This is a genomic window from Gordonia sp. NPDC003424 (genome assembly GCF_053588655.1).
Genome location: NZ_JBSFQJ010000001.1, coordinates 399,081 through 513,627, shown reverse-complemented (window position 1 = coordinate 513,627; position 114,547 = coordinate 399,081). Strand labels below are relative to the sequence as shown.

101 protein-coding genes and 4 pseudogenes (2 of these 105 only partly in view) are annotated in these 114,547 nt (G+C 67.2%); 60 read left to right on the top strand and 45 right to left on the bottom strand.

Going from position 1 to position 114,547, the window contains the following annotated elements:
- The 4 genes from ACWDTI_RS02285 to ACWDTI_RS02270 all read left to right on the top strand — a co-directional run.
- Positions 1-373: the 3' portion of a PPOX class F420-dependent oxidoreductase gene (locus ACWDTI_RS02285; protein WP_449736400.1), read on the top strand. 113 nt of this gene lie to the left of the window's left edge; 373 of the gene's 486 nt are visible here — the last part of the coding sequence; its start codon lies beyond the left edge, outside the window; the stop codon is at positions 371-373.
- 275 nt (positions 374-648) lie between these two features.
- Positions 649-2,157 (top strand): flavin-containing monooxygenase, encoded by a 1,509-nt coding sequence (locus tag ACWDTI_RS02280; RefSeq protein ID WP_449736399.1) that lies wholly within the window; start codon positions 649-651, stop codon positions 2,155-2,157.
- 49 nt (positions 2,158-2,206) lie between these two features.
- Positions 2,207-2,503 carry a hypothetical protein gene (locus ACWDTI_RS02275; protein WP_449736398.1) on the top strand — a complete coding sequence of 99 codons (297 nt, stop codon included), beginning with the start codon at positions 2,207-2,209 and terminating at the stop codon, positions 2,501-2,503.
- A 53-nt stretch (positions 2,504-2,556) separates the two neighbouring features.
- On the top strand, positions 2,557-3,861 hold the full coding sequence (locus tag ACWDTI_RS02270; protein ID WP_449736397.1) for an NAD(P)/FAD-dependent oxidoreductase: 1,305 nt from the start codon (positions 2,557-2,559) through the stop codon (positions 3,859-3,861).
- 19 nt (positions 3,862-3,880) lie between these two features.
- Here the strand turns inward: ACWDTI_RS02270 and ACWDTI_RS02265 are convergent, their stop codons facing one another.
- The 3 genes from ACWDTI_RS02265 to ACWDTI_RS02255 form a co-directional block, all read right to left on the bottom strand.
- The gene (locus ACWDTI_RS02265; RefSeq protein ID WP_449736396.1) at positions 3,881-4,402 is read right to left on the bottom strand and encodes a hypothetical protein; all 522 of its coding nucleotides are present in this window, start codon (positions 4,400-4,402) and stop codon (positions 3,881-3,883) included.
- A gap of 42 nt (positions 4,403-4,444) precedes the next feature.
- Complete coding sequence (locus ACWDTI_RS02260) at positions 4,445-4,888, bottom strand: hypothetical protein (RefSeq protein WP_449736395.1); 444 nt, start codon at positions 4,886-4,888, stop codon at positions 4,445-4,447.
- Between the two features lie 141 nt (positions 4,889-5,029).
- Positions 5,030-5,812, bottom strand: a complete 783-nt coding sequence (locus ACWDTI_RS02255; protein ID WP_449736394.1) for a sulfite exporter TauE/SafE family protein — start codon at positions 5,810-5,812, stop codon at positions 5,030-5,032.
- Between the two features lie 274 nt (positions 5,813-6,086).
- Between ACWDTI_RS02255 and ACWDTI_RS02250 the strand changes: the two genes are divergently transcribed.
- The 3 genes from ACWDTI_RS02250 to ACWDTI_RS02240 all read left to right on the top strand — a co-directional run bounded on the left by ACWDTI_RS02250 (position 6,087) and on the right by ACWDTI_RS02240 (position 8,965).
- A complete protein-coding gene (locus ACWDTI_RS02250) occupies positions 6,087-7,667 on the top strand; it encodes a DUF222 domain-containing protein (protein ID WP_449736393.1) in 1,581 nt (526 codons plus the stop codon).
- A gap of 107 nt (positions 7,668-7,774) precedes the next feature.
- The gene (locus tag ACWDTI_RS02245; RefSeq protein ID WP_449736506.1) at positions 7,775-8,197 is read left to right on the top strand and encodes a CoA-binding protein; all 423 of its coding nucleotides are present in this window, start codon (positions 7,775-7,777) and stop codon (positions 8,195-8,197) included.
- 21 nt (positions 8,198-8,218) lie between these two features.
- Positions 8,219-8,965, top strand: a complete 747-nt coding sequence (locus tag ACWDTI_RS02240) for a hypothetical protein (protein ID WP_449736392.1) — start codon at positions 8,219-8,221, stop codon at positions 8,963-8,965.
- Positions 8,966-8,995: 30 nt separating this feature from the next.
- Here ACWDTI_RS02240 and ACWDTI_RS02235 read toward each other — a convergent pair whose 3' ends face one another.
- Positions 8,996-9,877 (bottom strand): LysR family transcriptional regulator, encoded by an 882-nt coding sequence (locus ACWDTI_RS02235; RefSeq protein ID WP_449736391.1) that lies wholly within the window; start codon positions 9,875-9,877, stop codon positions 8,996-8,998.
- 93 nt (positions 9,878-9,970) lie between these two features.
- Between ACWDTI_RS02235 and ACWDTI_RS02230 the strand changes: the two genes are divergently transcribed.
- From ACWDTI_RS02230 to ACWDTI_RS02215, 4 genes are all read left to right on the top strand, one after another.
- Complete coding sequence (locus tag ACWDTI_RS02230) at positions 9,971-10,348, top strand: YybH family protein (RefSeq protein WP_449736390.1); 378 nt, start codon at positions 9,971-9,973, stop codon at positions 10,346-10,348.
- Between the two features lie 268 nt (positions 10,349-10,616).
- On the top strand, positions 10,617-11,090 hold the full coding sequence (locus tag ACWDTI_RS02225; RefSeq protein ID WP_449736389.1) for a MarR family winged helix-turn-helix transcriptional regulator: 474 nt from the start codon (positions 10,617-10,619) through the stop codon (positions 11,088-11,090).
- Between the two features lie 9 nt (positions 11,091-11,099).
- Entirely contained in the window at positions 11,100-11,585 is a 486-nt protein-coding gene (locus ACWDTI_RS02220; protein WP_449736388.1) for a hypothetical protein, read from the top strand.
- Positions 11,582-12,964 (top strand): ClC family H(+)/Cl(-) exchange transporter, encoded by a 1,383-nt coding sequence (locus tag ACWDTI_RS02215; RefSeq protein ID WP_449736387.1) that lies wholly within the window; start codon positions 11,582-11,584, stop codon positions 12,962-12,964. The genes ACWDTI_RS02220 and ACWDTI_RS02215 overlap by 4 nt, the downstream gene beginning before the upstream one ends.
- A 21-nt stretch (positions 12,965-12,985) precedes the next feature.
- Here ACWDTI_RS02215 and ACWDTI_RS02210 read toward each other — a convergent pair whose 3' ends face one another.
- The 3 genes from ACWDTI_RS02210 to ACWDTI_RS02200 all read right to left on the bottom strand — a co-directional run bounded on the left by ACWDTI_RS02210 (position 12,986) and on the right by ACWDTI_RS02200 (position 16,304).
- Positions 12,986-13,516: a DUF1697 domain-containing protein gene (locus ACWDTI_RS02210; protein WP_449736386.1), complete on the bottom strand. Its 531-nt coding sequence runs from the start codon at positions 13,514-13,516 to the stop codon at positions 12,986-12,988.
- 250 nt (positions 13,517-13,766) lie between these two features.
- Positions 13,767-15,032, bottom strand: a complete 1,266-nt coding sequence (locus ACWDTI_RS02205) for a DUF4185 domain-containing protein (protein ID WP_449736385.1) — start codon at positions 15,030-15,032, stop codon at positions 13,767-13,769.
- 105 nt (positions 15,033-15,137) lie between these two features.
- Positions 15,138-16,304, bottom strand: a complete 1,167-nt coding sequence (locus ACWDTI_RS02200; RefSeq protein ID WP_449736384.1) for a citrate/2-methylcitrate synthase — start codon at positions 16,302-16,304, stop codon at positions 15,138-15,140.
- A 55-nt stretch (positions 16,305-16,359) separates the two neighbouring features.
- Here ACWDTI_RS02200 and ACWDTI_RS02195 point away from each other — a divergent pair, with 55 nt between their 5' ends.
- A complete protein-coding gene (locus ACWDTI_RS02195) occupies positions 16,360-17,580 on the top strand; it encodes a citrate synthase (protein ID WP_449736383.1) in 1,221 nt (406 codons plus the stop codon).
- Here ACWDTI_RS02195 and ACWDTI_RS02190 read toward each other — a convergent pair.
- Positions 17,574-18,353, bottom strand: coding sequence for a methyltransferase domain-containing protein (locus ACWDTI_RS02190; protein ID WP_449736382.1), 780 nt, complete (start codon positions 18,351-18,353; stop codon positions 17,574-17,576). The genes ACWDTI_RS02195 and ACWDTI_RS02190 overlap by 7 nt on opposite strands.
- Positions 18,354-18,443: 90 nt before the next feature.
- On the opposite strand from ACWDTI_RS02190, the gene rnhA reads away from it, so the two are divergent.
- The 3 genes from rnhA (at position 18,444) to ACWDTI_RS02175 (ending at position 20,757) form a co-directional block, all read left to right on the top strand.
- On the top strand, positions 18,444-18,908 hold the full coding sequence (rnhA, locus tag ACWDTI_RS02185; RefSeq protein ID WP_449736381.1) for a ribonuclease HI: 465 nt from the start codon (positions 18,444-18,446) through the stop codon (positions 18,906-18,908).
- Positions 18,905-19,825 (top strand): D-isomer specific 2-hydroxyacid dehydrogenase family protein, encoded by a 921-nt coding sequence (locus ACWDTI_RS02180; protein WP_449736380.1) that lies wholly within the window; start codon positions 18,905-18,907, stop codon positions 19,823-19,825. The genes rnhA and ACWDTI_RS02180 overlap by 4 nt, the downstream gene beginning before the upstream one ends.
- Before the next feature lie 140 nt (positions 19,826-19,965).
- Positions 19,966-20,757 carry an SDR family oxidoreductase gene (locus ACWDTI_RS02175; protein WP_449736379.1) on the top strand — a complete coding sequence of 264 codons (792 nt, stop codon included), beginning with the start codon at positions 19,966-19,968 and terminating at the stop codon, positions 20,755-20,757.
- A gap of 4 nt (positions 20,758-20,761) precedes the next feature.
- On the opposite strand, the gene ACWDTI_RS02170 is transcribed toward ACWDTI_RS02175, so the two are convergent.
- Positions 20,762-21,331, bottom strand: coding sequence for a YdeI/OmpD-associated family protein (locus tag ACWDTI_RS02170; protein ID WP_449736378.1), 570 nt, complete (start codon positions 21,329-21,331; stop codon positions 20,762-20,764).
- A gap of 45 nt (positions 21,332-21,376) precedes the next feature.
- Here ACWDTI_RS02170 and ACWDTI_RS02165 point away from each other — a divergent pair, with 45 nt between their 5' ends.
- The gene (locus ACWDTI_RS02165) at positions 21,377-22,063 is read left to right on the top strand and encodes a hypothetical protein (RefSeq protein ID WP_449736377.1); all 687 of its coding nucleotides are present in this window, start codon (positions 21,377-21,379) and stop codon (positions 22,061-22,063) included.
- 674 nt (positions 22,064-22,737) lie between these two features.
- Here ACWDTI_RS02165 and ACWDTI_RS02160 read toward each other — a convergent pair.
- The 9 genes and pseudogenes from ACWDTI_RS02160 to pnuC form a co-directional block, all read right to left on the bottom strand.
- Positions 22,738-24,702: an ABC transporter ATP-binding protein gene (locus ACWDTI_RS02160; RefSeq protein WP_449736376.1), complete on the bottom strand. Its 1,965-nt coding sequence runs from the start codon at positions 24,700-24,702 to the stop codon at positions 22,738-22,740.
- Positions 24,699-26,432, bottom strand: coding sequence for an ABC transporter ATP-binding protein (locus ACWDTI_RS02155; RefSeq protein WP_449736375.1), 1,734 nt, complete (start codon positions 26,430-26,432; stop codon positions 24,699-24,701). Before ACWDTI_RS02155 ends, ACWDTI_RS02160 begins: the two co-directional genes overlap by 4 nt.
- An 89-nt stretch (positions 26,433-26,521) precedes the next feature.
- Positions 26,522-27,805 (bottom strand): acetyl-CoA hydrolase/transferase family protein, encoded by a 1,284-nt coding sequence (locus ACWDTI_RS02150; protein ID WP_449736374.1) that lies wholly within the window; start codon positions 27,803-27,805, stop codon positions 26,522-26,524.
- Between the two features lie 10 nt (positions 27,806-27,815).
- Positions 27,816-28,625, bottom strand: coding sequence for a family 1 encapsulin nanocompartment shell protein (locus ACWDTI_RS02145; RefSeq protein WP_449736373.1), 810 nt, complete (start codon positions 28,623-28,625; stop codon positions 27,816-27,818).
- Between the two features lie 40 nt (positions 28,626-28,665).
- Entirely contained in the window at positions 28,666-29,712 is a 1,047-nt protein-coding gene (locus ACWDTI_RS02140) for a Dyp-type peroxidase (RefSeq protein WP_449736372.1), read from the bottom strand.
- A gap of 92 nt (positions 29,713-29,804) precedes the next feature.
- Complete coding sequence (locus tag ACWDTI_RS02135; protein WP_449736371.1) at positions 29,805-31,466, bottom strand: FAD-binding dehydrogenase; 1,662 nt, start codon at positions 31,464-31,466, stop codon at positions 29,805-29,807.
- A 53-nt stretch (positions 31,467-31,519) separates the two neighbouring features.
- Positions 31,520-32,197: pseudogene (locus ACWDTI_RS02130) on the bottom strand (amidase family protein); the annotation flags it as partial.
- A 64-nt stretch (positions 32,198-32,261) separates the two neighbouring features.
- Positions 32,262-32,942 (bottom strand): annotated as a pseudogene (locus tag ACWDTI_RS02125) (AAA family ATPase); the annotation flags it as partial.
- Between the two features lie 257 nt (positions 32,943-33,199).
- Positions 33,200-33,796, bottom strand: coding sequence for a nicotinamide riboside transporter PnuC (gene pnuC, locus ACWDTI_RS02120; protein WP_449736370.1), 597 nt, complete (start codon positions 33,794-33,796; stop codon positions 33,200-33,202).
- Between the two features lie 319 nt (positions 33,797-34,115).
- Here pnuC and ACWDTI_RS02115 point away from each other — a divergent pair, with 319 nt between their 5' ends.
- A complete protein-coding gene (locus tag ACWDTI_RS02115) occupies positions 34,116-35,072 on the top strand; it encodes an alpha/beta hydrolase (protein WP_449736369.1) in 957 nt (318 codons plus the stop codon).
- A 209-nt stretch (positions 35,073-35,281) separates the two neighbouring features.
- On the opposite strand, the gene ACWDTI_RS02110 is transcribed toward ACWDTI_RS02115, so the two are convergent.
- From ACWDTI_RS02110 to ACWDTI_RS02100, 3 genes are all read right to left on the bottom strand, one after another.
- On the bottom strand, positions 35,282-36,202 hold the full coding sequence (locus ACWDTI_RS02110) for a type IV toxin-antitoxin system AbiEi family antitoxin domain-containing protein (RefSeq protein WP_449736368.1): 921 nt from the start codon (positions 36,200-36,202) through the stop codon (positions 35,282-35,284).
- Positions 36,203-36,340: 138 nt separating this feature from the next.
- Complete coding sequence (locus tag ACWDTI_RS02105) at positions 36,341-37,729, bottom strand: DUF3068 domain-containing protein (RefSeq protein ID WP_449736367.1); 1,389 nt, start codon at positions 37,727-37,729, stop codon at positions 36,341-36,343.
- Between the two features lie 147 nt (positions 37,730-37,876).
- Positions 37,877-39,247, bottom strand: coding sequence for an ABC1 kinase family protein (locus ACWDTI_RS02100; protein ID WP_449736505.1), 1,371 nt, complete (start codon positions 39,245-39,247; stop codon positions 37,877-37,879).
- Positions 39,248-39,430: 183 nt separating this feature from the next.
- Here ACWDTI_RS02100 and ACWDTI_RS02095 point away from each other — a divergent pair, with 183 nt between their 5' ends.
- The 16 genes from ACWDTI_RS02095 to ACWDTI_RS02020 all read left to right on the top strand — a co-directional run bounded on the left by ACWDTI_RS02095 (position 39,431) and on the right by ACWDTI_RS02020 (position 56,657).
- A complete protein-coding gene (locus ACWDTI_RS02095) occupies positions 39,431-40,432 on the top strand; it encodes a hypothetical protein (RefSeq protein ID WP_449736366.1) in 1,002 nt (333 codons plus the stop codon).
- A gap of 161 nt (positions 40,433-40,593) precedes the next feature.
- Complete coding sequence (gene nadB / locus ACWDTI_RS02090; protein WP_449736365.1) at positions 40,594-42,234, top strand: L-aspartate oxidase; 1,641 nt, start codon at positions 40,594-40,596, stop codon at positions 42,232-42,234.
- 185 nt (positions 42,235-42,419) lie between these two features.
- A complete protein-coding gene (locus tag ACWDTI_RS02085) occupies positions 42,420-43,259 on the top strand; it encodes a hypothetical protein (RefSeq protein ID WP_449736364.1) in 840 nt (279 codons plus the stop codon).
- A gap of 158 nt (positions 43,260-43,417) precedes the next feature.
- The gene (locus tag ACWDTI_RS02080) at positions 43,418-43,711 is read left to right on the top strand and encodes a metal-sensitive transcriptional regulator (protein ID WP_449736363.1); all 294 of its coding nucleotides are present in this window, start codon (positions 43,418-43,420) and stop codon (positions 43,709-43,711) included.
- A 50-nt stretch (positions 43,712-43,761) separates the two neighbouring features.
- Positions 43,762-43,965 carry a heavy-metal-associated domain-containing protein gene (locus tag ACWDTI_RS02075; RefSeq protein ID WP_449736362.1) on the top strand — a complete coding sequence of 68 codons (204 nt, stop codon included), beginning with the start codon at positions 43,762-43,764 and terminating at the stop codon, positions 43,963-43,965.
- Positions 43,962-44,129, top strand: a complete 168-nt coding sequence (locus ACWDTI_RS02070; RefSeq protein WP_449736361.1) for a hypothetical protein — start codon at positions 43,962-43,964, stop codon at positions 44,127-44,129. Before ACWDTI_RS02075 ends, ACWDTI_RS02070 begins: the two co-directional genes overlap by 4 nt.
- Positions 44,130-44,133: 4 nt before the next feature.
- A complete protein-coding gene (locus ACWDTI_RS02065) occupies positions 44,134-46,395 on the top strand; it encodes a heavy metal translocating P-type ATPase (RefSeq protein ID WP_449736360.1) in 2,262 nt (753 codons plus the stop codon).
- Between the two features lie 290 nt (positions 46,396-46,685).
- The gene (locus ACWDTI_RS02060; protein ID WP_449736359.1) at positions 46,686-48,155 is read left to right on the top strand and encodes an FAD-binding protein; all 1,470 of its coding nucleotides are present in this window, start codon (positions 46,686-46,688) and stop codon (positions 48,153-48,155) included.
- Between the two features lie 44 nt (positions 48,156-48,199).
- A complete protein-coding gene (locus tag ACWDTI_RS02055) occupies positions 48,200-49,819 on the top strand; it encodes a molybdopterin-dependent oxidoreductase (protein WP_449736358.1) in 1,620 nt (539 codons plus the stop codon).
- A gap of 77 nt (positions 49,820-49,896) precedes the next feature.
- Positions 49,897-51,195 (top strand): hypothetical protein, encoded by a 1,299-nt coding sequence (locus tag ACWDTI_RS02050; RefSeq protein ID WP_449736357.1) that lies wholly within the window; start codon positions 49,897-49,899, stop codon positions 51,193-51,195.
- Positions 51,196-51,247: 52 nt separating this feature from the next.
- The gene (locus ACWDTI_RS02045; protein ID WP_449736356.1) at positions 51,248-51,703 is read left to right on the top strand and encodes a hypothetical protein; all 456 of its coding nucleotides are present in this window, start codon (positions 51,248-51,250) and stop codon (positions 51,701-51,703) included.
- Positions 51,704-51,960: 257 nt separating this feature from the next.
- Positions 51,961-53,049, top strand: a complete 1,089-nt coding sequence (locus ACWDTI_RS02040) for an NAD(P) transhydrogenase subunit alpha (RefSeq protein WP_449736355.1) — start codon at positions 51,961-51,963, stop codon at positions 53,047-53,049.
- Entirely contained in the window at positions 53,049-53,381 is a 333-nt protein-coding gene (locus ACWDTI_RS02035; protein WP_449736354.1) for an NAD(P) transhydrogenase subunit alpha, read from the top strand. The genes ACWDTI_RS02040 and ACWDTI_RS02035 overlap by 1 nt, the downstream gene beginning before the upstream one ends.
- On the top strand, positions 53,378-54,889 hold the full coding sequence (locus ACWDTI_RS02030) for an NAD(P)(+) transhydrogenase (Re/Si-specific) subunit beta (RefSeq protein WP_449736353.1): 1,512 nt from the start codon (positions 53,378-53,380) through the stop codon (positions 54,887-54,889). Before ACWDTI_RS02035 ends, ACWDTI_RS02030 begins: the two co-directional genes overlap by 4 nt.
- 157 nt (positions 54,890-55,046) lie before the next feature.
- Positions 55,047-55,472, top strand: a complete 426-nt coding sequence (locus ACWDTI_RS02025) for a DoxX family protein (protein WP_449736352.1) — start codon at positions 55,047-55,049, stop codon at positions 55,470-55,472.
- A gap of 174 nt (positions 55,473-55,646) precedes the next feature.
- Entirely contained in the window at positions 55,647-56,657 is a 1,011-nt protein-coding gene (locus tag ACWDTI_RS02020) for a YdcF family protein (RefSeq protein WP_449736504.1), read from the top strand.
- A 127-nt stretch (positions 56,658-56,784) separates the two neighbouring features.
- On the opposite strand, the gene ACWDTI_RS02015 is transcribed toward ACWDTI_RS02020, so the two are convergent.
- From ACWDTI_RS02015 to ACWDTI_RS02000, 4 genes and pseudogenes are all read right to left on the bottom strand, one after another.
- Positions 56,785-57,753, bottom strand: coding sequence for an NAD(P)H-dependent flavin oxidoreductase (locus tag ACWDTI_RS02015; RefSeq protein ID WP_449736351.1), 969 nt, complete (start codon positions 57,751-57,753; stop codon positions 56,785-56,787).
- A gap of 18 nt (positions 57,754-57,771) precedes the next feature.
- Positions 57,772-58,056 (bottom strand): AMP-binding enzyme, encoded by a 285-nt coding sequence (locus ACWDTI_RS02010; protein ID WP_449736503.1) that lies wholly within the window; start codon positions 58,054-58,056, stop codon positions 57,772-57,774.
- A 195-nt stretch (positions 58,057-58,251) separates the two neighbouring features.
- Positions 58,252-59,489: pseudogene (locus ACWDTI_RS02005) on the bottom strand (AMP-binding protein); the annotation flags it as partial.
- A 183-nt stretch (positions 59,490-59,672) separates the two neighbouring features.
- Positions 59,673-60,635, bottom strand: coding sequence for a winged helix-turn-helix transcriptional regulator (locus ACWDTI_RS02000; RefSeq protein ID WP_449736350.1), 963 nt, complete (start codon positions 60,633-60,635; stop codon positions 59,673-59,675).
- A 128-nt stretch (positions 60,636-60,763) separates the two neighbouring features.
- Here ACWDTI_RS02000 and ACWDTI_RS01995 point away from each other — a divergent pair, with 128 nt between their 5' ends.
- A complete protein-coding gene (locus ACWDTI_RS01995) occupies positions 60,764-61,993 on the top strand; it encodes an acetyl-CoA acetyltransferase (protein WP_449736349.1) in 1,230 nt (409 codons plus the stop codon).
- 22 nt (positions 61,994-62,015) lie between these two features.
- On the top strand, positions 62,016-63,533 hold the full coding sequence (locus tag ACWDTI_RS01990) for a carotenoid oxygenase family protein (protein WP_449736348.1): 1,518 nt from the start codon (positions 62,016-62,018) through the stop codon (positions 63,531-63,533).
- Positions 63,534-63,626: 93 nt separating this feature from the next.
- Here ACWDTI_RS01990 and ACWDTI_RS01985 read toward each other — a convergent pair whose 3' ends face one another.
- Positions 63,627-64,385 carry a metallophosphoesterase gene (locus tag ACWDTI_RS01985; protein ID WP_449736347.1) on the bottom strand — a complete coding sequence of 253 codons (759 nt, stop codon included), beginning with the start codon at positions 64,383-64,385 and terminating at the stop codon, positions 63,627-63,629.
- A gap of 126 nt (positions 64,386-64,511) precedes the next feature.
- Between ACWDTI_RS01985 and ACWDTI_RS01980 the strand changes: the two genes are divergently transcribed.
- Together ACWDTI_RS01980 and ACWDTI_RS01975 are read left to right on the top strand one after the other, a co-directional pair.
- The gene (locus ACWDTI_RS01980) at positions 64,512-65,360 is read left to right on the top strand and encodes an SDR family NAD(P)-dependent oxidoreductase (RefSeq protein ID WP_449736346.1); all 849 of its coding nucleotides are present in this window, start codon (positions 64,512-64,514) and stop codon (positions 65,358-65,360) included.
- A 325-nt stretch (positions 65,361-65,685) separates the two neighbouring features.
- Positions 65,686-67,254, top strand: a complete 1,569-nt coding sequence (locus ACWDTI_RS01975; protein ID WP_449736345.1) for a DUF222 domain-containing protein — start codon at positions 65,686-65,688, stop codon at positions 67,252-67,254.
- A gap of 140 nt (positions 67,255-67,394) precedes the next feature.
- Here ACWDTI_RS01975 and ACWDTI_RS01970 read toward each other — a convergent pair whose 3' ends face one another.
- Positions 67,395-68,150, bottom strand: coding sequence for a dienelactone hydrolase family protein (locus ACWDTI_RS01970; RefSeq protein WP_449736344.1), 756 nt, complete (start codon positions 68,148-68,150; stop codon positions 67,395-67,397).
- Positions 68,151-68,191: 41 nt separating this feature from the next.
- On the bottom strand, positions 68,192-70,531 hold the full coding sequence (locus tag ACWDTI_RS01965) for an ATP-dependent DNA ligase (RefSeq protein WP_449736343.1): 2,340 nt from the start codon (positions 70,529-70,531) through the stop codon (positions 68,192-68,194).
- Positions 70,532-70,581: 50 nt separating this feature from the next.
- Here ACWDTI_RS01965 and ku point away from each other — a divergent pair, with 50 nt between their 5' ends.
- The 3 genes from ku to ACWDTI_RS01950 all read left to right on the top strand — a co-directional run bounded on the left by ku (position 70,582) and on the right by ACWDTI_RS01950 (position 73,384).
- Complete coding sequence (gene ku, locus ACWDTI_RS01960; RefSeq protein ID WP_449736342.1) at positions 70,582-71,508, top strand: non-homologous end joining protein Ku; 927 nt, start codon at positions 70,582-70,584, stop codon at positions 71,506-71,508.
- A 100-nt stretch (positions 71,509-71,608) separates the two neighbouring features.
- Positions 71,609-72,940: an MFS transporter gene (locus tag ACWDTI_RS01955; protein WP_449736341.1), complete on the top strand. Its 1,332-nt coding sequence runs from the start codon at positions 71,609-71,611 to the stop codon at positions 72,938-72,940.
- A 144-nt stretch (positions 72,941-73,084) separates the two neighbouring features.
- Positions 73,085-73,384 carry a DUF1540 domain-containing protein gene (locus ACWDTI_RS01950; protein ID WP_449736340.1) on the top strand — a complete coding sequence of 100 codons (300 nt, stop codon included), beginning with the start codon at positions 73,085-73,087 and terminating at the stop codon, positions 73,382-73,384.
- Between the two features lie 80 nt (positions 73,385-73,464).
- On the opposite strand, the gene ACWDTI_RS01945 is transcribed toward ACWDTI_RS01950, so the two are convergent.
- Complete coding sequence (locus ACWDTI_RS01945; protein ID WP_449736339.1) at positions 73,465-74,382, bottom strand: LysR family transcriptional regulator ArgP; 918 nt, start codon at positions 74,380-74,382, stop codon at positions 73,465-73,467.
- Positions 74,383-74,462: 80 nt separating this feature from the next.
- Between ACWDTI_RS01945 and ACWDTI_RS01940 the strand changes: the two genes are divergently transcribed.
- Positions 74,463-75,083, top strand: a complete 621-nt coding sequence (locus tag ACWDTI_RS01940) for a LysE/ArgO family amino acid transporter (protein WP_449736338.1) — start codon at positions 74,463-74,465, stop codon at positions 75,081-75,083.
- Positions 75,084-75,222: 139 nt separating this feature from the next.
- Here the strand turns inward: ACWDTI_RS01940 and ACWDTI_RS01935 are convergent, their stop codons facing one another.
- Complete coding sequence (locus ACWDTI_RS01935) at positions 75,223-77,466, bottom strand: MMPL family transporter (protein ID WP_449736337.1); 2,244 nt, start codon at positions 77,464-77,466, stop codon at positions 75,223-75,225.
- A gap of 475 nt (positions 77,467-77,941) precedes the next feature.
- Entirely contained in the window at positions 77,942-78,850 is a 909-nt protein-coding gene (locus ACWDTI_RS01930) for an oxygenase MpaB family protein (protein ID WP_449736336.1), read from the bottom strand.
- 101 nt (positions 78,851-78,951) lie between these two features.
- Here ACWDTI_RS01930 and ACWDTI_RS01925 point away from each other — a divergent pair, with 101 nt between their 5' ends.
- The 5 genes from ACWDTI_RS01925 (at position 78,952) to ACWDTI_RS01905 (ending at position 83,395) form a co-directional block, all read left to right on the top strand.
- Complete coding sequence (locus tag ACWDTI_RS01925; protein ID WP_449736335.1) at positions 78,952-79,629, top strand: TetR/AcrR family transcriptional regulator; 678 nt, start codon at positions 78,952-78,954, stop codon at positions 79,627-79,629.
- A gap of 16 nt (positions 79,630-79,645) precedes the next feature.
- Complete coding sequence (locus ACWDTI_RS01920) at positions 79,646-80,293, top strand: TetR/AcrR family transcriptional regulator (RefSeq protein ID WP_449736334.1); 648 nt, start codon at positions 79,646-79,648, stop codon at positions 80,291-80,293.
- A gap of 132 nt (positions 80,294-80,425) precedes the next feature.
- A complete protein-coding gene (locus tag ACWDTI_RS01915; protein ID WP_449736333.1) occupies positions 80,426-81,640 on the top strand; it encodes an acyl-CoA dehydrogenase family protein in 1,215 nt (404 codons plus the stop codon).
- Entirely contained in the window at positions 81,637-82,668 is a 1,032-nt protein-coding gene (locus ACWDTI_RS01910) for a phosphotransferase family protein (protein WP_449736332.1), read from the top strand. Before ACWDTI_RS01915 ends, ACWDTI_RS01910 begins: the two co-directional genes overlap by 4 nt.
- The gene (locus ACWDTI_RS01905; RefSeq protein ID WP_449736331.1) at positions 82,658-83,395 is read left to right on the top strand and encodes an SDR family NAD(P)-dependent oxidoreductase; all 738 of its coding nucleotides are present in this window, start codon (positions 82,658-82,660) and stop codon (positions 83,393-83,395) included. The genes ACWDTI_RS01910 and ACWDTI_RS01905 overlap by 11 nt, the downstream gene beginning before the upstream one ends.
- A gap of 57 nt (positions 83,396-83,452) precedes the next feature.
- Here the strand turns inward: ACWDTI_RS01905 and ACWDTI_RS01900 are convergent, their stop codons facing one another.
- The gene (locus ACWDTI_RS01900) at positions 83,453-84,145 is read right to left on the bottom strand and encodes a histidine phosphatase family protein (RefSeq protein WP_449736330.1); all 693 of its coding nucleotides are present in this window, start codon (positions 84,143-84,145) and stop codon (positions 83,453-83,455) included.
- A gap of 105 nt (positions 84,146-84,250) precedes the next feature.
- On the opposite strand from ACWDTI_RS01900, the gene ACWDTI_RS01895 reads away from it, so the two are divergent.
- Positions 84,251-84,673, top strand: a complete 423-nt coding sequence (locus ACWDTI_RS01895) for a VOC family protein (RefSeq protein ID WP_449736502.1) — start codon at positions 84,251-84,253, stop codon at positions 84,671-84,673.
- A 12-nt stretch (positions 84,674-84,685) separates the two neighbouring features.
- Here the strand turns inward: ACWDTI_RS01895 and ACWDTI_RS01890 are convergent, their stop codons facing one another.
- A complete protein-coding gene (locus ACWDTI_RS01890; RefSeq protein WP_449736329.1) occupies positions 84,686-85,726 on the bottom strand; it encodes a sigma-70 family RNA polymerase sigma factor in 1,041 nt (346 codons plus the stop codon).
- Positions 85,727-86,568: 842 nt separating this feature from the next.
- On the opposite strand from ACWDTI_RS01890, the gene ACWDTI_RS01885 reads away from it, so the two are divergent.
- The gene (locus ACWDTI_RS01885) at positions 86,569-87,858 is read left to right on the top strand and encodes an ROK family transcriptional regulator (RefSeq protein WP_449736328.1); all 1,290 of its coding nucleotides are present in this window, start codon (positions 86,569-86,571) and stop codon (positions 87,856-87,858) included.
- Between the two features lie 17 nt (positions 87,859-87,875).
- Here the strand turns inward: ACWDTI_RS01885 and ACWDTI_RS01880 are convergent, their stop codons facing one another.
- Positions 87,876-88,724, bottom strand: a complete 849-nt coding sequence (locus ACWDTI_RS01880; RefSeq protein ID WP_449736327.1) for an ABC transporter permease — start codon at positions 88,722-88,724, stop codon at positions 87,876-87,878.
- Positions 88,721-89,695 carry an ATP-binding cassette domain-containing protein gene (locus ACWDTI_RS01875; RefSeq protein WP_449736326.1) on the bottom strand — a complete coding sequence of 325 codons (975 nt, stop codon included), beginning with the start codon at positions 89,693-89,695 and terminating at the stop codon, positions 88,721-88,723. The genes ACWDTI_RS01880 and ACWDTI_RS01875 overlap by 4 nt, the downstream gene beginning before the upstream one ends.
- Before the next feature lie 249 nt (positions 89,696-89,944).
- On the opposite strand from ACWDTI_RS01875, the gene ACWDTI_RS01870 reads away from it, so the two are divergent.
- The 5 genes and pseudogenes from ACWDTI_RS01870 (at position 89,945) to ACWDTI_RS01850 (ending at position 92,977) form a co-directional block, all read left to right on the top strand.
- The gene (locus tag ACWDTI_RS01870; protein ID WP_449736325.1) at positions 89,945-90,349 is read left to right on the top strand and encodes a TOBE domain-containing protein; all 405 of its coding nucleotides are present in this window, start codon (positions 89,945-89,947) and stop codon (positions 90,347-90,349) included.
- Positions 90,349-91,122, top strand: a complete 774-nt coding sequence (gene modA, locus ACWDTI_RS01865; RefSeq protein WP_449736324.1) for a molybdate ABC transporter substrate-binding protein — start codon at positions 90,349-90,351, stop codon at positions 91,120-91,122. Before ACWDTI_RS01870 ends, modA begins: the two co-directional genes overlap by 1 nt.
- Positions 91,119-91,928: an ABC transporter permease gene (locus ACWDTI_RS01860; protein ID WP_449736323.1), complete on the top strand. Its 810-nt coding sequence runs from the start codon at positions 91,119-91,121 to the stop codon at positions 91,926-91,928. Before modA ends, ACWDTI_RS01860 begins: the two co-directional genes overlap by 4 nt.
- Positions 91,925-92,392: pseudogene (locus ACWDTI_RS01855) on the top strand (ATP-binding cassette domain-containing protein); the annotation flags it as partial. The gene ACWDTI_RS01860 and the pseudogene ACWDTI_RS01855, both read left to right, overlap by 4 nt.
- Positions 92,393-92,485: 93 nt before the next feature.
- The gene (locus ACWDTI_RS01850; protein WP_449736501.1) at positions 92,486-92,977 is read left to right on the top strand and encodes a TOBE domain-containing protein; all 492 of its coding nucleotides are present in this window, start codon (positions 92,486-92,488) and stop codon (positions 92,975-92,977) included.
- Positions 92,978-93,124: 147 nt separating this feature from the next.
- Here ACWDTI_RS01850 and ACWDTI_RS01845 read toward each other — a convergent pair whose 3' ends face one another.
- Positions 93,125-94,021 (bottom strand): adenylate/guanylate cyclase domain-containing protein, encoded by an 897-nt coding sequence (locus tag ACWDTI_RS01845; RefSeq protein ID WP_449736322.1) that lies wholly within the window; start codon positions 94,019-94,021, stop codon positions 93,125-93,127.
- A complete protein-coding gene (locus ACWDTI_RS01840) occupies positions 94,018-95,190 on the bottom strand; it encodes a TetR/AcrR family transcriptional regulator (RefSeq protein ID WP_449736321.1) in 1,173 nt (390 codons plus the stop codon). Before ACWDTI_RS01840 ends, ACWDTI_RS01845 begins: the two co-directional genes overlap by 4 nt.
- A 130-nt stretch (positions 95,191-95,320) precedes the next feature.
- Here ACWDTI_RS01840 and ACWDTI_RS01835 point away from each other — a divergent pair, with 130 nt between their 5' ends.
- Together ACWDTI_RS01835 and ACWDTI_RS01830 are read left to right on the top strand one after the other, a co-directional pair.
- The gene (locus tag ACWDTI_RS01835) at positions 95,321-96,532 is read left to right on the top strand and encodes an acetyl-CoA C-acetyltransferase (RefSeq protein WP_449736320.1); all 1,212 of its coding nucleotides are present in this window, start codon (positions 95,321-95,323) and stop codon (positions 96,530-96,532) included.
- 34 nt (positions 96,533-96,566) lie between these two features.
- A complete protein-coding gene (locus tag ACWDTI_RS01830) occupies positions 96,567-98,741 on the top strand; it encodes a 3-hydroxyacyl-CoA dehydrogenase NAD-binding domain-containing protein (RefSeq protein ID WP_449736319.1) in 2,175 nt (724 codons plus the stop codon).
- 161 nt (positions 98,742-98,902) lie between these two features.
- Here ACWDTI_RS01830 and ACWDTI_RS01825 read toward each other — a convergent pair whose 3' ends face one another.
- Positions 98,903-99,586: a slipin family protein gene (locus ACWDTI_RS01825; RefSeq protein ID WP_449736318.1), complete on the bottom strand. Its 684-nt coding sequence runs from the start codon at positions 99,584-99,586 to the stop codon at positions 98,903-98,905.
- A 450-nt stretch (positions 99,587-100,036) separates the two neighbouring features.
- Here ACWDTI_RS01825 and ACWDTI_RS01820 point away from each other — a divergent pair, with 450 nt between their 5' ends.
- The gene (locus ACWDTI_RS01820; RefSeq protein WP_449736317.1) at positions 100,037-100,975 is read left to right on the top strand and encodes a hypothetical protein; all 939 of its coding nucleotides are present in this window, start codon (positions 100,037-100,039) and stop codon (positions 100,973-100,975) included.
- Positions 100,976-101,112: 137 nt separating this feature from the next.
- Here ACWDTI_RS01820 and ACWDTI_RS01815 read toward each other — a convergent pair whose 3' ends face one another.
- The 3 genes from ACWDTI_RS01815 to ACWDTI_RS01805 all read right to left on the bottom strand — a co-directional run bounded on the left by ACWDTI_RS01815 (position 101,113) and on the right by ACWDTI_RS01805 (position 105,445).
- Positions 101,113-101,970: an alpha/beta fold hydrolase gene (locus ACWDTI_RS01815; RefSeq protein ID WP_449736316.1), complete on the bottom strand. Its 858-nt coding sequence runs from the start codon at positions 101,968-101,970 to the stop codon at positions 101,113-101,115.
- Between the two features lie 240 nt (positions 101,971-102,210).
- Positions 102,211-103,164: a R2-like ligand-binding oxidase gene (locus tag ACWDTI_RS01810; RefSeq protein ID WP_449736315.1), complete on the bottom strand. Its 954-nt coding sequence runs from the start codon at positions 103,162-103,164 to the stop codon at positions 102,211-102,213.
- 97 nt (positions 103,165-103,261) lie between these two features.
- Positions 103,262-105,445, bottom strand: a complete 2,184-nt coding sequence (locus ACWDTI_RS01805; RefSeq protein ID WP_449736314.1) for an MMPL family transporter — start codon at positions 105,443-105,445, stop codon at positions 103,262-103,264.
- 43 nt (positions 105,446-105,488) lie between these two features.
- On the opposite strand from ACWDTI_RS01805, the gene ACWDTI_RS01800 reads away from it, so the two are divergent.
- Positions 105,489-106,226 (top strand): SAM-dependent methyltransferase, encoded by a 738-nt coding sequence (locus ACWDTI_RS01800; RefSeq protein WP_449736313.1) that lies wholly within the window; start codon positions 105,489-105,491, stop codon positions 106,224-106,226.
- Positions 106,227-106,343: 117 nt separating this feature from the next.
- Positions 106,344-107,471 carry an NDMA-dependent alcohol dehydrogenase gene (locus tag ACWDTI_RS01795; RefSeq protein ID WP_449736312.1) on the top strand — a complete coding sequence of 376 codons (1,128 nt, stop codon included), beginning with the start codon at positions 106,344-106,346 and terminating at the stop codon, positions 107,469-107,471.
- Positions 107,472-107,537: 66 nt separating this feature from the next.
- On the opposite strand, the gene ACWDTI_RS01790 is transcribed toward ACWDTI_RS01795, so the two are convergent.
- Together ACWDTI_RS01790 and ACWDTI_RS01785 are read right to left on the bottom strand one after the other, a co-directional pair.
- Entirely contained in the window at positions 107,538-108,101 is a 564-nt protein-coding gene (locus ACWDTI_RS01790) for a potassium channel family protein (protein ID WP_449736311.1), read from the bottom strand.
- Between the two features lie 8 nt (positions 108,102-108,109).
- Positions 108,110-110,107 (bottom strand): M13 family metallopeptidase, encoded by a 1,998-nt coding sequence (locus tag ACWDTI_RS01785; protein WP_449736310.1) that lies wholly within the window; start codon positions 110,105-110,107, stop codon positions 108,110-108,112.
- 84 nt (positions 110,108-110,191) lie between these two features.
- Here ACWDTI_RS01785 and ACWDTI_RS01780 point away from each other — a divergent pair, with 84 nt between their 5' ends.
- Positions 110,192-111,646 carry a dihydrolipoyl dehydrogenase family protein gene (locus ACWDTI_RS01780; protein WP_449736309.1) on the top strand — a complete coding sequence of 485 codons (1,455 nt, stop codon included), beginning with the start codon at positions 110,192-110,194 and terminating at the stop codon, positions 111,644-111,646.
- 144 nt (positions 111,647-111,790) lie between these two features.
- Here the strand turns inward: ACWDTI_RS01780 and ACWDTI_RS01775 are convergent, their stop codons facing one another.
- Entirely contained in the window at positions 111,791-112,537 is a 747-nt protein-coding gene (locus ACWDTI_RS01775) for a pirin family protein (RefSeq protein WP_449736308.1), read from the bottom strand.
- Between the two features lie 191 nt (positions 112,538-112,728).
- Here ACWDTI_RS01775 and ACWDTI_RS01770 point away from each other — a divergent pair, with 191 nt between their 5' ends.
- Positions 112,729-114,366 carry an NTF2-like N-terminal transpeptidase domain-containing protein gene (locus tag ACWDTI_RS01770; protein ID WP_449736307.1) on the top strand — a complete coding sequence of 546 codons (1,638 nt, stop codon included), beginning with the start codon at positions 112,729-112,731 and terminating at the stop codon, positions 114,364-114,366.
- An 8-nt stretch (positions 114,367-114,374) separates the two neighbouring features.
- Here ACWDTI_RS01770 and ACWDTI_RS01765 read toward each other — a convergent pair whose 3' ends face one another.
- Positions 114,375-114,547, bottom strand: partial view of a DUF3054 domain-containing protein gene (locus ACWDTI_RS01765; RefSeq protein ID WP_449736306.1) — the final stretch only. 280 nt of this gene lie beyond the right edge of the window; 173 of the gene's 453 nt are visible here — the last part of the coding sequence; the start codon falls outside the window, past its right edge; the stop codon is at positions 114,375-114,377.

Sequence of the window (114,547 nt, the reverse complement as noted above, 5' to 3'; positions counted from 1 at the left end):
GATGTCACCGGTGACCGGCGGCGTCGACGAGGACGGTCGCATCGTCATCTCGACCTACCCCGGACGTGCCAAGGCCAACAACGCCAAACACACGCCGTCGGTGAGTGTCTGCGTGCTGTCGGAGGATTTCAACGGCGCGTGGGTGCAGGTCGACGGTGAGGCCGAGGTGCTCGACATGCCCGACGCCGAGGATGCGCTCGTCGACTATTTCCGGTCCATCTCCGGCGAGCATCCGGACTGGGACGAGTACCGCGCCGCGATGCGCACGCAGGGAAAGTCGTTGATCCGCATCACCCCAACCCGTTGGGGTCCGGTGGCGACCGGCGGCTTCCCCGCGGACATCGCGGCGAAGCTCGATGCGAAGGATGGGTGAGCCAGACCTTCCCCCGCCCGATGGCGCCATCCGGGCGCCGCCGAGTGCGGCGTCGTGCATCTCCTCGATCCACTCGGGCGGTGGGTTGAGTGCGATCTCGGCACCTCGGCGCAGGAGAGTGCGCACCCGGGGAGACGGGGTCGGCCACGTCATGCGAACAGGACGCCCCATTTCAAGCGCGAAGTGGGGCAAAGTGTCCCTGGTGTGGCGAGTCTCGATTGGGGCATGCTGGAGTTCTGAGCCGCTCACGATCCAGTAGTCAGAGGGAGTAGTACGTGACCACATCGACCGTCACCGACCGCGTCGACGTTCTGATCGTCGGCGCCGGGATCTCCGGCATCGGGGCCGCCCGGTACCTCACCGTCGAGCATCCCGAGCGCACCTTCGCGATCGTCGAGGCCCGGGCCGTTTCCGGCGGGACCTGGGATCTGTTCCGGTATCCGGGCATCCGGTCGGACAGCGACCTGCACACCTTCGGCTACGACTTCAAACCGTGGCGCGACAAGCAGGCCATCGCCGACGCACCCCGCATTCTCGACTACCTCCACGAGACCATCGACGAGAACGGCATCACCGACAAGATCCGCTACCACCACCGGGTGATCTCCGCCGCGTGGTCGTCCGACGATGCCCGGTGGCTGGTCGACATCGACCGTGACGACACCGGTGAACGTATCCAGATCAGTGCGAACTGGATCTTCTGCGGTTCCGGCTACTATCGCTACGACGAAGGGTTCACCCCGGAATTCGCCGGGCGAGAACGGTTTACCGGACAGATCGTGCATCCCCAGCACTGGCCGGAGGATCTCGATTACGCGGGCAAGAAGATCGTGGTGATCGGCAGTGGGGCCACCGCGGTGACCCTGGTGCCGGCGCTGGCGCCGGACGCGGGGCAGGTCACCATGCTGCAACGGACCCCGACGTACGTCATCCCGCTGCCGCGAGAGGACGCGATTGCCAACGCGCTCAAGCGATATCTCGGCGACGAACGGGGCTATGCCGTCACACGTGCGAAGAACATCGCAATTCAGCGGATCAATTTCGAGTTCTGCCAACACTTTCCGAAGCTGGCGCGCAAGCTCATCCGAAAGATCAATGCCGACCGGCTGCCCGAGGGGTATCCGGTGGACACCCACTTCAACCCGCCGTACAACCCCTGGGATCAGCGTCTGTGTGTGGTGCCCGACGGCGACCTGTATCGCGCGATCCGCAACGGTGACGCCGACATCGTCACCGACACCGTCACGACCTTCACCGAGAAGGGCATCCTGCTCGAGAGCGGCACCGAACTCGAGGCCGACATCATCGTCACCGCAACCGGACTCAACCTGCAGCTGTTCGGCGGGATGACGCTGAGCGTCGACGGGAAGCCGGTGTCGTTCCCGGACACCGTCGCCTATCGCGGCGTCATGCTGTCCGGTGTTCCGAATTTCGCACTCGCCGTTGGTTATACGAATTCGTCGTGGACGCTCAAGATCGGCCTGCTGTGCCAGTACTTCTGTCGCCTCCTGACCTACATGGACGCGCACGGCTACGACGCCGTCCGGGCGGAAACCGATCCCGGCATACAGACGCGGCCGCTGCTGAATTTCGGCGCCGGGTATGTCAAGCGGTCGCTGTCGATGTTGCCGAAGCAGGGCACGGAACCACCGTGGACGATGTCGATGAGCTACTACGCGGATCGCCGACGACTTCGGGGCGACATCGCCGACAGGTACCTGCACTTCTCCGGGCCGCGGACACGCACGACGCCGGCCCCGGCGACCGAGGCCGCGGTCTCCTGATCACCCAACACTCACCGAGCCCTCAGGTGAACTCCGTAGGCTCACCCGTATGAGCATCAGCCCCACCGTCTTGGTGTCCTCGGCCGGCCTCGTCGGCGGTTACGCCGCAGCCCGTTTCAGCGGGCGCCGGGAACTGGGCGGCGTCGTCCTGGCCGGTGCCGGCGCCTGGTGCACACATGAGTGGGCCAAGCAGGGGCCGGTCGTCGCCGGTGGTCTGCTCGCGACATACCTCGGAGCCTTCGGCGCCTCGCATCCGCTGGCCAAGCAGATCGGCGCGTGGCCGTCGGTATTCGCGGTCACGGCCGCGACCGCCGGCACGACCTATGCGGTGACCCGCCGAGGCTGACACGGGGACACCGTGTGCCGCGCTCACCAGCCCATGCGTGGCAGTATCCGGCTGTGACCACCACACCCCACATCGTCATCGTCGGCGCCGGATTCGCCGGGCTCCACGCCGCCCGGGCATTGAAGCGGGCGCCCGTCCGGGTGACGGTCGTCGACCGCGGCACCAGTCATCTCTTTCAGCCGTTGCTCTATCAATGCGCCACCGGACTGCTGTCGGAGGGTGCCATCTCGAGCCCGATCCGGCACCTGCTGCGGCGTCAGCGCAACGCCGACGTGGTGCTCGGCGAGGCCACCGACGTCGACCCGGATGCCCGTACGCTGACGCTCGAACGTGTCGACGGGTCGACACGGACACTCGCCTACGACCAGCTGGTCGTCGCGGCCGGGATGCGGACCTCGTACCACGGCGACGACCACCTCACCGAGCATGCCGTCGGCATGAAGACTCTCGACGATGCCCTCGCCATACGGCGCAAGATCATCTCCGCCTTCGAGATGGCCGAATCGATCTCGGACCCCGAGCAGCGACGGGCTTGGCTCACGTTCGCGGTGGCCGGCGGAGGCCCGACCGGCGTCGAACTCGCCGGCCAGATTCGTGAGGTCGCCATGATCACGTTGCGGCGCGAGTTCCGCAGCATCGACCCGGCCGAGGCCCGGGTGCTGTTGCTGCACGGCGGCGATCGTGTCCTCCCGTCGTTCTCGCCGGGCCTGTCGCGCAGTGCGCAGAAGACGCTCGACCACCTCGGCGTCGAGACACACCTCGGTGTCCATGTCACCGACGTCACCGACGAGCAGGTGACGACGACGGACAAGAAGACCCATGAGGTGCTCCGATATCCGGCGCGCACCGTGCTGTGGACCACCGGCGTGGAGGCGGTGCCGTTCGCGGGTGTGCTCGCCCGGGCTCTCGGCATCGAGCAGGATCGCGGGGGCACCGTCCCGGTGGAGGCCGATCTCTCGGTTGCCGGGCATCCCGAGGTCTGGGTCGTCGGCGACATCAGCTCGCGTGATCACCTGCCGGGAGTGGCCGAAGTGGCCATGCAGGGCGGGCGGCACGTCGGCAGGACGATCGCGGCCCTGTCCGCCGGCGGCAGCGAACGACCGCCTTTCCGGTATCGCGACCTGGGCAACGCCGCATACATCGCCCGCCGGCACGCCGTCGTGCAGTCCGGGAAGCTCCGGCTGTCGGGTTATCCGGGCTGGCTCGCGTGGGGTGTCATCCACATCGCGTTCCTGGCCGGGGTGCGGAATCGAATGGGCACCGTGGTGAATTGGGGCGCGACGCTGCTGACCGAATCGCGCCGCGAACGGGCCATCACCTACGGCGACCCCGAGACGGCGCGACAGCCGTACCAGTGATGCGGGAGTGACCGCCCGATCAGTGGCCGTGCGCGAAGATCTGAATCACCACCACGACGAGCGCGAGCGCCAAGATCATCGCCGACGTGAGCAACTTCTGCCCGGTGGTCAGATGCGATCGTCGAACCGCCGCCCAGACGACGCCGCCCAGGATCGCGATGTAGAGATACGCCGAGATGATCAGCGCGATCGACAACGCGAGGACGTCGGTCCACGCGAGCCCCAGGAGGACGAGCGGGACGATTGCCAGCGAAAGCGCACCGAGCGAGATGTTGATCAGGTGAACGAGCTCGCGGCCGCGCGGATAGCTCTGGTGGATCGCGAGATGTGCGATGAGATCGGACGCGAACGCGGCGACCGTGACACCGAGCAACCCGGACAGAAGGACCGCAGACGCATGCCGGGCGTCGTGCAATCCCGGCGTGTTGTAGAGCACCATTACGATCGCGAGCCCGGTGAATGTGACGTAGACACGCTCCTTCAGGTAGGCAATGGCCGTGGTCTTGTCGAGGGTGGGTTCGGTGGACACGTCGACGGTCATGCCGACCATTCTGTCGTGTGGCGGCACGAGCCGCTCTCTGCGTCACCGAAGAAGTGCCCCGATCAGCGCGTACTCCTCGGGTCCCCCGCGTTGTGGTGTGAGCCTGAGACGGGTGAACTCGCCATCCTGTGGCGACGAGAGACGAACCTCCACGGTGTACACCTGCGGAATCCGGTGGGTGCAGCGGTCGCGGCAGACGAGGCGACGCTCGATACCGCCACCGTGCGCCGATGCCCTGCCCCAATCCCGCCAGACGATGCGCGTGACCATGATCCCGGCGACGCCGCAATAGATCGAGTCGAGGTCCGACGGGCGGACCTCGGGCTGCCCGGAGCAGTCGCGGACCACCGTCGGTGGTGCGGGTGTGGCGGCCGCTGGTGTGGGAGTAGCGAGCATCATGGCGGCGAGCCCGGCGGTCGCGGTGCAGGCGAGACTGTGGCGCGCCGCCCGATGTGTGGCGCGTCGGGACGATATTTCGTCGGTCATCGATGACCCCGCAATCCGCAGTGCACACGCGGTCCGGTCCCGTCATTTCCCGGTGTCGGACATGGGTGCTGGACTCATTGTGACCAGGAAAGGATCGATCTGGTTGCGGTTTGACCCGGATCGCGAAGCGGCTCTCGACGATCAGGTGAACAGAAGCCGCCACAGGCCGACGAGTCCGACGATCACGATGACGATGCGCAGCGAGGACGGGGAGAGACGCCGCCCGTAACGGGCGCCGATGACTCCACCGATCAACGAGCCGAGCGCGATGAGTCCTGCGGCGGTCCAATTGATGCGGTCGAATGCGACGAGGGTGTAGGTGACCGCGGCGACGACGTTGACGATCGTCGACAGCAGGTTCTTGGCTGCGTTGAGGCGTTGCATGTGATCGGGCACGACCACGCCGAGGACTGCCATCAGCAGGATGCCCTGTGCGGCGGTGAAGTAGCCGCCGTACACGCCGACGGCGAAGGTCGCGGTGACCATCAATGCGATGCGCGGTGGGGTCAACTCGTAATCGTGCGGATCTGCGCCGCCGGATCGCCGTGTGACCCACTGCTGGATGCGGGGCTGCGCGACGACCAGGATCAACGCCGCCACCAGCAGTACCGGAACGACCGACTCGAAGACCGTCTCGGGGAGATGCAACAACAACCAACAGCCGAGCAGGGCACCGAGGAACGACGCCGGCATCTGCCACCGGAGCCGCGGCCACTGACCGGTGAGCTCGTGCCGATAACCCCACGTGCCCGACAGCCCACCCGCTACCAGACCGATCGCGTTCGACATGGTCGCGGTGACCGGCGGCACCCCGAACGCGACCAGGGTGGGGAACGTGATCAGGGTTCCGCTGCCGACCAACGTATTGATCCCGCCGGCACCGGCGCCGGCGAGGAAGATGACGAACAGTTGCCACGTGGTCACCTTCACGAGGGTGCCCGGTGTGTGTTGGCGTGGCGCAGGCGGGTTGACGATGGTTTGGCGTGGCCTGGCCGTGGCCGCCGAGGTGTGCGGCGCCGGCCCAGCCCCGATCCCTGAGATGTGAGACGCCAGCCGCCGTTCGATGCGCTCGCAGACTCGTTTTGCGCATGAACGGCCGCGAAGGGGTCTTCCAATCGACGAAGAAGACCCTTGCCTCTGACCAGCGCATCCGATAGACTATCGAACATCAGTTCGAGTGACTTGGGGAGGGGGCTCGATGACCAGCGACAGCACTACCGGCGGCAACGTCGCGGAGATTGTCGGGCTCTACCGCGAACTCGAGGATGTGTTGGATCGGATCGCCGCCGTCGATGCCACCCCCGCCTCCGACGACGACATCGTGGAGGTCGCCGACACCCATGAACGCTCCGCGCGGCGGATGAGCTTCTTCGGGTTGCAGCGGGTCCTGGAGTGTTCGGACCGCAACATCATCGCCGAGGAAGGCTACCGCTCCCTCAGCGATTTCATGGTGGACCGACTGCGGATCACCGACCCCGGCCGACGCCGCAAGCAGATGGCGGCGCTGCTGTCGCTGCACGCACTGTCCGGCGAGAAGCTCGACCCCCAATGCCCGACCCTGGCCGAGGCCTACGCCGACGGCGCGATCGGTGTCGATCACGCGGTCACGGTGATCACCGTGCTCGACAAGCTGCCCACCACACTCGACGCCGAGCAGCGAGCCGCGGCCGAGAAGTTGATGGCCGACTACGCCCGGGTGCACACGCCGAAAGAGTTGACCACCCTCGGTGCGCGGCTGCTGGCTCACCTGGATCCCGACGGTGCGCTGACCGATGAGAAGGATCGGGCGCGGCGGCGCAGCCTGTATCTGTCCAAGCAGGATGCGCAGTTGATGAGTGCCCTGGAAGGGCAACTCGATCCGGTCACCCGCGCCTTGTTGGATGTGGTGCTCGATGCGTGGGCGGCGCCTGGGATGAACCACCCCGACGATGACGCATCACCCAAGGGCAGTAAGGACGATGCCGATCCCGAGGCCCTCAAGCTGGCGGCCGAGCGGGACCTTCGCACGCCGGGCCAACGTAACCATGACGCGCTGCACGCGCTGCTGCAGGCGGTCGCCGACGGTGGGCTACTCGGGAAGAGTCACCGTGGGCTGCCGCCACATCTGATCATCACCATCTCCGAGACCGAACTGCGCGAGCGGGCCGGGGTGGCGACCACCGCCGGTGGGGCTCTGCTGCCGATCGCGGATGTGATCGAGTTGGCCGCCGAAGCCCACCAGCATTTGGCGGTGTTCGCCGACCACAGTGCTCAACCGTTGTATCTGGGGCGGGCCAACCGGTTCGCCAGCCAGGCCCAGCGGATGATGCTGCTGGCCCGCGACGGCGCCACCTGCACCTGCCCGGGTTGCAGTCAGCCGTTCACTCGCACCGAAGCCCATCACGCCGAGCAGGATTGGAAAGACGGCGGGTACACCGACGTCCAGGATCTGGCTGCCGCGTGCCCGACACACAATCGGATGGTCGGCGACAAGCCCGGTCAGTGGTCGACCCACATCATCAACGATGGCCCCGATGCCGGACGCCCGGCCTGGACACGTAACACCAAACGCGGGAAAGGTAAGAGTCGGCCGCGGGTCCGGATCGATCGCACCCGCGAGGTGGCCGAGGCGTTCGCCCGCCACCTGCGGCGGGGTGACCCCCCACGTCCACCCCAGAATCGTTCGGGCGCAACCCAACCCAAAACCCCCACCGGACCGCCCGGCCACCCCGAAGAACGTCGACGCCTCTCCCGGCTCATCGCCTCGGGGTGGGCCGTGAACCCCGTTCATCTCGACTGATGCTGACGCGCCCTTTCGGGCTCACCGACGAACACCGCATCCACCTCGCCACCACACCCGGTGGCGAGGTAGACGCGCATGTCCACCCGTCCAACTATGCTCGGCAGATGGCTACCACCGACGAGGTCGTTGAACAGATCCTGAGCACGTACGACACGATCACCGTCGTCGGTGCCAGCGCCAATCCGAGCAAGGCGGCAAACGAGGTGCCGGCATACATGGCCAAGCACGGCTGGCGGATCATCCCGGTGAACCCACATGCCGACGAGATCGTTGGCGAGAAGGTCTATCGCACGCTGGCCGACATCCCGGAACAGGTCGGCCTCGTCGACGTCTTCCGGCCGTCCGCGGATACCGCCGAGGTCGCGCGGCAGGCCGTGGCCGCCGGAGCGTCGGCGCTGTGGCTACAACTCGGCATCACCTCACCCGAAGCCAAGGCCATCGCCGAGGACGCGGGGCTGCTCTACGTCGAGGATCGCTGTCTCATCATCGAACAGCGACGGACCGGCATCGTGGCGTCGGCCTCCTGACGCCCTGACGGCGAGTCTCCCGTGCATCTGGATGTCGACGGCATCTCCACCAGCGGAAAACTCCCGCTGTTTCTGCTGTTTCTCGCATTCGTGCTGACGTTCCTGATCACGCGAATCATCACCCGGCTTATCCGGGCGGGAAAAGGGCCGTTCCGCAACAACGTTCGCGGGGGAGTGCACATCCACCACGCGGTGCCGGGCATCATCCTGACCATCGCGGGGGCGTTCATCTCGGTGGCCGTCTCCGGTGCCTCGCCCGGTGCGGAGATCAGCGCGGTGATGGTCGGCATCGGGGCGTCCCTGGTACTCGACGAGTTCGCCCTGATCCTGCACCTCCAAGACGTCTACTGGTCTCGGGAAGGCCAGCTGTCGGTGCAGGTGGTGTGCCTGACGATCGCCGGCCTGGGCATGACGGTCCTCGGCGTGAACCCGCTGACCGAGAGCGCATCGATCAACCTGGGACCGCTGGCGCTGACGGTCAACCTGCCCATTCACATCGCCGCGTTGCTGGTCTGTGTGGCCAAGGGCAAATTCTCGACGGCCGCCGTCGGAGCATTCATCCCACCGGTCGCCTGGGTCGGAGCGATCCGGCTCGCGCGGCCCAATTCCCGATGGGCGCGGCATCGATACTCGGCGGAGAAGGTCGAGAAGGCGACGAAACGGGCGAAGGCCTTCGACTCCCGTTACGGCACATGGGGTCTCGACGTCGAGGATCTCGTCGCGGGCCGCCCGACCGATCACGAGACCAGCCCCGCGTCGACGCACTGACCGTCGGATACCTCAGTGCAGGAGCAAGATTCACGCACTTGAACGATCGAGTGCGAAATGCTCCTGCGCGTAGTCGAGGAACGCGCGGACCGCCGGCGAGGCAGGCTTTCGCCAGACGAAACCGAGAGACGCCAGTCCGTCCACACCGCGGATCGGACGCCCGGTCACGGTGCTCGCGCGATCGGCGACGATCGACTCACTGAGCACACCAACGCCCAGCCCCGCGGCCACCAGCTCCACCACGGCGTCCGGTGACGACGCCTCCATGGACGTCGGAACCTCGGGCGCCTGACGATCGAACACCGTCCGGATGCCGGCGCCTGCGGGCAGTCCGATGACCGGCTGACGGCGCAGATCACGCAGCGTCACAACCAATTTCCTGGTCAACGGATGGTCCTGAGGGAGCGCTGCAACGACCCGTTCACGGATCACCGGGAACTCGTCCAGCTCGTTCGGCAGTTCGTCCCCGTACCCCGCGAGGGCCACGTCGATGGTGCCTCGGGCGACCCGATCGACGAGGTGGTGTGAGGCGTCCTCGACCAGGCGCAGCGCCACGCCGGCATGCTGCGTGCGAAACGTGCCGAGCGCAGCGAACAACGGTCGGACGGTGCAGCCGTCGACCATGCCGACCGTCAAGGTGCCACGTAGCACCTGGTTGACGTCGGCAACCGCCTGGCGGACGGCCTCGGCGGCGGCGAGCGCCTGCCGAGCTGCGGTCAGTGCGGCGTCTCCGGCACCGGTCAGGCGAACCTGGCGGCCGGTTCGATCGAACAACGTGGCGCCCAACTCTGACTCCAAGGCCCTGATCTGCGCGCTGATGTTCGGCTGTGTCGTGTGGACTCGCGTCGCGGCGGCCGTGAAGTTCGATTCATCGGCCACTGCGACGAAGTATTCGAGCTGTCGAAGTTCCATAACTGACAATGATAGAACGCATCCAAATAGTCATTTGGACTTCTGATGGAAGCTGCCGGATCGTGGAGTTCTACACCGATGAAGGAGGAGAACATGACCGAGAATCACGCAACACCAACAGCGCGGACCCCCGAGGACATCACCCGGCTCTTCGTGGAGTTCTCGAATGCGGGAGATGCCGACGCCGTCGCTTCGCTGTACCACGACGATGCGGTGATGGCGTATCCGTCGGGGGAGGTGACGCGAGGCCGGGATGCGATCCGCGATCTGTGGGCCTCGGTCCTCGCACACGGTCCGACGTTCGTGCCCGAACAGTCGTTGCCGACCCTCTATTTCGGTGACGACTTGGCGTTGACCTCGACGCCGCCGCGTGATGGTGCCGGCGCGCGGGCGCAGGTGGTGGCCAGGCAAGGTGACGGGTCGTGGGTGCGGATCATCGACCAGCCGGAGTTTCAGCGGCCGTCGTGGTGAGTGGGTGGACCCGTCGGTGACGCGCTCGCGGGTGATCTCGATGCGCTCGTCGCAAGCTCCTCGCTTACTCGATCGGCGGTGGCTGGGATCTCGATGTGCTCGTCTCGCTTACTCGATCGGCGGTAGCTGGGATCTCGATGCGCTCGTCTCGCTTACTCGATCGGCGGTAGCTGGGATCTCGATGCGATCAGTGCGCAGGGCTATTCAATCGCGTGCGATCAAATCGCTAGACTGGTCCCCATCACGAACGGATGAGGGAGGCGATGCGATGAGCAGCGCGGTCGAGATCGAGGGCAATCCGCTGTTGCTGGAACGGCAGGTCTGCTTTGCGCTGGCCGTCGCGAACCGCTCCGTGCTGCGGATCTATCGCCGGCTGCTCGACCCACTCGGGCTGACCCACCCGCAATACCTGGTGATGCTCGCACTCTGGGAGACCTCGCCGCGCGCGGTCAAGGACCTCGGGCAGGTGTTGCAGCTGGATTCCGCGACCCTCTCGCCGCTCCTGAAGCGGCTCGAGGCCAACGGGCTGGTGATGCGGCAGCGCCGCGGTGATGACGAACGCAATGTCGACATCGCTCTCACCGACGCGGGGGCCGCCTTGCGTGAGCGGGCGCTCGGTATCCCGCCCGCGGTGGTCGCGGCGCTCGGCGTCGAGCTGTCCGACCTCGAAGAACTGCACGGCGTGCTGACCAAGGTCAACACGGCCGCACTTCGGGCCGAGGCCGAGGCGTCCGCGGGATAGGGTCGAGGTATGAGCGGAATCGCCATCACCATCATCGTGATCACCGTGGTCGTCGCGCTGTTCGTCCTCGTCGGAGCGATCTGGTTCGCCTGGGATTCCGACAAACGGGTGCGCGAGTTTGCCCACTCCACCGATCTCATACCCGGGAAGCCCGGCCGCGCACCCGAGTCGTGGACCACCGACACATCGCGAGCGGCTCTACTGCACAGGCGGATTCGCTACGCGATCAACGACGTCCACCAGAATCCGGCGATCGGCCACGACCCGGAGATCGTCGTCGCCCGTGACGGGCTCGACGACGCGGTGTTCGAGCTCGACGACAAACTGATCGCCGCCGCCGACCTCGACGACAAGGACGAGAGACACAAGCGCCTCGACTCTGCCGAGGCCGCGGTCCGGACGCTCGAGGAGCTGCCGAAAAGGCTCTGGGAAGCCCCGAAGCAGACGCAGATCGACGAACTCGGAAGGGTTGCCAGGGCTCTGGGTCGCGCGTGACCCAAGACCATCCGGATGACACGCCGGAGCCCGAACGGGAGATCCATGATGCCGGCGTCGACGACGCGATGCTGCGCGGCCGGACGCTCTGGATCATTCTGGGACTGGCCGTGGTCGCCGGCGCCGTCGCCGGATTTGTCGGCGGAGCGTTCCGATGGGTGCTCGTGCGCAGTGAGCACTGGCGCGACGACCTTCTCGACTGGTCGCACGCTCACCACGGCTGGGGATGGCTGATCCCGGTGATCGTCTCGGGCGCAGCGGCCGCCGGCGCCGCGGCGATCGCGAGGTGGCAGCCCTTGTCCGCGGGCAGCGGCATCCAGCACGTCGAGGCCGTCGACCGCGGTGAGGCCGACCCGCCGCCACTGTCGGTGGTTCCCGCGAGATTCGTCGGCGGCATTCTCTCCGTCGGCATCGCCGGGATGGTGCTCGGCCGCGAAGGGCCCACGGTACACATGGCGGCGACCATCGGCGCCGCCACCGGGCGCCTCGCGCGTCTCGCCGGCGAGGAGATCCGTCTGCTGCAGACCGTCCTCTCCGGAACCGGACTCGCCGTGGCGTTCAACGCCCCCATCAGCGCCGTGTTCTTCATCTTCGAGGAGGTCACCAAGACCTTCCGGCTCCGCGAGGGGATCGTCACGATGGTCGCGGTTGCGATCGGCGTCGGGGCCAGCCGAATCGTCATGGGCGACGAGCCGGACTTCCCGCACATCTCCGCGGTGCCCGCCCCACCCTTGACGACCATCCCCATCTTCGCCGTCTTCGGGTTGGTGGTCGGTGTCATCGGCGTGGTCTACAACAAGTTGATCCTGTTGTGCCTCAATGTTTTCGACGGAATTCATCGTATACCGGCGGTCGTCAAGGCGGCCATTGTCGGCGCCGTGGTGGGCGGGGTCCTGCTCGCCAACCCCGTGTTGGCGGGTGGTGGCGACGCGGTCGCGACACTGGTGCTGACGGGTGGCCATCTCGCACTGCCGGCAGCGATGCTGTACGTCGCGGTGCGGTTTGTCGCCGGCCCGATCTCGTACGCCGTCGGCACGCCGGGTGGCATCTTCGCGCCGATCCTCGGGTTGGGTGCGCTGACCGGCCTGATCGGCGGCTGGATCACCGACGTCCTGGTGCCGGGACTCGACATCGATCTCACGGTGGCGATGGCCCTCGTCGGCATGTCCACGTTGTTCGCCGCGATCGTGCGGGCCCCCTTCACCGGACTGGTGCTGGTCATCGAGATGACCGCGGTGACCACCGTGACGATTCCGATGCTGATCGCGGGCGCGATGGCGGTGGTCGTCGCATCGCTGTTGCGGTCACCACCGATCTACGATGCCCTGCGAGTGCGCATGCTCCGGCAGCATTCCGTTGCCGACCATCCGTCCCGATGATCGGCACGCCTCGGAAACCGTTCAGTCCGAAGCCAGTTCGATCAGCTTCTCGATCGTGATGAGGTTGCGCCCGGTGCCCTGGACACCCAAACCCTTTGCGATGACGGGTGCCGTCAGCTTGGAGCGCCCGGCGCCCTCGGAGTAACGGATGTGCAGATCCTTGCCGATCACCGCGATGTCGGCGCCGGCGAATTCCTGCTTCTCGAAGGTTGTGACATTGTCGGCCTTGGGTTTTCCGACGAGAAAGTAGACATAGGAGTACTTAGGCTCGGCGACCGGGAATGGATGTGCGTCGAGCGCGGACCGCACCTCGTCGACCGAACGACTGATCACCTCACGCTCGAAGCCGAAGCGGTCGGTGATGGCCGCCTCGAGTGCCCGGTCGAACTTCGCCGAACCACCAGATGGCAGATCGCACAGGAGGTTTCCCGACGCGATGTAGGTGGAGACGTTGGTGGCCCCCAATTCCTCTGCCATCTCCCGTAAGTCGGCCATCGGGAGCTTGGCACCGCCCACGTTGATCGCCCGGACGAGCACGATACGTCGCGCCATGGTCAGATGACGGTCGGGCGCGGCAGTGGATCTGGTTGTGGCGGGCTGGGATTGGGCGGCTCTGGTTCGGGGATGGGGATGGGCGGCTCGGGTGGTGGCTGTGGGATCGGCTCCGGTGCCGGCATCGGGTCCGGCGGCGGTGGTGGCGGTGGCACGGGCTGACTCATATCACTCCCTCAGGTCGCTGACCGTGGTGTGCTGCCTGTTCCCGACCGTACGCCGATCATCTCGGGTCGACCACGTCGTGACGTCAGCGCACCTTCGAGAGGTCGGTCTTGATGAGCATCACGTTGTAGTCGTCCCAGCGAGAGGCCGTGAAGTAGAGGAATTGTCCGGATGCGCCACGGGGGTTGATGTACGGCGCGTACAGGCCTTGGGTCTGGTTGACGGAGACGATCACGCGCGGCCCGCTCCAGGGTCCGACGGGGGTGGGGGAGGTGCGCAACAGCACATTGCCTCCGGTCTCGGTGAGCATCAGGAACCTGCCGAGGTAGCTGTTGTAGGCCACCGAGAGTTCACCGACCGGTTCGCGCACGATCGGGACCGCATCGACCGGCCGCGGCGACCACGCCCCGCCACCGCGGTAGTACTCGTAGCGGTCCAGGTTGAGGATGTCGGCGGGTCGCACGCGTGCGATGAACGCCGCTCCGTAGCGGCCGTTGGGCGTGCCGTACTGGTAGACGTAGTCGCCCGAGCGCAGGAACGCGCCCACCTGGAACCGCCCGTGTCCCTGCTCGACCTGGGAGACGCCCGGGAGGGTGAGTTCGAGGTTCGCCCGGATGGTGCGGTTGTCGGTGTTCCAGTTCTGTCCGTTGTCGCGGGAGACCGCGATGGCCGAATAGTTGGTGACCCACCGGGCCGGGCCGGCCCAGCGGTGAATCGACATGTAGCTCATGTACTGCACGCCGTCGATGGCGATTCCGCCGGTCGGGATCTTGCCGACCTCGAGGTTGCGTACCCCGGACGCGTTGAGCATGGGCTGTGCGAATGTCGGATGCTCCGGGGTGACGGATGCGCCCGACCGGATCGATCCCGGCACGGCGTTGGGGAACGTGATGCCCTTGTCCAGGTTGGAGTTGCCGTTGGCGCGCAGCATGGTGTTGTGTCGCCACACCATCTGGCCGGCACACAGTCCCCATGTGTCACCGAAGGCCATCAGCACCTGGCCGGCCCCGTTGTCCCAGGACACTCCGACGTCGGTGGCGCTGATGGAGAACCGCTGATCGGTGCGGCTGGGGCCGCGGGGTCCGGTGACCCACTCGATGGTCTTGCTGATCCCGTGCAGTGTGGGCAGCGGCCCTTGGGGCTTCTTGCCGTCCGCGCGGTAGCTGCCGTAGTCGGCGCTGCCCAGCCCGATGTCGCTGGACCCCGAGCTGCCGGTCGATCCGACGTCCCCGCCGGTGAGGCCGAGGTTGCTGCAGATCGACGCGTGCGCCGGAGCGTCGACCACCGCGGTACCGGTGGTGACGAGGGCGGCGACGGCCGTCCCTGCGATGAGCAGACGCCATCTGGGCATGGGCAATCCCCCTGCGGACCGGTGACAGATGTTGTCAGTGTTGCAGAAGTTGCGTCACGTCCACAGATCGTGGTCCGAACCGAGATGTAGGCGTTATCGCTCGGGTCAGGCTACTCCGCGCGCGTCGGTCGTTCGACCCGACACGGTGCGGTCGGGTGTGGGTCCCACGTAGCGGGCCCGGGGGCGGATGATCTTGCGGGACCGCGACTGCTCGACGATGTTCGCGCACCACCCGACGACCCGGCTGACCGCGAACGTCGGTGTGAACATCGCGCGCGGGATACCGCAGGCCTCCATCACGACGCCGGCATAGAACTCGACGTTGGCATATCGCGGCTGGTCGGGATGCGCCTCGCGCAGCGCATCGACGATCGCGCGCTCGGCGTCGACGGCACGGTCGACGGTCGGTCCGCCGAGGTCGAGCGCGATCGACCGCAGCAGTTCGGACCGCGGATCGACGGTGCGGTAGACGGCGTGCCCGAAGCCCATGATGCGGCGCCGGGCGTCGATCTGTTCGCGTGCCCACACCGCGGCATCGCCGTGGTCGGCGATCTCGTCGAGGGCGTCGAGAGCCCGGTCGGGCGCCCCGCCGTGCAGGGGGCCGGAGAACGCCCCGAGCGCTCCGCAGATCGCGGCGTACATGTCGGCCCCGGTCGAGGCGATCACCCGGCCGGTGAACGTCGACGCGTTGAAGCCGTGGTCGATGGTCGCGATCAGGTACTGCTCGACGGCCCGGGCGTGCCGGGGTTCGGGGACGCGACCGGTCACCTGGTAGATCCAGTTGGCGGCGACCGTGAGGTCGTCGCGGGGGGCGAGCGGTCCCTCGCCGGACCGCAGCCGGTGGATGGCGGCCAGGATGGTCGGTGTCATCGCGGCGGCGCGCAGGCCGTCGTGCCGGATGGTGGCGGGATCGTTCTCCCAGAGCGGGCGCACACCCAGCGCCGGGCCGGCCGCCGACAGCATCGTCCGGAGCCCGGCGAGCTCCTGGCGGTCGCCGCCGAGCGGTGCGACGGCCCGCAGCACGTCGCCGAGTTCGGTCGGCAGTTGCCGCAACGGCGTGATGGTGGCGGTGAACTCGGCCAGTTGGCGCGCATCCGGCAATTCGCCGTGCACGAACAGGTACCAGACCTCCTCGAAGCTACGCTGCCGGGCCAGGTCGATCGCCGAGTGCTCGCGGTAGTGGTAGAAGCCCTCGTCACCCCGCACATCACCGATCTCGGTATCGGCGACAACGACATTCGCGAGTCCTTCGGGCACGGTCAGCATGGTCATGAGCACCACGATGCGCGGTGTTGACCACGGCAGTCAATGTTGATTTGATCAATATATGGCGCGCACCCATACCCGGCGATTCCCCACACCGATCCACCACGACGGCCGTGCATACCTGACCACCGCTCAGGTCACGAAGCTTCTCGGTGTCAAGCCGGCGACCGTCTACGCCTATGTCAGCCGTGGCCGGATGACCAGCGAGCGGATCGAAGGGGTGGACGGCAGTGTGTTCCCGGTCGAGGAGATCGAGGCGCTGCTGGAGGGTCGGCCACGACGCACCCCGGCCGGTGTCGTCGAACGCATTCGGACCCAGATCACGTTGTTGCAGGACGATCACCTCTACTATCGGGGTCGCGACGCGGTTCAGCTCGCTCGGACGGCGACCTTCGAGGAGGTTTCGGATCTTCTGTGGGGTATTGAAACACCCTGGCCGACAGGCGTTCTCGGTGGCGAGATGGTTGAGATGACGCGGGCGGTCGCGGGTGTGGATGCCCGGGGCGTCGATCTCGTACGGATGGTCGCCGACGTACTCGGCGCGCGAGATCCGTTGCGGCATCAGTTCGATGTCGAGAGCGTCACCGCCAAGGCCGCGGCGGTGATCGGGGGCTGCGTGAATGTTCTTGCGCCGCAACCGCAGGTGTCCGGCACGCTCGCCGACCGGTTGTGGCCGTGCCTCACCGACGAGCCGGCGACGCCACGAAAGACCAGGGTGCTCAATGCCGCGTTGATCCTGCTCGCCGACCACGATCTGTCCGCCGGGACGATCGCCGCACGGGTCGCCGCGAGCGCGCGGGGCAGCATCTACGCGGTGATCGGCGCGGGACTGGGCGCGTTCGACGGTCCCGCCCACGGGGGTGCGACGATCCTCGCATATCGGTTCCTGTGCAACGCCATCGATGATCCCGATGTGGCGGTCGGCGCGGAGTTGCATGCGGGACGCGGGATTCCGGGGACCGGCCATGTGGTGTACCGGGAACGTGACCCGCGCGCCGAGTGCCTGTTCGACATGCTCGCCGACTCGGGTGGTGATCCGCGAGTGGGCAGGGCGCTCAACAGGATTCGGCAGCAACTACCCGAATCATCGTTCATGAACTCGGATTTCGCGCTCGCGGCGATGGCGTTGCAGTACCGGATGCGTCCGGACGCGGCGGAGACCATCTTCGCGCTTGCCCGGATCGCGGGCTGGACCGCGCACGCACTCGAAGAGTATGTCGAACGGGCACTGCGGTTTCGGCCCGAAGGCGTCTACGCCGGGGTGCGTCCGGAAACTCAGTGATGGTCGGCGCGGGTCGCCACCGCGAACGTGCGGCGGAACCGCAAGACGGTGCCCCACGGTTCGGCGGGGTAGGCATCCTTCAACCGCACCTTCAACTGGGCGGCGAACTCCTCGCGGAGGTCGTCGTCGGTGAACGCCTCGAGGTACGGGCGAGCGCCGCTGCCGGCGAGCCATTCGTACACCGGGTCCTCGCCCTCCAACACATGCAGATAGGTGGTGGACCACGCGTTGGTGGTGTAGCCGCGCTTGGCGAAGAACTCCAGGTAGTCCCATGGTTCCAGGCGGGGAAGACGGCTTACTTCACGCAGTTGGTCGGCGAACTGTGGATCGTCGGCGAGCTGGAAGAGACTCTGATGCGTACCGGAGTTGCTGTTGTTGGGCACCTGTACCGCGAACACCCCGCGGTCGGTCAGGGACTCCAGTAGCCGGCCGATGACGTCGAGCTGATCGGGGACCCATTGGAACAACGCGTTCGAGATGATCAGGTCGACCGGTGCGTTCGGGGTCCACTCGGCGACGTCGGCGATGTCGTAGTTCGCGTGTCCGTCGGTGTTTTCCCGGAAGGCCTGTTCGATCATCTCGCCGGAGGAGTCGATGCCGAGGACCTGGGCGTCGGGCCAGCGGGCGCGCAGATGGCGGGTCAGGTGTCCCGGCCCGCAGCCGAGATCGACGATCGTCGATGGTGCGATGGGAACCTGGGCGATGAGGTCGTGGTAGGGGCGGGCTCGGTCGTCGGCGAATTGGAGGTAGCGTTCGGGATCCCACGTCGGCATGCCCCCAGCCTAGTGTTTTGCGCTTGTCGGCGCGGGGCCATGAGAGAACGACGCATCGTCCGCTCGGCGGGGTGCAGTACCCTTCGTCGGGTGACAGATGCCCAATCCGACAACGTTGTGGAGATCTCCACCGATGGCGCGTGCCTCGGCAATCCGGGACCGGGTGGATGGGGTGCGGTGCTGCGTTACGGCCGCCACGAGAAGCGGATCTCCGGGTCGGCCCCCGACACGACCAACAACAAGATGGAGCTCACCGGCGCCATCGAGGGACTGGCCGCACTGACCAAACCGTCGACGGTGATCCTCTACACCGACTCGAGTTATGTCCGCAACGGCATCACCAAGTGGGTGGCCGGCTGGCAGCGCAACGGCTGGCGCACAGCCGACAAGAAGCCGGTCAAGAACGCCGACCTGTGGCAGCGGCTGATCGACGAGGAACGCCGTCACGAGGTCACCTGGAAATGGGTGAAGGGCCACAACGGGGATCACTACAACGAGATCGCCGACGAACTCGCGACCACGGCGGCCCGCCAGATCGCCGAGGCCCGACGATGACCGATGCGCAGGCCTTGCCGGTCGCGGTCGAACCGGAACCCGACGAACACCTGGTTGCCGCCGTGGAAGGGGCCGGGGGCCGCATCGTGGGCCTCGACGAGGCGCGGGTCCTGGTCTGGATCGGGATGCCTGATGGGTTTCCCGACCTGCCCGACGCCGTCGAGTGGGTGGCGCTGAAGACCGCGGGTATCGAGGGATTCGTCGACGCTGGCGTCATCGACGACAGACGACTGTGGACCAATGCGTCCGGGTTCTACGCCGAGAACGTCGCCGAGCACGCCCTCGCCCTGCTGCTGGCCGGGCTGCGGCAGATCAACACGTCGGTGATGCGGCATTGGGACAAGGAACCGATCGACACCGCGGTGCGGTCGCTGCACGGCTCCACGGTGGCGATCATCGGGGCCGGCGGGATCGCGGCGTCGCTGATCCCGCGGCTGACCGCTTCGGGGGCGCGGGTGATCGCGGTGAACCGCTCGGGCCGGCCGGTCGAGGGTGCGGCGGTGACGCTGCCGTCGTCGCGCACCGACGAGGTGTGGGCACAGACCGACCACGTGGTGCTCGCCGCGCCGGCGACCGCCGAGACCCATCACCTGGTCAACGAACGCACGCTCGCTGCGCTGCCGTCGCACGCATGGGTGATCAACGTGGCCCGCGGGCCGCTCGTCGACCAATCGGCGCTGGTCAACGCGCTGCGCGACGGTCAGATCGGCGGCGCGGCGCTCGACGTGACCGATCCCGAACCGCCCGCCGACGACGATCCGCTGTGGTCGCTGCCGAACGTGATCATCACCCCGCACATCGCCAATCCGTCGTCCGGGCTCACCCGGACGATGGCCCCGTGGCTGGCCGAGAACATCCGGCGTTTCGTCGCGGGCGAGGAGATGCTGTCGGTGGTGACGCCGGGGAGTGCGTACTGAGCCGGTCGGTGGGGTCGGCCCTTCGTGACGCTCACGGGTCCGTGAGCGGGCGAGCTCGCTCGCGGACCCGCTGACTCAGGACCTGCCTCGATGGGTAGAACGTGTTCCAATTCCGCGGAATTGGTGGCATCCTCGGAGCCGTGATCCTCGACAGATTTCGTATCGACGACAAGGTTGCCATCATCACCGGCGCCGGCCGCGGCCTGGGTGCCGCGATCGCGGTCGCCCTCGCGGAGGCGGGTGCCGACGTGGTGATCGCGGCCCGCAGTGAAACCGAACTCGACAAGGTCGCGGGGCAGGTGGCCGAGATCGGACGGCGCGCGCACGTCGTCGTCGCCGACCTCTCCGACGTCGAGACGGTTTCGGGTCTCGCGCAGATCGCGGTCGACGAGTTCGGCCGGCTCGACATCGTCGTCAACAACGTCGGCGGGGCGATGCCGCGACCACTCCTCGACACCAAACCGAGGCATCTGACGCAGGCGTTCGACTTCAACGTCACCACAGCGCACGCTTTGGTGCTCGCGGCCGTTCCGCACATGCTGGACAATCCCGACGGCGGGTCCATCATCAACGTCACCTCCGCCGTCGGCCGGGTACCGGGACGCGCCTACGCCGCATACGGCACCGCGAAGGCAGCACTCGCGCATTACACGAAACTTGCTGCGATGGACCTGAATCCGCGGATCCGTGTCAACGGCATCGCGCCGGGAGCGATCCTCACCTCTGCGCTCGACCTGGTCGCCGGAGACGACGCGATGCGCTCGGCCGTCGAGACCTCGACCCCGCTGCACCGACTCGGTGACCCGGAAGACGTTGCGGCGGCGGCGCTCTATCTGGCGTCGCCGGCCGGGTCGTATGTGACCGGGAAGATCCTCGAGGTCGACGGGGGCATCATCGCCCCGAACCTGAATCTGCCCATTCCGGATCTGTAACCGATCACGGTCTCTCGTTGCGCTCCGCCTTGTCGACGAGGGTGGCGATGCGTTTGGCTTTCGTCGCCGGCTGCTTTGCGAAGGCCAGCTGGGTGAGTCCGGCTTTGCGGGCGCTCGGCGGAAACGCGTCCCAGTTCGCCCGCGCGATCGGAACGGCGTCGAGTGCCGCGGCGAGTTCGGGCGACTCGATCAGGGCCTCGGCGTCGTCGAGCAGAGTCCACAATCCGCGCGACTGGGCGTCGTCGATGACGGCCTGACCGGCCGGTTGCATCCGTCCCTGCTCGAGCAGCTCGGCGACTCGCGCCTTGTTGGATGCGGCCCAGGCGCTGTTGCGTCCGCGGCGCGTGAACCACATGCCGCGACGGTGGTCGTCGATTGTTCGGGTGTGTCCGTCGACCCATCCCCAGCACAGGGCTTCGCGTACGGCGCCGTCGTAGTCGAGCGGTGGGTTACCGGATTCCTTGCGCCAGAACACAAGCCAGACACCGGCAGACTCCGCGTGGTGGTTCCGGAGCCAATCGTGCCACTCGTCGAGCGTGCCGGGATGGATGTGTTCGGCGTTCGGGTCGGCCACGGTTGGAGAGTAACCCGCGGCCGACGGCGTCGGTAGAGTTGAGGCGTGCAGGACTTTCTGCAGTACGTCGGCGACTACTGGTGGTTGATCTTTCCGATCGGAGGTGTCACCGGGGGATGGGCCGCGCGAGTCGCGCGGTACAACGAGAAGCGGCGCCGCGACAAGATCGAGCTGGCCCGGATCAAGGCGAATGCAAAGACCGAGCAGCTGCGCATCACCCAGACGAGCAAGTCGGCGATCGCGAAGGTCACCGCCCGCCACGACGACCTGAACGCGCGATGGTTCTCCTACGAGTTGGACCTCGCGACACTCATCGAGTTTCCGATGATGACCGATCTGCGAGAACCGTTGACCTTGGCGTTCCATCGGGCGAAGGTGCGTGCCGACGATCTGCGGCCCGCCGATCTCGACGAGCTTCTCGATCCGGCGGTGTTCGCCGAGTACCGGGATGCGGTGGGCGAATATGCGACCGCATTCGACGCTGCCGAACGGGAGGCGCGCCGGCGCCGGCAGGGCGACTTCTCGCCGGTGGAACGCGAACGACTCGAGCGGGCGCGAAGGCTCGTGGCGATCGCCGGCGGCGACGCCGCCACCCCGGCCGAACGTCAGGCCGCCTACCGCAAGGCGCGCGCCGAACTCGACGGGCTGATAGCGGTGCCGCCAGCGGCCGCCGCGCAACTCGAGCGCCGGGTGGCGGGAGAGTTGGGGCCGGGGCGTACTCCGCCGCGGTGATCGACGGGGTGCCGCCCCGTTTCGCTGATCGAGTGGCCCGCTGCCACCTCGTTTGATCCGGGGTGCCGCCCCGTTTCGCTGATCGAGTGGCCCGCTGCCACCTCGTTTGATCCGGCGTGCCGCCCCGTTTCGCTGATCGAGTGGCCCGCTGCCACCTCGTTTGATCCGGGGTGCCGCCTCGTTTCGCTGATCGAGTGGCCCGCTGCCACCTCGTTTGATCCGGGGTGCCTCCTCGTTTCGCTGATCGAGTAAGCGAGGAGCTTGCGACGAGCGCATCGAGATCGCTTGTCGGAGAGTCGAAGCGGGGTCTCGATGCGCTCGGCTCCTTCGTCGCCGGGCTTACTCGACCAGCGAAAAGTGCGCTCGGCTCCTTCGTCGCCGGGCTTACTCGACCAGCGAGAAATGCGCTCGGCTCCTTCGTCGCCGGGCTTACTCGACCAGCGGTAGAAGGGGCGCGTCGGCTTGCTTGTTCGGCGGGTGGGTGGGGGTCTCGATGCGCGGCCTCGCTTCGCTCGGTCGCTTACTCGACCAGCGGAAAAGGTGGAAGGTTGGTCGAGGAGAAGTGGCCTCGATGCGCGGCAGGTTCCTGAGCAAGCGAGGAACGAGCGCGTCGAAGGGCGCCTCGCTCGGTCGCTTGCTCGGCCAGCGGAAGGGCGGACGGCGGCGGGGGTCGCTCAGGCGGTGGGGAGTTCGGCATCGACGGGGCCGGCGAATTGGGAGTTGTAGAGCCGGCAGTAGGCGCCCTGGGCGTCGAGCAGTTCTTGGTGGTTGCCCTGCTCGACGATGTGCCCGTCTTCCATGACGACGATGACGTCGGCGTCGCGGACGGTCGAAAGACGGTGCGCGATCACGAAACTCGTGCGGTCGGTGCGCAGGTTGGCCATGGCCTGCTGGATGAGGAGCTCGGTGCGGGTGTCCACGGAGCTGGTGGCCTCGTCGAGGATCAGGATGGTGGGTTTGGCGAGGAACGCGCGGGCGATCGTGATGAGCTGTCGCTCACCGGCACTCACGCCGCCACCTTCCTCGTCCAGCACGGTGTCGTAGCCGTGCGGCAGGGACCGGACGAAGTGGTCGACGTGGCTGAGGTCGGCGGCTTCCATCACCTCCTCGTACGACGCGGTGGGATCGCCGTAGGCGATGTTGTCGTAGATGGTGCCGCCGAACAGCCACGAGTCCTGCAACACCATGCCGGTCCGTTCGCGCAGGTCGTCGCGGGTCATGCGGCGGGACTCGACCCCGTCGACGCGGATGGTGCCGGAATCGACGTCGTAGAACCGCATGATCAGGTTGACCAGCGTGGTCTTGCCGGCTCCGGTGGGTCCGACGATGGCGACCATGTGGCCGGGCTCGGCGATCAGCGACAGGTCCTCGATGAGCGGCTTGTCGGGGACGTAGCGGAAGGAGACGTCGTCGAACTCGATCAGTCCGTGATCCTCGGCGGGACTCTCGGGCGTGGCCGGATCGGGGCTCTCCTCGTCGGCGTCGAGGATGTCGAAGATGCGTTCGGCCGACGCCACACCGCTCTGCATCAGATTGAACATCGATCCGATCTGGGTGAGCGGCTGGGTGAACTGTCGGGAGTACTGGATGAACGCCTGCACCTCGCCCAGGCTCAGCGCGCCCGAGGCGACCCGCAGACCGCCGACGACCGCGATGACCACATAGTTCAGGTTCCCGAGGAACATGATCGTCGGCATGATCACGCCCGAGATGAACTGGGCACGCCAACTCGATTGGTACAGCTTCTCGTTGCGCTCGTCGAACTCGTCCTCGATCTGTCGTTGCCGGCCGAAGACCTTCACCAGTTCGTGGCCGGTGAACGCCTCCTCCACCTGGGCGTTGAGCTTGCCGGTCGACGCCCACTGATTGAGGAAGTGCGGCTTGGACTGTCGCGCGATCAGCATCGTCGCCCCGGCCGCCAGGGGAACCGTGACCACCGCGATGATCGCCAGGAGCGGCGAGATCCAGATCATCATGACCAGCAGCGCGATGACCGTGAGCACCGAGTTGAGGAACTGCGAGATGGTCTGCTGCAGGCTCTGCGACAGATTGTCCAGGTCATTGGTGACCCGGCTCAGCAGCTCGCCGCGCGGAATCGTGTCGTAGTAGCGCAACGGAAGTCGATGGACCTTGGCCTCGACGTCGGCGCGCAGGCGGCGAATGGTGCCGACGACGGCGATGTTGAGCAGATACGCGCCGATCCAACTCAGCAGCGCCGAGCCCACATAGAGCATCAGCACGATCAGCAGGACCCGCCCGACCTCACCGAAATCGATGCCGACGCCGGGAGTGAGATTCATCGAGTTCACCATGTCGGCGAGCGTGTCCTGGCCTTGCGCGCGCAACCCCTCGACCGCCTGCTGCTTGGTGATCCCGGCGGGCAGTTCGCGGCCGACGACGCCGTTGAAGATGAGGTCGGTGGCATGCCCGAGGACGCGGGGCGCGATCGCGGTGAGGATCACCGATGCGACCGTGGCGAGCACGATGATCACCATGAAGCCGCGGTAGGACAGCAGTAGGTGCATGAGGCGCTTGAGCGACGGCCCGAACGACCGGGCCTTCTCGGCGGGACCGGCGGCCATCGGCCCACGCGCCATCGGTCCGGCCGGCCGCGGGCCCGGCCCGCCCGGCCGTGTCACGCCTGCCCCTGGATCGACATCTGGGATTCGGCGATCTCGGCGTAGGTGGGGCACGTCGCCAGGAGTTCGTCGTGGCGGCCGAGACCGACGATGCGTCCGCGGTCGAGGACCACGATCTGGTCGGCGTCGAGGATCGTCGAGATGCGCTGGGCGACGATGATGACCGACGACGACGCGGTGGCCGGTTTGAGGGCGGCCCGCAGGCGGGCGTCGGTGGCGAGGTCGAGCGCGGAGAAGGCGTCGTCGAACAGATAGACCGACGGCCGCCGGATGAGCGCTCGGGCGATCGCCAGCCGCTGTCGTTGACCACCGGAGACCGTGGTGCCGCCCTGGGCGATCGTCGTGTCGAGGCCGTCGGGCATGTCGGCGACGAAGTCGGCGGCCTGGGCGATGCGCAGCGCCTCCCAGATCTCGTCGTCGGTGGCATCGGGTTTGCCGTGCCGAACGTTGGACGCGATGGTGCCGGAGAACAGATAGGGCCGTTGCGGCACCAGTCCGATCTCCGATCGCAGGAGTTCCGGGTCGAGTTCCCGTACGTCGGTGCCGCCGAGCAGGACAGCTCCGTCGGTGGTGTCGATGAGTCGGGGGACGAGGCCGAGCAGGGTGGTCTTGCCCGAGCCGGTGGACCCGACGATCGCCGTGGTGGTGCCGGGCTGGACGCCAAAGGTGATGTTGCACAACACCGGGTGATCGGCCCCGGGATAGCGGAACTCGGCGTCGCGGAACTCCACGGTCGCCGGGTCGCCGGCGAAACCGACCGGCTGTGCCGGCGGTCGCACGGAGGTCTCGGTGTTGAGCACCTCGGTGATCCGTTCGGCGCAGACCGCGGCGCGTGGGGCCATCATCGCCAGGAACGAGGCCATCATCACCGACATCAGGATCTGCATGACGTAGGTGAGCATCGCGGTCAGCGCGCCGATCTCCACGGTGCCGTCGGAGACCTTGTGCCCGCCGAACCAGATGATCGCGACGATGGTGACGTTCGTGATCAACATGACCACCGGGAACATCAGCGCCATCATGCGTCCGACGCGCAGACTGGCATCGGCGAGTTCGTCGTTGGCCACGGCGAACCGATCGGACTCGTACCGTTCCCGGACGAACGCGCGAACGACGCGGATACCGGTGATCTGTTCGCGCAGGATCCGGTTGACCTTGTCGAGGCGTTCCTGCATCGCTCGGAATCCGGGGATCATGTGCCGGATGATCAGTGCCATCGTGAGTCCGAGCACGGGCACCGCGACGACCAGTACCCAGGCCAGCCCGGGCGCCACGTGTACGCCCATGATGATGCCGCCCACGCACATGATGGGTGCCATCACCAGGATGGCGGTACTCATCACGATCAGCAGCTGAACCTGCTGCACGTCGTTGGTGGTGCGGGTGATCAGCGACGGCGCGCCGAAGGTGCCGATCTCCCGTGCCGAGAACGTGTTGACCCGGTGCAACAGGTCGTGGCGGATGTCGCGGCCGGCGCCGAGCGCGGCGCGTGCACCGAACCACTGCCCACTGATGGTGCAGATGATCTGCAGGAATGCGACCGCGAGCATCCATCCGCCGATGTGCAGGATGTAGTCGGTGTCGCCGCGGGAGACGCCGTTGTCGATGATGTCGGCGTTCAGGGTCGGCAGGTACAACATCGCACCCGTGGCCACCAGTTGCAGGAGGACGACGGCGACCATGTTCGAGCCGTAGCGCGACAGGTAGGTGCGGATCAGGTGGGTCAGCATGTGGTGCTCACTCCGTTGACGCTAGCAACAGCGACCGACAGCGCGCGACGCGATTTGTCCTTCGTCGCTCGGCGGCCGCCGTCGCCGGCTCACAGGAAGCCCGATGCGCGTGCCGCATGGGTCAATTCGTCGCGATGCGCCGGGGCGGCGATGGCGATCAGGGCGGCCGCCCGTTCGCGCATCGATCTTCCGCGCAGCGCCGCGACGCCGTACTCGGTGACCACGTTGTCGATCGTGTTCTTGTGCGTGGTGACCACGCTGCCGGGCGAGAGTGCCGCGCTGATCCGGCTCGCACCCTTGGAGGTGGTTGCGCGGGTGACCAGAAAACCTTGTCCGCCTTCCGAATACTGCGCGCCCCGGGCGAAGTCCACCTGCCCACCCGAACCCGACCAGTACCGTCCCGCGATGGTCTCGCTGGCCGCCTGACCCATCAGATCCACCTCGGTCGTGGCGTTGATCGAGATGACGTTGTGTTCGTCGCCGATGAGGCGGGGATCGTTCGTCTGGTCGACCGGCAACAGCGAGATGCCCGGATTCTGGTCGATCCAGTCGTAGAGTTCCCGCGAGCCGAGGCAGAACGTAGCCACATGCTTGGCCCGGTGGTGGCGTTTCCGGGCGCCCGTCACCGCCCCCGATTTCACCAGGCGCATGACGCCGTCGGTGATCACCTCGGTGTGGATGCCAAGGTCACGGTGGCCAGTGAGCAGTTGCGCGATCTTGTCGGGGACGTTGCCGATGCCGAACTGCATGCAGGCGCCGTCGGGGACGCGGTCCACGATGTATTCGGCGATCGCGTGGTCGCGGGGGTCGTCGGCGGTGGACACGGTTTCGAACAGCGGCCGATCGACCTCGGTCCATCCGACGATCTGGCTGACGTGGATGTGGTTCTCGCCGTACGTGCGGGGCATCTGGTGATTGGCCTCGAGGAAGAACGGCATCTCCCCGATGAGTGCGGCGCAGTACTCGGCGTTGGTGCCCAGCGAGAAGTAGCCGTGCTCGTCGGGCATGCTCGCCGCAGTGATCACCATCTTCGGCCCGTTGAGGGCACGTAGCAGGGTGGGGGTCTCGGAGAAGTGGCTGGCCACCAGATCGCACGTGCCGTCCCAGAACGCCTGTCGCGTCGCCGGGGAGAGGAAGTAGTTGACGTGGCGGAGGCGGCTGCCGTATTCGCCACGGATGTACGCGCGTTCGGCGACCGCACTCATCTGGTGCACGCGGACACCGGTGAGGTGGTCGTTGCCCGCTTCGAGCGCGTCGAGCAGCGACTCGGGTTCGGCCGCGTAGAGCGGGGCGATCACGTTGCAGCCCGGCCGGATGTGATCGAGCAACCGCTCGGCCGCGACCGGGTCCGCGGCGTGCGACGACGTGCTCACCGACGACCGATCATCCGGCGAAGGTGAACGGAACGACGGCCTCGGGGGTGTAGGTCAGGTAGGTGAACGTCTCCTGGAAGTAGAGCGTCACGGTGTCCGAGTCGTGTGAGTCGTAGCCGATCGACACGTCCTGACCGATGGTCATCTCGAAGTCGCCGCCGCGGGTGCTGAGCAGGAATGCGCCCGAGATCGCCGGCGCCCACACGACGTGGCCGCCCTCGACCAGAAGTCGCTGCAGGTGATCACGGATCGGGACACCGTGATTCGACGTCTCGTTGATCAGTCGGTACACGTCGGCCGAGACGGCCAGCGAGTACGGTCCGTCGACCGACTCCAACCGCAGCGCGGTGGTCGCCTGGGTGAGTGCCTCCGGATAGTCGCGGACGTCGGCGGGCAGCGCGATCGGCGTGGTCGACGCCTGGCTGCGGATACCCGGGATCCCGCCGGCCGGGTAGCCCTCGAAGATCGCCTTGTCCTCGGCGAGGGCGAGTTCCGCGGCGGCATCGCGCACGGGGTCCCAGTCGGAGTCCTTCGATCCGCGGTCGACGTCGTCGATCGACTCACGACTGAGTGTGAACGGGATCTTGAACTCGATCAGCGGTTGCGCGAGCCGGGTGTGCGCGACGATCCCGTCGTCGGGCGGATCGATGCCGGCCCGGTGGCCGGTGGACACCGTCGCGACATCCAGCCCGAGGGGTCCCTCGACGTCGACGAGGCGGCGGGCGGCGCTGTTTCGTTTGAACGAGCGGGTCGCCTCCTCCTCGATCTCCGCCCACGCGGCATCGGAGATCGGGGCGAGTTCGCGGTGCAGGTTGTTCATTGGCTACCTCCTCGGGGCGGGCCGGTGCGGGTGGGACATCTCAGTGCAGCGATCCGATGCCCAGCGAGCCGTCTGTTGGTCGTGGTCGGGACGGCGCTGCGGGAGGCTCGCCGTCGACCTCGGGTTCCGCCGCGTCGTCGGCGTCGGTGCCCTCGGCGGGCGCGGGCGGCAGATCCTCGAGGAGGTCGACCGTCGGCGTGTAGAACTGGGACCCGCTGACGGCGGTGGTGAAGTCGAGCAGGCGGTCATGGTTGCCGGGCGGATCGCCGATGAACATCTTCCGCAGCATCTCCTCGGTGACGTCGGGCGCCGAGGAATAGGCGATGTAGAAGGTGCCGCGGTCTCCGGCTCCGGAGACGTCGCCGTAGGGCATGTTGTCGCGGACGATGTCGATCTCCTGGCCGTTCGCGTCCTCGACGACGTTGAGCGCGATGTGCGAGTTGGCCGGTTTGACGTCGTCGGACATCTCGATGTTGTCGCTCTTGGTGCGACCGATGGCGGCTTCCTGATCCTGCACGGGCAACGCGTTCCAGGCGTCGAAGTCGGTGACGTAGCGCTGGATGGCCACGTAGCTGCCGCCGGCGAACGCCGGGTCCTCGGGGCCGACGGTGATGGCGTTGATCGCGGCCTGCCCGACCGGGTTCTCGGTGCCGTCGACGAATCCGATCAGGTCACGCAGATCGAAGTAGCGGAATCCGTGCACCTCGTCGACCACCGTGACGGCGTCACCGCATGCGGTCATCGCCAGCCGGCCGACCTCGTAGCACAGGTCGAGTTGGTCGGCCTTGATGTGCAGCAGCAGGTCGGCGGGTGTGGCCGGTGCGGTGTGCACCTCGCCCTCGTATGCCACGAACGGGCGCAGCGAGCGGGGCCGCGGGCCGTCGAAGAGCCGATCCCAGGCCTCCGAGCCGATCGAGACGATGGCCGCGAGTGCCGCCTCGGGCGCCCGGGACGAGACCGCGCGGGTCACCGACGGGAGGTTGGACAACATGCCGCGAACCGCATCCTCGCCACCCGGATTGATGGTGAGGACAAGGAAGATGGCCGTCTTCGTCTTGCGCGTGAGGATGGTCTGCGACACCGGCACGTCATCACCCTAACCGACGACCCGACGGCCGCGTCGAGTGTCCTTGGTCCTCGAATCTGTGGTGAGGCAAACCCTTTGACGTCGTGTGTGCATCAGCCGCGCGCGACCGCCCGCCCGGCCGCCCGGCCCGAGAAGATGCAGCCGCCGAGGAAGGTGCCCTCGAGCGCGTTGTAGCCGTGCACACCGCCACCACCGAATCCGGCGACCTCACCGGCGGCGAACAACCCGTTGAATGCCGTCCCGTCGGGCCGCATGACCTGGGAGTCCAGATTGGTCTCCAAGCCGCCCAACGTCTTTCGGGTGAGGATGTTGAGCCGCACGGCGATCAGCGGCCCGTGGTCGGGATCGAGCAGGCGATGCGGTTTGGCGACGCGGGTGATCCTGTCGCCCAGATACTGTCGGGCGTTCGTGATCGCCATGAGTTGCGCGTCCTTGGAGAACTTGTTGTCGATCTCGCTGTCGCGCGCGGAGATCACCCGCTCGAGGTGTTGCAGGTCGAGTTTGGGACCGCGGGCGATCTCGTTCATCCCGGCGACGAGTTCGGGCAGATTGTCGCGGACCACGAAATCGACTCCGTGCTTGGTGAACGCGTCGATCGGGCCGGGAACTCCCTTGGCCAGGCGGCTCTTCAGCGCGAATTTCGTGTCCTTGCTGGTGATGTCGGGATTCTGCTCCGACCCGGACAGCGCGAACTCCTTGGCGATGATCGACTGCGTCAGGATGAACCAGGAGTAGTCGTGGCCGGTCGCGAGGATCTCACGCATGGTCGAGTTGGTGTCGAAGCCGGGGAAGTTCGGTGGGGGCAACCGGTTTCCGTTGGCGTCCAGCCACAGCGACGAGGGCCCGGGGATGATCCGGATCGCGTGGTCGGGCCAGATCGGGTCCCAGTTGTTTATGCCTTCGGTGTAGTGCCACATCCGATCCCGGTTCACCAGGCTGGCGCCGGCCGACTCGGAGATGCCCAGCATCCGCCCGTCGACGTAGGCGGGGACGCCGGAGATCATCGTCTTGGGTGCGGGCCCGAGCCGCTCGGTGGGCCAGTTCTGGCGGATGAGGTCGTGGTTGTGGCCGATGCCGCCCGACGTGACGATCACCGCTCCCGCGCGAATCTCGAAGTCACCGACCGTATCTCGCGACGACGCCCGCCCGCGGTCCGCGTCGGTGGGGATCAGTTGCGCGCCGCGCACGCCGACCGCGGTACCGTCCTCGACGATGATCTCGTCGACCCGATGACGGAACCGGAAGTCGACCAGTCCGCGTTTCTCGGCTTCGAGAACCGGCTCGGCGAACACCCGCACGACCTCCGGCCCGGTGCCCCAGGTGAGATGGAATCGCGGCACCGAATTGCCGTGGCCGTCGGCGAATCCGCCACCGCGCTCGGCCCAGCCGACGACCGGGGTGATCCTTAGGCCGAGGTCGTGCAGGTATTGGCGCTTGATGGTCGAGGCGAAGTCGACGTACGCGCGTGCCCACTGGCGTGGCCAGAAGTCCTCGTCGTCGCGGTCGAACCCGGCCGATCCCATCCAGTCCTGCAATGCCAGCTCGGGCGAGTCCTTGATGCCGAGCCGGCGTTGTTCGGGACTGTCGACGAGGAACAGGCCGCCGAGAGACCAGAACGCCTGACCGCCGAGGTTGTTGCGGTTCTCCTGATCGACGACGATGACCTTGCGTCCGGCGCGGGTGAGCTCGTAGGTGGCGACCAATCCGGCCAGTCCCGATCCGACGACCACCGCGTCGGCCTGCTGCTGACTCATGCGCCCCTCCTCAGGGTCGATTGAGATTGAGACTAGCCGGTCTCGGATGCCGATCAGAGCGAGATCTCGGCATAGCGGTGAACCCACGGTGCCGCCTGCTCGAGCTGGGCGGCCAGCGCCAGCAGGGCACCGTCGGAGCCCAGACGCCCGACGAACTGCACACCCAATGGCAGTCCGTCGGAGGTCCAGTGCAGCGGCACGCTGATCGCCGGCCGGCCGGTGAGGTTGGCGAGCTGGGTATACGGCACCCAGCCGAGGCTCTGCTCGATGAGGTCGTCGAGTATTCCGGTGCGCGCCAGGATGTTTCCCGCATGAACCTTGGCGATGACGCGCGATGCGCGCTGCAGGGCGGGCGGCGTGGTGGTGGCGCCGATGCGCAGTGGGGGTGTCGCGAGCGTGGGGGTGAGGAAGTAGTCGTGGCGTTGGTGGAACCCGTCCAGCGAGAGCACGTAGTCATTGACGTGGCTCAGCGCACGGAACGCGGCGACCACTCCCGCCGATCGGCCGAGCTCCCCGATGGCAAGGGTGTCGGCCTCGAAGTCGGAGTCGGTGGCGCCGAGGGCCTTCGCGTCGTCGATCTCGTGGGCCACCCAGGCGAACCAGATGGTGAGGAAATCCTTGGCGAGTGCGCCGTCGTCGTAGGGCGGCGTGACCTCGTCGACGTGGTGGCCGAGATCGGTGAGGATCTGTGCGGCGTGCTCGACCGCGGCGACCGCCTCGCGATCGGGGGAAGCGCCACGCATCCTCAAGGATCGTGTCGATCATTCGGTTGGCCTTCGCTGCGCGGGCCGCGGCGCTGCCGCGCACCTCGATCCACGGGGTCGGGCCGGCAGCGAGCATCTCACGGAAACGCCGGTGCATGGCGTGCCGGATGTGTTCGCCGTCGCGGAGACCGTCGTCGACGAAGTCGATCTCGTCGCCGGTCAGGATGTACAGCGCGGGCTGATGTTCGGCCGCTGCCGCCACGACGCTGGGGGATACCGATCCGACGTAGCGTTCGTGCCAGACGGCGGTGGCCGCGACGTCGGTGTCGCAGATGACCAGCGGGATCGGCGCCCGCCGCGCGGCCAGCCGTTCGGCGTGCATCTGGCGGTCGACGATGAGGTCGAACTCATCGGAGCGCCACGGTGCAGTGAACCCGCCGGGCCGGACGATCGAGTACTCGCGCCCGTACTCGGGGACCCAGACGGTGCCACGCCGTTCGGCGATGACTCGGGCCAGTGTGGTGGTGCCGGTGGATTCGGCGCCGACGATCACCACGCGCGCCGCCAGATCGGCGCGCACCGGGGCGGCGAGTTCGGCCCAGTGGCCGGCCAGATCCGCCCGGACCGCGGTTCCCGACACCGGGTTGAGGCGGCGGCCGGGGTCCACCTGCACCCAGTCGGCGCCGAGTCTGCGGGCGAGCTCGGCACCGTAGTCGTCGCTGCTGAACACGACGTCCACCGGAGCCGTGAGCAGCCCGCTGATGGTCCGCATGTGCGCGTCCCACAGCACCGGTGACCCGAAATCGACGGGGGTCTCATCGACGGTGGACGCCACCCGGACAGTCGGGTGCACGTCGCGCACCCAGCGGGCGCGCGTCTCGACCGATATCGATTCCACCGACGACCCGATCACCTCGACGGTGACCGAGTCGGCGGCGCGCACCGCCGAGCGGATCAGGTGGTCGTGGCCGGCGTGCAGCGGATAGAACTTCCCCAGCACCAGCGCGTGCCGGAATCGCCGCGCCCCGGTCACGACCGCACCTCCTGCGCATCACCGACGACCGTGAGGTCGGTACGCCAGCTCCGGTAGCCGTGGACGCACAGACCGATGAACACGACGTACAGAACGGCGACGATCGGCAGGCCGGTCACCAGATAGAGGCCGACGTAAGCGAAGTCGACGGCGATCCACACAAGCCAGTTCTCCAGCCATCGCCGATTCAGCATGTATTGCGCGGTCAGACTGACCGCGGTCGTCGTGGCGTCGGCGACCGGCAGCACCGAACCACCTTGCCGGCGCAGCAGCGCGAAGATGACCAGTGACATGGCGACGGCCGCGAGCACGAGTGGCACGATCGCGCGGCGCGGGGTGTGCAAGGTAAACGTGTCGAACGTCCGCGCGCCATGCCAGCTCACCCAGCCGTGTACTCCGATGACCAGAAACACCACCTGCAGTGCCGCGTTGGCGTAGAGGCCGGTCGAGATGAACAGCACGACGAACACGACGTTGTTGGCGATGCCGACCGGAAAGTTGAGGATGTTGCGGCGCGCGGCGAGCACGACACAGGCGAAACCGGTGACGAAACCGACGACCTCACCCCAATGCCCGGTCCACCAAGACAACACACGCGAGAGTCTATGAGCGACCGCGATCGCGGTTCGGTGAGCAATCCGATAACGGTCGGGTAGCGGACGATGGCCTGATGTGAAATAGGCGGTGTGCGGGTCCGGGGTCGGTTGACGTATGCCCAGTTCAGTGCGTCGGTACTACGCGAATCCGGCATCGTGGCCGGTCAGCGCGCCGACCGCTCGCTTTGCCGCTACGTTATCGTGCCGTTACACTGCCTCACGACGGTCTCACCCGGGTCTTTCGACCCATAGGATGCCGGGGGAGTGCCCAATGACCGTGGCCCAATTCGGGGTCAAGATCGTGAAGGACTGAAGAATGCTGACTCGCGCCCGCAAGCGCTTGGTCGCCGGACTTGTGGCCATCCTGGCCGCATCGGGCGTGACCTTGGTGGCTGCCCCATCGGCTCACGCCGCCGGAAGCACGGAGTACGTCTACTCGGCGGCGATGCACCGCAACATCCCGGTGCGCATCGTCGACGGTGGTGGCCGTGGCCCGAAGCCGACCCTCTACATGCTCGACGGGTTGCTCGCCCCGAACAACACCAGCGGTTGGCTGCAGAACACCAACGTCGACGACTTCATGGTCGGCAAGGGCGTCAACGTGGCGATGCCGTTCGGCGGCGCCGGCAGCTTCTACACCGACTGGGAGCGTCCCGACCCCAAGCTGGGCGTCAACAAGTGGGAGACCTTCCTCACCCGTGAACTCCCGGCCTACATGGCTCGCCGCCACAACAGCGACAACCGTCGCAACGGCATCGCGGGCCTGTCGATGTCGGGCACCTCGGCGCTGAACCTGGCGTCGCGTCATCCGGGCTTCTACCAGGCGGTCGCGTCGTACAGCGGCTACCCGACGGTCACCTGGCCGGGCTTCACCCAGGGCATCCAGATCTCGGTCGCACGTGTGGGCGGCAATCCGACCAACATGTGGGGCTTCTACCCCGCCGGTCAGTGGTTCCAGAACGACCCGTTCCTCAGCGCGGGCAACCTCGCCAACCACTACGTGTACGTGTCGGCCGGCAGCGGCCTCGGCAGCAAGTACGACTCTGCGGTCAACCCGAGCAGCGCCAACTTCGACCCGGTGCGCTTCTCGCAGATGGTGCCGCTGGAGGTTGCCGCCTCGGTGTCCAGCCAGCTCTACATCGGACGTGTCGCGCTGGTTCCGGGCGTCAAGCTGACCACCCGGGTCACCCCGGACGGCGTCCACTGGTGGGACTACTGGCAGCGCGACTTCGAGCAGTCGTGGAACACCACCTTCAAGCCGGCGTTCTTCTGAGCTGATCATCTGAACAACCACCGCGGCCGGTGACCTCCAATCGAGGTCACCGGCCGCGGTGCGTTTGTGTCTGCGCGGCGCCGGGCGGCCGCTTCGTCCCCAGGTTCCAACCTTGTTCCCTGGATGGAGCCAGGGAACGAGGTTGGAGGATGGGATCGTGCGGATCGTCGCAACCGAACCGGCACCGAACCCGCCGCAGGCAGCCGTCGTCAGGCCGCGAGAAGCCCGAGGCGTTCCAGCCATTCGCGGACCATGCCGACGACACGGCCGTTCTCGAGGTCGGCCCACGTCCACCGAATGACCATCACGCCGAGCCGCCGAAGATCATCTTCACGCTGTTTCTCGCGTCGCATTGCATCGAATGGCGACTCGCCGGGCCGAAGATGCTTCTGGTACTTGACCATGCCGTCGAACTCGGCGACCAAGAGTCCGACCCGGTCGTAGTCGGTGCGGGCGACCTTGCGCCCGTCGTTGTCGTAGAACTCATGCTGGAGACGGGGCAGCGGCAGACCCGCCTCGATCATCTGGGCGCGGCCCCACGATTCGCCCGCATTCTCGGCGCCGTTGTCGGCATACCTCGGCGCGCGTCGCGCATGCGCTATCCCAGGGCGACGACTGGTGAGCATCTGCGCCATCCGCTCCCGGTCGGCGCCGTTGCGCAGTGCCGAGTCGAACCCGGCCAGCGCACCGGCGAATCCCATCGTGCTCGCGCAGGCGATGTCCACGGCGGTTCGTTCGATCGACGTGACCGGTATGCCCTCGATCGTGGTGACCTCGTCGTCGGCGAGTTGCCCGACATGGAGGTGGCGACGCTTGTCGATCCGCCCGGTTCCGGTCGTGGTCAGGTGCACCCGCGTGAGGTCCGGTTTCAGCATGGACAAACCGTGGAGAACGCCCGCCGACTGGTGACTGATGGTCGTGGACGATCCACCTGCGATGTATGTGGCGATCGTGAACAGTCGGTGGGCGTCGAACTGGTCGCGTTCGGTCCTGACGACGAACACGCCGCGGATCACTCGCGTGAGCAGGCCGCGCCTCTCGGCTCGGCTCAACTCGTTGTCGGAGTAGCCGGCGGCGCGCGCCGCCGACCGATGGATGAGTCCGTGACGGTCGGTGGGGAATTCAGGCATGTCCATATGACGCGCCTGCGGCCTGTTCGGTTGCGACGATCCGTAAGTTGCCACATTCCCACCTCGATCCCACGGTGCAGTCGGGGATCGAGGTGGGAATCTGGGATGCAAGCGCCCCGCGGCGCTACTCCCGCGGCGCTACTCCTGCCGATCCGTGCGCTGGGTGGTGCCCGGGTCGTCGGTCACCTTCGGGATCTGCTCGGTGGGACGATCCCAGGGGTCGGCGGCGGTGTGCCCATCGGCGGGCTCTGCGGCGGCCGCCGTGGCCTCGGCTTCCGAGTTGTGATGGCGCCCGGGCTGCTGGGCCATCTGTTCGGTCTCGTCCTCCGACGACGCGCCGGCCCAGCCAGCGGTTGCCGCGTCTGACTCGGCGGGGGTGTCGTCATCGGTCTGGCGGCGACCCCGCCACACCAGGAACGCCCACAGCGCCAGCAGCACGACGCCGATGATGCCGAGGACCAGCGGGAGCCAGAATCCGCCCAGCTTCAGTTGGGTCCGATAGCCGTCGGCCTTGGTGACCTGATGGGACACGGTCTCATCGGCCCATTTGAATGTTCCCTTGAGAACGTCCATCCGGAAGTCGCGGACCGCGGCCGGGGTGTCCGAGCTCTGGTCGGGTGAGCGGAAGTACTGATGCTGATCCTCGAGGCCGTCGACGATGGTGCCCGTCGCGGGTTCGACCCAGACGTGCTTCATCGCGGTCGCGTACCGGTGCATGGTGATCTTGTCATCGGGCTTCACGCCGGGCCCGCTGATGCCCCACCACTTGGCCGGCATGGTCAGGATGGTGCCGAGCGCGGCCTCACCTTGTGCGTTCGGCAGGCTGGACACGTCGGTCTCCGGTACCTCGCCGACGAACTCGTAGGTGGACAGTCCGTTGATGGTCTTGTCGCCCGCGTACTTGACCTCGATGTCCTGCCGGATGTTGGTGTCGTAGTACAGGTACGAGCGCTCCTGGACGTCGAAGCCGAACTTGTACTGAAAGCCCTTGCGATTGGGCAGGTCCACCGAGACGTCCTTGACGTTGACCCCTTCGGGTGCCGCCTCGAGCTGCAGCGAGCTGACCGTACCGTTGGGCACCGACGTCTTGCGGTTCACCGAGACGCGGTCGATGTTCGCCGTCAGCAGTCCGTCGGTGCACTTGCGTTCGGCATCGACCGGCGCCATCGTCGGTTCGGTCTCCTTGCCGGCCGCATCTCGGGTGCGGTCGATCTGCACCGACTGCGCCGACTGCAGCGTGGCTTGGCGGCGGTCCGACGGGTCGATGATGACCGAGCGCCGTTGCTGTGTGAGGTGAGCGTCGAGGGTACGGGCCTTCGGTGCGCTGAGCGAGCAGCGATCGAAGATCACTGCCGGAAAGCGCTCGCTGGGCGAGCCGTCCGCGGCGACGGTGGTCGCCACCGACGTGATGTCGAGATCGAGCGGAACCACTCGCAGCATCGGCACCAGGAACAGCGGTATGGCGATGGCTGCGGTCACGCAGGCGGCGCCGAAAAATGCCAGCAACGCCAGCCAGAAACGTCTCATTCTCCACTCCTGTTCGGGGGCTCGACGTCACAACACTAGCGGCGCTGCGCCGCGCCTCGTCGGAGGTCACGACAATTCCGACGGACTCGTCCATGTTCAGGGGCAGACAGCAAGGTGGGACGGACGTGCCGACGCGTCGGAGGCGGTTCAGCCCGGCAGGGGCTGATCCGCTCGTCTGTCGCGCTCGGCCTCTTTCATGATCGAGGCCATGTATCCGTAGATCTCCTTGTCCGACATGGCTTTCCACCGTGGGGCGAGGAGCTTCATGTACTTCTCGACGTAGAGCAGCTGTTTGCCGACGAGGACCAGTTCGCGTGGCAGGCGCGCGTCGTAGGCCTTCGCGACCGCGGCGAGCTGTCGCCCGAGGTCGGTGTAGGACATCGCGCCGAGTTCCGTGGTCGACAGCGGCATGGTCACCTTCTTGAGGTCGTCGGCACCGCTCGCCGTCGACCCCGGTTTGTGGACCGCGCCCAGCAGGAAGATGGCCCGGCCGGCGGACTCGTAGTCGCCGCGGACCAGAAGGTCGACGACCAGTTGCCGCAGAATGCGACGGGTGCGTTTGGTGAAGCGTCCGACGATGCCGAAGTCGAGAAGGACGAGTCTGCCCTCGGCATCGACCAGCACGTTGCCGGCGTGCAGGTCGCCGTGGAACAGCCCGCCGTGGAACGCCGACTCCAGCAAGGAGAGCAGCAGCGTCCGGCACAGCGCCACACCGTCGTGTCCGGCCGCGCGTACGGCGTCGGCGTCGTCGATCCGGATGGCATAGACCCGCTCCATGGTGAGCACCCGCGAGCTCGTGAACTCGTCGTAGACCTCGGGCACTCGGACACGATCGGCGAAGGGGCTCGGCTTCAGGCATTCGTACCACTCGCGCATGGTCGCGGCCTCGTTGCGGAAGTCGAGCTCGGCGTCGAGACCGTTGGCGAAATCCTCGACGACGTGTCGTGCGCTGAGCATGCGGCCGTACTCGGAGATCTCGGCGAGGCCGGCCACCCGTTCGAGCAGTGCGACGTCGGGTGCGAGGCGTTCGGTGATACCCGGGCGCTGGATCTTGACGACGACCTCGTCCCCGGTGTGCAGGGTGGCGGTGTGGACCTGAGCGATGGACGCCGAGGCGATGGGTTCGGTGTCGAAGCTCGCGAACACTTCCTCGGGTGGCCGGCCGAGTTCTTCGATGAACAGCTTGCGGACGTCGGCCGGCGCTGCGGGCGGCACGCGATCGAGCAGTGACTCGAACTCGGTCGAGAGGGTTTCGGTGAACACGCCGGGGCTCGACGCGATGAGCTGTCCGAGTTTCACATACGTGGGCCCGAGGTGCTCGAAGGTGGTGCGGACCTCGTGCGCGACGCGCTGGCCGTTCGGGGCGCGCCCGGACAGCGCATCGGTGGCCGTATGAAGAGCGAATCGACCGACGCCGATCACCGCATGCGCGGTCGTCGTGCCGAAGCGGGCTATCTCGTCGATCGGCGAAACCTTGGGCAGCTGGGCTCGGAGGGCATCGTCGGCGGGTCTCTGCATCGTGGTCACCGTTGGTCAGTGTAACGACCGCCGATGTGCAGATCGGTGTGGTGAGCCCATGCGGATTCCCAAGCTGAGGGGCCACTGAGAACATATATCTGACATCTGGTATGACTGAGACGATTAACGAACCACGTCTCAAGTGAGGCGACATCGGGACGTCGGGACGACACATAAGGAGTCATGGTGAACAGACGGATGCTGCACGGCCTGGTGGCCACCGCGGTCGCGGTCGCGCTGGCCTGGACGGGGACCGGCGGGGCGAGCGCCGACCCGAACATCCAGATCCCCGGTGTCGACGACGGTGTGCCCAACTGCGCGGTCCTGCAGCCGCGGGCATTCGCCGGGTACATCGGCACCAACGATCCGAAACCGGCACGCACGATGGACGAGACGTTCGCGACGGTGCCCGAGGACTGGTGCAACACCTCGGTCGGGTTCAGCCGGCTCCGGTTCGACACGACGCACGGAGTGACCTTCGCCATCCCCGACACCCTGCATGCACTGTTCCCGTACAACAACGCGGAGATGCTGTCGAAGCCGGCCTTCAAGCCGGGCTGGACGATGACCATGCGAGTTGGTGGCACCGAGAAGATCCCGACCTGGGCGGGCACCACCGGCTGGGGTGTGTCGAACCGGTCCATCGACCCCCTCGGCCTGGAATTGGCCTGGTTCATGTACAACGGCGCGGACAAACCCATCGGTGACGCGAGCACGCTGGGCAAGCCGATCATCAACGCCCTCGGCATGGATTTCCCGCGCGGCTTCTTCATGATGACCAAGCGGGCGGGCGAGATCGTGCCGCAGATACGGCTGCTGCCGTTGAGCATCTTGAGTGCCGAGCACGACTACTCGGTGGTGCTCGGCCGCAAGACCGTGACGTTCTACATCGACGGCAAGGAGGCCGGCACCGACCTCGCGCCGTTCAGGGTGGATCAGCAGCTGCGGGGCGGGTCGGGGTCGCACTACGGAACCTTCGACAATCCGCCGGTGGGCACCTGGTACGACATCTCGCGTCAGCCCGTCCCGCTGCTCGGACAGATGTGGCTCGACAGCGGCTACTGGTTCCCGCTGCCGCTCCCGCAATGGAACAACCGGATGCAGACGGCGTACATGAAGCGCTACGTGCAGGGGCCGACCTCGCAGACGCCGCTCACGCTCGACAGCTTCAAGGGCTGGCAGTAGTACCCATCTCGGGGAGGCCGTCGCGGATCGTGTCGATCACGCGGCGGCCATCTGCATTGTGGATGGCCGGGGACACCGTGCGGTAAGGTTTTCGACTGGGAATCGAAAACGTTCGGGAGTCGTTACTCCTGGCGACGGTGATCTCTCCCGAGAGGTGCGACATGGCGCAGATCGATGCAGGTGCGACGACGCGCGACGAATCGCGTGCCGACTTCGTCGTGGTCGGGGCAGGGGTTGCCGGACTCACCGCAGCACTGTCCGCCGCGCAGGCGGGACTGCGGGTGGTGGTGCTCAACAAGGGGCCGCGGTGGGATGCCCGTCGGCCCGAGCAGTCGACGTCGACGTTCTATGCGCAGGGCGGGGTGGCCGTCGTCGAGCCCGACAACCGCGAAGACTCCGTGGACCTGCACCTTTCCGACACCGTGACCGCCGGCGCAGGGCTCACCGACCCCCGGACCTCGCGACCGATCCTCGCCGACGGGTGGCCGGCGGTGCGCGGGCTCATCGAGTGGGGCGCGCAGTTCGACCTCGGCGGTGACGGACGGATGCTGCGCACCCGGGAGGGCGGCCATTCGGTCCGGCGCATCCTGCATGCGGGAGGTGACGCCACGGGTGCACAGGTCCAGAGCGCGCTCAACGGCCGCCTGGCGCAGGAGTGCGATGGGCGGATCGACGTCCGAGACGATTCGATGGCCACCGACGTGCTCCGCGCCAATGGCGAGACGGTCGGCGTGGCGTACCGCACCCGTGGTCGCGACCGGGTGGTGTACGCGCCGACGGTGTTGCTTGCGACCGGTGGCGCCGGACATCTCTACGCCGCCACGACGAATCCGGCCGGCGCGACCGCCGACGGCATCGCCCTGGCGCTGCGGGCCGGCGCCGTGGTCACCGACATGGAGTTCATCCAGTTCCACCCGACGATGCTCTACGTCGCGGGCGCCCGAGGGCGGCGGACCTTGATCAGCGAGGCGGTGCGCGGCGAAGGCGGACGTCTCGTCGACGTCGACGGTCGCTCGGTCACCGCCGGTGTCCATCGGCTCGGCGACCTCGCGCCGCGCGACGTCGTCGCGAACGCCGTCGAGGCCGCGCTCGCCGCGACCGGACATCCGTGCGTCTACCTCGACATCCGCGACGTTCCCGACTTCGCCCACCGTTTCCCGACGGTGACCGCGGGTGTCGTGGCAGCCGGACTCGACCCGGCCGACGGTCGCATCCCGGTGGTGCCCGGCGCCCACTATTTGTGTGGTGGCGTCCTGACCGATGTCGACGGACGGACCGCGGTGGCCGGGTTGCTGGCGGCCGGTGAGGTCGCCCGGACCGGTCTGCACGGCGCCAACCGGTTGGCGTCGAACAGCCTGCTCGAAGGGCTCGTGATGGGGCGGCGGACCGCGGCGGCGGCGATCGCCCGGCGCGACCGGCGCATCATCGAGACCAGTCCGCCCGACCTGGGCGATCGACCGAGGTGTGACCGAAAAGCTCTGCAGAACATCATGTCTGGTTCCGTCGCACTCAGGCGGCACGCGGCTGGACTGGCCGGCGCCGAGGCGGCACTGCGCGACGCACCGCCGCGGTGCGTGACCTCTGACCACGACCTCGAGGACGCGGCACTGACCATGACCGCGCGGGTCGTCGTCGCGGCTGCCGCCGCCCGCACCGAATCGCGCGGCTGCCACACGCGCATCGATCACCCCCGCACCGACCGCGTGGCCCGGTCTCGGTGCTTCGGCTGGCTCGACGACGGCCCGGCCGAACTCGGCGGCACCGAGTCACTGCGGCCCGGCGTCGAGGCCCTGGTCGGCTGACGCCGAGAAACCTCGGAAGGAAACCCCGACCACTCTGGCGGGATCGGTGGTCAGCTTCGTAAACTGACGCCCGGGGAACAGCGGGATCACCCACACGTGGACGCGGTGGCCACGGGTGTTTGCCCTGTCGAAATGCGTTGAGCGGCGAGATGGATCACGCCTGCGTTGTCGTGAAGGAGGGGCCGATGAATGGCGAGGGTTGCTGGTCGACGGTCGTCTGTACGCAATCCGAACGCGTCGCGCTCGGCGTCGCCGACCGGGCGGAGTGGTTATTGAAGTGCCGATTGACCGTCGGGCACGGGGGCAATCACGCCACCGATGCCAGCACGCGTCCGCGCCGGGATCGTCGACTCTGGCTGGAATGGAACGACTTCGACGATCGGGCCCAGTCGTTGATCGAACGCAAGCCGTGCACCGTGCGCTCGGAGGTCGGCGCGCACTGCCTCTTCTTCGAAGGTCACGGTGGCCTGCACATGTACGCGCCGTCGAATGGGCACGCTCCGTCGCTGCATCGCCGACCACAAGCAGGTCCGTCGCGCGCGACCCCGACATCACCCGAGCAGGCGTCGCGGCCGGTGCTTCGGCGCGGGCCGGCCGGACCGCCCGGGCACGCCGACCGGACAGGGATGACGACCGACGGCGAGATCCCCGTGATCGGGACAGCATCGCCGGTCGACCCGGTCGGGGGCGACGACCGCCACGCGCGACCCGTCGTCGTCAACGGTGCGCCGGTGGCCGACGGGCATTCCGGCTATCGGGGTGGACGGCGATCGACCGATCTCGAGCCGCCGGTGGGTGGCATCCCGCGCGCCAGCAGGCACCGGCTACCCGACGGCGACGACTCCGTCGGGGCCGCGCCGGCGTCGCGCGAGGCGGCGATGTCGAGGCCCGGCACGCTCGCAGGCGGGGCACTCACGGCGGACCGGACCGGAGAGGACGGTCACGAGATCGCCGATGCGTTGACCGATGTCGCGGGCGCCCTGCAACGACTGGCACAGGTGCTGCGCGACTCACGTCACCGCTGACCTGCAGGTGCCCGGAAACATGTGACGCCGGTCGTGAGCCGGCGGGCCGCAGAATCGTGGCTCAGCCCATACCCTAGGGGGGTATGGTTTATGGCAGCAATATGCTATACCTGGTGGGGGTATCAACCAGGTGCCACCGGCTTCAGGAGATGACGGACATGGATCACGCGCAACACGGCTACATCGAGCGCAAGGACGACTACCTGCGCCGGCTGCGTCGTATCGAAGGCCAGGCCCGCGGTTTGCAGCGCATGGTCGACGAGGAGGCCTACTGCATCGACATCCTCACGCAGGTGTCGGCGATGACCAAGGCGCTGCAGGCGGTCAGCCTCGGCTTGCTCGAGGAGCACATGAACCACTGTGTCGTGCACGCTGCGCAGGAGAGCGACGCCGCGGGTGTGGCAAAGGTCGACGAAGCGATGCAGGCCATCGCTCGCCTGGTCAAGTCGTGAACACACAACCTGCTGTACCCCAATCAAATACAACTGTCGAGGAGGGTTCGATGACTACTGCTGCCTACACCGTTACCGGGATGACCTGTGCGCACTGCGTGGCCTCGGTGCGTGAGGAGATCGGGGAGATCGCCGGAGTCCGCACCGTCGACGTCGCTCTCGACACCGGTCTCGTCGAGGTGACCAGCGACCGTGAGCTGGGCCGGGACGAAGTGGCCGCTGCGGTCGCCGAGGCCGGCTACCAACTGACATGACCGCCATCGGCCGCATCGCCGGCTTCGCGGTCGCCCTGATCGCGGTGTTCGGGATCGCGTTCGGGGTCGGCAATGCCGTCGGCCCGTGGGAACACGCGCCCTGGAGTCCGTCGACCTCGAATCACGCTCCGGTCCAATCAGATATCCATCAACACATGGAGTGATGTGATGACCACGACGCTCGAACGGATCGATCTCGACATCGACGGGATGACCTGCGCCTCGTGCGCCACCCGAATCGAGCGCAAGCTCAACAAACTCGACGGTGTGACAGCATCGGTCAACTTCGCGACGGAACAGGCGCACGTCGAATACCCGTCGGCACTGCGCTCCGACGATCTGATCACCGTCGTCCGCGACGCCGGATACGATGCCGCGCCCGTCGCGCCGATCGGCGGCGCCGCAACGGTGGAGGATCGTCCGGGTCCCAGCGGTCGCAGCGGTCGCGCGGATGCCGAACTCGCCGGTCTCCGACGGCGGCTTGTCATCTCCGCGATCCTGACCGTTCCGGTCATCGCGCTCGCGATGGTGCCGGCGTGGCAGTTCACCTACTGGCAATGGCTGTCGCTGACCTTGGCCGCGCCGGTGATCGTGTGGGGCGCTTACCCGTTCCACCGGGCCGCGGCGATCAACCTGAAGCACGGCTCGACCACCATGGACACGCTGGTGTCGATGGGCACACTGGCCGCATTCGCCTGGTCGCTCTATGCCCTGTTCTGGGGCACCGCGGGGATCCCCGGCATGCGGCACACCTTCGATCTGCTCGCCTCCGGCGATGACGGGGCCTCGCACATCTATCTCGAGGCCGCGGCGGGCGTGACGACGTTTCTGCTTGCCGGGCGGTATTTCGAGAAGCGATCCAAGCGGCGCGCCGGCGACGCGTTGCGCGCGCTGCTGGATCTCGGTGCCAAGGACGTCGCTGTCGTGGTCGACGGCGTGGAGAAGCGAATCCCGGTGCAGGACCTGGCCGTCGGTGACGAGTTCGTCGTGCGTCCGGGGGAGAAGATCGCCACCGACGGGGTGGTGGTGTCGGGTGCGTCGGCGGTGGATGCCTCGATGATCACCGGCGAGTCGATGCCCGCCGAGGTCGGCGCGGGTGATGCGGTGGTCGGTGCGACGGTCAACGCGGGTGGGCGTCTGGTGGTCCGAGCCACCAAGGTCGGCGCCGACACCGCACTCGCGCAGATGGCCAAGATGGTGTCCGACGCACAGGCCGGCAAGGCCGACGCCCAGCGTCTGGCCGACCGCATCTCTGGGTTCTTCGTGCCCTTGGTCATCGCGATTTCCGTTGCCACCCTGGGCTTCTGGCTGGGTACCGGGGTCGGTGCCACCTATGCGTTCACGGCGGCCGTCGCGGTGTTGATCATCGCGTGCCCGTGTGCGCTGGGGCTGGCCACTCCGACCGCACTGATGGTCGGCACCGGGCGTGGCGCCCAGCTCGGCATTCTGCTCAAAGGGCCCGAAGTCCTCGAGACCACGCGTCGCGTCGACACGATCGTGCTCGACAAGACCGGTACCGTCACGACCGGAGTGATGACCCTGGAGTCGGTCACCGTCGACGATCCGGAGCTCGACGAGACGGCCGTGCTCGCCTACGCGGCCGCCGTCGAGGCAGCATCCGAGCATCCGATCGGCGCGGCCATCGTCGGTGGAGCGATGCGGTTGCACGGCACCACACCCGCTGTCGTGTCCGATTTCCGGGCGGTCGAGGCGTCGGGCGTGACAGGCGTCGTCGGCGGTGTGCGGATCTCGGTGCAGAATCCGTCTCGCGTCAAAGAAGTGCTGTCCGAGAAGCTTTCGGGCGCCGTCAGCGAGGCGCACGAGGCCGGTGCCACCGCGGTGGTGGTGTCGGCCGAGGGTCGGAACGTCGGCGTGCTCCGCATCGGCGACGAGATCAAGCCGACCTCGGCGGCCGCGATCACCCGGCTGCGCCGGATGGGGCTGACCGCGATCCTGCTGACCGGTGACAATGCGGGTGCGGCCCAACACGTCGCCCAAGCGGTCGGCATCGACCGGGTGATCTCCGGCGTCACCCCCGCCGGCAAGGTCGAGGCGATCAAGGAGTTGCAGGCACGAGGTCATTCGGTGGCCATGGCCGGCGACGGGATCAACGACGCCGCAGCGCTCGCGGCAGCCGATCTCGGCCTCGCGATGGGCACCGGGACCGACGTCGCGATTCAGGCGAGCGATCTGACCGTGGTGAGCGGCGACCTGTGGGCGGTTGTCGACGCCATCCGACTGGCGCGCCGTACGCTCGGCACCATCAAGGGCAACCTCTTCTGGGCGTTCGCCTACAACGTCGCGGCGATCCCGATCGCCGCGGCCGGGCTGCTCAACCCGATGCTCGCCGGTGCGGCGATGGCGCTGTCGTCGGTGTTTGTCGTCGCCAACAGTCTGCGGCTGCGGCGGTTCCGGCCGAGTGAGCGCTGAGCTGATTGTTGGCCGTCGGAGTGGTCTCGATGCGGCTCGCAAGCTCGGTGCCTGATTCGAGGAGTTTCTCGCCGCTGATCGAGTAAGCGAGCGTGCGGCGCATCGAAGGGCGCTGCGCTCGGTGCCTTGCTCGACCAGCGGATGGACGACTCCTCCCAGCCCACCCCGACCGCCTGCGGGGGGCGCGGGTCACATACTCGATCAGCGAATGGGGGCCGGCGAGTTCCGGGTGACCCACCGCTCGCGAACAGAACTAGAACATGTTCTAGTGAATCCTCTACGCTGTCTGCATGGCAGGTTCTGAGATTCCGGGCACCGTCGCGCTGAGTTCGGTGGAGAGCTTCAGCGACGAGGTCGACGTGCTGGTCATCGGGTGCGGCGTGGCCGGCGGCAGCGCGGCGGTCGAAGCCGCGGCCGCGGGGGCCAAGGTGCTCGTGCTCGAGCGAGCCGCGGCGGCGGGCGGCACCAGTTGCATGGCGGGCGGGCACTTCTATCTCGGCGGCGGCACGGCGGTCCAGCAGGCCACCGGGCACGACGACACCCCCGAGGAGATGGAGAAGTACCTCACGGCCGTCTCTCGGGAGCCCGAACCGGAGAAGATCCACGCGTACTGCTTCGACAGCGTCGAGCACTTCACCTGGCTCGAGAATCTCGGCTTCAGCTTCGAACGCAGCTTCTACCCGGAGAAGGCGGTCATCCAGCCGCAGACCCAAGGTTTGATGTACACCGGCAACGAGAAGGTGTGGCCGTTCAAGAACATCGCCAAGCCGGCGCCCCGCGGGCACAAGGTGCCGGTCCCGGGCGACACCGGCGGCGCGTCGATGGTGGTAGACCTCCTCGTCAAACGCCTGACCGAACTCGGCGCCGAGATCCGCTACGAGACCGGAGCGCGGCAGCTCGTCGTGGACGCCGACGGCGGCGTCGTCGGTGCTGTCTGGAAACGGCCCGGCGAGGAAGGCGTCATCAGGGCCAAGTCGGTCGTCATCGCCGCCGGCGGCTTCGTGATGAACGAGGAGATGGTCGCGCGGTACGTGCCCCACGTCGCCGAGAAGCCGTTCACCCTCGGCAGCACCTACGACGACGGCCTCGGCATCCGCCTCGGTGAATCCGTCGGCGCCGCACTCAAACACATGGATCAGGCGTTCGTCACCGCGCCCATCTACCCGCCGAGCATTCTGCTCACCGGCATCGTCGTGAACAAGGACGGACACCGGTTCGTCACCGAGGACTCCTATCACTCCAGAACGTCGGGATTCGTGATGGACCAACCGGATTCGGCCGCGTACCTGATCGTCGACGAAGCCCATATGCGGCGGCCGGAGATGCCGCTCATCAAGTTCATCGACGGCTGGGAGACCGTCGCGGAGATCGAGTCCGACCTCGGCATCCCCGAGGGCAACCTGCAGCAGACCCTCGACGCCTACAACGAACACGCCGCCAAGGGCGAGGACCCCGAATTCCACAAGGCCGCAGAGTTTCTCGCACCCCAGGATCACGGCCCGTGGGCGGCCTTCGATCTGTCGCTGGGCAAGGCCATGTACTCATGCTTCACCATCGGCGGGATGGCGACGACGGTGGATGCGCAGGTCCTCGACACCGACGGCCACCCGATCCCGGGGCTCTACGCCGCCGGGGCGTGCGCCGCGAATATCGCCCAGGACGGCAAAGGCTACTCCAGCGGCACCCAACTCGGTGAGGGCTCGTATTTCGGCCGGCGTGCGGGTCGGCACGCGGCGGGCAGGCGCGACGACATCGGCTGACCGGCCGCACGTCGGGGGCCGCTCGAATTGAGGTATCAAGGAGTGTGACCTCCATCCCGCTCTCGCCCGGTCCCCTCGCCGCGGCTGCGGCTGCCGGTGTGGTCGCCGTCGGTGCGGGACTGGCTGCCGGCGAGTTTGTCGCGGTGGCGGTGGGTCCGGAGGCGTCGCCGTACTTCGCGGTGGGGTCGGCCGTCGTCGATCACACCCCGACTGCGGTACGCGAGTGGGTGATCTCGACCTTCGGTACGTCCGACAAGACCGTGTTGTTCGTGTTGATGGGCGTGATCATCGCTGTGATCGCCGCGGGTTGCGGTGTCGCAGAACGACTTCGGCCGCCGGTGGGGTCTGTGGTCGTCGCGGTGTTCGGGATCGTCGGGGTGGTCGCCGCACTGACCCGCCCCAACGCGACCTGGACGTACGCCATCCCGTCGCTGATCGCCGGAGCCGTCGCCGTCGTCGTCCTGCGCATCCTCGTGGGCATGGCTTCGACAGGCTCAGCCGGCGCAGGGACGGCAGCGGGCGCAGGGACGTCGGTCGGCGCGGAGTCGTCGGCCGGCGCAGGGACGTCGGTCGGCGCGGAGTCGTCTGCCGGCGCGGGGATCAGTCGTCGTTTCGTCCTGGCCGCCGCGGGAATCGGGGCCGTTGCGCTCGCGGTGGGACTCGTCGGGCGACGCCTTCTCGCCGACACCGCCCGCACCATCGCCGACCGGGCCGGGGTGAAGCTGCCCGCACCGCGGTCACCGGCGCCGCCGATCCCGGCCGGAGCGAACCTCGACATCTCCGGCAGCACCCCGTTCGTCACCGACAACGCCGACTTCTACCGCATCGACACCGCACTGCAGGTGCCGTCGATGACCACCGGCCAGTGGTCGCTGCGCATCCACGGCATGGTCGACGACGAGGTTCGCATCGGTTGGGACGAACTGCTCGCGATGCCGATGACCGAACGACTCGTCACGCTCACCTGCGTCTCCAACGAGGTCGGCGGTGACCTCATCGGCAACGCGCGCTGGCTCGGCGTGCCGATGCGCGACATCCTCGACCGCGCCGGCGTCCGTCCCGGCGCGGACATGCTGCTCTCCACCAGCGTCGACGGGTGGACCTGCGGCACCCCGGTGTCCGCGATCACCGACGGGCGCGACGCCATGCTGGCGATCGGAATGAACGGCGAGGCGCTGCCGATCGAACACGGGTATCCGATACGTCAGGTGATCCCCGGGTTGTACGGCTACGTGTCCGCGACCAAGTGGGTGGTCGATTGGGAACTCACCCGGTTCAGCGATGCCAAGGCGTACTGGACGACGCGCGGCTGGTCGGCGACCGGTCCGATCAAGTTGGCGTCCCGGATCGACCGGCCGTCGTCGGGATCGAGTCACACGCGAGGCGAGGTGATCGTCGCGGGCACCGCATGGGCGCAGCACACCGGCGTGGGTGCCGTCGACGTGCAGATCGACGACGGTGACTGGCGGCCGGCTCAACTCGCCGACGAATACTCGGTGGACACGTGGCGGCAGTGGCGGTTCGCCTGGTCGGCGACCCCGGGCGAACACACCGTCCGCTGCCGCGCCACGGATATGAACGGACGTCAACAGGTCACGGCCATCGCATCGCCGATCCCGGATGGGGCGACCGGACTCGACGTGCGCAATTACACGATCACCTGACGGGCGTTTCGTCGACTGGTCTGCCGGTGTCGGAGATGCTCGCTACACTCGGCTCACGCCATCGATGGGGAGACCACGTGCGTCGAGTTCTTGTGCTGCTCAGCGTGTTCTGCGCCGCGGGTCTGCTCTTGCCGCCCTGCCTGACTCAACCCGGGGTGGCGTCGGCACTGACCATCGGACCGATCACTTTCCCGGATTTCGATTCGCCGGACACCCACCACAACGACAAGAGCACCGTGGTCGCGCGCCCACCGTGGATGCCCGAACTGAGTGCGGCGCAGGGCGACACGGTGATCGTCATCCCCGGGACCACCGACTACGACGCTGCCGATCAACTCGAGCGCACTCGCGACATCGGCCTGTTCGGCGTCGTCCCCGGGCATCGGCCGGCGATCCGCGTGGTGAACTATCCCGCCGCGTTCGGCATCACCATCGGCGACTTCCCGATCTACCTTGCCGGGGACGGGACGTTCAACGAGTCGGTCGACGTCGGCACCGCCAAGGGCGTGGCCGCCGCGGAGGCCGCTTATGACCCCTCCAGACCCGATCAGACGATCGTCCTCAACGGCTATTCGCAGAGCGCGCCGGTCGCCATGAACATCGCCTACATGCTGCGCAAGCGCGGCACCGTGCCCGCCGACCGGATCCTCGTCGTCGTCGGCGCCGACTCGCGGTTCCCGAACACCGGTGTGGAGAACGTCGTCCCGAGTTTCCTTCCGGGGATGTACACCAACGGTGACCGCGACGCCGCGGCCACCGGGGACATCGCTGTGCGGTCCTATTGTGTGCGCGGCGACGCGACCTGCGGCGTCGGCAATCCGCTGGCAAATCCCGCGTCGACGCTCTTCTATTTGCTGCCCGGCTTCTACGTGCACGCCTTCCTCAACTCACGGATCAACGAATACAAGGTCGAGAAGACGTGGGACGACGGCCACACGCACTATGTCGTCTACAACGGCGGCAACCCATGGGGGATGATGCTGCGCGACCGGGGCGTGCCCGTGCCCAGGACAGTCGACGACCTTCTCGACACCGCCGTCCCCGTCCCGATGCCCGGAGAGCAGGCCACAAGCGGCGGACGCCCGGTGCCGACGCCACGTGAACTGCAGGACATCATCTTTGCGAGGCTGGGCTGGACCGTGCCCGTCACCGACCCGGACCGGAACTCCGCGACCGAGCAGAAGCTCCGCGACGACACCACCGCCGACGACTCCACGCCGGCGCCGGCGCAGACCAACCACTCCACACCGGCACCGGCACCGGCACCGGCCACCACCGTCGATCGCCGCCCGTCGCTGACAGCCCCCAACCACGCGGTGGCGACGGTGCGCGTCGGCGGTTCCCGCCCACGGATGGGGGCTGACGCACCGTGGTGACCCTTGTCCGGCGTCGCCCATTCGGCTCGGCCGGTAGCCGGCGGTAACGGGCATGCCGTCCTCGCGATCCCGACGACCACGCCGCCCGCGGGCGCAGCGGCGCAGCGGATATGTCGGCACGATCGTGGTCGACGCCCTGCTGCTGTTCGGGATCAACCAATGGCCGGGCTGGGACGTATTGCCCTTCCTCACCCCGGACATGACCGAGGTACTGCCCTGGATCAACGCATCGCTGGTGGCCGGGATCGTCACCAGCGCGGTCTGGCTGGTCGTCGATCCACCCTGGCTGCGCGCACTGGGGACGGTGGTCACCGCATCGATCGGGTTGGTCGGTGTGGTGCGGATGTGGCAGGTCTTCCCGTTCGACTTCAGCGGGAGCGGGTTCGACTGGACCCTCGTGGTCCAGGTCCTGCTGATCGTCGGCATTGTCGGGTCGGTGATCGGCGTTCTGGCCGCCGTCATCGGGTTCGTCGTCGCGGTGGCGCGCGCCGGAAGTGCCGACCACTGATCCGGTGTGGCGGACACCAGACGCGCGTCTGACTGTGGTGGAACACGTTCCGTCAAGGCAAAAGTGAGGTATCTGACTGCAACGGGCTCCATACCTGAGGGCATGCTATGTTCTTCGCACGTTTTGTGAGCCGGGCGACAGTTCGCTGCTCCCGGTGCATCGCGTCCTCGTCGGACCGTGGTGCAGGCATTGACCGCGGGGTGCCGGTTTGCCCGAAATAGGCCAGACGGTCGTGACCAGATCTAAGGGTGAGAACTATGAGTGTGGGTGTCGTGCGCGAAACCGCCGGGGGCGAACGTCGTGTGGCGTTGGTCCCGAAGGTGGTCTCGACGCTGGTCGGTAAGGGTGTCCCGGTGATCGTCGAATCGGGTGCCGGACTCGGGGCGCTGATCCCCGACGAACTCTATGTCGAGGCGGGTGCGACGATCGGCGACCCGTATACGGCGGATGTCGTATTGCGGGTGTCGCCACCGACGGATGCCGAGATCGGCCTGTTGCGCAGTGGCCAGAAGCTGATCGGTTTCCTGGCGCCGCGTAACGCCGACAATCAGATCGGTGCGCTGAAGGCGGCCGGCGTCGAGGCCTACGCGGTGGAGGCGATCCCGCGTATCTCGCGCGCCCAGGTGATGGATGCCCTCAGCTCGCAGGCCAACGTGGCGGGCTACAAGTCCGTCGTCGTCGCCGCGGATCTGTCCACTCGGTTCTTCCCGATGCTGACCACCGCGGCCGGCACGGTGAAGCCGGCGACCGTGCTCGTACTCGGTGTCGGTGTGGCGGGCCTGCAGGCACTGGCCACCGCCAAGCGTCTGGGCGGGCGGACCACCGGCTACGACGTGCGCCCCGAGGTGGCCGAGCAGGTCCGGTCGGTCGGTGCGCAGTGGCTGGATCTGGGTATCGACGCCGCCGGCGAAGGCGGGTACGCCCGCGAGCTGACCGATGAGGAACGTGCCAAGCAGCAGCAGGCGCTCGAGGACGCGATCAAGGGTTTCGACGTGGTCATCACGACCGCACTGGTGCCCGGCCGTCCCGCGCCGCGGTTGGTGACCGCCGCCGCCGTCGAGGGCATGAAGGCCGGCTCCGTGGTCGTCGACCTCGCCGGCGAGACCGGCGGCAACTGCGAGCTGACCGAGCCCGGGCAGACCGTCGTCAAACACGACGTCACCATCACCTCGCCGCTGAACTTGCCGGCGACGATGCCCGAGCATGCCAGCGAGCTGTACTCGAAGAACCTGCTCGCGTTGATCGAGCTGATGCTCGACGACAACGGTGCGATCGCACCGGATTTCGACGACGAAGTGATCGCTGCCGCGTGTGTCACTCGTGCCAAGCAGGAGGTTTCTGCCTGATGTACAACGAACTACTCGCGAATGTCGCGATCCTGGTGCTCGCCGGGTTCGTCGGGTTCGCCGTCATCTCCAAGGTGCCCAACACCCTTCATACCCCGCTGATGTCGGGTACCAACGCCATCCACGGCATCGTCGTGTTGGGTGCGCTGGTGGTGCTCGGGTCGCTGCCCGCCGACGCGGGGTGGGGTGTGCGCATGATCGGATTCGTCGCATTGATCTTCGGAACGCTCAACGTGGTCGGCGGCTTCCTCGTCACCGACCGCATGCTGGGCATGTTCAAGGGCAAGAAGGACGCGCCCAAGACTGAGGCCGCCAAGGAGGTCGTCAAGTGAACACCTCCACGGTGCTGCTCGCGGCAAGCGAGTCGGGCCAGGTCTCTGCGGGCCTCGGCTACTTCGTCACCGTCCTCTATATCGTCGCGTTCTCGATGTTCATCTACGGTCTGATGGGCCTGACCGGCCCGAAGACCGCGGTGCGCGGCAACTGGATCGCCGCCACCGGCATGGGTATCGCGGTCATCGCGACCCTGCTCGGTGTCTATAACAACGCCGGTGACGCCGGGGTGCCGAGCGTCAACTGGGTGCTCATCGTCATCGGTCTCGCGGTCGGTGTGGCGCTGGGTATCCCGCCCGCGCTGAAGACCAAGATGACCGCGATGCCTCAGCTGGTCGCACTGTTCAACGGTGTCGGCGGCGGCACGGTCGCGTTGATCGCGTGGGCCGAGTTCATCGAGTCCGACGGCTTCACCGCGGTGCCCGAGACCCCGGACGTGCATGTCATCGTCGGCTCGCTGTTCGCGGCGATCGTCGGGTCGGTCTCCTTCTGGGGATCGCTGGTCGCGTTCGCCAAGCTCCAGGAGATCATGCCCAAGGGGCTGGAGAAGACGTTCGTCCGCAACGCGAAGCTCTTCCAGTTCGCCAACATCGTGCTGGCCATCGCGGCCGTGGCGATCGCCATCTACATAGGGGTGCACTCGAGTTCGTCGTCGCCGACCTCCTGGTTCTGGATCGTGGCGCTGCTCGTGATCGCCGGGGTGATGGGCTTGTTCGTGGTCTTCCCGATCGGCGGCGCCGACATGCCCGTCGTCATCTCGCTGCTCAACGCGATGACCGGTCTGTCCGCGGCGGCCGCCGGTCTGGCGCTCAACAATCAGGCGATGATCGTGGCCGGCATGATCGTCGGCGCGTCCGGTTCGATCCTGACCAACCTGATGGCCAAGGCGATGAACCGGTCCATCCCGGCCATCGTGTTCGGCTCCTTCGGTGGCGACGACGCTGCTGGTGGCGGTCCTGCCGGTGCTGCGGGTGGCACGGTGAAGTCGACCTCCAACGCCGACGCCGCAATCCAGATGGCCTATGCCAACCAGGTCATCGTGGTGCCCGGTTACGGGCTCGCCGTGGCGCAGGCGCAGCACGCGGTCAAGGAACTGGCCAGCCTGCTCGAGGAGAAGGGCGTCGAGGTCAAGTACGCCATTCACCCGGTGGCCGGCCGGATGCCCGGACACATGAACGTGCTGCTCGCCGAGGCCGACGTGCCCTATGACGCGATGAAAGAGATGGACGACATCAACGGTGAGTTCAACCGCACCGACGTCGCGATCGTCATCGGCGCCAACGACGTCACCAACCCGGCCGCCCGTAACGATCCGGGCTCGCCGATCCACGGCATGCCGATCCTCAACGTCGACGAGGCCCGCTCCACGATCGTGCTCAAGCGTTCGATGAGTTCGGGGTACGCCGGCATCGACAACCCGCTGTTCTACGCCGAGGGCACCTCGATGCTGTTCGGCGACGCCAAGAAGAGCGTGGAGGGTGTCATCGAGGAACTCAAGGCGCTGTAGCCCAGAGCCGCAACGCATATCGCCCCGGGACATCGGATTGTCCCGGGGCGATGTGCGTTGCCGGGTGGATGACCACCTCGCGGCGAAACGATGAGTTTTCCGGTCACCGGGTGTCTGTCCCGATGAAAGCACCCGCACCGCAACCCCGGAGGACATCATGGTCACCGATTTCATCCCCAGCGTCGACACCGACACCCGCAGCACCCGACCCCGTCGGCACACCATGGGAGTCGTCATCAGTGTGCTGATCGGCGCCTTCCTCGCCTTTGACATCGTCGGCAAACTCACACGGCCGCAAGCAGTTCTGGAGGGAATGGCAACACTCGGCTTTCCGCGGGATCAGTCGTACGTCATGGGCGTCGTCCTGCTCGCCTGCCTCGTGGTCTATGCGGTCCCTCGAACGGCGATCCTGGGAGCGGTCGGTATCACCGCGTATCTCGGTGGTGCGGTGACCGCGAACATGCGGATCGAGGCGCCGCTGTTCAGTGCCACGCTGTTCGCCGTCTATCTCGGCGTGCTGATGTGGGTCGGACTGATCCTGCGCCGACCGGAGTTGTTGCGGATCAGCGGAATTCGACGCTGAGCACCACGAGCCGGTCCCGCCCGCCGATCGGTTCGGGCGGGACCGACCGCCCTTGTGGCCGATCCGCAGGTGCGACAACCGTTATCGACTTGGTACGACTCGGCCGTCGCGTCGTTGTCGCATCCGGATACTGTTACGCAAGTGACTGTTGTGACAAAAGTGACTCGCGCCCGCATGGCGGTGGTGGCGGTGGTCGCGAGTGCCGTCGTCGGCGGCGCCGTCGGGGCGCTGCCGGTCGTGGATCACTCGGCCACCGGAGTCCGCCCGGTGGCGACGGCGACCGATGCCCCGGGGCTGTACAACTCCGCGCAGCAGAAGTTCGCGGCCGGTGACGTTCCCGGCGGGCTCGATGCGATCAAACAGCTGCTCGCCGTCACGCCGATCGACGCCAACGCTCTTGCACTCCAATCGATCTGGTCGGACCAAGCCGACGACGCGGTGACCAGCAAGGCGGCGCTGAACCGGCTCGGCGGACTCAATCCCGCGCTGGCGACCGCCGTGCGCAACATCATCACCGGCGTGAGCGCGGCCGCGCAGATCGTTCCGGACACCGCACCCAAGACCGTCTCCGGCCGTGCCGCGATCGTGGTGCTCGGATACGGACTCAACGGAAACGGCACCATGGCACCGGAACTCGTCCGACGGGTGACCGCGGGCAAGAGTCAGGCCGAAACCACCACCACCGCACCGCTCGTCGTCACCGGCGGCGCGCCCAAGGCGGGCGTGACCGAAGCCGCGGCGATGAAGAAGTGGCTCGTCGCCAACGGGGTCGACGCGGCCCGCATCACCGAGGAGGGGGCGTCCGGGTCGACGGTCGCGAACGCGCAGAACACCGCGGCCCTTCTACGACAGCAAGGCGTCAGTGACATCATCCTCGTCACCTCGCCGAACCACATACGCCGTGCCGCAGCAGATTTCGCGGCCGTCGGACTGCGTACGGTCGCCACCGTCACCACCGCGACCGACCTGGCGAAATACGCCACCCCACTTACCCGCGACAAGCAGAAGGGTATCCGGCTCGAGGCCACGCGGGCCGCGAAGATTCCGGTGACCTATACCGCCGGCTTGCCGATACCGCAGGATCTGCCCGATACCGGATCGGGGCTCATCATCGAATACGGCACCAAGATTCTCGAGCAGCTGCTGGGAGCGGGATCGTCGTCGGCGAAGACGTCTGCGAGATAGGGGGTTTCGACACGGGCCTCCGCTATCGCTCCGGCCCGGCTCAACCAGCGGTGGAGGGGCCTCCGCTATCGCTCCGGCCCGGCTCAACCGGCGGTGGAAGGGGTCTGGGCTGTTGCTCCGGCCCGGCTCAACCGGTGGTGGAAGGCAGTCGATCTCGGACTGTGCTCAGCGCGCTGTCGTATTCATGTGCCAGTGAATCGACGACTTCGGCGACACTCTGCACCGCGGTGACGGCTCCGAGTCCCTGCCCGGCCGCCCACAGATCCCGCCAACGTGTGGCGGCGGAATCGTTTGCAGCGTCATAGTTCTTGATGGTCTGTCCCGCGTCGAGGTGGTTCGGGTCGTAACCGTTGGCGGCCAGGCTGGGACGGAGCCAGGAGGCGGGTGCCCCGGTGATCGCGGAGCTGACGATGAGATCGTCGGGCCCGTGCTCGACGACCATCTGCTTGTAGGCGTCGACGGCCATGCTCTCCCGGGTGGCGAGGAATCGAGTACCCAGATAGACGAGGTCCGCGCCGGCGACCACCGCACCGGCCACCCCGTATCCGTCGGCGATGCCGCCGCCGACGATCACCAATCCGTCGAACATCTTTCGCACCGCCGAGATGAACGCGAACGGGGAGAGATGCCCGGTGTGCCCGCCGGCACCGGCGGCGATGCAGGCCATGCCGTCGACGCCGGCCGCCGCGGCCTTCTGCGCCAGAGGCAGATTCACCACGTCGGCAATGACCATGCCGCCGTAGGAGTGAACGTTCTCGATCGCCGGACGTGGCGAGCCCAGGGCGGTGATGACGATCGGCGGCCGATACTCGGCGATCAGTTTCAGGTCATCGGCGAGTCGGGTGTTGGTGGAGTGGGTGACCAGATTCGCCGCCCACGGTGCCGCATTGCCGCTCGCGACAGCGTCGGTGATGGTGCCCATCCAGGTGTCGAGTTCGGCTGCGGTACGGGCATTCTGGGTGGGAAAGGACCCGACGATGCCCGACCGGCACGCAGCGACGACCAGGTCGGGTCCGGACACCAGGAACATCGGGGCGGCCACCACCGGGAGGCGGAGGCCGGCGACCATCGGATGCGGATCAGCGAGATACGCCACGAGAGAGTGCCTTTCGGGTCAGACGAATCGGGTCCGGAGGTCGCGACGCAGGACCTTGCCGACCGGGTTGCGGGGGATGGCGTCGACGATCTCGAGGCGTTCGGGAATCTTGAACCCGGCGACGCCCCGCTCGCGCAGGAAGCTCGCCAACTCATCGAGGGTGGGCGGCAACTCATCGGCGGGGACGATGACCGCACAACACTTTTCACCCATCACCGGGTCGTCGTAGCCGACGACGGCGACATCGGTGACCGCCGGATGGTCGATGAGGAGACCTTCCACCTCGGCGGGTGCGATGTTCATGCCGCCGCGGATGATGATCTCCTTGGATCGATCGACAAACCGTAGGTATTCGCCGTGTTCGCCGCACAGTTCGAAGACATCACCGGTGCACAGGGCGCCGCGCTCGTCGAACGGCTCTGACGACGCGGTCCCGGGCAGGTAGCCGGCGAACACGGTCGGTCCGGAGATGTGCAGTTCGCCGATGCCCCCGATCTCTGTGACCTCGGCGCCGGTGGCCACGTCGACGAGCGGGACATGGGTGTGCGCCGCCAGCCGCGCCGTCCAGCTGCGGTCACGATAGTCATAGTTCGGCAGATGTTGCGCACGGATCAACGGATCCGGGGTGTCGGCGAAAGTGCCCATGAGGCAGACACCTTCGTTGGAGCCGAAGAAGTTGGTCACCTCCACGCCCAGGTCGTTCTGCCACGCGGCGACCACTCCGGGCGGCAGTGGTGCGCCGCCGGAGCCGACGTTCTTCAGCGAGTCGAGGTCGAACGCCCGGCGCAGTTCCTCCCGCTGGAGCAGGAGGGTGAGAATCGCCGGCGGCATGACCGTGTGCGTGACCGCGTACTGCTGGATCTGACCGAGGAAGACCTTCAGGTCGAGCGGCTGGTGCTGGACGAGGTGGGCTTGACCGATCAGCCACGGCATCAGCGAGCCGGCGAAGCCGGCCATGTTGACCAGCGGAAAAGGATTGAGTACCACCGAGTCCGGTCCGACAGAGATGCCGTCCTGGACGCCGTGGCCCACCGCGAGCCAATCGCCGTGGCGCGTGGCACTCCCTTGGGTGCGGCCTCGGTGCCGCTCGTCCAGCAGATGGTGATGCGGTCGTTGAGCGAATGGGGCAGTGCGGCAACGTAGTCGCGCGCGGTGGCCGCCTCGGCGTTCTGGGCCTCGGCGGCCGCCGCCTCGGCCATCGGCGGTGCGGTGGCATCGATCGTCCCCGCGGGGGCATCCGCCCCGAGCGTGAAGACCGACAGGGGCGAGGGTTGTGCGTTCCTGATGTCGAGCGCCGTGGCGGCCGGCGTCGTGTCGCCGAATCTGGTGACCGTCACGATGGCACAAGCATCCGAGGCGCGCAGCACCGTGGCCACTTCATGCGATCCGTACGACATCGGCATCGGTGTCGCCGTGGCCCCCAGCCGCCAGATGGCGAAGTAGACGGCGATCAGGTCGACGGTGTTGGGTAGCCACACGGCGACGACATCGCCGGCACGAATCCCGTTGGCGTACAGGGCTACCGTGTACTGATCCACCAGCCGGTCGAGCTGCGCCCAGGTCAGGCTGCGGGGTGCGGAGCCGGTGATGGAGAGCAGATTCGGCGGATCGGTCACCGCTCCGGCGTCACCGCGCGCCGCCACAGCGGCAGCGAAGAGATCCGGAAAGGTCTCGGGATGCCAGGCGCCCGACGCGGCGAAATCCTCTGCGCGATCGGCGGGATGGCACTGCGGCATGGATACGGTGCCGGGTGGTGCGTCGTGTTCACGGGCGCCGTCCATCGCCAACCTCCATCGGGGACAGTAACTCTCATCGCAACCCCGCCGCGAACCGCAGCAGAGCCGATCGGTCACTCTGCTAACTGAACTACGGCAGAGCCGAGCCTACACGAGTGGTCCGGGTCACAAAAGCGTTGCGCATCACCGGGCGGATCGACGGACGGTGTGGCGTTCGATCACCGATGCCGCGGCGACCGGGTGTTCACACCGGTCACACTGCCAGATCGGTACCGGTGGATGTCCGTCGTCGCCGTGGTGGAACACCAACGCATCGCCGTCGGGCGCCCGGAACCACCGCTGGCCCCAGATGAACATCTCGAGCACGACAGGGAAGAACGCACGGCCCTTGGCGGTGAGGTGGTACGTCATCCAGTCGGGCCGGGCGGGGTTGGGGACCGCGTCGACCACACCGACGTCGACAAACCTGCCGAGCCGTTCGGTGATGATCGCGGGGCTGGCGCCGGTGCGTTCGGTGAGGTCGCGAAACCGGTGGGCACCGAGCATCAGCGCACCGAGAAGCGCGGTCGACCAGCGGTTTCCGATGAGGGTCAGGGTGTCTGGCACGACCGGCTCAGGGTGGGAGCCGGTGCCGTTGGTCGAGCGCCGTCGGCCGCTGGCCGCGGGCACGCTTCGTGACCAGTGTCCGCTGGGGCCGGCGGACGCGGTCACCGTGCTCAGGTCGAGGTCGGCGCCGCAGTGCCCGCACACCAGGCGAGGGGTGAACTCGGTGCCGCAGTCGGCGTGCACCATCGTCGGCAGGTCCTCGGGGGGCCGAGGAGACCAGCGGGACTCCCAGGCCCACATCGCCAGCAGGATCGGCCACACCCCACGCCCGCGTTCGGTCAGCAGATATTCGTAGCGGGGCGGTCGTTGCTGGTAGGCGGATCGCGTGAACAGTCCGGCGTCGGTGAGCATGCCGAGGCGGGCGGTGAGAACCGCATTCGATATCCGTCCCTGCTTCATCCAGTCCTGGTACCGGCGGCTGCCCGCCAGTGCGAGGCGCAGGATCCACAGATTCCATTCGTCCCCGAGGAGCCCGAAGGCGACCGCGACGGCGTTGGCGCCTTCGGGTTCGAGCGTGGTGATCGACGGTGTGGGGGCCATGGTGCCTGCGATCCTATCCGGTTCGATCCTGGTCAGGGGGTTTACGCAGGACAGTGGCTCTGCTAGTTGTAGTAAGGGTGGAGTGCACCTCACAGTGCCTCCGGCAGCCCAACCTCGGAGGTGTCACGGTGGCCGAATCGAATGTCTGGATCGCCGGCGGAATGCAGACCGACTTCGCCCGCAACGCCGTTCGCGCGGGCCTGGACTACGGAGGGCTGACCGCGGAGGTGGTCGAGGGGGCCCTGGAGGCCGCCGGCATCCCGGCGGGCGATATCGGCGTCGTCCACGTGGGCAACGCATTCGGCGAGATCTTCGCCGGACAGGGGCATCTCGGTGCGATGCCGGCCGCCGTTACGCCCGAATTGTGGGAGGTGCCGGCGATCCGTCACGAGGCCGCCTGTGCGTCCGGATCGACGGCGATCCTCGCAGCCGTCGCCGATCTCCGTTCCGGCGCTTACGATTCCGCGCTCGTCGTCGGTGTGGAACTCGAGAAGACCGTCGCTGGCGACGACGCGTCCCGGAACCTCGGTGCGGCGGCGTGGGTCGGTCACGAAGGTCAGGACGCGAAGTTCATGTGGCCGTTCATGTTTGCCGCCATCGCCGACGAATACGACCGCCGCTACGGCCTCGACGACAGCCACCTGCATCGGATCGCGGCGATCAACTTCGACAACGCCACCCGTAATCCCTCTGCGCAGACCCGTCATTGGGACATTCCCGACCTTGACGCCGCCGGTGCCGACGATTCGGTCAACCCGATCGTCGAAGGCCGGTTGCGGCGTTACGACTGCAGTCAGATCACCGACGGCGGCGCCGGGCTGGTGCTGGTGAATGATTCCTACCTCCGCCATCATCCCGCCGTCACTCCGGTGGCGCGACTGGCCGGGTGGGGACACCGCACCGTCGGACTGGGCCTCGAGGACAAGTTCGCACGTTCCGCTGACAACCCCTATGTCTTTCCCCACGTGCGCAACACGGTGCTCGACGCATTCCGTCGCGCGCGGGTGGATCTCGACGGTGTCGACGGGCTGGAAACCCACGACTGTTTCACCATCAGTGAGTATTTCGCGATCGATCATCTCGGTCTCACCGGTCCCGGCGAGTCGTGGAAGGCCGTCGACAACGGGGACATCGAACCCGACGGCGCCTTTCCGATCAACCCCAGCGGCGGCCTGATCGGCGGCGGCCATCCGGTCGGCGCGACCGGGGTGCGGATGGTGCTCGACGCGGCGAAACAGGTCAGTGATACCGCCGGCGACTACCAGGTCGACGGCGCCCGCACCTTCGCCACCCTCAATATCGGCGGCAGCACGTCGACCACCGTCAGCTTCGTCGTGTCGGCCGGCGAAAACCGCTGAGCCGCAAGGAAAGGATTCGGCAATGGACATGGAGATCCTCGGTCGGTACCTGTCGACACTGCCTGCCGACGACGACCATCCCTACCGCACCGGCCCGTGGCGACCGCAGACCGCCGAATGGCGCGCCGACGATCTCGAGGTGGTCGCCGGAGAGATCCCCGCCGACCTCGACGGTGTCTATCTCCGCAACACCGAGAATCCGCTGCACCCGTCGATCAAGCACTACCATCCGTTCGACGGTGACGGCATGGTGCATGTCGTCGGATTCCGCGATGGAAAAGCGTTCTACCGCAACCGATTCGTCCGCACCGACGGGCTGGCCGCGGAAACCGAAGAGCAGCAATCACTCTGGGCCGGCATCGCCGAGATGCCCTATCTGGCCAAGCGGGAGGACGGCTGGGGGGCGCGACGGCGGATGAAGGATGCGTCGAGCACCGACGTCATCGTGCATCGCGGGGTCGCGCTCACCAGCTTCTACCAATGCGGCGACCTGTACCGGCTCGACCCGTACAGCGCGATGACACTCGGCAAGGAGTCGTGGCACGGAGCGTTTCCCGCACGGTGGGGTGTCTCGGCGCATCCCAAGGTCGACGACGCCACCGGCGAGATGCTGTTCTTCAACTACGCCAAGGACGCGCCCTACATGCACTACGGCGTGGTGGACGAACACGACGACCTCGTGCACTACGTCGACATCCCGCTGCCCGGACCACGCCTGCCACACGACATGGCGTTCACCGAGAACTACGCCATCCTCAACGACCTACCGCTGTTCTGGGACGCCACCGCACTCGAACAAGGTGCCCACGTCACCCGTTTCCACCGTGACCTGCCGTCGCGGTTCGCGGTGATCCCGCGCCGCGGACACTCCGAGGACATCAGGTGGTTCGAGGCCGACCCGACCTACGTACTGCACTTCGTCAACGCCTTCGAGGATGGCGACGAGGTGGTGCTCGACGGCTTCTTCCAAGGCGAGCCCGAACCCGCCGACAACGGTATCGGCGACAAATGGCAGCGCGCCTTCCGTTTCCTCGCGCTCGATCAGATGCAGGCACGACTGCACCGCTGGCGGTTCAACCTGTGCACCGGGCACGTCAAGGAGGAGCCGCTGTCGGAACGGATCACCGAATTCGGCATGATCAATGCCACTCATGCGGGCCGTGGCTACCGCTACGCCTACGCTGCCACCGGCAAACCCGGCTGGTTCCTGTTCGACGGCCTCGTGCGGCACGACCTGCATACCGGCACCGAAGACCACTTCTCCTTCGGCGACGGCGTCTATGGCAGCGAGACCGCCATGGCGCCACGGGTCGGTAGCACGGGCGAAGACGACGGCTACCTGGTGACGCTCACCACCGACATGAACGACGACGCCTCGTACTGCCTGGTCTTCGATGCGTCGCGCGTCGGTGACGGACCCGTCTGCACCCTGCGGCTGCCCGAGCGGATCTCCAGCGGAACCCACTCGACGTGGGCCGACGGCGCCGAACTGCGGCGCTGGCACACCGCCGATTCGGCGGCCGAGGCGCTGGGGTTGTGACGCTGGGGTTGTGAGGTTCTGGCTGCACCTGCAGTTGCCGGCCGCATCAGGGGGTCCGAGCCGGAGTCGGTCGGTGCGGTCACAACCCGTGTTTCAGAACATGACCGAACGGAAGTGCGTGATCAAGCGCCATCCGTTGTCGCTGGTCGGGTCCTCGGACACGATGTGGAAGGCGATGCCGGGCGGCTGACCGCGGTTGACGATGTCGGTGCCCTCGAACGGCAGATTCAGCGTGGACGCCACACCCGGCGCAACCGCCAGCGGGCGCCCCGCGAACGTCGTCACCGCCGGGGTGTGCGCGTGCCCGCAGACGAAGCCGACGATGTTCGGATAGGCGTCGACGAGCTTCGCGAGACGTTCCTCACCGGTCTGCCGGATGGAGTCCATGAACGGCATCTCGAGGGTGACCGGCGGATGGTGGAAGGCCACCAGCACCGGCGTCGTCGGGCCGGCGGCGGTGATCTGCGCCGAGACCCATTCCAACGTCTCGTCGGTGAGCAGGCCGTCGTTGCGACCGGGCCGGGAGCTGTCACAACTGACCAACAGAATCCCGTTGACGAGCTCGGCGCGGTTGACCGGCTGCGACGACTCGGTACCGGTGAGGGTCGCGTTGAAGCGTTCGCGAACGTCGTGGTTACCGGCCGTGACCAGCATCGGCAGCGGACTGTCCAGGACGAGGTAGGCCTCTCGATACTCCGATGCGCTGCCCTCGTCGGTGATGTCACCGGTGACCAGAAGCGCGTCGATGCCGTCGGCGCGGGCACGGATGTAGCTCAGCGTCGACTCGATCCGGCTGCGGTTGAACCGCGTGCCGTTGAAATGTAGGTCGCTGATGTGGGCGACGACGAACACACGCGCTCCCTCGGTTTCGTGACTCACATGAGGCTAGGGCATATTGCCCGGTTCCTCTTCAGGAGGTGCAGGTCGCGTCGCCGCGATGCCGTTGACAAGTGTCTGAACAGGTGTCAGGGTCGGCGCATGTGGAACCAGCGACGTCCCGATCCGCGTCGTTTCGAGGGTCGAACCGCAATCGTCACCGGCGGCGGGTCGGGCATCGGCGCGGCGCTGACGCGGGCACTCACGAACGCCGGGGCGCACGTGGTGTGTACCGACATCGATGGGACCGCGGCCGAGCGAGTGGCCGGGAGTCTTCCGGCGGGTCGCGGCTCCGTGCGGGCGGCCGTACTCGACGTGACCGATCGGGACGCGGTGATGGCCGTCGTCGACGACGTGGTCGCCGATGCCGGCCGGCTCGACTTCATGTTCAACAACGCCGGCATCGCGCTCGGCGGGAACACCGAGAGGCTCAGTGCCGATCAGTGGGATTCGATCATCGACGTCAACATCCGGGGCGTCGTCCACGGGGTGGCCGCGGCCTACCCGCACATGATCCGCCGGCGGTCGGGACACATCGTCAACACCGCATCGATGGCCGGACTCACCGCCGCCGGACTGCTGACGAGCTATGTGATGACCAAGCACGCCGTCGTGGGGTTGTCGCTCGCGCTTCGGTCCGAGGCGGCCGCGCACGGCGTCGGGGTGCTCGCGCTGTGCCCGGCGGCCGTGGAGACCCCGATGCTCGACGCCGGCGGGGTCGGCGGCTTCACGGGCCGGACGTACTACCTGTCCGGACAAGGTATCCGGACGCCGTACTCGCCGGATCGCCTGGCTGCCGAGGCGCTGGTCGCCATCGATCGGGGCAAGCCGCTGGTGGTGGTGCCGTTGCAGGCGCGGATGGCGTGGCGGTTCTCCCGGCTCGCCCCCGGGCCGATGCAGCGGGCGGCCACCGGATTCGTTGCGCAGCAGAGGGTTCGGCAAGGTCTCTGAGTCGCGAGGGCGTGATCGTCGACCGCTCGACCCCGAGGTGCGAGGCGCCTGTGGGCGCACGTTCCTTTCAGGTGTGAGGCAAGTCAGTAGGCGCCTGCTCCCTGAGGTGTGAGGCGTCAGCCGAGCCCGGTGCCCCGAGGTGTGAGGCGTCAGCCGAGCCCGGTGCCCCGAGGTGTGAGGTCGCCAGCCGAGCCCGATGCCCCGAGGTGTGAGGTGTCAGCCGGGCCGCGAAGGGTCCCTATCCGATGCGAAATACACCCTTGCCCGAGGTGGACGCATGCGATAGACTTCGAACATCAGTTCGAATAGATCGAGAGGGGGCTCGATGACCAGCGATGACACAACCGGTGACGGTGCGTCGGAGATCGTCGGGCTCTACCGGGAGCTCGAGAATGTGATCGCGCGGATCGCCGCTGCCGATGCCACGCCGGCGTCCTACGACGAGGTCGTCGGGGTGGCCGAGACCCACGAACGGCTGGCGCGGCAGATGAGTTTTCTGGGGTTGCGCCGCGTGCTGGATTGTTCGGACCGCAACGTGGTGGGGGAGGAAGGGTATCGGTCGATCACCGATTTCATGGCCGACCGGCTGCGGGTCACCGACGCGGCCAAACGCCGCAAGCTGATGGCCGCGTTGATGGCGTTTCACTCGGTGAGCGGGGACCTTCTCGAGCCGCGCTGCCCGACGCTGGCCGAGGCGTTCGCCGACGGCGCGATCGGACCCGATCATGCGGCGACGGTGATCGCGACGCTCGACAAGATCCCCGCCGCGGTCGATCCCGAGCATCGGGCGGCGGCCGAAGCGACGATGGCCGAGTTCGCCCGCGAGCACACCCCGAAGGAGTTGACCGAACTCGGTGCCCGGTTGCTGGCCCACCTCGATCCCGACGGGACCCTGACCGACGACAAGGACCGGGCGCGGCGTCGCAGCCTGTACCTGTCCCGGCAGGACGCGCAGTTGATGAGCAAGCTCGAGGGGATGCTCGATCCGGTCACCCGCGCGATGCTCGACACGGTGTTGGCAGCCTGGGCGGCGCCGGGGATGAACGACCCGGCCGACGATGCCTCCCCGCGCGGCAGCAAGGACGACGTCGATCCGGCGGTGCTCGCCGAAGCGGCCCGGCGTGATCACCGCACGCAGGGACAACGCAATCATGATGCGCTGCACGCCGTGTTGAAGGCCGTCCTCGACGGTGGGTTGTTGGGCACGAGTCATCGCGGGTTGCCGCCGCACCTGATCGTCACGATCACCGAAACCGCGTTGCGGGAGCGCGCCGGGGTCGGTGTGACCGCCGGTGGGGCGTTGTTGCCGATCGCGGAGGTGATCGCGTTGGCGGCCGACGCGCAGCAGCACTTGGCGGTGTTCGCCGATCACAGCGCCGAGGTGCTGTATCTGGGGCGGGCACAGCGGTTGGCCAATCAGGCTCAGCGGTTTGCGTTGCTGGCCCGTGATGGTGCGGTGTGTACGTGTCCGGGCTGTAGTCAGCCGTTCGCCCACGCCGAGGCCCATCACGCCGAGACGGATTGGGCCGACGGCGGGTTCACCGACGTTGCGGATCTGGCTGCCGCGTGTCCGAAACACAATCGGATGGTCGGCGACCGGCCCGGGCAGTGGTCGACGCGCATCATCACCGAGGGCCCCGATGCGGGACGGCCCGGGTGGTCGCGCAACGGGCGCCGTGGCCCGGGTCGGGTCCGGGTCAACCGCAGCGGGCTGGTCGCCGACACCCTGGCCCAGCGCCTGCGCGCCACCCGAGCCGGGCCTTCACCCCACAGCCGAAGCGGGACAACCGAAACCGCCCCGAGCAACGGCCCACCACCGCGACCCGAAGAACGACGCCGCATTCCGCGACTGGTCGCCTCGGGGTGGGCGGTCAACGTCGTCGAGTTGGGGTGACCCCTTCGACAGGCTCAGGGAGCGAGGGGGGAGGCGCTTCGACAGGCTGAGAGGGCGGGTGACCCTTCGACACGCTCGCTCGTTCCTCGCTCGCTGCTCAGGGAGCGAGGAGAACCTCAGGGAGCGGGGGGCGTCGCGGGTCAGTGCAGGGTGCGGGCGAACAGCTTCTGCAGTTCTTCGTAGTGCTGCTCGGCGGCCTCGTGGTGGTACACCGCGGTGTCGGCCATCGTGTAGCCGTGTGCCGCACCGGGAAAGACCGACATGCTGTGCGAAACCCCGGCGGTGGTCAGGGCACGTTCGAAGGCGGCCACCGCGTCCGGCGGGAGCGAGCGGTCGTTGTCGGCGTGGATGGCGATGAGGTCGGCACTGACCTCCGCGACGCGCAGATGTGGGCTGGCGGAGGTATCGGTGACGAGCCCTCCGGTGTGGAACATGCCCAGGGCGGCAACTTCATTGGGGCGGGTGGCGGCGGCGAGAAGACCCAACCGGCCGCCCATGCAGTACCCGGTCACGCCGATCGGGCCCGGCGAGACCCCGTCGAGGGAATGCAGCGTGTCGATGTAGGCGGACAGATCGGCGGATGCGACGTCATCGGTCAGCTCTTGCATCAGCGGCCGGACCCGGGCGATGACCGCGGCCCGATTGTCGGCATCGGTGAGATCGTCGGTTGGTTCCAGCTCGGCGGCGGTGCCCCCTCGGTAGAACACGTTGGGCGCCAACACCACATACCCCCACGACGCGATGCGGTCAGCCATCGCCTTGGTCTGCGGGCGTAGGCCGATGGCGTCGATGATGAACAGCACCCCGGGCAGCCGGCCGGACACGTCGTCGGGCCGGGTGACATATGCGTCGGCGGTGCCGCCCGGCGCGTCGAAGGTGATCATCTCGCTGGTCATTGGGTGTCTTCCTCTCACATCATCGGGATCGGGGCCGGCGGTCACAGATCGCCGGGTAGCTTGTCGCGGCGGATACCACGCCAACTCGGGTGACGCAGGTGGCCGGTGGTCGTCCAGTCCATGAAGCGGACCTCGCCGACGATCTTGGGCAGCACCCAGACGGCGCTCGACGCCACCGGCCGGTCGAGTTTGTCGACGAACGGGCAGGTGCGGATCTCCAGGGGCTTCAGTTCGTCTGCCAGCGAACGCAATTGGGCGTCGGTGAAGCCGGTGCCGACACGGCCCACATACCGCAGGCCGGTCTCCTCCGGGAGCCCGAGCAGTAGGGAACCGATGGTGTTCGAGCGATTGCCGCGGCCCGGTCGATACCCGCCGACCACCACCTCGATGTCGCTCCAGTTCTTGTGTTTGAGCCAGGTATTGGTGCGTCGGCCCTGCTGATATGTCGACGAACGCCGTTTGGCCACAACGCCTTCGTAGTTCCGCTCACGGCTCACCTCGAGGGCGGTGCGGCCCGGTCCCGGCAGCAGCGGCGGCACCTCGGCGTAGGCCGAACCGCGAAACGCCGGTGCGAGCTCCTCCAAGAACTCCCGGCGTTGCGACCACGGTTTCCGCAGCAGTGACGTGCCGTTGAGGTACAGGATGTCGAACAGATAGAGCTTGAGCTGATACTCCTCCTCGGTGGCGTTGCGCGCCGAGAGCAGCGTGAAGTTGGCGCGTCCGGTGGAGTCGAGCGCGACGACCTCACCGTCGAGGACCACGTCGATGAGTCCGAGATCGTCGGCGACCGAGCGGAGTTCGGGAAAGTCGGCGGTCATGTCGATGCCGGAACGTGACGTGAGGCGGAAGTCGCCGTCGATGTAGCGCAACAGGATTCGATATCCGTCCCATTTGCCCTCGAACGCCCAGTCGCGGCCGTCGAGATTCTCGATGTTGTCGTCGGTCGCGAGCATCGGGCGCGGATCCCGCAGACTGTCCGGCAAGATGGGGCGCGGCTCGTCCGACATGAGGTGCGCCAGCCAGTTCTTGTCCCCGGTTTTGATGAGCGCGTATCGGCCTTGGATTCGATTGCCGTGCAACCGGACGATGACCTCGTTGTCACGCCACTTCTCTGTCTCGTAGGTGCCGTGGTCCCAGATCTCCACGTGCCCGCCACCGTATTCGCCCCTCGGGATGTCGCCGGAGAAATCGGCGTAGTCCATCGGGTGGTCCTCGGTGTGTACGGCCAGTCGATTCTGGTCGGAGTCGGTCGGCAGATTCTTCGGTACCGCCCACGACACCAGCACGCCGTCGCGTTCGAGACGGAAGTCGTAGTGCAGACGTCGGGCGTGGTGCTCCTGGATCACGAAGATCGGATCGGTCGAAGTCTCTGTGGTCGAAGACTTTTCCCGATGAACCTCGTCGCCGAACGGCTCCGGGGTCTTGGCCGCGTCGCGTTTGGCGCGATACTCGCCGAGGCTCACCACGGGAGTCGGCGCCGGCGGGATCGTCGTTGTCGACTGTGGCCCATCCAAACCCGACAGCAGATCGCCGTCGGCGGCCACCCGGTCCAGAACGTCGGAGAAGAGCAGCTGGGTGATGTCGGGGTCGGCCAGTTCGTCCCACGATCGGGGTGCCGCGACCCACGGCTGGTCGCGTCCGCGCATCGAATACGGCGCGAGGGTCGTCTTGGAGCCGCTGTTCTGGCTCCAGTCGATGAACACCCGACGATCACGAACCGTCTTCGACATGGATGCGGTGATGTCGTCGGGATGTTCGGCGGCGAGACTGGTCGCGATCTGCTTGGCGACGGTGCGGGCGGCGTCCGGCGATACGGACCGGTCGAACCGGGCGTAGACGTGGAGCCCTTTGCCGCCGCTGGTGACGGGATAGGAGTCCAGCCCCGCCGCGGCGAGCATGTCGCGGATCATCGTCGCGACAGCCGCGCACTGCGAGAGCGGGACGTCGGGTCCGGGATCGAGGTCGAGGACCAGGCGGTCGGCCTTCGGTGCGCCACCATCGGTGGGGACCCGCCACTGCGGGGTGTGCAACTCGAGCGCCGCCATCTGCGCGAACCACACCAGGTCCGCGGTCGAGGTCGCCAGTGGGAAGGTGATCACCCGCTTGCTGTGCGGTTCGTCGTAGCGGTGCAACCAGTCCGGCGCAGATTCGGGCAGCGCCTTCTCGAAGAACGGCATCGAGTCGACACCGTTGGGCCATCGTTTGCGGGTGATCGGACGGCCCGCCAGATGCGGCAGCATCACGTCGGAGATGCGGGTGTAGTAGTCGATGACCTCGAACTTGCGGGTTCCGGTTGCCGGGTAGAGCACCTTGCCGAGGTTGGTCACCGAGATGCGGTGGCCATCGACCTCGAGACTGTCTCCACCACCCTTACCGACCATTGCCCCCACTGTATGCCGATTGATTCCCCGCGGGATGGCACAATGGCCCCATGCGCTCGATCTGGAAGGGCGATCTGAGCTTTGGCCTGGTGAATGTTCCGGTCAAGGTGTACTCCGCCACGGAAAGCCACGACCGCAAGTCGTTTCAGGTCGACTCGAAGGACGGCACCCGAATCCGGTACCGGCGTGTGCGTGAGGGCACCGACACCGAGGTCGACTACGCCGACATCGCCAATGCGTACGAAACCGATTCGGGCGACACGGTGATCCTCACCAAGGACGATCTCGCATCGTTGCCGGTGCAGAAGAGCCCCGAGATCTCGATCCTCGAGTTCGTGCCCACCGAGCAGGTCGACCCGATCTACTTCGACAAGCCCTACTATCTGGAACCCGCGTCGAAGTCGCCGAAGGCGTACGCGCTCCTTGCACAGGCCCTGCAGAAGACCGACCGACTCGCCATCGCCGAGTTCACGTTGCGCAATCGGACTCGGCTGGCGGCGTTGCGCGTCGTCGACGGGGTGATGACCCTGCAGACCCTGTTGTGGCCCGACGAGGTGCGCAAGCCCGATTTCGGCTTCCTCGACGACGAACCCGAGATCCGGCCGCAGGAACTGGACATGGCGGCGTCGCTGATCGAGACGATGGCGTCGGACTTCGACCCGTCGGAGTTCTCCGACACCTATCAATCCGAGCTGAGCAAGCTTGTCGAGGCCAAAGCCGATGGGTCGGAAGCCTTTCCGGAGGCGGAATCCGAGGAGTCCGGTGATGACGACTCGGAGGTCGCGGATCTGCTTGCCGCACTGCGTGCTTCGGTGAAGGATCGCGGGTCGTCGTCGGATTCTGACGCGGAGGAGAAGAAGGAGCCGGCGGAGGAGAAGCAGCCGGCCAAGAAGGCGGCCGCGAAGAAGGCGCCTGCCAAGAAATCCGCGGCCAAGAAGGCTCCCGCCAAGAAGGCGGCGGCGAAGAAGTCGGCCTGAGTGCCACCGCGACTCGAGGAGCCACGCGGGTCGGCGGTTGAGATGACGCCGAGCAGAAAATCGGTGGCCTGCCGTGCCCGGCGTCGGGCATCCTTTTCGGGTGAGCACAACGGTCGACACCCGCCTGCCCGCGGCGCTGAAACCGTTCGCGCTGCGGCAATATCGGCTGCTCATCATCGGACTGGCGCTGGCCATGTTCGCCGACGGTGTGTGGACCGTCGGAGTGGTGTGGCAGGTGATCGAGCTCGGTGGCGGTCCGGCGCAGGTCGCCCTGGTGACCGGGGCGTCGGCCGTCGGCATGGTGGCATCGACTCTCGCGGGCGGCGTGCTGGCCGACCGGATATCGCAGCGGCACATCATGATTGCCCTGGAACTCACGAAGCTGGTCGCGTTCGGCCTGGTCGGTGCTGCCGCTGTCCTCGGCGTGCTCGGTAACGTCGGGCTCGTCGTCGCAGCCGTCTTGGGTGGTGTCACGATCGGCATGTACTACCCGGCCTATTCGGCGCTGCTCCCCACGATCGTGGAGGCGGCACAACTGCAGGCGGCGAACGGCGTCGAAGGCTTTCTGCGCCCGGTGGTCATGCAGGCGATCGGGCCGATGGTGGCCGGTGGGGTCATCTCGATCGCGGCCCCGGGCCCGGCGATCGCGCTCGCCGGACTCGCCAGCGCGGTGTCGGCGCTCGCCTACACTCGGATGGCCCCGGTCGACGTTCGCCGGACGGAAAATCGGATCGCGGCCGGACCCATCCGGTCGGTCGTCACCGACATCACCGAGGGCCTGGGCTACCTGTGGCGAACGCCGTGGCTGTGGGCGACCCTGTTCTTCGCGTGCATCCTCGTGCTGGCGGCGATGGGGCCGATCGAGGTGCTGGTGCCGTTCGTGTTGCGTGAACGGGTGAACGGGGGCGCGGGTGACCACTCGCTGGTGCTCGCGGCGTTCGGGGCAGGTGCGGCCGGCGCGTCACTGGTGTTCGCCGCGATCCCGATGCCTCGGCGCTACATCTCGGTGATGTTCGGCATGTTCGGACTCTCCAGTCTTCCGCTGGTGATCATGGGGGTCGCGCAACACACGTGGGTCTTCGTCGTGGCCGGCTTGCTGTCGGGGATTCTGTTCGACGGCCCGATGGTGCTGTGGGGCACGATGTTGCAGCGGCGGGTGCCGGCCCAGCTGCTGGGTCGGGTGGCGAGCCTCGACTTCTTCGTGTCGGTGGCGCTGATGCCGGTGTCGATGGCCATCGCCGCGCCGGTGAGCCATTGGATCGGATTGACCGCGACGTTCGTGCTCGCCGGGCTGGTGCCCGTGCCGTTCGCCGTCGCTTTCTACCTGGCGGCACGGCTCTGGCGCGACGAGATCGAGAACCCGTTGGCCGACGGCCCGAATGCGGTCCGGGCGGAACCTGTCCCGGCCGTGCCGCTGGGTGTGGATGGCTAAAAGGGTTGCCTAACTTGACTTTTGGATCGTCGCTATCGCCGGTCAGGCAAGCCTGTGCTTGCTGGCGAGGGCGATGGGGGAGTCATAGAGTCGAGTCGGGCGCCCGTGCCCGGCGCTGAGAAACTTCGAGCAAGGAGTACATCGATGGCCACTCTGGAAATGCCGCACGTGAGCGAATGTACGGTGAGCAGTTGCTCGTACAACCACGACGGATGCCATGCGTTCGCGATCAGTGTCGGCGGCCACAACGGCACCGCCGACTGCTCGACCTTCATACCGCTGACCACACGCGGAGGTCTCGACGTCGTCGACCCGCAGGTCGGTGCGTGCCAGCGCGCGGATTGCGTGCACAACGAGAATCTCGAGTGCACCGCCACCGCCGTCCGCATCGGCGCCGGCGAGAGCTCCGACACCGCCAACTGCCTCACGTACAGCACGCGTTAGACCTCTCTGCAGCCCAGAGAACACCGCCGCCCGTTGCTCAGGCAACGGGCGGCGGTGTCGTGTTCTCACGCTCGGCCGGACTACCGCCGCGGCTTCACGAGATGTCGTGTCGCGGCGGCCAGCGTCAACTCGGTGAGCGCGTCGAGAATCGGTGAACTGAGCTTCCAGTACTGCCAGTACAGCGGGACATCGACGTGATGGTCGACGATTCGCACCACCCGCCCGGAGGTCAGCGACTCAGCGATCTGTACCTCGGGTACCGCGCCCCAGCCGATGCCGAGTTCCACCGCCCGGTAGAACTCGGTGGAGGCGGGGATGTAGGTGATGGGTGGTGAAACCGGCTGTGCGGCAAGCGTGGTCAGCACATCGCGTTGGATGTAGTCGTTGCGGTCGAACAGCACCATGGGCGCGCGACTCAGGGCCTCGGTGGTCGGGCCGTCGGGTAGCCAGCGATCCGCGAACTCCGGTGTGGCGACGGGCAGATAGCGCATCGACCCCAGCGTCTGCACGGTGCAGCCACGGATGCTCAGCGGATCGGAGGTGATCGCGCCCAGCACTTCTCCCGATCGGAGGAACTGTGCGTTCTGGCTCTCGTCGTCGCGCAGCACCTCGATCGCGACGGGATGGGCATGGTGCATCTGCGCGATCACCGGCAGAAACCAGGTCGCGAGCGAGTCGGCGTTGGCGGCGATCGGGAGATGGATCCGGGATTCGTTCCGGGATTCGTCGTCGCCGTGGCCGCCGCCGAGGAGCTCGGTCCGGGCTTCGTCGAGAAGCAGGTCCCACTGCTTGGCCATGCGCACCAGGACTTCCCCGTCGGGTGTGGCGGTCACGGGTTTGGTCCGGCGCAGCACCACTCGTCCGACGGAGGACTCGAGCGCCTTGATCCGCTGGCTCACCGCCGACGGCGTGATGTGCAGCGCGGCCGCGGCGGCGTCGAAGGTGCCCTCCCGCAGCACCGCGGTCAGTGTCTGCAGGCCTTCCTGGCTGATGTCCACCTCATGATCTTAAGTTCTGTTGATGATTCGTGAAAAACATTCGCTGGACTGTCGGAGTTCGGGTTTCTACCGTCGATGACATGAGCACGTACCTCCTTGCCGCCGTCGCCGGACTCCTGACCGGCGCCGGCCTCATCGTCGCGATCGGACCGCAGAACATCTACGTTCTTCGACAGGGCGTGGCGCGACTCCATGTCGCGCCGATCGTCGCGGTGTGTGCGATCTCGGATGTGGTGCTCATCGTCGCCGGCGTCGCCGGCCTGGGCGCGCTGGTGTCCGCACATCCCGCCGCCGTGACCGCGGCGAAGGTGCTGGGCGGCGTATACGTGATGGCGCTGGGTGTGCTGGCCGCGCGCCGCTGCCTGCGCAGCAACGAGGCCATCCTGGTGAACTCGGGGGAGCCGGGAACCGTCACCCGTTGGGCCGCAGTGGGTGCTGCGCTCGCGCTGACCTGGCTCAACCCGCACGTCTATCTCGACACCGTGCTCACCATGGGTGCGATCGCCAACAGTCACGGAAATGCCAAGTGGGCCTTCGCCGTTGGCGCCTGTATCGCGAGCATCATCTGGTTCACCGCGCTGGGTCGTGGCGCCGGAAGGCTCGCACCGTTCTTCAGCACGCCCCGCGCCTGGAAGATGCTCGACGGCGTGGTCGCGGTGGTCATGCTCGCGATGGGTGCCGGGCTGGTGCTGTCGGTGTGACGGAGCCGGGTGCCCGGTCGGCGGCCGGGTGGCCGGTCGGCGAGCCGGGTGGCCGGGTGGCCGGTCGGCGGGCCCGCGTGCCCGGTCGGCGGGCCCGCGTGCCCGGTCGGCTCAGACGCCGGCCGGATCCGGGGTCGGCTCAGACGTTGGCGGGTTCCGCACCCTTGAACAGCGCGGGATCGACCTGCGAGTCGATGGGGATCTCCCGGATCGCCGTGCCCTCGATGTCGACGTTCGGCAGGATGCGGTCGAGCCAGCGCGGCAGCTTCCACGCGACGTCGCCGAACATGGTGATGATCGCGGGGATCACCGCCATGCGGATGATGAACGCGTCGAAGAACACCGCGGCGGCCATCGCGAAGCCCATCATCTTGGCGGTCGAATCCGGCGCGAGCATGAACGCGGCGAACACCGAGATCATGATCAGCGCCGCCGACGCCACCACGCGGGCCCCGTGTTGGTAGCCGATGATCACCGAGTCCTTGGCCGTCTCGTCGTGCACATACTCCTCGCGCATTCGGCTGGTGAGGAACACCTGGTAGTCCATCGCAAGACCGAAGACCACGCCGACCAGGAAGATCGGCAGGAACGCGATGATCGGTTGCGGATGCGCGGCCAGACCGAGGTGGCCCTCCTGGAAGATCCACACGGTGGCACCGAACGTCGCGCACACCGAGAACACGAATCCGATGGTGGCGATGGCGGGCACCAGCAGGGACCGGAACACGATCGCGAGGATGATGAACGCCAGACCCACCACCACGACGAGGAACGGGATCAGCGCCGACGACAGCTTCGCCGAGATGTCCGACATGATCGCCGTCTGGCCCCCGACGTTGACGGTGGCACCGCCCGGTGAGGTCGCGGCGTAATCCCGGATCTGGTTCATCAGCTCATGCGTTTGAGGGCCGCTCGGGGACTGCTCCGGGGTCACGGCGACCAGCGCCGCCGTGGCGCCCGCCTGCCGGTCCCGCGGATCGGAGCCGTTCCCGATCCACATGATGGTCGCCGGGTTGGCGACGTTGTCGAGGGTCTTCACATGCGCGACGACGTCGTTCGCGGCCGCGGCGACATTCCCGCCTTCGGCGTTGCTGACCACCACCAGCAGTTCACCGTTGACGCCTTCACCGAAACCGCGTTTGAGCAGTTGGGTGGCGGCGTACTCGCTGTCCGTGGTCGACGGCATGCCGAGATCCATCTTGGTCATCGGCAGCGCGGCGATCACCAGCACGAACAGCCCCACGAGGGCGACCGGCAGCGGATAGCGGGTCAGGAATCGGGCGAAGCGCAGGCCGTTCGACGGCTGCGAATCGGGCTCGTCGCCGTGCCGGATGCCGGGAATGCGCGGCTTGAACGCGAACCGGCCGAACGCGCCGAGCAGCGCGGGGATCAGGGTGATGGCACCGAGCACGGCGATCACCACCGCCAGCGCGGCCGCGATACCCATCTGGGTGATGAACGGGATGCCGACGACGGCCAGCGCGGCGACCGCGATGACGACGGTCAGACCGGCGAAACACACCGCCGTGCCGGCGGTGCCCACGGCACGTCCGACGGCGGCCTCGCGGCTTCCGCCCAGGTTCAGTTCGGAGCGGTAGCGGGACACGATGAACAGCGCATAGTCGATGGAGACGGCGATGCCGAGCATCGTGATGATGGTCGTCGCGCTCTGCTGAACGTCGATGATCTTGGCGCTCAGGGTGACCAGCAGCATCGTGATGCCGACGCCGAGGATTCCGGTGACGATCGGGATGAACGCGGCGATCAGCGCGCCGAACGCCACGATCATCACGATGAAGGCGATCGCGAAGCCGAGGAGTTCGGCGACGCCACCGGCCTGGAACACCTGCATCAACGCGCCCGTGCCCTCGACCTGAAGCCCGTTGCCACGGAACTCGGCGAGCATGGCCTCGAACTGCTTCATGTCCGCGTCCTTGAGATCCTGACGCGGAATGTCCTGCTGGACCTGGATGAGACCGACCTTGCCGTCATCGCCGAGGACACGAGCCGCCACGGCAGGATTGGCCTGCGCCGCGGTCACCGGGTTCACGATGCTCTGTGGCGCGACGACCTTCGGGAGCGTCCGGGCCTTCTCGACGAGCGCGTCGATCTGCTGGGTGTGGTTGGCCAGGCCGTCGTCGGCGGCCACCAGGATCGTCGTCGATGATTTGAGGAGTTGATCGTTCTGCGCCGGGAAGTCCGTCTTCATCACGGCCATCGCGCGGTCGGAGTCGGTGCCCGGCAGCGCGAAATCGGTGGCGAACTTCGGTGCCAGCGCGCTGACGAGGACGCCGAGTGCAACCAGCACGGTCAGCCAGGCGCCGATGAACCACCACTTGTGTCGGAACGTGAAACGCCCGAGTCGATACAGCGACAACGCCACGACGAACCTCCTGCAGATGTTTCTGCCAGCGTACTTGTGGGTCGTCGGCCGGGAGTGTCGGGAGCGGGACGCCGGCGCCGACCGGTCGACACGTCCGTCGTGCGCACGGCGTCGCGCTGTGCTCGGTGCCTGATCCGGCGGGGCGCCCCTGCCGCCGGTCGAATGAGCGACCGAGTCCGTGCCCTTCGACGAGTTCGTTCCTCGCTTGGTCGGGAACCGCCCGTGCATCGAGATCATTTGTCGTGGAAGTGATCTCGGACCCGGTGCGCCAAGGCTCCGGCGCCGCCGGGCTTACGCGACCCGGCGGACGCCCTCGTCGCTACGTTGCTCGCTCACTCGATCGGCCGCGGTGCGACCCGTCGGATCAGTGAGGGCGTGCGACGACCTCATCGAGATCGATCGGCGACGAGGGCTGCCGCGGACGGGCCCGTTGCGCGTGACGACCACCACAACGGGTGTCGCCGGCCTCAATTCCTCACACCAGCGGACGCTTGGTCCGCAGCCGCCAGCGGACGTCGAGGAGCAGCAGGTTGAACGGGAACTCGCGCAACGGCTTTGGCAGTCGGTTGAGGATGGCTCGAGCAATCCGGTTGTGGGTGTCGAAGACCACGCGCTGCCACGGCCGGAAGCGCAGGCCCATCTTGTCGCGGAAGTTCTCCGGCAGGAAGCCGATGGTCAGCAGCTCGAACCACCACCCGAAGATGATGCCGAACCAGCGCGGCATGAACTCGCCGCGCACGATGCTCATCAGGTGTTCACGGATCACCGGATCGATGTCGAGGCCGGCGACGGTCTCGTCCCAGTACCGGTCGAAGTCGGCGCGGGTCGCCGGCCAGAGATCCCGCGGCACCTGCAGCGTGGTGCCCAACACCGCGGCGTTCTGGTAGGCCTCCTCGGTGATCGACGCGGGATCCCCGTAGATGCGCTGCATGTCCTCCCACCCCTTGTACAGGCACGCGGCGACCCACAGCTGCAGCGCGGGATCGAAGGCGTTGTAGGCCACCGGACTGTCGGCCGTGGAACGCACCCGTGCATGCGCCTTGCCGACGGCATGGCGATAGGCCTTGCGGTCCGACGGGCTGCCGATGATCGCCACCGCGAGGTAGCTCAGCGTCGTCCGGGTCCGCTTGATCGGATGCTTGAAGAGGTTGCCGCTGTCCACGGTGCTCTCGTAGACGCCGTAGCCGACGGCCGGCAGCGCGAGCTGCATGATGACGTTGGCCGGACCGCCGAGGACCGAGATGCCCTTCATCTCCAGTTGCCGGGTGGGCAGGGCATCGAGTTCGCCGCGAGTCATCCGGGTGCTCGGCGGCAGGTACTCGGTGTCCGGTGCCTCGAGTTCGTACGGCAAAACGGCATCGTCGATGATCGGTTCGGCGGTCATGGGTCCCCCAACGGCTGTGACATATCTGACAACATCTGTATTCGATTACATTGAACGATGTCACGATAGGGATGTCAAGAAACCGATGCCAAGATGGACACGTGGCACGTGAAACGGAGCAGGTGGTCGGCACTTCCGAGGGTGGCGAGACGCTGCGCGCCTACGGCGGCGAGGACGGCGACAGCAGGGTGGCCCGCCGTCGGGCCACGCTGATCGACGCGGCGCTCGAGTTGCTCGGTGCGTCGGACGGTGGTTCCATCACGGTCCGCGGCGTGTGCCGGGAGGCGGGACTGACCACGCGGTACTTCTACGAGAGCTTCGGCTCCATCGAAGAACTGGTGAGCGCGACGTTCGACGAGGTCATCGAGGAGATCTCCGCGACCGGCCTAGAGGGCTTCGCGAGCGGCACGGACATGATGGGCATGGTCACCGGGGCGGTCGGGGCCATCATCGACGTCGTCGCCTCCGACCGGCGCAAGGGCCGGTTGCTGTTCTCGCCGTCGCTGCAGAGTCCGACGATCGCCGCCAAGCGCATGGAGTCGACGGATCTCTTCGCCGGGCTGACGTTGCAGTCGGCCTCCGGCATCCTCGATGTCCCGATCAGCCCGCAGGAAGCGTTCGCGGCAGCAAACTTCCAGGTCGGCGGGTTTGCCAGGGTGATCGCCGCCTGGCTCGACGGCCACCTCGATCTGGACCGCGACGGGCTCGTGGAGATCTGCGTGAGACTGATGACGGCGCTCGCCGACGGTGTGGGTCACCCGGGGTCGCCGCCGCAGTGAGGATATGTTGGTACCCATGAGCAGCGGGGCAGGCCAGGCGGATGTGCGTCCACACGCCCGCGGCGAATGGCGGGACTACGGCGAATCGGAGCTTCCGGTGCCGTTGGCCGCCGCGCTGGCGGCGTTCGCCGAACAGGGGTATCACGGGACGTCGGTGCGTGAGATCGCCGCGCGGGCGAACCTCTCGGTACCCGGCCTCTATCACCACTACCCGTCCAAGCAATCCCTGCTGCAGGGGCTGCTCGAACGGACCATGACCGACCTGTTGGACCGCTCGGCACGCGCCATCGCCGAAGCCGGCGATCAGCCGGTCGACCAGTTCGACGCGGTCGTCGAGTCACTGCTGCGATTCCACATGTATCGCCGCGAGCAGGCGTTTGTCGGGTCGACCGAGATACGCAGCCTCGACGACGGGTACCGGCAGACCTACATCGGGCATCGTGACCGACAGCAGCACATGGTCGACGAGATCGTGTTCGCCGGCGTCGAGGCGGGCGATTTCACCACGCGCTATCCCAAGGACGCCGCGCGGGCCGTCGCCACGATGTGCGTCGGCGTGTCCACCTGGTACAAGCTCGACGGCGAACTCGACGCCGACGAATTGATCTCCCGCAACCTGCAGTTCGCGCGGGACATCGTGGGGTATCGCAGCACGTCGGCATGACCTGACCCCGCGCATGGCTCGGCCGATGTGCACGTGCAGGAGCCTCGGGTGACTTGACCGCGTGGCGCACCTCTGGCATTGTGACGCCTGCCGAGCGATCGCTCGGTCGGCCCGATGACTGAGGAGATGCCGATGCCCGTGGACCTGCGATACGCCCCCGAGGTCGACGACCTCGTCGAGAAGACGCGTCAGTTTGTCCGCGACCAGGTGCTGCCGGTGGAGAACGAACACCTCGGCGACATCACCGCGGCCGGTGGCGACGACCTCCGGCGTGAACTGAACGCCAAGGCCAAGGCCGAGGGTATCTTCGCGCCGCACGCGCCTGTCGAGTTCGGCGGCCTGGGCCTGAACATGTCCGACCGCGCGCCGGTGTTCGCGGCCGCCGGGTACTCCACCTTCGGTCCGATCGCCCTGCACATCGGTGCGCCCGACGAGGGCAACGTCCACATGCTGGCCCACATCGCCAGTGACGAACAGAAACACAAGTACCTCGCCCCGCTCGCGGCAGGCGACGTGCGCTCGGCATTCGCGATGACCGAACCGTCGCCCGGCGCCGGTTCCGACCCGAATGCGCTCAACACGATGGCCGCCAAGGTCGACGGCGGATGGAAGATCAACGGGCAGAAGCGATTCATCACCGGTGCCGATGGGGCCGGTTTCTACATCATCATGGCCCGCACCGCCGGCGCACCCGGCGACCGTGGTGGCGCGACGATGTTCCTCGCACCCGCGGACACGCCCGGCATCTCGGTGGACCGGCACATCGCCACCACCGACCGCGCGATGATCGGCGGGCACTGCGAGGTCAGCTTCACCGACGTGTTCGTGCCCGACGAGGACATCCTGGGCGAAGTCGACCAGGGCTATCGGTATGCGCAGGTGCGACTCGGACCGGCCCGGATGACGCACGTGATGCGCTGGTTCGGCTCCGCGCAACGGTGCCACGACGTCGCCGTCGACTATGTCGCCCAGCGGGAAGGCTTCGGCGGCAAGCTCGGTGACCTCGGCATGATCCAGCAGATGGTCGCCGACAACGAGATCGACCTCGCGGCGAGTATGGCGCTGCTGGTGAAGGCCTGTTACGAACTCGATCAGGGCAATCACGCCTCCAACGAGACCTCCATCGCGAAAACCTTTGCTGCCGAGGCCTACACGCGCATCGCCGACCGCAGCATCCAGATGTGCGGCGGCCTGGGGGTGTCCGACGACCTGCCCCTGGCGAGACTGCAGCGCGAACTGCGGCCGTTCCGGATCTACGACGGTCCGTCCGAGGTGCATCGCTGGGCGATCGCCCGCCGAGCGATCGGCCGCGCGACCAAGGCGCTCGCGGCAAAGGCCAACGGATGACCGGGCATCCCGCGCTGCCCACCGATGTGCTGCGGAAGTTCCTGGTGGACAACGGGGTTGCCGTGGCCGGCGACCTCCGGATCGACCTGATCAGCGGTGGCAAGTCCAACCTGACATTCAGTGTCCGAGATGACAAGTCGCACTGGGTGGTTCGACGGCCCCCGACCAGCGGCCTCACCCCGTCGGCGCATGACATGAACCGCGAGTGGGCGGTCACCAGCGGACTGCAGAAGACCGACGTGCCGGTCGCGACGACGGTCGCGATCGACCCCGACGGCGAGGTGCTCGGCGCCCCGTTCACCGTCGTCGACTTCGTCGACGGCCGGGTGATCCGCACTCGTGATGACCTGAATATGTTGTCAGACAACGAGATCGAGCGGAACGTCGATGGCCTGATCGACACCCTCACCCGGCTGCACGCCGTCGACTACGACGCGGTCGGGCTGGGAGAGTTCGGCCGGCCGGATGGCTTCGCGGCGCGGCAGGTGAAGCTCTGGGCACGGCAGTGGGGGCTGGTCAAGTCCCGCGAACTCGATGACGTCGACCGGCTGGTGGCCGCATTGAGTGACCGTGTGCCGACTCACTCGCGCAACACCATCGTGCACGGCGACTACCGCGTGGACAACACGATCATCTCCGCCGACGACGCCGGAGTTGTTCGGGCCGTGGTGGATTGGGAACTGTCCACCCTGGGTGACCCACTCACCGACGTCGCGCTGATGTGCGTGTACCGCAGTCCGGGGTTCGACACCGTCGTCGGCTTCGACGCCGCATGGACCAGCGATCGCTACCCGTCGGCCGACGATCTCGCACAGCGGTACGCGACGCGCGCCGAGGCGGACCTAGGCGACTGGGACTTCTATCTCGCGTTGGCCAACCTGAAGCTCGGCGTGATCGCCGAGGGGATCGCCCACCGGGCACGGTCCGGTGCGACCTCCGACGGGTCCGAGCGCGCCGCCGAGGCGACGGCCGAATTCATCGCCGCCGGACTTACTCAACTCAAGGGGGACAAACACCATGTCGGATAACAAGGTTGCGCTCGTCACGGGCGCCTCGCGCGGTATCGGTGCGGCGATCGCCGCTCGGTTCGCCGCCGATGGCTGGGATCTCACACTGAGCTCACGCGGACGGGAGGCCCTCGAGCAGCGGGCGACCGAGCTGCGTGACCTCGGCGCCGGCCGGGTGGAGGTGATCCCGGCCGACATGACCGACACCGACGCCGTCGCCGACCTCGGTGCCGCCCACACAGAAGCGTTCGGCCGATGCGACGCACTCGTCATCAATGCCGGGATGGGGCAGAAGGGGGCGATCGCCGACCTTCCGGTACGTCGCTTCGACCGTCTGTATCACGTGAATGTCCGTGCACCGTATGTGCTTCTGCAATCGCTGCTGCCGGTTCTGCGGTCCACGGCCGCCGAGGCGGGCGCCGCCAAGGTCATCGCGATCGCCTCGATCACCGGCGTCTATCCGGAGCCCGAGCTGGCCGCCTACGGCGCCACCAAGGCCGCGCTGATCTCGTTGTGCGAGACGTTCAACCTGGAGGAGTCCGAAGGCGGGGTCAGCGCGACGACGATCGCGCCGGGATACGTCGACACCGACATGTCCGACTGGCTGAAGGATCAGATCCCCGGCGACGAGATGATCCGGGTCTCCGACGTGGCGACGATCGTGCACTCGGTGACGCAGCTGTCGCGGTATGCGGTGCTGCCGAATGTGGTGCTCACCCGACCCGGTAGCAACCTGCACCGGGCCTGAGGGGTTTCGACTCGCCCTCGCCTGGCGGCGAGGGCGGGGGCGGGGGCGGCCCGAGAGTCAGCGATAGGTGGCCAGGCCGCCTTCTCGGTCGGCGAGGTGTGCGTGCTCGTTGAACGAGACCACCGACACGCCGCTGCGTCCGACCACCAGTTTGGAGACCGACGCGTTGACCATCGTGCGGGAGAGTGCGGGCCAACGCTGGTCGGGGATGTCCCACAGCTGCGCGAGCCACTGGGTGATGGTGCCGGCCGACGAGACCACCACGACGGTTTCGCCGGAGCCCGCGAGTTGCCGGGCGCGCTGTGCCGCAGCGCTCACCCGATCGGCGAATCCCCGGTAGGTTTCGCCGCCCGCCTCGTGGTGCGCCGCGGTGTCCGCGATCCATTCGCCGATGCCCGCATCGAGAAGCTGCTGATAGCTGCGGCCGTCGCGATACTGGTCGACGGTCGCGTTCCCGACCAGTGCGGGAAGCGCGTACTCGTTCCAGTCGGGGTCCACCGTCGGTGCGGGCGCGCCCTCGATCTGTCCGAGAACGGCCGCCAACGTCTGCGTCTGCCGGGGCAGATCCCCGCTGAGGGCGGCCGTCACGGTACCGGTCAGGCTCGAGAGCAGCGCGCCGGTGAGTTTGGCCTGCATGACGCCCGTGTCGGTGAGGCCGCCGGGACCGTTCGGTGCCGACACCGTGTCGTCGTTGATGCCATACGCATTGGGGTCGGCTTGTCCGTGCCGGACCAGATAGATCACACCCATGGCTGCCAGCCTATGGGTCCGTACGGCCGGCGATGAGTTCGGGCCGTGCGCGCGGTCGGTATTGCCGAGGGGTGCAGCGCAGGAGGAGGAGGAGGAGTGCCCGAGGTGTCGATGATGATGTTCGTCAACCTGCCCGTCGCCGACGTGGCCAGGTCCCGGGACTTCTTCGTGCAACTGGGGTTTCGGTTCGACCCGCTGTTCTGCGATTCGGGGACGCTGTGCATGACCGTCAACGACGGCTGCCGGGTGATGCTGCACCGGGCGACGCGGTTCGCCGGATACGCGGCGGCTACCGTCGCCGATCCGGCACACGGACGCGAAACGGTCGTCGCGGTGTCCGCGTCCTCGCGAGCCGAGGTGGACCAACGTACCGACGCCGCGCTGGCGTTGGGTGCGACCCCGCTGCGCGATCCAGAGGATCTCGGCTTCGCCTACTGCCGCAGCTTCTCCGACCTCGACGGCCACGCCTGGGAGGTGGTCTGGATGGACCCCGCGGCACTCCTCGGGGGTCGCTGCAACGATCGGTGACCGGTCGGCAGATCAGTGATAAGGGCTCGGCGCGGTCCGGGCAGGCGCGTCGTACGGGGTGGCGGGCAGCCCGAAGCGAGCGAAATCCTCCTCCATCGTGGCGCTGAAGAACGCGACGACGTGTGCGACGCCGGACGGATCGAGGTCGAGCACCTGGAGTTGGAAGGGGCGGTGCACGCCGTCGGAGGGCTCGCGCATGTAGAGGCCGAATGCGGGCTGGCCGTTGGCGACGGTGGGGAGCAGGATCTGATCGCCGTCCTTCTCGGCGGGGCAGTTGCCACGGATCAACGTGCCGATCGATTCCGGGCCCTGATACCAACCGGTGAACGGCGGCATCTCCCAGATGGCCTTGTCGGTGAACAGGTCGACGATGGCGTCGACGTCGTAGCGTTCGAATGCCGACACGTACCGCGCGAGTAGTTCCCGCTGTGCCTCGTCGTCCAGTTGCGTCGCGGAATTCTCCTGCGGTGCAGCGTTCTTCAGTTGTTCTCGGGCGCGCTGCAACAGGCTGTTGACGGTGGCGGTCGTCACCCCGAGAGTGTCGGCGACCTCGGCGGCCTTCCACTGCAGCACATCACGCAGGATCAATACCGCGCGCTGGCGCTCGGGCAGATACTGCAGCGCGGCGATGAAGGCGAGCCGGATCGACTCGCGCGCCCCCACCACGTAGGCGGGGTCCGCGTCGTCACCCGGTGCGATCTCGTCGACGGTGCCGGAAAACGGCTCGAGCCAAGGGACTTCGTGATTCTGCAGCAGATCGTCGGTCGGGTCGAACGCGTCGCCGCCGAGCCCGGACGGCAACGGCCGCCGCTGACGACTCTGCAGCGCGGTGAGGCACGTGTTGGTGGCGATCTTGTGCAGCCACGTGCGCATCGATGCCCGTCGATCGAAACCGGCGTACCCGCGCCACGCACGAAGGTAGGTCTCCTGCAACAGATCTTCGGCGTCGTGGTGCGAGCCCATCATCCGATAACAGTGGGCGAGGAGTTCGCGTCGATACGGCTCGGCGACTTCGAGAAACTCGGCATCGGCTGTGGAGGTGGTGGCCGTCATGTGTTCCAGGTTACTGGACCTCACCGACACGATCAGCCCCTCGAAATGGGGTTGTGGCGCGCCGCCGTCGGTCGGTCGAATGAGTCGTGAACCCCATCGCGTGGGCGGCGGAACCTAACGGGCGGTGGCTGCGTCAGATCAGTATCCGACCCGCCACCGAATGAGCGAGGCGGACGTCGACCCGCGATTCTGAGGGGTATCGCCGGGTTGACGCCGGCCGCGTCGGCGGGGCATCGGTGAGACGGGGGCGGACTCGGCGGTCCGGGATCGGTTTCCGGACCGCCGAGCCCGGCACTGACCCGACTACCGGGCTCCACGCGCCCGGCTCCAAGCGCCCGGCTCCACGTGCCGGGGCTCCACGCGCCGGGGCTCCACGCGCCACGCGCCGCGCTCCACGCGCCGGGGCTCGAGACGCTCGGCTCGAGCCGCCCGGGGCTCCCGACTCCCAGACTCCTTGCGCCGAGGCTCCGCAGCCGGTTTGAATCACGCTGCGTCCAACCCGTTCGGAAATCCGGTCGGCGACCTATTCTCGCCGGTGAGCGCCCATATCAGGGCGATGAGCGACGGTGTGACGCCGCTCCCGAAAGGGTTGCGGTCACCGATCGCGCGTTGCTAGGTTGTTCGCCATGACGAGCTCGGAGCCCTACGTCCCAGAGGTCACCTATGTGATGACCGCGCTGGGCTGTCGGCTGCCGTTTGCTCGCGTTCTGTGTTGTCGCCGAATGCGCTGAACAGCCCTTCGCCCCGGACCGCTTCCGGTCCAGCCCCGCTGTCGTCTGCGGTGAGCACGCGTGTTGAGACGCGGACTTGTCGCGGATGTGGCACATTCGACGAGGACACACATGACCGCCACGCTCGACCACCAGATCACCTCTCCTGCACCCGTTCGACCGCAGGCGCGCCGACCCGTCGGTGCGCGTGCCCGTCGCCCACTCGTCTACGGCACGCCGCGGAAGGGAGCAACCACGATTCACGTCGCCACTCCGCAGCTGCAGCTGTCCACCAAGCCTGCCGCCCTGGTTCTGCGGACGGCCCGACTGTCCGGGCCGGTGTTCCGCGACGACGCCGCCGAACACACCGGGCTGAGTATCTCCACCGTCAACCGCCAGGTCGGTGCCCTGCTCAAGGCCGGGTTGATCCGTGAGCGCGCCGACCTGGCGCCGGCCGGCGCCATCGGCCGTCCGCGACTGCCGTTCGAACTGAACGTCACCGATTTCCTGACCCTCGGCATCCACATCGGCTACAAGGTCACCTCGATCACCACGCACGACCTCCTGCATCGGGTCGTGGGGGCCATCCAGATCCCCACCCCCGAGGGCGACTCCCCGGAGCAGACCCTTTCCGCGATCGGCGTGAGCGCCAGGCGTTTCGCCGGTCGCTGGGCCGGGCGCCGCGTCCTGTGGGCCGGCGTCGCCGTCGGTGGGCGGGTCGCGCCCGGCGGGCACGTCGACCATCCGCGGCTCGGCTGGAAGGCGGCCCCGGTGGGGCGCGTCATCGCCGAGACCGTCGGCCTGCCGGTGTCCGTGGCCTCGCACGTGGAGGCGATGGCCGCCGCCGAACTGGTGGTGAACCCGGACCAGAAGAAGTCCAGCTTCCTCTACTTCTACGCGCGTGAAATGGTGGGCATCGCCTTCAGCGTCGACGGCATGGTGCACACGCCGAGCGCCGGCCCGCCGGTGATCGGACACTTCCCGACCGGTGTGACGACCCTGCTCGACCCGCAACGGACGGGTCGGCTCGAGGCGGCCACGAGCGACACGGGCGTGGTGGAAGCCGCCTCGGCGCTCGGCCTTTCGGTCACCGATATCGAAGGTGTGCACGACCGTGCCCGCGCCGGCGACGCGACGGCACGGGCGTTGCTCGAGGAGCGCGCCGAGGTGCTCGGCCGCACCGTCGGGCTCATCGCCGACATCTTCAACCCCGATCACATAGTGCTGGGAGGTCAGGCGTTCACCGACTTCCCGGCCACCCTGCCCACCGTCGCGAAGGCCGTCAAGGCGACCTCGGTGGTGCCCAATCGCGATGTGCGCGTATCGCATTCGGGAACCACGGTGCAGCAGCAGGCGGCCGGTGCGGTGTCGTTGGACGCCATCTACTCAGACCCGCTGGAAGCGTTGTCGTTCACGGCGTGACGGGGCGGGCTGGGGTCTCAGTCCGTCGTGCGCTTGGTGTAGGCGCGCAACGCGAACGGCGCGAAGATGACCGTGAGCGCGACCGCCCAGATCAGCGTGGCGATCACCGGGTGCAGCAGCGGCCACGGCGAACCGGGCGGGGCGGCGGGGCCGTTGCCCCAGAGCACGCGCATCGCCTGCACCAGCGCCGACACCGGATTCCACTCGGCGATCATGCGCAGCCAGGTGGGCATCGGTGCGGTGGGCACGAACGCGTTCGACAGGAACGTGATGGGGAACAGGGTGCTGAACATGAACCCGTTGACCGCCTCCACCGACCGCAGCCACGAGCCGATGAGGATGCCGAACCAGATCATCCCGAAGCCGAACAGCAGCACCAGCGCGAACGCCAGCACCGCGTCCCAGAACCCGTTGTGGATGCGCCACCCGATGGCCAGACCCGTCAGCGCCATCACCACGATGCCGATGGACGAATGCAGCAGGCTCGCGATGCTGCGCCCGATCAACACCGACGAACGGGAGATAGGTAGCGACCGGAAACGGTCGATGATGCCCTTCTCCAGGTCGGCGGTGATGCCGGTGGCCACGATGAACGCGGTGAACACGATGGTCTGCCCCATGATGCCGGGCAGCAGGAACTCCTTGTACGACACGTCGCCGGTGTTGGTGATCGACGCGCCGAACACGTAGGCGAACAGCAGCACGAACATGATCGGCTGGATCGTCACGTCCGAGAGCATCTCGGGCATGCGCTTGGTGTGGATCATGTTGCGTTTCACCATGATCCAGGACTGCTGAAGAACCGAGGTCTGGTGGATTGCGGGGCGTTGCGACACCGTGTCGTCGCTGCGGACCGTGGTGGTCATGCGGACTTCTCCTCATCGGTGATCGTGGTGTCCTCGGCGCGATGGCCGGTCAGGGACAGGAAGACGTCGTCGAGGCTGGGGCGGGCGAGCCCGAGGTCGTCGATGGCGATGCCGCTCTCGTCGAACCAGGCGGCGACGCGGTTCAGGTCGTGCAGGCCATTGGCCGGGGAGGTCAGCCGTCGTGCGCCGTGATCGACGAACACCTCGGTGCCGGTCTTGCGGAGCAGGGCTTCGGCCTCCGGGATGTCATCGGCGTCGGACACGGTCAGCACCAGGCTTGCCGCACCCGCCTGCTCTTTCAGCTGGAGCGGGGTGCCGTGCGCGATGATGGTGCCCTTGTCGATGACGACGATGTCGTCAGCGAGTTGATCGGCCTCTTCCAGATACTGGGTGGTCAGCAGCAATGTCGTGCCGCCGGAGACCAGATCGCGCAACACCACCCACAACTCGGAGCGGCTGCGTGGATCGAGGCCGGTGGTCGGCTCGTCGAGGAACAGGACCGGTGGTGCCGCGAGCAGGCTCACGGCGAGGTCCAGCCGTCGACGCATGCCGCCGGAGTAGGACTTGACCTGCCGGTTGGCGGCGTCGGTCAGCGAGAACTGGTCCAGCAGTTCGTCGCCGCGGCGATTGAGTTCCCGTCGGCCGATGCCGTAGAGGCCGCCGATCATCCGAAGGTTCTCCCGGCCCGTGAGGATCTCGTCGACCGTGGCCGCCTGTCCGGTGAGGCCCATGTTGCGCCGCACCATCTCCGGGTTCTCGGACACGTCGTAGCCGGCGATGCGGGCGGTACCGCTGGTGGGCGGCGACAGCGTCGTCATCATCCGGACGATGGTCGTCTTCCCGGCGCCGTTGGGGCCGAGCAGTCCGAGGACCGAGCCCTCGGGCACGGTGAAGCTCACCCCGTCGACGGCGGTGAAATCACCGAATCTCTTGACCAGGTCGATGGCTTCGATGGCGATATCTGAGCTCATGTTTCTCCACGCTATCGATGGGGTCGGACAATTGGCGAACGATTTTCGCCCCGGCCGCCGCGAGGCCGCCGACGTACCGGTAGACCGGGGTGACCGCCGGAACTCATCGGCCGGTTTCGGCGAATTGTCCGATTTTCTCATCGACCACCGTAGAAGCTCAACACGCCTTGAAGTCAACCGGCCATCCGTGGACCGCAGGCGCGGACATTCTGGGGCAGAAACCACGAGATTGCGGATATTGTGAGCCTGGTGGGAGAGATCCGGATTCGGGAGGCAGCCACGTTGCTCGGTGTCAGCGACGACACGGTTCGGCGATGGACGACCGCCGGGGTGCTCGATGCCACGACCGACGACCGAGGCGTGATGACGGTGGATGGAGCGCAACTCGCCGGGCTGGCCCGAGATCGGGCCGGCGATCAACCCGACGACGGCTCGGGGGTGCTCCGCTCCGCACGCAACAACTTCCCGGGACTGGTCACCGAGGTGATCGCCGACGGAGTCATGGCTCAGGTGACGCTGCAGTGCGGCCCGTTCGAGGTCACCTCGTTGATGAGTGCGCAATCGGCACGCGAACTCGGTCTGGAGCCGGGGTCGGTGGCCACAGCGGTGGTGAAGGCCACCACCGTGATCGTCGAGAAGAAGCGAGACGGATAGTGAAGAGAATTCTGTTGGTGGTCGGTGTCTCGGCGCTCGTTGCCGCGGCCGCGGGGTGCTCGTCGTCGGATGACTCGACGACGGCCACGTCGTCGTCTGCCGCGCCCGCGACCACTCTCAACGTGTTCGCCGCGGCGTCACTGAAGAAGACGTTCACCGCCATCGCGGACGAGTTCGAGAAGGGTCATCCCGGGGTGACGGTCAAGACTTCGTTCGACGGGTCGTCGACGCTGGTGACACAGATCAAGCAGGGTGCGCCCGCGGATGTGTTCGCCAGCGCCGACGAGAACAACATGACGAAGCTCGGCGATCAGGCCGTGGACCCGAAGATCTTCGCGACCAACACCCTGGTGATCGTCACCGCTCCCGGCAACCCGAAGGGTGTCAACTCGTTTGCCGATCTGAACAAGCCCGGTGTGACCACGGTGGTGTGCCAGCCCGCGCAACCGTGCGGCAACGCCACCGCCACTGTCGAGAAGAACACCGGGGTGACGTTGAATCCGGCATCCGAGGAGCAGTCGGTCACAGCGGTGCTGACCAAAGTGACCACCGGACAGGCGGACGCCGGGGTCGTCTACGTCACCGACGCGAAGGGAGCAGGCGACAAGGTCACCACCGTCACCGATCCGGCGTTCGCCGAGGTGGTCAACAAGTATCCGATCGCGACGGTGCAGGGATCGGCCAATGAGGCGGTCGGCAAGGAGTTCGTCGAGGCGGTTCTCAGCCCCGCCGGGCAACAGATCCTCGCGGACGCGGGCTTCGGGAAGCCTTGATCCCACGGCGATCCGGCGCGAGCGGAGTGCCGGCGTGGCTGTACGTACCGGCCGCGTTCGGGATCGCGCTCATCGTCCTGCCGCCGATCGCCCTGCTGGCCAAGACCCCGTGGGACACCTTTCTCGAGCAGGTCACGTCTGAATCGTCGCGACAGGCATTGCTGTTGTCGCTCAAGACCGCCGGCATGAGCACCCTGATGTGCGTGGCATTGGGTGTCCCGATGGCGGTGGTGTTCGCGCGCCACGACGGGTTCGCGACGCGTGTCCTGCGATCGCTGGTGTTGCTGCCGCTCGTGCTGCCGCCCGTGGTGGGCGGCATCGCACTGCTGTACACCTTCGGCCGCCTCGGGCTCGTCGGCGCACACCTGCGAGCGATCGGCATCGACATCGCCTTCACCACGACGGCGGTGATCCTGGCGCAAACCTTTGTGGCGCTGCCGTTTCTGGTCATCAGCGTGGAGGGCGCCCTCCGCGTGGCGGGGACACGCTACGAGGAGGTCGCCGCGACGTTGGGTGCCGGACCGTCGCGGACGCTGTGGCGGGTGACGATACCGCTCATCGTTCCGTCGCTGCTGGCCGGTGTGGTGCTGGCCTTCGCCCGCGCCATGGGCGAATTCGGTGCCACCATCACGTTCGCCGGAAACTCTCCGGGGGTCACGCAGACTGCGCCGCTCGCGATCTACGTTGCCGAGATCGACGATCCCACCGCCGCGATCCCGCTGTCGCTGGTGTTGGTGTTCGTGTCACTCTTCGTGGTGGTCGGGGTGCATGCGCGCCCCGGTGGCCGGCGACAGGCGGCGCTGTGAGTCTGCAGGTGGTGGCCGACAGCCGGATTCCGTTGCTGGATCTCGACGAGAGCTTCTCGCCGGGTACCACGACCGCCGTGGTGGGACCCAACGGTGCGGGAAAGAGCACGCTCCTGCGGCTGATTGCCGGTCTGCTCCACTCCGGTGGTCGCACCCGGGTCACCGTCGGCGACGAGGTGTTGTGCGACAGGCATACTCGCGTCCCGGCACACCGCCGCGGGGTGTCGTTGCTCTCGCAGGAGGCGCGACTCTTCCCGCATCTCTCGGTCCGTGCGAATGTCGCGTTTGCGCCGGCCGCGCAGCATCTCTCGCGATCGGAGGTGACCGAGCGGGTCGACCGCTGGCTGGCCGTGACGGAGGTGACCGAACTCGCCGACCGTAAACCCGCCCAGCTGTCCGGGGGTCAGGCGCAACGGGTGGCGCTCGCCCGGGCGCTCGCCGCGGAGCCCCGGATTCTGTTGTTGGACGAACCTTTTCGTGCCCTCGATGTCGATGTCGCGGGACGTCTGCGGGCGTTGCTGCGCGATGTCCTCGCCGATCACACCCGAACGACGATCATGGTCACCCACGACGTCGTCGACGTCGTCACCCTCGCCGATCACGCGCTCGTCATCGACACCGGCCGCGCCGTGGACCGTGGGCCGGTACGTGAGGTGCTGAGCTCGCCCGTCAATTCCTTCGTCGCCCGGCTCGCCGGCCTCAATCTGGTTGCGGGAGTGTGGGATGGGACAGGCGTCGCCTTTGACGGGGTGCATGTCGCCGGCGTGATCGCCGAGCCGATCGCCGACGGCGGACATGCGACAGCGGTGTTCGCGCCGGACGCGGTCGCGGTATTCACCTCACCACCCACCGATGCCAGTTTCCGGAATGTGTTCGGCTGCCGCATCTCCCAGATCGTGCCGAACGGTGACCGGATGCTGGTGCGCGCAGACGTGGCCGGCAACGTGATGAGTGCCGAGGTGACCGGCGCCGCCCTCGCCGATCTCGGGCTGGTGGTGGGGCGAGACGTCTACCTCGCGGTGAAGGCCACCGCGGTGCGGGTGTACTGACGGTTGCGCGTGGTAGTGACGGTGCGGGTGTATCGACAGAGTCGCATGCGAACTCATTCAGTCGTGCGTACGGAGCCGAGGTGGCACCGTCGAGGTGACGTCGCATCCGACCTCGATCCGAGGTCCCGCGACTCGCCCGGCAGGCTGTCAGCCGCCGATGTGGCGGTTGGGTTCCAGCGCTTTGGCTTTCAGTCTCTTGTAGCCGCGGACACTGAGCGTCGGTACCGACTTGAGATAGAAGCGGTCGTCGTCGGCCAGAGTGGCCGCCATCGCATCGTCGACGAGTGTCGTTCCGGGATAGGCGGATCCGGTCAGGCGGGCGGCGATGTTCACCGGTTCGCCGAAGACGTCGCCGAGTCGGCGCAGCACGTTTCCGCGTGCCAATCCGACCCGCAGGGGCGGAATCTCCCGGTCGGTGGACAGCGTGTGCGCCGATAGCGCGGTGAGAGCGGCCGAGCCGGGATCGGCGAAGGTGAACAGGACTGCATCACCAAGGGTTTTGACGACCTGGCCGCCGTGCTCGTGCACGACCTCGTAGGCCCGCTCCTCGAAGTACTCGAGCAGTCGCTCCAACTCGTCGAGGGCGATCCGCCGTGAGAGGCTGGTGTAGCCGACGATGTCGGCGAAACCCACCACCAGGTCGAGGTGCTCGTCGGTGGCCCGCTCGATGTGCTGTTCGAGCGCCAGTGACAGATGCCGCCGCCAGATCAACTGCTGCACCTGCCCGAGTGCGGCGCTCATCTGATCGATCGACCACGGGACGTCCGGGTTCTGGTCGAACTCGCGGATCTGGTCGGCCTGCCAGTCGGCCAGGCGCGCCATCGTCTGGCCGATTGCGCGGGCGGTGGCGATCTGCGCCTCGAGCGGCATGGTGCGCTCGGACTCGGCGAACAGTCGCAGGGCGTCCAACTCCTCCTTGGTGAAGATCTTGTCGGTCCCCGACGAGCGGGCGAAACCGAAAGCGTTCCAGATCTTTTCCGCGAAACGTTCGGAGAGACCCAGCTCCGCGACCACCTCGTCGCGGGTGAAATGAGGCTCGTTCACAGCCCCAACACCCCCTTCATCAGATACGCCATCCGGGCACCGAACTCGGGGCGCGACGTCCCGCGGCGCATCCGGATGGCGTCGTTGACGATCGACAGCGCGGCGTGAACCGCCACCCCCGCTTGTTCGCGCGTGATCTCGGGGTCGGCGGCCATCAGCAGATCCATCCACCGACCGACGTAACGGCGTTGGATGTCGAGCAGATCCGACGCCGTCGCCTGGCCGGCCAGGGCGTAGGCGTTGTTGAAGCCCACCGACAGGTCGGGGGTGGAGGCGATCACGTTGACATATGAATCAACGAGCAGTGCAAGGAGTTTCGCTGGATCTGCGGTGGTGGCATACGCGGCCATCACGCCGGCCTCCAGGCGTGCGGCACTGCGTTGCCCAATGCCGAGCAGGATCGCCAGCTTGGAGCTGAAGTGCTTGTACACACTCGGACCGGTGATGCCCACCGCGGCACCTATGTCGTCGACGCCGACGCCCGCGTATCCGCGTTCGGCGAAGAGTTGCGCTGCAGCGTCGAGTATTTCGTCCCGACGGGTGGCGAGACCGCCCCCGGCCGGGGGAAGCGGGGGGAGCGGCGGTGCCGAGTCCGGGCGCAGCGCGACGATTCTGCGGACGAGCGTGTCGATCTCGGCGAGCCCGCGGGCCGTCGGCATGCGGGTGTTGTGCACCGCCATGCTGCCCGCGACGCTGACGACCGCCCAGGCGAGCTCGACGGCCTCGCGGTCGGTCATGTCGGAGTCCGTCGCGAGCGCGCCGCCCCACCGGTGCATGATCTCTCGCGTGCGGAGCACGACCTCACGGTTCTGATCGTCGGTCAGGTGCTGGCTCGCCCAGCGCCACAGCGTCGTCGACTGGGGTCGCTGCACACCGAGTTTGCAGACGGCGGCGATCAGCGCGGCGGTCGGATCTCCGCCGCTCGACAGTGCGCGGTCGGTACACGACTCCAGGTCGTCGACACCCGCCATCACCGCTGCCTCCAGCAGCGCCTGCTTGTCGTCGAAATGCCGGTACACCGACGGCGCCGTCACACCTGCCGCGCGGGCGATGTCGGCGACGGAGACCTGCGGATATCCGCGTTCGGCGAACAGCGTGGCCGCGAGCTCGGCGAGCTGCCTCTTACGATCGGCCGGGCGTGCGCGGCGGGACGGTTTCGACGATGGCATGGTTAATCGACCATAGCGCATCTTTCGCGGTCGTAAAGCCTTGATGACCACCCGGTATGGCCAAATAAGTTATTCCGCGTTAGCCTTGGCGGGTAACCACACATGGTTCATGCGAAAGGAAGCACTCAACGTGGCTGATCAAGCATTCATCTACGAGGCGATCCGTACGCCCCGTGGCAAGCAGCGCGGCGGCGCGCTGCACAGCGTCAAACCGGTCGATCTGGTTTCCGGGCTGATCAACGAGGTTCTCGCCCGTCACGGCTCCCTCGATCCGGCCGAGGTCAACGACGTCGTCCTCGGTGTGGTGTCGCCGGTGGGTGAGCAGGGTGCGGTCATCTCGCGTACCGCCGCGCTGAACAGCGGGCTGCCCGAGAGCGTCCCCGGTACCCAGATCAACCGTTTCTGCGCCTCCGGTCTCGAGGCCACCAACCTCGCCGCGGCCAAGGTCGCCTCCGGCTTCGACGATCTGGTGCTCGCCGGTGGTGTCGAGTCGATGTCGCGCGTCCCGATGGGTAGCGACGGCGGCGCACTGTTCACCGACCCCGCCACCGCGTACGACAACTACATCGTTCCGCAGGGCATCGGTGCCGACCTGATCGCCACCATGGAGGGCTTCTCCCGCGAGGACGTCGACGCGTTTGCCGCCGAGTCTCAGGATCGTGCCGAGAAGGCTTGGAGCGCAGGTTACTTCGCCAAGTCCGTGGTTCCCGTCCGGGACATCAACGGCGTGATCGTGCTCGACCACGACGAGCACCGTCGTCCGGGTTCGACCGTCGAGTCACTCGGCAAGCTCAAGCCCGCCTTCCAGGCGATGGCCGACATGGCCGGCTTCGACGACGTGGCGCTGCAGAAGTACCACTCGGTGGAGAAGATCAACCACGTCCACACCGGTGGCAACAGCTCCGGCATCGTCGACGGCTCCGGCCTGGTGCTGATCGGCAGTGAAGCGGCCGGCAAGCGCAACGGTCTGACCCCGCGCGGCCGCGTCGTCACCTTCGCCGAGATCGGCTCGGAGCCGACCATCATGCTGACCGGACCCACCCCGGCGACCGAACTGGCGCTGCGCAAGGCCGGCCTGACCGTCGACGACATCGACGTCTTCGAGCTCAACGAGGCGTTCGCGTCCGTCGTCATGAAGTGGATGAAGGATCTGAAGATCCCGCACGAGAAGGTCAACGTCAACGGCGGTGCCATCGCGATGGGCCACCCGCTCGGCGCGACCGGCGCGATGATCTTCGGCACCTGCCTCGACGAACTCGAGCGCACCGGCGGCCGCTACGGCCTGGTCACCCTGTGCATCGGCGGCGGCATGGGCGTCGCGACCATCATCGAGCGTCTCTGACCCGCCACTTCACAGAAAGAATCTTTCAAACACCATGAGTGACAACATGTTCAATTGGGAGAAGGATGCCGACGGCGTCGTCATCCTGACCATGGACGACCCCAACCAGGGCGCCAACACCATGAACGAACTGTTCATGACCTCGCTGCCGGAGATCGTGGAGCGTCTCGAGGCCGAGAAGGACGACATCACCGGTGTCGTGCTCACCTCGGCCAAGAAGACGTTCTTCGCCGGCGGTGACCTCAAGGACATGAGCAGTGATCGTGGCTCGCAGTCCAAGGAAGAGATCGCCACCGCGATCACCGAACGCACCCTGGGCATGAAGAAGGTCATGCGCCGACTCGAGACCCTGGGCAAGCCCGTCGTCGCCGCCATCAACGGCGCCGCTCTGGGCGGTGGCCTGGAGATCGCCCAGCACACCCACTACCGCGTCGTCGCCGACGTCAAGGGCGTGCAGATCGGCTTCCCCGAGGTCACCCTCGGTCTGCTCCCCGGTGGCGGTGGCGTCGTCCGCACGGTGCGCCTCCTCGGTATCCAGAACGCCCTGATGAACGCGCTGCTGCAGGGCCAGCGGTACAACCCGTCCAAGGCCAAGGAAGTCGGCCTGGTCGACGAGGTCGTCGGCTCCGTCGAGGAACTGTTCCCGGCCGCCAAGGCCTGGATCGCCGCCAACCCCGACGCGGCGCAGCCGTGGGACAAGAAGGGCTACAAGATCCCGGGCGGCGCACCGACCAACCCGGCCTTCGCCGCCAACCTCCCGGCGCTGCCGGCCATCCTGCGCAAGCAGATCAAGGGCGCCAACATGCCGGCTCCGCGTGCCATCCTGGCCGCCGCCGTCGAGGGTGCCTACGTCGACGTCGACACCGCCGACATCGTCGAGACCCGCTACTTCGTCTCGCTGCTCACCGGCCAGGTCGCGCAGAACATGATCAAGGCGTTCTTCTTCGACCTGCAGCACATCAACAACGGTGGTTCGCGTCCCGAGGGCATCCCGACGTACACCGCGCAGAAGGTGGGCGTGATCGGTGCGGGCATGATGGGCGCCGCGATCGCGTACGTGTCGGCGAAGGCCGGCATGGAGGTCGTGCTCAAGGACATCGACATCGAGGCCGCCAAGCGTGGCAAGGGCTACTCCGAGAAGCTCGAGGAGAAGGCGCTCGCCAGGGGTAAGACGACCCAGGAGAAGAGTGACGCGCTGCTCGGCCGGATTCATCCGACCACCGACGCCGCCGACTTCGCCGGTGTGGATCTCGTGATCGAGGCCGCGTTCGAGTCGGTCGAGGTGAAGCACAAGGTCTTCGCCGAGATCGAGGACATCGTCGAGCCGAACGCCGTCCTGGGTTCGAACACCTCGACGCTGCCGATCACCATCCTCGCCCAGGGCGTCAAGCGCCAGGAGGACTTCATCGGCATCCACTTCTTCTCGCCGGTCGACAAGATGCCGCTCGTGGAGATCATCCGTGGTGAGAAGACCTCGGACGAGGTGCTCGCCAAGGTCATCGACTACACGCTGCAGATCCGCAAGACCCCGATCGTCGTCAATGACAGCCGCGGCTTCTTCACCAGCCGCGTGATCGGCACCTTCGTCAACGAGGCCATCGCGGCCGTCGGTGAGGGCGTCGACCCCGTCTTCATCGAGCACGCGGGCACCCAGGCCGGTTACCCGGCCGCGCCGCTGCAGCTGATGGACGAGCTGACGCTGACCCTGCCGCAGAAGATCCGTAAGGAGACCGAGGCGGCATTGGCGGCCGAGGGCAAGCAGATCCCCGAGCACGGCAGCAATGCCGTCGTCGACTGGATGGTCGAGAACGGCCGCACCGCCAAGAAGGACGGCAAGGGCTTCTACGACTACGACGAGAACGGCAAGCGCACCGGCCTGTGGCCGGGCATGCGTGAGCACTTCAAGTCGGGCAGCAAGCAGATCCCGTTCGAGGACATGCAGGAGCGGATGCTCTTCGCCGAGGCACTCGAGACCGTGAAGTGCTTCGACGAGGGTGTGCTCACCTCGGTGCCGGACGCCAACATCGGTTCGATCTTCGGGATCGGCTTCCCGGCGTGGACCGGTGGCGTCATCCAGTACATCAACCAGTACGAGGGTGGCGTGGCGGGCTTCGTCGACCGCGCCCGCGACCTGGCGTCGAAGTACGGCAAGCACTTCGAGCCGCCGCAGAGCCTGGTGGACATGGCTGCCAAGGGCGAGAAGTTCTGATCTCGCGCTGAGCCGAGAGGGACAGGCCCCGACCAGATATCTGGTCGGGGCCTGTCCCTCTCTCGTTGCGAATCCGCCTTCTCCTTGCGAATCCGCTGCCCCGTTGCCAATCCGCTCCGCCCATCGAGGGCGCGGATTCCGAATGGAGGCGCACCGACCGGCTAATCGTCGTCGAGTGCCGATGCGTCTGCACCGCCGACGGCCAAGACGAGACGCGAACCGTAGGGCGCCGCCTGCACCAGGCGCAGCTGCGCGAGCGCCGGGTGCGCATCCAACAGCCGACCCGCGTTGGCCAATGCACGCAGCGACGCGGTCTCCGCGCGAGCGGCCTCCAACTGGGCTTGGCCGCGTGCCTTCGCGGTGATCACTTGGAGCGCCGCCAACCGGACCTCCTGCGGGACAACGACATCCTTCACCACGGCATCGCGCACCTCGATACCCACGGTGCTCGCGGCCCGTGCGGCAGCAGCCCGGATGGGCGCGACATCCAGGGAGTCGCCGCGGCGGATCAGCTGGTCGGAGGCGACCGTCGCGCACACCTCGCGCAGCGCGATCTGCGCGGCCAGGTAGACCGCCGCGACCGGATCGACCGCACGCTCGGTGAACGCCACCGCGTCGACGACGATGACCCGTAGGGCCATCGACACACGGACCGCCATCGCGTCGGCGGTGAGCACCTCCTGCAGTGCCACCGGTACCAGTCGCTCACGCATCTCGACGGCGACGTAACGCGCATCCGACCACGCGATGTGCTTGCCGGGCAAGAGTTCTCGCGTCAGCTTTCCGTTGCGGTACTCCAGGACGATCTGGCCGGGGTCGATCGAGAATCGGTTGAACAGGGACATGACGAGCCTCCTTTCCGTTGCCGTGCAGGGCATGTCGTTGTGGTGGTTATTCTGTTGTGCAGCAAGGCAAGACGTCACCCGCGGGCGAGTGGTTCGGTGGGATCATCCGTGCTCGTGCCGATGCGGTGATCGCTGGACCGAGACCGCCCGGAACCCCGGGGGTGCCGCCGATGTTGAGGAGTCGAACCTCGGAACCAGTAGTCCTTGCCTTGGAAGCAGGCGGCGAAAGTCGAACGCGCAGAAACGATCACGGTAACCCGATCTCGTCTGCTCTTCCGTCGCCGACGGAACACTCTGCCACTCGACGAGCGTCGGCCGCAAGCAATTTATCGTCCACCTCGATTCGCTCCTCGATTGTGTGTCCGCTCCTTCGATCGAGGGAGCGGATTGGGATCGAGGGAGCGGATGATCCGCGTGGAACCGGAAGCCGGCCCATCGCGTCCAATTGCCATGACGGGATATCCCAAAGACCGGTATGGCCTCATCCGGCGAGAGACCGCCCTGGCCCGAGGCATCACCGACGATCACAGGCGCGCCGCGGTCCGCGCCGCCGACCTTCGTCGTCTGATCCCCGGCGTCTTCGTCGAGAACGACGATGACTTCGCGGGATCCGACGGCGCCGACGCGCTCTACCGACTGCGGTGCATCGCCATTGCCACTTCCGAACTCACGGGTGAGCGCCCACCGCCGCTGAGCCACGCCTCGGCCGCCGCACTGCACGGCCTCCCACTGCTCAAACCCAACCGTGCGCGCGTCCATGTGACCAATGGACGGAACTCCGGGGGATCGATCCGGACGTACCGCCACATCCATGCCGGAGTTCTCGAACCTCACGAGCGGGTCGAGATCGACGGGATCGCCGTCACCAGCCTGGAACGAACCGCCGTCGACAACGCCCTCGACGGAGACTTCGCCCAAGGTCTGACAGCGTTCGACGGTGCACTGCGCATGGGCGTGTCGCGCACCGTGATGGCGGACATGCTTCAGGCGGGACGGCGCGGCGTCGGTTCCGCGCGGCGGGCGCTCGACCTTGCCGATCCGCTCGCGGAGAGTGTTGGCGAATCGTGGAGTCGCGCACAGATCATCGAGGCCGGCCTGCCGTTCCCGCAGTTGCAGTGTGAGTATCGTTGTGAGGCAAAGACGTACAGGGCGGACTTCGGTTGGCTCGATTTGCTGGTCGGAGAGTTCGACGGCCGGAAGAAATACGGCCGACTGCGCAGACCCGGCGAGAGCGTGGAGGATGCCGTGATCCGCGAGAAGATCCGGGAGGACGCGCTCCGCGCCATGGGACTCATGGTGATTCGCTGGACGTGGGCGGTTCTCGAACGACACGGGCTGGCAGATCTTCTGCGTCCGTGGCTCCTTCGATTCGGACTCATTGCCGCGTAACGCTATTCGCTCCTCGGTTCCGAATCCGCTCCCTCGATCGAAGGAGCGGACTCGGAATGCGGGAGCGGATGAGCGAGATCAGCGCTGACCGGGGTCGGCTGACCGGGATCGGCGCTGACCGGGATCGGCCGACGGGGTCAGCGCGCGAGGAACGCCGCGACCGTCGACTCGAATGCCTCCTTGGCCTCGATCATCACCCAGTGTCCGCACTTGGGGAAGATGTGCAGCTCGGCGTCGGGGATCAGTCGCATCGGCACCATCGCCATATCGGGCGGGCTCACCCGGTCGTCGCGCCCCCAGGTCAGCAGGGTGGGGCAGGAGACCTTGTGCATCATCGCCCAATACGGCGGGTTGTCGGATGCGGCCATGAACTGCTGCTGCATCTCGAAGGCGGCCGACCCGTACATCATCGCGGCGGTCTTCTGGGCGTCGGGATTGATCGCGGCTTCCCAGCGTTCGGTGATGAGCTCGTCGGTGACGAGGCTCTTGTCGTAGACCATCGAGTTCAGCCACCGGACGAGTTTGTCCCTGTCCGGGGCGTCGGTGAACTCCTGCAGCAGACGAAGTCCCTCGCTCGGGCTGGGGCTGAAGACGTTCGGGCCGACTCCGCCGATGGTGACCAGCTTTTCGACGCGGTCCGGCTTCTTGATGGCGAGGTTGATGCCGACGACCCCGCCCATCGAATTGCCGATCATCGGGGACTTCTCGATCCCGAGGGCGTCCATGAATCGGATCACCGACGACCCGGCGGTCAGCACCGGATGGCCTTCGACGGGATCGCTCACACCGAAACCGGGGAACTCCAGCACGTAGCAGTGGTGGGTCAGGGCGAAGAAGTCCAGGTTGCCGCGGTAGTTGCGCCAGCCGGTCACGCCCGGGCCCGAGCCATGGAGCAGGACGAGCGGTGGAGCGTCCGGATCGCCGGCCTCGTGGTATCGCAGGGTGCCCTGGTCGGTGGTCAGTTCGCGCTTGGTTGCGTCGTAGGTGACATCCACGGGTCAAGGGTAGAACGTGTTCTAGTTCGGTGTCACGGGGGTGGTGTGGCGCGTGTGTCGATGCGGGTCTCGATGCGCTCCCTCGCTTGCGCTCGGTCGCTTACTCGACCGGCGGGAGCGGTGGTGTGGCGCGTGTGTCGGCGGGGGTGGTGTGGCGCGTGCGTCGGCGGGGGCGGTGTGGTGCGGGTGTCGGCGGGGGCGGCGGTGGCGCGTGCGTCGGCGGGGCGGTGGTCGCCTTGCTCAGGTTCCGCCGGCGGCATCCTCTTCGCCGAATTGCTCCTCGAGGGTTTCGGGGGAGTAGTCGAGGTCGATGTCGGCGACGGAGCGGCCGCGGGCGGATTCGATCGCGGACAGTCGACGCTGTGCGCGGTCGGCGGCGTAGGCGATGAACTCGTTGTTGTCGAGGCCGAAGGGCTGCTCCTCGAATTGTTCGTTGACCCAATTGATCATGCCCAGCGCGAGTGGCATGAGTTCGTTCATCCGCTCGGTGACGGCATCCCAGAGGGAGTCGTCGGCGGCGACGTGACGACGGCAGGTGAAGGTGCCCCACGCCATGTGCCGGCGTTCGTCGGTGGCGATGAACCGGATGAGGGTCTGCATGCCGGGGAAGATCCCGTGCCGGGAGCACACCGTCTGCCAGGCGTGATATCCGGTGAGGGCGAGGCTGCCCTCGACGACGTGGTTGTAGGTGACGCTGGCGCGGATCTGGTTCAGCGGCGACGGGTCGGTGTCGAGTTGCTGCAGGGAGGCGGGCAACTCCTCGTAGAACAGCTGCCGATAGAAGGGATTCTCGGCGACGAATGCCTGTAGATCGCCGGTGAGACCGACGGCGTCCATCCACATCCGGAACACCTGCGTGTGCTTGGCCTCCTCGAAGCAGAACTGCGTCAGATACATCTCGTCACCGAATCGGCCCTCGGCCGCCATCGCCTTGATGAACGGCTGGATGTCGTGGGTGACCGCTTCCTCGCCTGCGACGAATTGGCTCACGAGGTACGTGGTGCTGCGGCGTTGTTCGTCGGTGAGGTCGAGCCAGTCCTGGCCGTCGCGGCTGAAGTCGATCGCGGTGGGATCCCAGAACCTCCCGTTGCCCTTGACGAACAGGCGGAGCGGAAACGAATCCCAATGCAGCCCCCCGGACCGGAGCGACGCGAAATCCTCGCGGCCGGGTGCCTTGTGTTCGGCAAGGGTCATCTTCGATCACCAGCTAACGATCTTCAGAGGGGGTGCGACCTCTCGAACGCTATCTCGCGTATCAACCGGTCGTACCGAGTTTTCGCATCTCTCAAGATCACGATTTGCCAGATGATGCCGCGGGGCTGTGAACACCGTCTTCGCCGGGATCGGCGTCCGATCGGGACAGCGAACTCGGCCACCACACGCGTTTGCCGATGTCGATCGTGAGCGCCGGAACGAGCAGCGTGCGGACGACAAGGGTGTCCACGAGCACGCCGAACGCGACGAGGAACGCCACCTGCACCAGGAACAGCAGCGGGATGACGGCGAGCGCGGCGAAGGTCGCGGCAAGGACGACACCCGCGGACGTGATGACACCGCCCGTTGCGGTGAGTCCGCGGATCATGCCGTCGCGCGTGCCGCAGGTCTTGGTCTCCTCCCGGACGCGGGTCATCAGGAAGATGTTGTAGTCGATACCCAGGGCCACGAGGAAGACGAATGCGAACAGCGGCACCACCGGGTCGGCGCCGGGGAAGCCGAACGGGCCGTTGAACAGCAGGGCCGCCACGCCGAGGGTCGTCGCGAAGGACAGCACCGTGGTCGACAACAGGATGAGCGGCGCGACGACGGCCCGCAGCAGCAGCATCAGGACGATCAGCACCACGAGCAGCACGACCGGGATGATCAGATTGCGGTCGTGGATGGCCGTCGTGCGGGTGTCCAGGGCGATGGCGGTCGTGCCACCGACCTTGGCGTCCGCGCCCTCGATGGCGTGCACGCTCTCCCGGATTCGCTCCACGGTGTCCTGTGCGGCGAGCGAATCGGCGTTGTCGGTCAGCGTCGCCTGCACGGCGACGTGGCCGTCGGACACCACCGGCGTCCCCGACTTCTCGACGATGTCGGCCGACGCGACCCCGTCGACGGCCCGGACCGCCTCGAGCACCTGCGTGGCCTGCGACTGATCGGCGATCACCCAGGTCGGCGATCCGCTGCCGGCGTCGAAATGCGCCGCCTGGATCTGTGCGCCCTCGACGGAATCCACGGTGTTCACGAAGTAATCGGTCTGGGCGATGCCGTCCGACTTGAACATGGGGGCGAAGGCCGCGCCGATGAGCAGCACCACCAGGGTGACGATCCAGATCAGGCGTGGGCGCGCCGCCACCCGCTCGGCGATCGCGCTCCAGAACCGGTGGGTGGTGCCGGGGCTCTCGTCGTCGGAACTCGCACCGCCCGCTCGCTCACCTGCCGGCGCGGCACGTTTGGGCCGCAAAGGCCAGAATGCGGTGCTCCCCAACAGCGCGAGGGCGGCCGGCAGGAAGGTCATCGACGCGAGGAAGGATGCCGCGATGCCGATCGCGGCGACCGGCCCGAGGCTGCGATTGGAGTTCAGATCCGACAGCAGCAGACACAACACACCGAGGATCACGGTGCCCGCCGACGCCGCGACCGGCTCGATGGTCGCGCGCCACGCGGTGCGGATGGCCGTGTACTTGTCCGAGGTCCGGGTCAGCTCTTCGCGGAACCGGGACACCAGCAGCAGGGCGTAGTCGGTGGCCGCGCCGAACACCAGGATGAACAGAATGCCCTGGCTCTGCCCGTTGAGTTCGAGGACGTCGGTCTTGGCCAGCAGATAGACGATGCCCGACGCGAGCCCCAGAGCGAAGATCGCCGAGATCAGCACCACGAAGGGGAGGATCGGGCTGCGGTAGACGACGATGAGGATCAGGATCACCACGGCGCCCGCGACCAGCAGGAGCAGGCCGTCGATGCCGGCGAAGGCCTCACTGAGGTCGGCGATCTGCCCGGCCGGTCCGGTGACCTTGACCGTCAGGCCATCGGGCGGTGACGCGAGGGCGTCCTTGAGTTTCTCCACGGTGTCGGCGGGTTCGCCCGACGTCGAGATGGGGATGAACATCTCCGCGGCCTTCCCGTCCTTCGACGGAATGGGTGGAGAGAACGCCGGGCCGAATCCCTCGGTCCCCGCCAGCGGCCGGGTGGCGGTCGACAGGTAGTCGAGGTCGGCCGGGGTGATTCCCGACGGTCGCTCGGCGATCACGATGGCCGGGACCGTCGAGGTGTCGGAGAAGTCGCCGAGTATGTCGTTGACCTGCGTGGACTCGGCGGATGCCGGCAGGAAGGCACTGGCATCGTTCGTCGAGACACTCGCGAGCTTCCCGGCGAACGGGCCGGTGAGCCCACCGATCACGATCCATGTGAGGAGCAGCAGCGCGGGGATGAGCCAGCGAGCGCGGGAGCGGGGGGAGGTGGTGCTCGAATCGGATGCTTCGGGCGTCGCCATGAAGCCATCCTTACATGGCGCACCGACATGTCAGGATCGGCTCATGACCGATGCGACCGAGGTGTTCTGGCGAACCCACGACGGATTGCCGCGCGAGGCGCCGGGATCTGCGGCGACCACCGAGCTGTTGCTGCGCCTGGTGGGCGAACTGCCGGAGAGGCCACGAGTGATCGACGTCGGCTGCGGGCCGGGTCCCGCGACGATTCTGCTCGCGCAGCTCACCGGTGGGCACGTGACGGGCGTCGACCTGCACGAGCCGTTCCTGGCCGAGGTGCTCCGGAAGGCGGGGGACGCGGGCGTCGCCGACCGGGTCGACGTGTCCGCGGTGTCGATGACCGCGCTGCCGTTTGCCGCCGGGTCGGTGGACCTCCTGTGGTCCGAGGGCTCGGCGTACATCATGGGATTCGATGCGGCCCTGGCCGCGTGGCGCCCGTTGCTCTCGCCGGGTGGCGCGCTGGTGGTCACCGAGGTCGAGTGGCTGACATCCACACCGTCGCCGGCGGCGCGGGAATTCTGGGCGGCCGGGTATCCGGCGATGCGGACGACTGCCGACAACGTTGCGGCCGCACAGCGGGCCGGCTGGGACGTGCGGGCGGTGTACGTGCTGCCGGATTCGGACTGGGACGCCTACTACGGTCCATTGGCCGAACGCGTCGACGAACTCCGCGGCGACGGCATCCCCGTCGATCTGTTGGCGGAGGCCGTGGCCGAGATCGACCTGCGGGCGACGCATGGCGACGAGTACGGCTACACCGGCTATGTCCTCCGGCCCCACCGGTAACCCGACCAAACGCGAAGCACCGCAACGTGACTGGCGATTCCATATGCACATGTGTGCATAAGCGATAAAGATGAATCCGAAGTCAGTCTCAGTCGACACGAAAGGGTATCGAGCCATATGAAGACCAAGGGGGCAATTCTCCATGCGCCGGGCGAGAAATGGCAGATCGAGGAGTTCGAACTCGGCGACCCGGTCGCCGGTGAGGTCCAGGTCAAGCTGACCAGTTCCGGCCTGTGCCACTCCGACCATCACCTGCGCACCGGCGAGAGTCCGGCACCGTTCCCGGTGCTCGGCGGGCATGAGGGTGCCGGGGTGGTGCACAAGGTGGGGCCGGGTGTCACGCGGCTCAAGGAGGGTGACCACGTCGTCACGGCGTTCATCCCCGCGTGCGGCGTGTGCGAGCCGTGTTCGCGCGGCGATCAGAACTACTGCGACGAGGGTGCTCGACTGCTCACCGGCCAGGCGATCGCCGACGACACCCACCGCGCGCACACCCTCGACGGGCAGGGCATCGTCCAGATGTGTCTGCTCGGCACCTTCGCGCCGTACATCACGGTCAACCAGGCGTCGCTGGTCAAGATCGAGGACGACATCCCACTGCAGCAGGCGGCGCTGCTCGGCTGTGGTGTGGCCACGGGTTGGGGCTCGGCCGTCGAGATCGGTGGCACCCATGCGGGTGACGTCGTCGTGGTGGTCGGTGTCGGCGGTGTCGGCATCAACGCGGTGCAGGGCGCCAAGGCGGCCGGCGCGCGGATCGTCGCGGCCGTCGATCCGGTGCCCTTCAAACGGCAGATGGCCGAAAAGCTCGGCGCCACCCACACTTTCGAGTCGATGGAGCAGGCGCTACCCGTCCTCGGGGAGATCAGCTGGGGCCGGATGGCCAACACCACCATCCTGACCGTCGGCCGGATCGACGGGTCGATGATCCAGCCGGCGTTGAGCCTGACGGGCAAGGGCGGGCAGGTCATCGTGACCGGAATGGGCAATTTCGCCGAGTCCGACGCGCAGATGAACCTGTTCGAGCTCACGCTGCTGCAGAAACGCGTGCAGGGAGCCATCTTCGGTGGTGCCAGCCCGCGGACCCAGGTGCCCACGTTGCTCAACGAGTACCGCGCCGGGAACCTCAACCTCGATGATCTCGTCACCCAGACCTACCGCCTGGACCAGATCAACGAGGCCTACGACGACATGTTGGAGGGCAACAACATTCGCGGCATGGTCGTCTACACCGACGACGACTACTGATCGGTCGGCGGGCATCGCGGCTGCGGCGGGTTCCGGTGGGAGCCCGCCGCAGCCGTGTCGGGGATCCTACGGTTCGGGTGCGCGGTCGCCGGCGGTACCCATCTGCGTCATCCGCGAGTTGACCATGAGGTTGAGGAAGCGAATCCCCAAGCCCAACAACGCCAGTGTGCTGACCATCTGGATCGACACGGCCACCCGAGCGCCCTGGGACGTGGCGACGATGTCGCCGAAACCCGTTGTGGTGAATACGGTCAGGCAGAAGTACAAGGAGTCCACCCGGGTCAGGCCCGTGTTGAAACTACCGGTGGCGTACTCCGAGAACAGGTAATAGGTGGTCGCGAACACGACGATGTAGAACGCGGCGATCGCCACCAGCATCTCGATGGCCGTCGCCACCGGATACTGTGAGCGGACGAAATGCCTGACCTCCCAGAGGCAAAACGCGGCGAACAGCACCCCGCCGACGATGAGGCCGCCGACATTCGCATTGGAATCCTTGTTGATCGGCAACAAGAAGTAGCCGGCCAGCAGGATTGCCGCCACAGCGATCGGCCGGATGATGGCCGTCGCGACCTGCTTTCGCCCCGGACTCTTGAGCCGGTCGCTGGGCGAATCCGCGCCCTCTGTCATCGTCGGTGCTACCAGATCCGCACGCGTTCGGCGGCGTCGAGGAACAACTCGTCGCCGGTGGTCACATCGAAGGCTTTGTAGAACGCATCGATGTTGCGCACGACACCGTTGCAGCGGAACTCCGGCGGCGAGTGCGGATCGATCGACAGGCGTCGGATGGCTTCGGCATCACGGGTTTTGGTGCGCCAGATCTGCGCCCAGCTGTAGAACACCCGCTGCACGCCGGAGAGTCCGTCGATCGACGGGGGCTCGGCCCCGTCGGTCGCCAGTTGATAGGCGACCAGAGCGATCGACAGGCCACCCAGGTCGCCGATGTTCTCGCCGATGGTGAACTCGCCGTTGACCTTGTACTCCTCGTCGAGCCCCCCGGGGGTGAACTCGCTGTATTGATCGATGAGTTTGCGTGTGCGGGTGGCAAACTCGGTGCGGTCGTCGTCGGTCCACCAGTCGACGAGATTGCCGTCCCCGTCGTACTTCGCGCCCTGATCGTCGAAGCCGTGACCGATCTCGTGGCCGATGACCGCGCCGATCCCCCCGTAGTTGGCGGCGTCGTCGGCGTCCGGATCGAAGAACGGTGGCTGCAGGATCGCGGCGGGGAAGACGATCTCGTTCATGCCGGGGTTGTAGTAGGCGTTGACCGTCTGCGGGGTCATGAACCATTCGTCGTGATCGACCGGTTTGCCGATCTTCGCGAACTCCCGATCCTGTTCGAAAGCCGATGCGCGGGCGACGTTTCCGATCAGGTCATTGCGGTCGACGACCAGGGTGCCGTAATCCCGCCAGGCTGCGGGGTACCCGATCTTCGGGGTGAACTTCTCCAGCTTGGCCAGTGCCTTCTCGCGGGTCGCCGGGGTCATCCATTCCAGGTCGGAGATGTTCCGGCGGTAGGCGGCCACCAGATTCTCGATGAGCTCGTCCATCCGGGCCTTGGCCTCGGGTGGAAAATGCTTGTCCACGTACAACTTTCCGACGGCGAATCCCATGGCGTCCTCGACGAAGGCCACGCCGCGCTTCCATCGGTCGCGGTTCGCCTCGGCGCCGGTGAGGGTGCGGCCGTAGAAGTCGAAGTTCTCGTCGACGAAGTCGGCCGAGAGATACGGTGCCGCCGAACGCAACAGACGCCAGGTCAGCCAGGTCTTCCACTCGTCGAGTGGCCGGGCGGTGATGAGCTCCGCCGCACCCGACACGAACGACGGCTGACCCACGACGACCTCCGAGAAGGTCGCCTCGCCCGTGGTGCCCAGGCCACCCAGCCAGCCGTACAGGTCGAAACCGTTTGCCGTGTCGGCAAGCTCGGCAAGCGTCATCAGGTTGTAGGTGAGGTCGGCGTCGCGTCGGCGGACCACATCCCAGTGGTGGGCGGCGAGTGCGGTCTCCAGGTCGAGGATGACCTGGGCGCGCGCGGTGGCATCGTCGAACCCGGCGAGGGCGAACATGCGCCCGACGTGCGCGACGTAGGCCTCTCGGGTCTGTCCGTGCTTGTCCTCGCGGTAGTACGACTCGTCCGGCAGCCCGAGACCCGACTGCATGACGTGCACCAGGCAACGGTCGGACTGCTTGGCGTCGGTGTCGACATAGAACCCGAAGAGCCCGCCGATGCCGCGCCGCTGCAAACGGCCGATGCGGGCGGCCAGGTCGTCGGTGGAGCTGATCGCGGCGATCGCATCGAGGTCGCCGCGGATGGGGCCGATGCCGAGCGCATCGACGTGGTCGGTGTCCATGAACGAGGCGTACAGGTCACCGATCTTCTGGGCGTCGGTGCCACTCTCGGGATCCGATGCCGCGCAGTCGGTGATGATGTCGCGGACGTTCTCCTCGGCGCGATCGCGCAGAACGTGGAAGGAGCCGTCCACCGACCGATCGTCGGGGATCACATGCGTTGCCAGCCACTTGCCGTTCACGTGCGTGAAGAGGTCGTCCTGGACGCGGACGTCGTCGTCGACCCAGCTGAGGTCGATGCCGGACTCGGGAGTGGTGTCGGTCTGTGAAGCGGTCACGCGATCCATCCTGGCATTGCATCGGGGGATCCGTCAGCCGCGTGGTGTCCGCTCTCGGCTGAACCCGATCGATACGCGGCCTACCGTGGTCACATGACCGGTGCGACCGATTCCGACATATACGACGTCGTTGTCATCGGCGGTGGGCCGGTGGGGGAGAATGCCGCCGACTACGCGATCCGCAACAGCACCCGCACCGCGGCGATCGTCGAGCACGAGCTGCTCGGCGGTGAATGCTCCTACTGGGCGTGTATGCCGAGCAAGGCCCTGCTCGGTCCGGGTGCCGCGCTGGCCGCGGCGCGGGTGCTGCCCGGCGCGGCCGAACGACTGACGTCGCCGACCCCCGACCCGGCCGCCGCGCGCGCCTGGCGGGACCGGATCACCCACCGCCGCGACGACAGGTCACAGGTCGACTGGGCGCGGGGCGCCGGCATCGACGTCGTCCGGGGGCACGCTCGGCTCGTCGGAGAGCGGGCGATCGCGGTCGGTGACCGGGTGATCCGGGCGCGGCACGCGGTGGTGCTCGCCACCGGCAGCGAGGCGTCGGTGCCGCCGATCGGTGGGCTGCGGGAATCCCGGCCGTGGACCTCTCGCGACGCCACCGGCATCGTCGACATCCCGGACCGGATGATCATCCTGGGCGGCGGTGTGGTCGCGTGCGAGGCGGCCACCTGGTTGACCGATCTCGGCGTCGGCGAGGTCACCATGGCGGTGCGCGGCGCCACCCTGCTGCCGAAGGCGGAGCCCTTCGCCGCCGCGGCGGTCGCCGACGCACTGACCGCGCGTGGGGTGGACATCCGGTTCGGTACGCAGATCAGCGCCGTCGACCGACCCGATGTCCGCGACAGCGGCTACGGCCACCTGCACGGCGGCCCCGCGCGGGTCACCCTGGCCGGGGCCTCCGCCGACCAGGACATCGTGGTGGACGAAATCCTCGTCGCCGCCGGACGGGCGCCGGCCACCGGTGACCTCGGACTCGATGTCGTGGGCCTCTCCGGCAAAGGGCCGATCCGGGTCGACGACCGGATGACGGTGCCCGGACATCCATGGCTCTACGCGGTCGGCGATGTGAACGGTCGGGTCGCGCTGACCCACATGGGCAAGTACCAGGCGAGAGTGGCCGGGGACGTGATCGCGGCGCGCGCCGAGGGACGGCCGCTCGACGGCACCCGATTCTCCGCGACCGCGGACCGCGCAGCCATCCCGCAGGTCGTCTTCACGCGGCCTGCGCTGGCGTGGGTCGGCCGGACGGAGTCGCAGGCGACGGCCGACGGGATCGACGTGCTGATCGCGGAGACCGACATCAACGTCGCCGGCGCGTATCTCGTCGACCCGCATTACGCCGGCCACGCGAAGCTCGTGATCGACCGGGATCGGGGCGTCGTCCTCGGCGCCACCTTCGTCGGACCCGAGACCGCCGAACTCCTGCATTCGGCGACGGTCGCGGTGGTCGGAGAAGTGCCGGTGGAGCGGCTGTGGCATGCCGTGCCGTCGTATCCGACGGTCAGCGAGGTGTGGTTGCGGTTGCTGGAGAGCTTGCGGGGGTAACGCTTGGTGGCGGGTCCTGAGCAGGTGAGCCTGCGAGCGCATCGACGGGTTGCCGGCGCCTCGTACCCCGGGGATCGGGCTGGGCCGGCCCCGGCACCTGAGGGATCGGCGACTCGGCCGCCCCGCATCACGGATACGGGGACGTCACCCCAGGAGATCGCGCAGTTCGGCGTCCATCGACCAGATGAGCACCTCGGCGTCGGTGGTCGCGACCAGCGGTTCGCCACCCACGTCGGTGGCTCGGATGGCATCGCCCTCGCCGACGGTCTCGTCGGCGAAACCGAGCCGTCCACGCGTCACGTAGACGTGCGTGAACCGGGCGGTGGGCAACGTCACCGCCGACCCCGGTGCGAGACGTGCGGCATGCAGGGTGGCCGATCTGTTCGCTATCCGGATGGCCGAATCGTGCCGGGGATCGCCGGATGCGATCGCGACCAGCCGACCGTCGATCAGCTCGGTCTCCACCTCCTGTTGAGCGTAAGACGGCGCCAGCCCGGGCTCGTCGGGCATGATCCACATCTGGACGAAGCGGACGGGTGTCGAGCCGGCGTCAGGGCGCTGGGGCCAGGTGTCGTTGCGTTCGGCGTGCTGTACTCCGGTGCCGGCGCTCATCCGTTGCGCCAGACCGGGATACACGATTCCCGAATGGCCTTCGGAGTCCTGGTGGACCAGCGATCCGGTGGTCACCCAGGTGACGATCTCGGACTCCCGATGGGGATGTGTATCAAAGCCCTGTAACGGAGTGACCACATCATGGTTATTCACCAACAGGACGCCGTGGTGGGTGTTGGATGGGTCGTAGTGATCGCCGAAGGAGAAACTGTGGTGGGAGGTCAACCAATCGGTGACGGAAACCGCGCGATCTCGGCCGGGGATCACACGGAAGGTCATGCACTCCAGTATCGCCTCGATTGAGCGAGCGGGACGGGAAGGGGGGACCCATAATGAATTCGCGATTCGACCTGTTGCATCATGCAGATGTGGTCGCGGACACCTCCCGAGATCCGATCGTGACCTGTCGGATCCCCGAATGGAAGCCGTCGAACTCGATATCCGTTGTTACACGAGTGAAAATTGAGACTATGAGGATCTGGGTGAAGCGCGCGCCGGTACTGGCCTGCGCGACGGTTGCATGCAGTGTCGCGGTGGCTGCGTGCGGTCTCACCGGCAGCACCGACACCTCGGCTGCCGGGGCGGTTCGCCAGTTCGCCGAAGCCATGGGCCGACAGGATGCCGGCGGCGCCGCGAAGTTCACCACAGCCCCCGGCCGGGCCGGCGAGGCGCTGACCCAGACCCTGCAGGCGATGAACGCGCAGAACGTGCAGATGACGGTGGAGAAGCCGGTCGAGTACAGCGACGGCACCGCCTCCTTCTCGCTCAAGACCACCTACAAGTGGCCCAAGAACCGCAGCTTCGACACGACGACGTCGGGCACCGCCCGTCACCTCTCCACCGGCTGGAAGATCACCTGGGACCCGTCGATCATCTATCCGGGCCTGCCGGCCGGTGGCACGCTCCGGGAGATCCGGACCGATGCGACCCCGACGCCGACGGTGCGAAGCCGCAGCGGCAAGACCTTCATGTACCTCCAGCCGGTCAACGACATCATCTTCGATCCGGCTCAGGCCAAGGACGTCAACTCGTCGCTGCGGGCCCTGGCGCGCACGCTGGCGCCGATCGCCCCGCTGATCACCTCCCGGGTGCTCGGCGACAAGCTCGCCGAAGCGCAGGGCAAGCCGATCACCGCCGTGACCCTCCGGGACCCGGACATGCAGGTGCTCCAGTCCGATCCCAAGGCCGTGCCGGGGGTCACCATCCGCAAGGCGGGCATGCTGGTGATGGCCGATCGACGGCTGTCCTCGCCGCTGGAGGACGGTCTGACCAACTACTGGCAGGCGATCCGCGACGCCACCGCCGGCTGGCAGGTGCAGATGGTCGGGCCGGGCATCAAACCGCGGAAGCTGACCGGTGAGCAGGGCCCGCCCGGACCCAGCGTGAACACCACGGTCGACCAGAACCTACAGCTCACTCTGGGTGACGCCGCCGTCGAGGTGGCTCAGCCGGCGACCATCCTCGCCCTCGACGCCGTCTCCGGCGCGGTGCTCGGCATGGCGCAGAACAGTGCCGCCCTCGACCGCGGCATCAACGTCGACGACGTCTACCCGGTGGGTGCCGCGCTGAACCCGGTGCTGACCGCCGTGGAGCAGACCGCCAACGCCAACCAGGAGGCCAGCGGCGACATCCTGGACCGACTCGGCCTCGGCGTGCAGTTCACCGTGCCCGGCGCGAGCGCCCCGACCGCCGATCAGCCCGGTGTGGCGACGGTCGACTTCCAGCCGAACCAGACCACCGCGTCGATGATGAACATGGGCGCGCTCGGCGTGGCCATGGCGCGGGCCGCCGCGGGACAGATGACGTCGGTTGCGCCGTTCGTGATCCAGGGCGTGCCCACCACCATCAGCGGGGGCAAACTCGGGGAGCTCGACGCCGCGACCACCGGACCGATCCTGAAGGCGATGGCCGTGACCGCCAAGACCGGCGATGCCAGCGACCTCACGCGCGCGCCGGGGCTGAAGGCGCTGGTCGGCACGAACGGTCCGAAGGGACCGGGATGGTTCATCGGACTGCAGGGCGGCAAGGTCCTCGTCGTCTACTGCGAGGGTGAGAAGTCCGGCACCGCGGCGCTACAGGTGGCGCAGAAGTACTTCACCATCAAGTAGCGGCGGGTTCAGCGTGCGGCGCGACGCCGGATGACGGTGGTGGCCAGCGCGCGCCAGCCCAGCAGGAACACCGCCAGGACCACGCTCGCGACGATGACGAAGCTGACCGCGACACCCTGGTGCAGCAGGATGCGCAAGATCATCGCGACGACCACCGTGCAGAACCAGATCGCGAGACCCG

What these genes read in the sequence shown, in the direction of transcription:
- ACWDTI_RS01780 (WP_449736309.1), top strand. Translation starts at nt 110,192, where the DNA reads ATGACCGGTGCGACCGATTCCGACATATACGACGTCGTTGTCATCGGC.
- ACWDTI_RS02080 (WP_449736363.1), top strand. Translation starts at nt 43,418, where the DNA reads ATGGATCACGCGCAACACGGCTACATCGAGCGCAAGGACGACTACCTG.
- ACWDTI_RS02035 (WP_449736354.1), top strand. Translation starts at nt 53,049, where the DNA reads ATGTACAACGAACTACTCGCGAATGTCGCGATCCTGGTGCTCGCCGGG.
- nadB (WP_449736365.1), top strand. Translation starts at nt 40,594, where the DNA reads ATGGCGCAGATCGATGCAGGTGCGACGACGCGCGACGAATCGCGTGCC.
- ACWDTI_RS02205 (WP_449736385.1), bottom strand. Translation starts at nt 15,032, where the DNA reads ATGCCCAGATGGCGTCTGCTCATCGCAGGGACGGCCGTCGCCGCCCTC.
- ACWDTI_RS02085 (WP_449736364.1), top strand. Translation starts at nt 42,420, where the DNA reads ATGAATGGCGAGGGTTGCTGGTCGACGGTCGTCTGTACGCAATCCGAA.
- ACWDTI_RS01800 (WP_449736313.1), top strand. Translation starts at nt 105,489, where the DNA reads ATGACCGATGCGACCGAGGTGTTCTGGCGAACCCACGACGGATTGCCG.
- ACWDTI_RS02250 (WP_449736393.1), top strand. Translation starts at nt 6,087, where the DNA reads ATGACCAGCGACAGCACTACCGGCGGCAACGTCGCGGAGATTGTCGGG.
- ACWDTI_RS01820 (WP_449736317.1), top strand. Translation starts at nt 100,037, where the DNA reads ATGACGGGATATCCCAAAGACCGGTATGGCCTCATCCGGCGAGAGACC.
- ACWDTI_RS01785 (WP_449736310.1), bottom strand. Translation starts at nt 110,107, where the DNA reads ATGGATCGCGTGACCGCTTCACAGACCGACACCACTCCCGAGTCCGGC.
- ACWDTI_RS02195 (WP_449736383.1), top strand. Translation starts at nt 16,360, where the DNA reads ATGGCGCGCACCCATACCCGGCGATTCCCCACACCGATCCACCACGAC.
- ACWDTI_RS02190 (WP_449736382.1), bottom strand. Translation starts at nt 18,353, where the DNA reads ATGCCGACGTGGGATCCCGAACGCTACCTCCAATTCGCCGACGACCGA.
- ACWDTI_RS02210 (WP_449736386.1), bottom strand. Translation starts at nt 13,516, where the DNA reads ATGGCGCGACGTATCGTGCTCGTCCGGGCGATCAACGTGGGCGGTGCC.
- ACWDTI_RS02115 (WP_449736369.1), top strand. Translation starts at nt 34,116, where the DNA reads ATGCTGACTCGCGCCCGCAAGCGCTTGGTCGCCGGACTTGTGGCCATC.
- ACWDTI_RS01810 (WP_449736315.1), bottom strand. Translation starts at nt 103,164, where the DNA reads ATGACCCTTGCCGAACACAAGGCACCCGGCCGCGAGGATTTCGCGTCG.
- ACWDTI_RS01790 (WP_449736311.1), bottom strand. Translation starts at nt 108,101, where the DNA reads ATGACAGAGGGCGCGGATTCGCCCAGCGACCGGCTCAAGAGTCCGGGG.
- ACWDTI_RS01830 (WP_449736319.1), top strand. Translation starts at nt 96,567, where the DNA reads ATGAGTGACAACATGTTCAATTGGGAGAAGGATGCCGACGGCGTCGTC.
- ACWDTI_RS02225 (WP_449736389.1), top strand. Translation starts at nt 10,617, where the DNA reads ATGAGCAGCGCGGTCGAGATCGAGGGCAATCCGCTGTTGCTGGAACGG.
- ACWDTI_RS02100 (WP_449736505.1), bottom strand. Translation starts at nt 39,247, where the DNA reads ATGCAGAGACCCGCCGACGATGCCCTCCGAGCCCAGCTGCCCAAGGTT.
- ACWDTI_RS01970 (WP_449736344.1), bottom strand. Translation starts at nt 68,150, where the DNA reads ATGACCAGCGAGATGATCACCTTCGACGCGCCGGGCGGCACCGCCGAC.
- ACWDTI_RS02075 (WP_449736362.1), top strand. Translation starts at nt 43,762, where the DNA reads ATGACTACTGCTGCCTACACCGTTACCGGGATGACCTGTGCGCACTGC.
- ACWDTI_RS01880 (WP_449736327.1), bottom strand. Translation starts at nt 88,724, where the DNA reads ATGACCACCACGGTCCGCAGCGACGACACGGTGTCGCAACGCCCCGCA.
- ACWDTI_RS01965 (WP_449736343.1), bottom strand. Translation starts at nt 70,531, where the DNA reads ATGGTCGGTAAGGGTGGTGGAGACAGTCTCGAGGTCGATGGCCACCGC.
- ACWDTI_RS01825 (WP_449736318.1), bottom strand. Translation starts at nt 99,586, where the DNA reads ATGTCCCTGTTCAACCGATTCTCGATCGACCCCGGCCAGATCGTCCTG.
- ACWDTI_RS01980 (WP_449736346.1), top strand. Translation starts at nt 64,512, where the DNA reads ATGTGGAACCAGCGACGTCCCGATCCGCGTCGTTTCGAGGGTCGAACC.
- ACWDTI_RS01950 (WP_449736340.1), top strand. Translation starts at nt 73,085, where the DNA reads ATGGCCACTCTGGAAATGCCGCACGTGAGCGAATGTACGGTGAGCAGT.
- ACWDTI_RS01775 (WP_449736308.1), bottom strand. Translation starts at nt 112,537, where the DNA reads ATGACCTTCCGTGTGATCCCCGGCCGAGATCGCGCGGTTTCCGTCACC.
- ACWDTI_RS02265 (WP_449736396.1), bottom strand. Translation starts at nt 4,402, where the DNA reads ATGACCGTCGACGTGTCCACCGAACCCACCCTCGACAAGACCACGGCC.
- ACWDTI_RS02010 (WP_449736503.1), bottom strand. Translation starts at nt 58,056, where the DNA reads ATGAACATCGCACCCGCCGAGGTGGAAGGTCTCCTCATCGACCATCCG.
- ACWDTI_RS02145 (WP_449736373.1), bottom strand. Translation starts at nt 28,625, where the DNA reads ATGAACAACCTGCACCGCGAACTCGCCCCGATCTCCGATGCCGCGTGG.
- ACWDTI_RS01940 (WP_449736338.1), top strand. Translation starts at nt 74,463, where the DNA reads ATGAGCACGTACCTCCTTGCCGCCGTCGCCGGACTCCTGACCGGCGCC.
- ACWDTI_RS02000 (WP_449736350.1), bottom strand. Translation starts at nt 60,635, where the DNA reads ATGGCCCCCACACCGTCGATCACCACGCTCGAACCCGAAGGCGCCAAC.
- ACWDTI_RS02110 (WP_449736368.1), bottom strand. Translation starts at nt 36,202, where the DNA reads ATGCCTGAATTCCCCACCGACCGTCACGGACTCATCCATCGGTCGGCG.
- ACWDTI_RS02245 (WP_449736506.1), top strand. Translation starts at nt 7,775, where the DNA reads ATGGCTACCACCGACGAGGTCGTTGAACAGATCCTGAGCACGTACGAC.
- ACWDTI_RS02070 (WP_449736361.1), top strand. Translation starts at nt 43,962, where the DNA reads ATGACCGCCATCGGCCGCATCGCCGGCTTCGCGGTCGCCCTGATCGCG.
- ACWDTI_RS02060 (WP_449736359.1), top strand. Translation starts at nt 46,686, where the DNA reads ATGGCAGGTTCTGAGATTCCGGGCACCGTCGCGCTGAGTTCGGTGGAG.
- ACWDTI_RS02200 (WP_449736384.1), bottom strand. Translation starts at nt 16,304, where the DNA reads ATGACCATGCTGACCGTGCCCGAAGGACTCGCGAATGTCGTTGTCGCC.
- ACWDTI_RS01850 (WP_449736501.1), top strand. Translation starts at nt 92,486, where the DNA reads ATGGTCACCCACGACGTCGTCGACGTCGTCACCCTCGCCGATCACGCG.
- ACWDTI_RS01900 (WP_449736330.1), bottom strand. Translation starts at nt 84,145, where the DNA reads ATGGGTGTGATCTATCTGGTCCGGCACGGACAAGCCGACCCCAATGCG.
- ACWDTI_RS02220 (WP_449736388.1), top strand. Translation starts at nt 11,100, where the DNA reads ATGAGCGGAATCGCCATCACCATCATCGTGATCACCGTGGTCGTCGCG.
- ACWDTI_RS01910 (WP_449736332.1), top strand. Translation starts at nt 81,637, where the DNA reads ATGACCGGGCATCCCGCGCTGCCCACCGATGTGCTGCGGAAGTTCCTG.
- ACWDTI_RS01875 (WP_449736326.1), bottom strand. Translation starts at nt 89,695, where the DNA reads ATGAGCTCAGATATCGCCATCGAAGCCATCGACCTGGTCAAGAGATTC.
- ACWDTI_RS01990 (WP_449736348.1), top strand. Translation starts at nt 62,016, where the DNA reads ATGGACATGGAGATCCTCGGTCGGTACCTGTCGACACTGCCTGCCGAC.
- ACWDTI_RS02025 (WP_449736352.1), top strand. Translation starts at nt 55,047, where the DNA reads ATGGTCACCGATTTCATCCCCAGCGTCGACACCGACACCCGCAGCACC.
- ACWDTI_RS02095 (WP_449736366.1), top strand. Translation starts at nt 39,431, where the DNA reads ATGGTGAACAGACGGATGCTGCACGGCCTGGTGGCCACCGCGGTCGCG.
- ACWDTI_RS02260 (WP_449736395.1), bottom strand. Translation starts at nt 4,888, where the DNA reads ATGACCGACGAAATATCGTCCCGACGCGCCACACATCGGGCGGCGCGC.
- ACWDTI_RS01840 (WP_449736321.1), bottom strand. Translation starts at nt 95,190, where the DNA reads ATGCCATCGTCGAAACCGTCCCGCCGCGCACGCCCGGCCGATCGTAAG.
- ACWDTI_RS02105 (WP_449736367.1), bottom strand. Translation starts at nt 37,729, where the DNA reads ATGAGACGTTTCTGGCTGGCGTTGCTGGCATTTTTCGGCGCCGCCTGC.
- ACWDTI_RS02065 (WP_449736360.1), top strand. Translation starts at nt 44,134, where the DNA reads ATGACCACGACGCTCGAACGGATCGATCTCGACATCGACGGGATGACC.
- ku (WP_449736342.1), top strand. Translation starts at nt 70,582, where the DNA reads ATGCGCTCGATCTGGAAGGGCGATCTGAGCTTTGGCCTGGTGAATGTT.
- ACWDTI_RS02040 (WP_449736355.1), top strand. Translation starts at nt 51,961, where the DNA reads ATGAGTGTGGGTGTCGTGCGCGAAACCGCCGGGGGCGAACGTCGTGTG.
- ACWDTI_RS02135 (WP_449736371.1), bottom strand. Translation starts at nt 31,466, where the DNA reads ATGAGTCAGCAGCAGGCCGACGCGGTGGTCGTCGGATCGGGACTGGCC.
- ACWDTI_RS02275 (WP_449736398.1), top strand. Translation starts at nt 2,207, where the DNA reads ATGAGCATCAGCCCCACCGTCTTGGTGTCCTCGGCCGGCCTCGTCGGC.
- ACWDTI_RS01885 (WP_449736328.1), top strand. Translation starts at nt 86,569, where the DNA reads ATGACCGCCACGCTCGACCACCAGATCACCTCTCCTGCACCCGTTCGA.
- ACWDTI_RS01770 (WP_449736307.1), top strand. Translation starts at nt 112,729, where the DNA reads ATGAGGATCTGGGTGAAGCGCGCGCCGGTACTGGCCTGCGCGACGGTT.
- ACWDTI_RS01920 (WP_449736334.1), top strand. Translation starts at nt 79,646, where the DNA reads ATGAGCAGCGGGGCAGGCCAGGCGGATGTGCGTCCACACGCCCGCGGC.
- ACWDTI_RS02020 (WP_449736504.1), top strand. Translation starts at nt 55,647, where the DNA reads ATGGCGGTGGTGGCGGTGGTCGCGAGTGCCGTCGTCGGCGGCGCCGTC.
- ACWDTI_RS01795 (WP_449736312.1), top strand. Translation starts at nt 106,344, where the DNA reads ATGAAGACCAAGGGGGCAATTCTCCATGCGCCGGGCGAGAAATGGCAG.
- ACWDTI_RS01890 (WP_449736329.1), bottom strand. Translation starts at nt 85,726, where the DNA reads ATGACGGCCACCACCTCCACAGCCGATGCCGAGTTTCTCGAAGTCGCC.
- ACWDTI_RS02230 (WP_449736390.1), top strand. Translation starts at nt 9,971, where the DNA reads ATGACCGAGAATCACGCAACACCAACAGCGCGGACCCCCGAGGACATC.
- ACWDTI_RS01905 (WP_449736331.1), top strand. Translation starts at nt 82,658, where the DNA reads ATGTCGGATAACAAGGTTGCGCTCGTCACGGGCGCCTCGCGCGGTATC.
- ACWDTI_RS01805 (WP_449736314.1), bottom strand. Translation starts at nt 105,445, where the DNA reads ATGGCGACGCCCGAAGCATCCGATTCGAGCACCACCTCCCCCCGCTCC.
- ACWDTI_RS01975 (WP_449736345.1), top strand. Translation starts at nt 65,686, where the DNA reads ATGACCAGCGATGACACAACCGGTGACGGTGCGTCGGAGATCGTCGGG.
- ACWDTI_RS02045 (WP_449736356.1), top strand. Translation starts at nt 51,248, where the DNA reads ATGCCGTCCTCGCGATCCCGACGACCACGCCGCCCGCGGGCGCAGCGG.
- ACWDTI_RS02180 (WP_449736380.1), top strand. Translation starts at nt 18,905, where the DNA reads ATGACCGATGCGCAGGCCTTGCCGGTCGCGGTCGAACCGGAACCCGAC.
- ACWDTI_RS02155 (WP_449736375.1), bottom strand. Translation starts at nt 26,432, where the DNA reads ATGCTGACCCACCTGATCCGCACCTACCTGTCGCGCTACGGCTCGAAC.
- ACWDTI_RS01915 (WP_449736333.1), top strand. Translation starts at nt 80,426, where the DNA reads ATGCCCGTGGACCTGCGATACGCCCCCGAGGTCGACGACCTCGTCGAG.
- ACWDTI_RS01930 (WP_449736336.1), bottom strand. Translation starts at nt 78,850, where the DNA reads ATGACCGCCGAACCGATCATCGACGATGCCGTTTTGCCGTACGAACTC.
- ACWDTI_RS02235 (WP_449736391.1), bottom strand. Translation starts at nt 9,877, where the DNA reads ATGGAACTTCGACAGCTCGAATACTTCGTCGCAGTGGCCGATGAATCG.